At 58.4% G+C, this 112,330-nt stretch carries 118 protein-coding genes, 2 tRNA genes, 1 pseudogene and 1 riboswitch (2 of these 122 cut by a window edge); of the genes and pseudogenes, 59 read left to right on the forward strand and 62 right to left on the reverse strand.

Annotated elements, in window-relative coordinates:
- A protein-coding gene (locus tag I9184_RS06790; RefSeq protein ID WP_209833372.1) for a helicase-related protein crosses the window boundary here: on the reverse strand, positions 1–1,708 show its 5' portion. It extends 1,118 nt beyond the left edge of the window; the window shows 1,708 of its 2,826 coding nt (coding positions 1–1,708); its start codon is at positions 1,706–1,708; its stop codon lies off the left edge, out of view.
- A 21-nt stretch (positions 1,709–1,729) separates the two neighbouring features.
- The gene (locus tag I9184_RS06795) at positions 1,730–2,338 is read right to left on the reverse strand and encodes a tetratricopeptide repeat protein (RefSeq protein WP_171633129.1); all 609 of its coding nucleotides are present in this window, start codon (positions 2,336–2,338) and stop codon (positions 1,730–1,732) included.
- A gap of 30 nt (positions 2,339–2,368) precedes the next feature.
- Between I9184_RS06795 and I9184_RS06800 the strand changes: the two genes are divergently transcribed.
- The 4 genes from I9184_RS06800 (at position 2,369) to I9184_RS06815 (ending at position 5,771) form a co-directional block, all read left to right on the forward strand.
- Entirely contained in the window at positions 2,369–2,659 is a 291-nt protein-coding gene (locus tag I9184_RS06800) for an SCP2 sterol-binding domain-containing protein (RefSeq protein WP_171633132.1), read from the forward strand.
- Positions 2,659–3,633: an alpha/beta hydrolase gene (locus I9184_RS06805; RefSeq protein WP_171723459.1), complete on the forward strand. Its 975-nt coding sequence runs from the start codon at positions 2,659–2,661 to the stop codon at positions 3,631–3,633. Before I9184_RS06800 ends, I9184_RS06805 begins: the two co-directional genes overlap by 1 nt.
- 84 nt (positions 3,634–3,717) lie before the next feature.
- Positions 3,718–5,538 (forward strand): M3 family oligoendopeptidase, encoded by a 1,821-nt coding sequence (locus I9184_RS06810; RefSeq protein WP_209833373.1) that lies wholly within the window; start codon positions 3,718–3,720, stop codon positions 5,536–5,538.
- Positions 5,535–5,771, forward strand: coding sequence for a hypothetical protein (locus I9184_RS06815; protein WP_171633140.1), 237 nt, complete (start codon positions 5,535–5,537; stop codon positions 5,769–5,771). Before I9184_RS06810 ends, I9184_RS06815 begins: the two co-directional genes overlap by 4 nt.
- Before the next feature lie 405 nt (positions 5,772–6,176).
- Here the strand turns inward: I9184_RS06815 and I9184_RS06820 are convergent, their stop codons facing one another.
- From I9184_RS06820 to I9184_RS06835, 4 genes are all read right to left on the reverse strand, one after another.
- On the reverse strand, positions 6,177–6,446 hold the full coding sequence (locus I9184_RS06820) for a DksA/TraR family C4-type zinc finger protein (protein ID WP_170346639.1): 270 nt from the start codon (positions 6,444–6,446) through the stop codon (positions 6,177–6,179).
- Between the two features lie 58 nt (positions 6,447–6,504).
- Positions 6,505–7,479: a Gfo/Idh/MocA family oxidoreductase gene (locus tag I9184_RS06825; RefSeq protein WP_209833375.1), complete on the reverse strand. Its 975-nt coding sequence runs from the start codon at positions 7,477–7,479 to the stop codon at positions 6,505–6,507.
- Between the two features lie 249 nt (positions 7,480–7,728).
- On the reverse strand, positions 7,729–8,625 hold the full coding sequence (rpoH, locus tag I9184_RS06830) for an RNA polymerase sigma factor RpoH (RefSeq protein WP_171116444.1): 897 nt from the start codon (positions 8,623–8,625) through the stop codon (positions 7,729–7,731).
- Positions 8,626–8,770: 145 nt separating this feature from the next.
- Positions 8,771–9,805 (reverse strand): RluA family pseudouridine synthase, encoded by a 1,035-nt coding sequence (locus I9184_RS06835; protein WP_209833377.1) that lies wholly within the window; start codon positions 9,803–9,805, stop codon positions 8,771–8,773.
- Between I9184_RS06835 and I9184_RS06840 the strand changes: the two genes are divergently transcribed.
- Complete coding sequence (locus I9184_RS06840; protein ID WP_152457651.1) at positions 9,804–10,106, forward strand: DUF6476 family protein; 303 nt, start codon at positions 9,804–9,806, stop codon at positions 10,104–10,106. The genes I9184_RS06835 and I9184_RS06840 overlap by 2 nt on opposite strands.
- Positions 10,107–10,155: 49 nt before the next feature.
- Here the strand turns inward: I9184_RS06840 and I9184_RS06845 are convergent, their stop codons facing one another.
- From I9184_RS06845 to I9184_RS06860, 4 genes are all read right to left on the reverse strand, one after another.
- Positions 10,156–12,051: an ATP-grasp fold amidoligase family protein gene (locus I9184_RS06845; RefSeq protein WP_209833379.1), complete on the reverse strand. Its 1,896-nt coding sequence runs from the start codon at positions 12,049–12,051 to the stop codon at positions 10,156–10,158.
- A 27-nt stretch (positions 12,052–12,078) separates the two neighbouring features.
- A complete protein-coding gene (locus I9184_RS06850; protein WP_171723464.1) occupies positions 12,079–13,131 on the reverse strand; it encodes a glycosyltransferase family 2 protein in 1,053 nt (350 codons plus the stop codon).
- A gap of 22 nt (positions 13,132–13,153) precedes the next feature.
- Entirely contained in the window at positions 13,154–13,825 is a 672-nt protein-coding gene (locus I9184_RS06855) for a class I SAM-dependent methyltransferase (RefSeq protein WP_171723465.1), read from the reverse strand.
- Between the two features lie 94 nt (positions 13,826–13,919).
- Positions 13,920–15,803: a glycosyltransferase family 2 protein gene (locus tag I9184_RS06860; protein WP_209833381.1), complete on the reverse strand. Its 1,884-nt coding sequence runs from the start codon at positions 15,801–15,803 to the stop codon at positions 13,920–13,922.
- Positions 15,804–16,160: 357 nt separating this feature from the next.
- Here I9184_RS06860 and I9184_RS06865 point away from each other — a divergent pair.
- A pseudogene (locus I9184_RS06865) lies at positions 16,161–16,991 on the forward strand (acyltransferase family protein); the annotation flags it as partial.
- Positions 16,991–17,215 carry a hypothetical protein gene (locus I9184_RS06870; protein WP_209833385.1) on the forward strand — a complete coding sequence of 75 codons (225 nt, stop codon included), beginning with the start codon at positions 16,991–16,993 and terminating at the stop codon, positions 17,213–17,215. The pseudogene I9184_RS06865 and the gene I9184_RS06870, both read left to right, overlap by 1 nt.
- Positions 17,216–17,247: 32 nt before the next feature.
- On the opposite strand, the gene I9184_RS06875 is transcribed toward I9184_RS06870, so the two are convergent.
- On the reverse strand, positions 17,248–18,078 hold the full coding sequence (locus tag I9184_RS06875; protein ID WP_209833387.1) for a class I SAM-dependent methyltransferase: 831 nt from the start codon (positions 18,076–18,078) through the stop codon (positions 17,248–17,250).
- A gap of 377 nt (positions 18,079–18,455) precedes the next feature.
- On the opposite strand from I9184_RS06875, the gene I9184_RS06880 reads away from it, so the two are divergent.
- Positions 18,456–19,208, forward strand: a complete 753-nt coding sequence (locus I9184_RS06880; protein ID WP_209833389.1) for a TylF/MycF/NovP-related O-methyltransferase — start codon at positions 18,456–18,458, stop codon at positions 19,206–19,208.
- A gap of 103 nt (positions 19,209–19,311) precedes the next feature.
- Positions 19,312–19,521: a hypothetical protein gene (locus I9184_RS06885; RefSeq protein ID WP_209833391.1), complete on the forward strand. Its 210-nt coding sequence runs from the start codon at positions 19,312–19,314 to the stop codon at positions 19,519–19,521.
- 4 nt (positions 19,522–19,525) lie between these two features.
- Here the strand turns inward: I9184_RS06885 and I9184_RS06890 are convergent.
- A tRNA-Leu gene (locus I9184_RS06890) sits at positions 19,526–19,612 on the reverse strand.
- 141 nt (positions 19,613–19,753) lie between these two features.
- On the opposite strand from I9184_RS06890, the gene I9184_RS06895 reads away from it, so the two are divergent.
- Positions 19,754–20,413 (forward strand): DsbA family oxidoreductase, encoded by a 660-nt coding sequence (locus I9184_RS06895; protein ID WP_209833393.1) that lies wholly within the window; start codon positions 19,754–19,756, stop codon positions 20,411–20,413.
- A gap of 39 nt (positions 20,414–20,452) precedes the next feature.
- Entirely contained in the window at positions 20,453–21,109 is a 657-nt protein-coding gene (lipB, locus tag I9184_RS06900) for a lipoyl(octanoyl) transferase LipB (protein WP_171633236.1), read from the forward strand.
- Positions 21,110–21,424: 315 nt separating this feature from the next.
- Here the strand turns inward: lipB and I9184_RS06905 are convergent, their stop codons facing one another.
- The gene (locus I9184_RS06905; protein WP_209833395.1) at positions 21,425–22,366 is read right to left on the reverse strand and encodes a cation diffusion facilitator family transporter; all 942 of its coding nucleotides are present in this window, start codon (positions 22,364–22,366) and stop codon (positions 21,425–21,427) included.
- Positions 22,367–22,448: 82 nt separating this feature from the next.
- Between I9184_RS06905 and I9184_RS06910 the strand changes: the two genes are divergently transcribed.
- A complete protein-coding gene (locus tag I9184_RS06910; RefSeq protein ID WP_209833396.1) occupies positions 22,449–22,871 on the forward strand; it encodes a helix-turn-helix domain-containing protein in 423 nt (140 codons plus the stop codon).
- On the opposite strand, the gene I9184_RS06915 is transcribed toward I9184_RS06910, so the two are convergent.
- Complete coding sequence (locus I9184_RS06915; protein WP_171723473.1) at positions 22,872–23,291, reverse strand: HIT family protein; 420 nt, start codon at positions 23,289–23,291, stop codon at positions 22,872–22,874. It abuts the gene before it with no gap.
- A 305-nt stretch (positions 23,292–23,596) separates the two neighbouring features.
- On the opposite strand from I9184_RS06915, the gene ctaD reads away from it, so the two are divergent.
- The 3 genes from ctaD (at position 23,597) to I9184_RS06930 (ending at position 26,514) form a co-directional block, all read left to right on the forward strand.
- Positions 23,597–25,255, forward strand: a complete 1,659-nt coding sequence (gene ctaD / locus I9184_RS06920; protein ID WP_170346621.1) for a cytochrome c oxidase subunit I — start codon at positions 23,597–23,599, stop codon at positions 25,253–25,255.
- A 123-nt stretch (positions 25,256–25,378) separates the two neighbouring features.
- Entirely contained in the window at positions 25,379–25,978 is a 600-nt protein-coding gene (locus I9184_RS06925; RefSeq protein ID WP_209833399.1) for a 2-hydroxychromene-2-carboxylate isomerase, read from the forward strand.
- Positions 25,979–26,022: 44 nt separating this feature from the next.
- A complete protein-coding gene (locus tag I9184_RS06930; protein WP_209833401.1) occupies positions 26,023–26,514 on the forward strand; it encodes a DUF2244 domain-containing protein in 492 nt (163 codons plus the stop codon).
- A gap of 5 nt (positions 26,515–26,519) precedes the next feature.
- Here the strand turns inward: I9184_RS06930 and I9184_RS06935 are convergent, their stop codons facing one another.
- Positions 26,520–27,005, reverse strand: coding sequence for a GatB/YqeY domain-containing protein (locus I9184_RS06935; RefSeq protein ID WP_171633249.1), 486 nt, complete (start codon positions 27,003–27,005; stop codon positions 26,520–26,522).
- Positions 27,006–27,188: 183 nt separating this feature from the next.
- Here I9184_RS06935 and carA point away from each other — a divergent pair, with 183 nt between their 5' ends.
- Both carA and I9184_RS06945 read left to right on the forward strand, forming a co-directional pair.
- Positions 27,189–28,355 carry a glutamine-hydrolyzing carbamoyl-phosphate synthase small subunit gene (gene carA / locus I9184_RS06940; protein WP_171633252.1) on the forward strand — a complete coding sequence of 389 codons (1,167 nt, stop codon included), beginning with the start codon at positions 27,189–27,191 and terminating at the stop codon, positions 28,353–28,355.
- Between the two features lie 81 nt (positions 28,356–28,436).
- Positions 28,437–30,314, forward strand: coding sequence for a glycosyltransferase (locus I9184_RS06945; RefSeq protein ID WP_209833403.1), 1,878 nt, complete (start codon positions 28,437–28,439; stop codon positions 30,312–30,314).
- Between the two features lie 3 nt (positions 30,315–30,317).
- Here I9184_RS06945 and I9184_RS06950 read toward each other — a convergent pair whose 3' ends face one another.
- Entirely contained in the window at positions 30,318–30,965 is a 648-nt protein-coding gene (locus I9184_RS06950) for a GntR family transcriptional regulator (protein WP_171633258.1), read from the reverse strand.
- Positions 30,966–31,065: 100 nt separating this feature from the next.
- Between I9184_RS06950 and I9184_RS06955 the strand changes: the two genes are divergently transcribed.
- From I9184_RS06955 to I9184_RS06965, 3 genes are all read left to right on the forward strand, one after another.
- Positions 31,066–31,710 (forward strand): pyrimidine 5'-nucleotidase, encoded by a 645-nt coding sequence (locus I9184_RS06955; RefSeq protein WP_209833405.1) that lies wholly within the window; start codon positions 31,066–31,068, stop codon positions 31,708–31,710.
- Positions 31,711–31,795: 85 nt separating this feature from the next.
- Positions 31,796–32,044 carry a hypothetical protein gene (locus tag I9184_RS06960; protein ID WP_171228521.1) on the forward strand — a complete coding sequence of 83 codons (249 nt, stop codon included), beginning with the start codon at positions 31,796–31,798 and terminating at the stop codon, positions 32,042–32,044.
- Positions 32,045–32,118: 74 nt separating this feature from the next.
- Positions 32,119–33,315: a UbiH/UbiF family hydroxylase gene (locus tag I9184_RS06965; protein ID WP_209833407.1), complete on the forward strand. Its 1,197-nt coding sequence runs from the start codon at positions 32,119–32,121 to the stop codon at positions 33,313–33,315.
- Between the two features lie 12 nt (positions 33,316–33,327).
- Here the strand turns inward: I9184_RS06965 and I9184_RS06970 are convergent, their stop codons facing one another.
- A complete protein-coding gene (locus I9184_RS06970; protein WP_209833409.1) occupies positions 33,328–34,455 on the reverse strand; it encodes an aminotransferase class V-fold PLP-dependent enzyme in 1,128 nt (375 codons plus the stop codon).
- 228 nt (positions 34,456–34,683) lie between these two features.
- Here I9184_RS06970 and I9184_RS06975 point away from each other — a divergent pair, with 228 nt between their 5' ends.
- Positions 34,684–35,385 carry a GntR family transcriptional regulator gene (locus I9184_RS06975; RefSeq protein ID WP_348539507.1) on the forward strand — a complete coding sequence of 234 codons (702 nt, stop codon included), beginning with the start codon at positions 34,684–34,686 and terminating at the stop codon, positions 35,383–35,385.
- Positions 35,386–35,391: 6 nt separating this feature from the next.
- On the opposite strand, the gene I9184_RS06980 is transcribed toward I9184_RS06975, so the two are convergent.
- Together I9184_RS06980 and I9184_RS06985 are read right to left on the reverse strand one after the other, a co-directional pair.
- Complete coding sequence (locus I9184_RS06980; RefSeq protein ID WP_152457626.1) at positions 35,392–35,850, reverse strand: Lrp/AsnC family transcriptional regulator; 459 nt, start codon at positions 35,848–35,850, stop codon at positions 35,392–35,394.
- Entirely contained in the window at positions 35,847–36,302 is a 456-nt protein-coding gene (locus I9184_RS06985) for an Lrp/AsnC family transcriptional regulator (RefSeq protein WP_209833413.1), read from the reverse strand. Before I9184_RS06985 ends, I9184_RS06980 begins: the two co-directional genes overlap by 4 nt.
- A 131-nt stretch (positions 36,303–36,433) precedes the next feature.
- Between I9184_RS06985 and ilvC the strand changes: the two genes are divergently transcribed.
- Positions 36,434–37,456, forward strand: coding sequence for a ketol-acid reductoisomerase (gene ilvC, locus I9184_RS06990; protein ID WP_171633271.1), 1,023 nt, complete (start codon positions 36,434–36,436; stop codon positions 37,454–37,456).
- Positions 37,457–37,589: 133 nt separating this feature from the next.
- The gene (locus I9184_RS06995; RefSeq protein WP_209833415.1) at positions 37,590–38,492 is read left to right on the forward strand and encodes a DMT family transporter; all 903 of its coding nucleotides are present in this window, start codon (positions 37,590–37,592) and stop codon (positions 38,490–38,492) included.
- Here the strand turns inward: I9184_RS06995 and glmM are convergent.
- From glmM to I9184_RS07040, 9 genes are all read right to left on the reverse strand, one after another.
- Complete coding sequence (gene glmM, locus I9184_RS07000) at positions 38,489–39,832, reverse strand: phosphoglucosamine mutase (protein ID WP_171228515.1); 1,344 nt, start codon at positions 39,830–39,832, stop codon at positions 38,489–38,491. The genes I9184_RS06995 and glmM overlap by 4 nt on opposite strands.
- A 33-nt stretch (positions 39,833–39,865) precedes the next feature.
- On the reverse strand, positions 39,866–40,864 hold the full coding sequence (gene folP, locus I9184_RS07005; RefSeq protein ID WP_209833417.1) for a dihydropteroate synthase: 999 nt from the start codon (positions 40,862–40,864) through the stop codon (positions 39,866–39,868).
- Positions 40,861–41,781: a dihydroneopterin aldolase gene (locus I9184_RS07010; protein WP_170346604.1), complete on the reverse strand. Its 921-nt coding sequence runs from the start codon at positions 41,779–41,781 to the stop codon at positions 40,861–40,863. Before I9184_RS07010 ends, folP begins: the two co-directional genes overlap by 4 nt.
- Positions 41,782–41,882: 101 nt before the next feature.
- Complete coding sequence (locus tag I9184_RS07015) at positions 41,883–43,256, reverse strand: multicopper oxidase family protein (protein WP_209833419.1); 1,374 nt, start codon at positions 43,254–43,256, stop codon at positions 41,883–41,885.
- Positions 43,257–43,329: 73 nt separating this feature from the next.
- Positions 43,330–43,971, reverse strand: a complete 642-nt coding sequence (locus I9184_RS07020; protein ID WP_209833421.1) for a cell wall hydrolase — start codon at positions 43,969–43,971, stop codon at positions 43,330–43,332.
- A 187-nt stretch (positions 43,972–44,158) separates the two neighbouring features.
- Complete coding sequence (locus tag I9184_RS07025; protein WP_171633281.1) at positions 44,159–46,699, reverse strand: putative PEP-binding protein; 2,541 nt, start codon at positions 46,697–46,699, stop codon at positions 44,159–44,161.
- Positions 46,700–46,788: 89 nt separating this feature from the next.
- Entirely contained in the window at positions 46,789–49,023 is a 2,235-nt protein-coding gene (gene glyS, locus I9184_RS07030; RefSeq protein WP_209833423.1) for a glycine--tRNA ligase subunit beta, read from the reverse strand.
- 9 nt (positions 49,024–49,032) lie between these two features.
- A complete protein-coding gene (gene gltS, locus I9184_RS07035) occupies positions 49,033–50,241 on the reverse strand; it encodes a sodium/glutamate symporter (RefSeq protein WP_209833425.1) in 1,209 nt (402 codons plus the stop codon).
- A gap of 8 nt (positions 50,242–50,249) precedes the next feature.
- Positions 50,250–50,771 carry a DUF6446 family protein gene (locus tag I9184_RS07040; RefSeq protein ID WP_209833427.1) on the reverse strand — a complete coding sequence of 174 codons (522 nt, stop codon included), beginning with the start codon at positions 50,769–50,771 and terminating at the stop codon, positions 50,250–50,252.
- A 78-nt stretch (positions 50,772–50,849) separates the two neighbouring features.
- Between I9184_RS07040 and I9184_RS07045 the strand changes: the two genes are divergently transcribed.
- Positions 50,850–51,482, forward strand: coding sequence for a MarC family protein (locus I9184_RS07045; protein ID WP_171633290.1), 633 nt, complete (start codon positions 50,850–50,852; stop codon positions 51,480–51,482).
- 8 nt (positions 51,483–51,490) lie between these two features.
- On the opposite strand, the gene I9184_RS07050 is transcribed toward I9184_RS07045, so the two are convergent.
- Entirely contained in the window at positions 51,491–52,420 is a 930-nt protein-coding gene (locus tag I9184_RS07050; RefSeq protein ID WP_171633292.1) for a glycine--tRNA ligase subunit alpha, read from the reverse strand.
- Between the two features lie 206 nt (positions 52,421–52,626).
- On the opposite strand from I9184_RS07050, the gene I9184_RS07055 reads away from it, so the two are divergent.
- On the forward strand, positions 52,627–54,366 hold the full coding sequence (locus tag I9184_RS07055) for a trypsin-like peptidase domain-containing protein (protein ID WP_209833429.1): 1,740 nt from the start codon (positions 52,627–52,629) through the stop codon (positions 54,364–54,366).
- A gap of 52 nt (positions 54,367–54,418) precedes the next feature.
- On the opposite strand, the gene I9184_RS07060 is transcribed toward I9184_RS07055, so the two are convergent.
- The 5 genes from I9184_RS07060 to metZ all read right to left on the reverse strand — a co-directional run bounded on the left by I9184_RS07060 (position 54,419) and on the right by metZ (position 60,970).
- Complete coding sequence (locus tag I9184_RS07060) at positions 54,419–55,993, reverse strand: thiamine pyrophosphate-binding protein (RefSeq protein WP_209833431.1); 1,575 nt, start codon at positions 55,991–55,993, stop codon at positions 54,419–54,421.
- Positions 55,993–57,441 (reverse strand): TrkH family potassium uptake protein, encoded by a 1,449-nt coding sequence (locus I9184_RS07065; RefSeq protein WP_171723490.1) that lies wholly within the window; start codon positions 57,439–57,441, stop codon positions 55,993–55,995. Before I9184_RS07065 ends, I9184_RS07060 begins: the two co-directional genes overlap by 1 nt.
- A 52-nt stretch (positions 57,442–57,493) precedes the next feature.
- Positions 57,494–58,144 (reverse strand): hypothetical protein, encoded by a 651-nt coding sequence (locus I9184_RS07070; protein WP_209833433.1) that lies wholly within the window; start codon positions 58,142–58,144, stop codon positions 57,494–57,496.
- 284 nt (positions 58,145–58,428) lie between these two features.
- Positions 58,429–59,532, reverse strand: a complete 1,104-nt coding sequence (gene folE2, locus I9184_RS07075) for a GTP cyclohydrolase FolE2 (RefSeq protein WP_209833435.1) — start codon at positions 59,530–59,532, stop codon at positions 58,429–58,431.
- A gap of 232 nt (positions 59,533–59,764) precedes the next feature.
- Positions 59,765–60,970: an O-succinylhomoserine sulfhydrylase gene (gene metZ, locus I9184_RS07080; RefSeq protein WP_209833437.1), complete on the reverse strand. Its 1,206-nt coding sequence runs from the start codon at positions 60,968–60,970 to the stop codon at positions 59,765–59,767.
- Positions 60,971–61,032: 62 nt separating this feature from the next.
- A riboswitch (SAM riboswitch) is annotated at positions 61,033–61,110 on the reverse strand.
- A gap of 122 nt (positions 61,111–61,232) precedes the next feature.
- Between metZ and I9184_RS07085 the strand changes: the two genes are divergently transcribed.
- Complete coding sequence (locus I9184_RS07085; RefSeq protein ID WP_171723493.1) at positions 61,233–61,931, forward strand: glutathione S-transferase N-terminal domain-containing protein; 699 nt, start codon at positions 61,233–61,235, stop codon at positions 61,929–61,931.
- Between the two features lie 69 nt (positions 61,932–62,000).
- On the opposite strand, the gene I9184_RS07090 is transcribed toward I9184_RS07085, so the two are convergent.
- Both I9184_RS07090 and I9184_RS07095 read right to left on the reverse strand, forming a co-directional pair.
- Positions 62,001–62,387, reverse strand: coding sequence for a hypothetical protein (locus I9184_RS07090; RefSeq protein ID WP_209833439.1), 387 nt, complete (start codon positions 62,385–62,387; stop codon positions 62,001–62,003).
- Positions 62,388–62,612: 225 nt separating this feature from the next.
- Complete coding sequence (locus I9184_RS07095; protein WP_209833441.1) at positions 62,613–63,005, reverse strand: OB-fold nucleic acid binding domain-containing protein; 393 nt, start codon at positions 63,003–63,005, stop codon at positions 62,613–62,615.
- 127 nt (positions 63,006–63,132) lie between these two features.
- Between I9184_RS07095 and I9184_RS07100 the strand changes: the two genes are divergently transcribed.
- Both I9184_RS07100 and I9184_RS07105 read left to right on the forward strand, forming a co-directional pair.
- A complete protein-coding gene (locus I9184_RS07100; RefSeq protein ID WP_152457603.1) occupies positions 63,133–63,456 on the forward strand; it encodes a 2Fe-2S iron-sulfur cluster-binding protein in 324 nt (107 codons plus the stop codon).
- Positions 63,456–64,199, forward strand: coding sequence for a VCBS repeat-containing protein (locus I9184_RS07105; RefSeq protein ID WP_171633313.1), 744 nt, complete (start codon positions 63,456–63,458; stop codon positions 64,197–64,199). Before I9184_RS07100 ends, I9184_RS07105 begins: the two co-directional genes overlap by 1 nt.
- A 134-nt stretch (positions 64,200–64,333) precedes the next feature.
- Here the strand turns inward: I9184_RS07105 and purD are convergent, their stop codons facing one another.
- A complete protein-coding gene (purD, locus tag I9184_RS07110) occupies positions 64,334–65,602 on the reverse strand; it encodes a phosphoribosylamine--glycine ligase (RefSeq protein WP_209833443.1) in 1,269 nt (422 codons plus the stop codon).
- 75 nt (positions 65,603–65,677) lie between these two features.
- Between purD and xseA the strand changes: the two genes are divergently transcribed.
- Positions 65,678–67,162: an exodeoxyribonuclease VII large subunit gene (xseA, locus tag I9184_RS07115; protein WP_209833445.1), complete on the forward strand. Its 1,485-nt coding sequence runs from the start codon at positions 65,678–65,680 to the stop codon at positions 67,160–67,162.
- Between the two features lie 3 nt (positions 67,163–67,165).
- Entirely contained in the window at positions 67,166–67,807 is a 642-nt protein-coding gene (locus tag I9184_RS07120; protein WP_209833447.1) for a glutathione S-transferase, read from the forward strand.
- On the opposite strand, the gene I9184_RS07125 is transcribed toward I9184_RS07120, so the two are convergent.
- Positions 67,808–68,203, reverse strand: coding sequence for a hypothetical protein (locus I9184_RS07125; protein ID WP_245217984.1), 396 nt, complete (start codon positions 68,201–68,203; stop codon positions 67,808–67,810).
- A 140-nt stretch (positions 68,204–68,343) separates the two neighbouring features.
- Here I9184_RS07125 and I9184_RS07130 point away from each other — a divergent pair, with 140 nt between their 5' ends.
- The 5 genes from I9184_RS07130 to I9184_RS07150 all read left to right on the forward strand — a co-directional run bounded on the left by I9184_RS07130 (position 68,344) and on the right by I9184_RS07150 (position 72,579).
- Positions 68,344–68,982 carry a lysoplasmalogenase gene (locus I9184_RS07130; protein ID WP_171633324.1) on the forward strand — a complete coding sequence of 213 codons (639 nt, stop codon included), beginning with the start codon at positions 68,344–68,346 and terminating at the stop codon, positions 68,980–68,982.
- A gap of 58 nt (positions 68,983–69,040) precedes the next feature.
- Complete coding sequence (gene ftsY, locus I9184_RS07135; protein WP_171633327.1) at positions 69,041–70,180, forward strand: signal recognition particle-docking protein FtsY; 1,140 nt, start codon at positions 69,041–69,043, stop codon at positions 70,178–70,180.
- A gap of 90 nt (positions 70,181–70,270) precedes the next feature.
- Positions 70,271–71,173 carry an EamA family transporter gene (locus I9184_RS07140; protein WP_171633329.1) on the forward strand — a complete coding sequence of 301 codons (903 nt, stop codon included), beginning with the start codon at positions 70,271–70,273 and terminating at the stop codon, positions 71,171–71,173.
- Positions 71,174–71,189: 16 nt separating this feature from the next.
- Positions 71,190–71,795 (forward strand): inner membrane-spanning protein YciB, encoded by a 606-nt coding sequence (locus I9184_RS07145; RefSeq protein WP_209833449.1) that lies wholly within the window; start codon positions 71,190–71,192, stop codon positions 71,793–71,795.
- Between the two features lie 115 nt (positions 71,796–71,910).
- The gene (locus I9184_RS07150; RefSeq protein WP_171633338.1) at positions 71,911–72,579 is read left to right on the forward strand and encodes a Crp/Fnr family transcriptional regulator; all 669 of its coding nucleotides are present in this window, start codon (positions 71,911–71,913) and stop codon (positions 72,577–72,579) included.
- 219 nt (positions 72,580–72,798) lie between these two features.
- Here the strand turns inward: I9184_RS07150 and I9184_RS07155 are convergent, their stop codons facing one another.
- The 6 genes from I9184_RS07155 to rpiA form a co-directional block, all read right to left on the reverse strand.
- Positions 72,799–74,292, reverse strand: coding sequence for a Do family serine endopeptidase (locus tag I9184_RS07155; protein ID WP_348539508.1), 1,494 nt, complete (start codon positions 74,290–74,292; stop codon positions 72,799–72,801).
- A gap of 131 nt (positions 74,293–74,423) precedes the next feature.
- Entirely contained in the window at positions 74,424–74,618 is a 195-nt protein-coding gene (locus tag I9184_RS07160; RefSeq protein WP_171633344.1) for a DUF2065 domain-containing protein, read from the reverse strand.
- On the reverse strand, positions 74,618–75,514 hold the full coding sequence (hflC, locus tag I9184_RS07165) for a protease modulator HflC (protein WP_171633347.1): 897 nt from the start codon (positions 75,512–75,514) through the stop codon (positions 74,618–74,620). The genes I9184_RS07160 and hflC overlap by 1 nt, the downstream gene beginning before the upstream one ends.
- Positions 75,514–76,656: an FtsH protease activity modulator HflK gene (gene hflK / locus I9184_RS07170; RefSeq protein WP_171723501.1), complete on the reverse strand. Its 1,143-nt coding sequence runs from the start codon at positions 76,654–76,656 to the stop codon at positions 75,514–75,516. The genes hflC and hflK overlap by 1 nt, the downstream gene beginning before the upstream one ends.
- A 72-nt stretch (positions 76,657–76,728) precedes the next feature.
- A complete protein-coding gene (gene gor / locus I9184_RS07175) occupies positions 76,729–78,087 on the reverse strand; it encodes a glutathione-disulfide reductase (RefSeq protein ID WP_209833453.1) in 1,359 nt (452 codons plus the stop codon).
- Positions 78,088–78,213: 126 nt separating this feature from the next.
- Positions 78,214–79,002 carry a ribose-5-phosphate isomerase RpiA gene (gene rpiA, locus I9184_RS07180; RefSeq protein WP_171723503.1) on the reverse strand — a complete coding sequence of 263 codons (789 nt, stop codon included), beginning with the start codon at positions 79,000–79,002 and terminating at the stop codon, positions 78,214–78,216.
- A gap of 167 nt (positions 79,003–79,169) precedes the next feature.
- On the opposite strand from rpiA, the gene I9184_RS07185 reads away from it, so the two are divergent.
- The 4 genes from I9184_RS07185 to I9184_RS07200 are packed head-to-tail and all read left to right on the forward strand — an operon-like array spanning position 79,170 to position 82,646.
- Positions 79,170–79,871 (forward strand): glutathione S-transferase family protein, encoded by a 702-nt coding sequence (locus I9184_RS07185; RefSeq protein ID WP_209833455.1) that lies wholly within the window; start codon positions 79,170–79,172, stop codon positions 79,869–79,871.
- Position 79,872: 1 nt separating this feature from the next.
- Entirely contained in the window at positions 79,873–81,246 is a 1,374-nt protein-coding gene (locus I9184_RS07190) for an L-serine ammonia-lyase (RefSeq protein ID WP_171633361.1), read from the forward strand.
- Between the two features lie 23 nt (positions 81,247–81,269).
- Positions 81,270–81,686 carry a GFA family protein gene (locus I9184_RS07195; protein ID WP_171633363.1) on the forward strand — a complete coding sequence of 139 codons (417 nt, stop codon included), beginning with the start codon at positions 81,270–81,272 and terminating at the stop codon, positions 81,684–81,686.
- 45 nt (positions 81,687–81,731) lie between these two features.
- The gene (locus tag I9184_RS07200) at positions 81,732–82,646 is read left to right on the forward strand and encodes a DMT family transporter (protein ID WP_209833458.1); all 915 of its coding nucleotides are present in this window, start codon (positions 81,732–81,734) and stop codon (positions 82,644–82,646) included.
- On the opposite strand, the gene I9184_RS07205 is transcribed toward I9184_RS07200, so the two are convergent.
- Complete coding sequence (locus I9184_RS07205; RefSeq protein ID WP_348539509.1) at positions 82,591–83,202, reverse strand: thiamine diphosphokinase; 612 nt, start codon at positions 83,200–83,202, stop codon at positions 82,591–82,593. The two genes, I9184_RS07200 and I9184_RS07205, sit on opposite strands and share 56 nt — an antisense overlap.
- A gap of 219 nt (positions 83,203–83,421) precedes the next feature.
- On the opposite strand from I9184_RS07205, the gene I9184_RS07210 reads away from it, so the two are divergent.
- Positions 83,422–85,122 carry a hypothetical protein gene (locus I9184_RS07210; protein WP_209833460.1) on the forward strand — a complete coding sequence of 567 codons (1,701 nt, stop codon included), beginning with the start codon at positions 83,422–83,424 and terminating at the stop codon, positions 85,120–85,122.
- A 242-nt stretch (positions 85,123–85,364) separates the two neighbouring features.
- Here I9184_RS07210 and I9184_RS07215 read toward each other — a convergent pair whose 3' ends face one another.
- The 5 genes from I9184_RS07215 to nthA all read right to left on the reverse strand — a co-directional run bounded on the left by I9184_RS07215 (position 85,365) and on the right by nthA (position 88,735).
- Positions 85,365–85,601, reverse strand: coding sequence for a DUF2842 domain-containing protein (locus I9184_RS07215; RefSeq protein ID WP_171228487.1), 237 nt, complete (start codon positions 85,599–85,601; stop codon positions 85,365–85,367).
- Positions 85,601–86,896, reverse strand: a complete 1,296-nt coding sequence (locus I9184_RS07220; RefSeq protein WP_171723506.1) for an adenylosuccinate synthase — start codon at positions 86,894–86,896, stop codon at positions 85,601–85,603. Before I9184_RS07220 ends, I9184_RS07215 begins: the two co-directional genes overlap by 1 nt.
- A 224-nt stretch (positions 86,897–87,120) precedes the next feature.
- Complete coding sequence (locus I9184_RS07225) at positions 87,121–87,450, reverse strand: nitrile hydratase accessory protein (RefSeq protein WP_209833462.1); 330 nt, start codon at positions 87,448–87,450, stop codon at positions 87,121–87,123.
- Positions 87,447–88,124: a nitrile hydratase subunit beta gene (nthB, locus tag I9184_RS07230; protein WP_209833464.1), complete on the reverse strand. Its 678-nt coding sequence runs from the start codon at positions 88,122–88,124 to the stop codon at positions 87,447–87,449. Before nthB ends, I9184_RS07225 begins: the two co-directional genes overlap by 4 nt.
- Complete coding sequence (nthA, locus tag I9184_RS07235) at positions 88,121–88,735, reverse strand: nitrile hydratase subunit alpha (RefSeq protein WP_171633382.1); 615 nt, start codon at positions 88,733–88,735, stop codon at positions 88,121–88,123. The genes nthB and nthA overlap by 4 nt, the downstream gene beginning before the upstream one ends.
- Before the next feature lie 151 nt (positions 88,736–88,886).
- Here nthA and secG point away from each other — a divergent pair, with 151 nt between their 5' ends.
- From secG to I9184_RS07295, 12 genes are all read left to right on the forward strand, one after another.
- Complete coding sequence (gene secG / locus I9184_RS07240; protein WP_171723509.1) at positions 88,887–89,252, forward strand: preprotein translocase subunit SecG; 366 nt, start codon at positions 88,887–88,889, stop codon at positions 89,250–89,252.
- A 160-nt stretch (positions 89,253–89,412) separates the two neighbouring features.
- Positions 89,413–91,056, forward strand: a complete 1,644-nt coding sequence (locus tag I9184_RS07245) for a CTP synthase (protein WP_209833466.1) — start codon at positions 89,413–89,415, stop codon at positions 91,054–91,056.
- 122 nt (positions 91,057–91,178) lie between these two features.
- On the forward strand, positions 91,179–91,661 hold the full coding sequence (locus tag I9184_RS07250) for a bacterioferritin (RefSeq protein WP_152457573.1): 483 nt from the start codon (positions 91,179–91,181) through the stop codon (positions 91,659–91,661).
- A gap of 168 nt (positions 91,662–91,829) precedes the next feature.
- Entirely contained in the window at positions 91,830–92,606 is a 777-nt protein-coding gene (locus I9184_RS07255) for an isocitrate lyase/phosphoenolpyruvate mutase family protein (RefSeq protein ID WP_209833468.1), read from the forward strand.
- A 75-nt stretch (positions 92,607–92,681) separates the two neighbouring features.
- Positions 92,682–92,975, forward strand: coding sequence for a DUF1330 domain-containing protein (locus I9184_RS07260; protein WP_209833731.1), 294 nt, complete (start codon positions 92,682–92,684; stop codon positions 92,973–92,975).
- Positions 92,976–93,017: 42 nt separating this feature from the next.
- Positions 93,018–93,467 carry a TerB family tellurite resistance protein gene (locus tag I9184_RS07265; protein ID WP_171633393.1) on the forward strand — a complete coding sequence of 150 codons (450 nt, stop codon included), beginning with the start codon at positions 93,018–93,020 and terminating at the stop codon, positions 93,465–93,467.
- 20 nt (positions 93,468–93,487) lie between these two features.
- On the forward strand, positions 93,488–93,925 hold the full coding sequence (locus I9184_RS07270) for a TerB family tellurite resistance protein (protein ID WP_152457569.1): 438 nt from the start codon (positions 93,488–93,490) through the stop codon (positions 93,923–93,925).
- A gap of 5 nt (positions 93,926–93,930) precedes the next feature.
- Positions 93,931–94,689, forward strand: coding sequence for a PhnD/SsuA/transferrin family substrate-binding protein (locus tag I9184_RS07275; protein ID WP_245218042.1), 759 nt, complete (start codon positions 93,931–93,933; stop codon positions 94,687–94,689).
- Between the two features lie 109 nt (positions 94,690–94,798).
- Positions 94,799–95,575, forward strand: a complete 777-nt coding sequence (locus I9184_RS07280; protein ID WP_209833472.1) for an ATP-binding cassette domain-containing protein — start codon at positions 94,799–94,801, stop codon at positions 95,573–95,575.
- Between the two features lie 33 nt (positions 95,576–95,608).
- Positions 95,609–96,358, forward strand: a complete 750-nt coding sequence (locus I9184_RS07285) for a transporter substrate-binding domain-containing protein (RefSeq protein ID WP_171723514.1) — start codon at positions 95,609–95,611, stop codon at positions 96,356–96,358.
- Positions 96,359–96,440: 82 nt separating this feature from the next.
- The gene (locus I9184_RS07290) at positions 96,441–97,328 is read left to right on the forward strand and encodes an ABC transporter permease subunit (RefSeq protein WP_171170555.1); all 888 of its coding nucleotides are present in this window, start codon (positions 96,441–96,443) and stop codon (positions 97,326–97,328) included.
- Positions 97,325–98,131 carry an ABC transporter permease subunit gene (locus tag I9184_RS07295; RefSeq protein WP_209833474.1) on the forward strand — a complete coding sequence of 269 codons (807 nt, stop codon included), beginning with the start codon at positions 97,325–97,327 and terminating at the stop codon, positions 98,129–98,131. The genes I9184_RS07290 and I9184_RS07295 overlap by 4 nt, the downstream gene beginning before the upstream one ends.
- 94 nt (positions 98,132–98,225) lie before the next feature.
- Here I9184_RS07295 and I9184_RS07300 read toward each other — a convergent pair.
- Both I9184_RS07300 and I9184_RS07305 read right to left on the reverse strand, forming a co-directional pair.
- A tRNA-His gene (locus I9184_RS07300) sits at positions 98,226–98,302 on the reverse strand.
- Positions 98,303–98,349: 47 nt separating this feature from the next.
- Positions 98,350–98,832: a GNAT family N-acetyltransferase gene (locus tag I9184_RS07305; protein WP_171633403.1), complete on the reverse strand. Its 483-nt coding sequence runs from the start codon at positions 98,830–98,832 to the stop codon at positions 98,350–98,352.
- A gap of 77 nt (positions 98,833–98,909) precedes the next feature.
- Between I9184_RS07305 and I9184_RS07310 the strand changes: the two genes are divergently transcribed.
- Positions 98,910–99,098 (forward strand): DUF6324 family protein, encoded by a 189-nt coding sequence (locus I9184_RS07310; RefSeq protein WP_152457562.1) that lies wholly within the window; start codon positions 98,910–98,912, stop codon positions 99,096–99,098.
- Positions 99,099–99,100: 2 nt separating this feature from the next.
- Here I9184_RS07310 and I9184_RS07315 read toward each other — a convergent pair whose 3' ends face one another.
- A complete protein-coding gene (locus tag I9184_RS07315; protein ID WP_152457561.1) occupies positions 99,101–99,532 on the reverse strand; it encodes an MmcB family DNA repair protein in 432 nt (143 codons plus the stop codon).
- A 114-nt stretch (positions 99,533–99,646) separates the two neighbouring features.
- Between I9184_RS07315 and I9184_RS07320 the strand changes: the two genes are divergently transcribed.
- Positions 99,647–99,970 carry a metalloregulator ArsR/SmtB family transcription factor gene (locus I9184_RS07320; RefSeq protein WP_171723517.1) on the forward strand — a complete coding sequence of 108 codons (324 nt, stop codon included), beginning with the start codon at positions 99,647–99,649 and terminating at the stop codon, positions 99,968–99,970.
- Positions 99,963–100,388, forward strand: coding sequence for an SRPBCC domain-containing protein (locus I9184_RS07325; RefSeq protein WP_171633406.1), 426 nt, complete (start codon positions 99,963–99,965; stop codon positions 100,386–100,388). The genes I9184_RS07320 and I9184_RS07325 overlap by 8 nt, the downstream gene beginning before the upstream one ends.
- A 214-nt stretch (positions 100,389–100,602) precedes the next feature.
- Here I9184_RS07325 and I9184_RS07330 read toward each other — a convergent pair whose 3' ends face one another.
- The 5 genes from I9184_RS07330 to I9184_RS07350 all read right to left on the reverse strand — a co-directional run bounded on the left by I9184_RS07330 (position 100,603) and on the right by I9184_RS07350 (position 103,809).
- Complete coding sequence (locus I9184_RS07330; RefSeq protein ID WP_209833476.1) at positions 100,603–100,908, reverse strand: hypothetical protein; 306 nt, start codon at positions 100,906–100,908, stop codon at positions 100,603–100,605.
- A 59-nt stretch (positions 100,909–100,967) separates the two neighbouring features.
- A complete protein-coding gene (gene nusB / locus I9184_RS07335; protein ID WP_209833478.1) occupies positions 100,968–101,450 on the reverse strand; it encodes a transcription antitermination factor NusB in 483 nt (160 codons plus the stop codon).
- Positions 101,447–101,998, reverse strand: a complete 552-nt coding sequence (locus I9184_RS07340; protein WP_209833480.1) for a 6,7-dimethyl-8-ribityllumazine synthase — start codon at positions 101,996–101,998, stop codon at positions 101,447–101,449. Before I9184_RS07340 ends, nusB begins: the two co-directional genes overlap by 4 nt.
- 2 nt (positions 101,999–102,000) lie before the next feature.
- Positions 102,001–103,122, reverse strand: a complete 1,122-nt coding sequence (ribB, locus tag I9184_RS07345; protein WP_209833481.1) for a 3,4-dihydroxy-2-butanone-4-phosphate synthase — start codon at positions 103,120–103,122, stop codon at positions 102,001–102,003.
- Between the two features lie 99 nt (positions 103,123–103,221).
- Complete coding sequence (locus I9184_RS07350) at positions 103,222–103,809, reverse strand: riboflavin synthase (protein ID WP_171723521.1); 588 nt, start codon at positions 103,807–103,809, stop codon at positions 103,222–103,224.
- A 142-nt stretch (positions 103,810–103,951) separates the two neighbouring features.
- On the opposite strand from I9184_RS07350, the gene I9184_RS07355 reads away from it, so the two are divergent.
- The 3 genes from I9184_RS07355 (at position 103,952) to I9184_RS07365 (ending at position 108,468) form a co-directional block, all read left to right on the forward strand.
- Positions 103,952–105,250 carry a capsular biosynthesis protein gene (locus I9184_RS07355; protein WP_209833483.1) on the forward strand — a complete coding sequence of 433 codons (1,299 nt, stop codon included), beginning with the start codon at positions 103,952–103,954 and terminating at the stop codon, positions 105,248–105,250.
- Positions 105,251–105,330: 80 nt separating this feature from the next.
- Positions 105,331–106,464 carry a polysaccharide biosynthesis/export family protein gene (locus I9184_RS07360; RefSeq protein WP_348539510.1) on the forward strand — a complete coding sequence of 378 codons (1,134 nt, stop codon included), beginning with the start codon at positions 105,331–105,333 and terminating at the stop codon, positions 106,462–106,464.
- Between the two features lie 3 nt (positions 106,465–106,467).
- The gene (locus tag I9184_RS07365; RefSeq protein ID WP_209833485.1) at positions 106,468–108,468 is read left to right on the forward strand and encodes a capsular polysaccharide biosynthesis protein; all 2,001 of its coding nucleotides are present in this window, start codon (positions 106,468–106,470) and stop codon (positions 108,466–108,468) included.
- Between the two features lie 2 nt (positions 108,469–108,470).
- On the opposite strand, the gene ribD is transcribed toward I9184_RS07365, so the two are convergent.
- The 4 genes from ribD to I9184_RS07385 all read right to left on the reverse strand — a co-directional run bounded on the left by ribD (position 108,471) and on the right by I9184_RS07385 (position 110,998).
- Complete coding sequence (gene ribD / locus I9184_RS07370; RefSeq protein ID WP_171633422.1) at positions 108,471–109,571, reverse strand: bifunctional diaminohydroxyphosphoribosylaminopyrimidine deaminase/5-amino-6-(5-phosphoribosylamino)uracil reductase RibD; 1,101 nt, start codon at positions 109,569–109,571, stop codon at positions 108,471–108,473.
- Positions 109,568–110,038, reverse strand: coding sequence for a transcriptional regulator NrdR (nrdR, locus tag I9184_RS07375; RefSeq protein ID WP_117869416.1), 471 nt, complete (start codon positions 110,036–110,038; stop codon positions 109,568–109,570). The genes ribD and nrdR overlap by 4 nt, the downstream gene beginning before the upstream one ends.
- A 120-nt stretch (positions 110,039–110,158) precedes the next feature.
- The gene (locus tag I9184_RS07380; protein WP_171206899.1) at positions 110,159–110,572 is read right to left on the reverse strand and encodes a secondary thiamine-phosphate synthase enzyme YjbQ; all 414 of its coding nucleotides are present in this window, start codon (positions 110,570–110,572) and stop codon (positions 110,159–110,161) included.
- A 21-nt stretch (positions 110,573–110,593) separates the two neighbouring features.
- Positions 110,594–110,998: a hypothetical protein gene (locus I9184_RS07385; RefSeq protein ID WP_171633427.1), complete on the reverse strand. Its 405-nt coding sequence runs from the start codon at positions 110,996–110,998 to the stop codon at positions 110,594–110,596.
- A 459-nt stretch (positions 110,999–111,457) separates the two neighbouring features.
- Here I9184_RS07385 and I9184_RS07390 point away from each other — a divergent pair, with 459 nt between their 5' ends.
- Positions 111,458–112,330: the 5' portion of an AraC family transcriptional regulator gene (locus I9184_RS07390; RefSeq protein ID WP_209833487.1), read on the forward strand. It continues 168 nt past the right edge of the window; 873 of the gene's 1,041 nt are visible here — the first part of the coding sequence; its start codon is at positions 111,458–111,460; its stop codon lies off the right edge, out of view.

The following is a 112,330-nucleotide window of genomic DNA, read 5'->3' on the forward strand; positions in this document are numbered from 1 at the left end:
CAACCAGCTTGCCAACGGCGTATTCACCCCACATCAGGCCACCCTGATCAGTGAAATCAATTTCAGTATCGGGCGCGTTGTAGAAGCGATCGGCGCGCAGATGGAATTGCGGCGCGAGTGCTTGCAGAGACGCCGATTTTAGAGCTTTTGCCTCGGTTCCCTGCGCGCTTTTGTCCGGGATGAACCGGAACCCTTCCAGACGACCGACGAATTCGCCTTCGACGGTCACTTCACCCTTGTCATTTACTTCGGCCAAAAGGGCCTCCTTCTGTTTGAGCCGGCGCAACAAAACGGATGTGCGCCGATCCACAAATCTTTGCGTGAGACGCTCATGCAGAGCGTCGGACAGTCTGTCTTCTACAGTGCGGGTTTCGTTACGCCAATGTGATTCGTCACGAACCCACCCTTTCCGCTGCGCAACATATGTCCACGTGCGAATATATGCCAATCTTTTAGATAAAGCGTCGATATCGCCGTGGGTCTGATCGATCCGTCTGATCTGCCGTGCCATAAACTCGTCGGGAATGGATCCCCGTTCATGCAGATGGCCATAGATCACCTCCAGCAAGCTGGCATGTTCCGCATGGCTGATACCGCGAAAATCAGGGATTCTGCACACATCCCACAGCAACCGGATGGACGGGCCGTCGCTTGCACGGGCGACAACTTCGGTCACTTGCGACAGCGATTTCAACGCGTTCAGGTCATCAGCAGGGCGGGCCTTGATCAGGTGTTCATCATCCGGGCCGACCTCAAGCGAGTCGATCAGCGCATCAATCGAGCCGAACCGAAGGGCGGCATTTCGCCAGTTCAGCTTTTTCATCGGCGTGAACCGGCTGTCCATGATCGCCTGCGCCACGCCCTCGTCCAGCGGCGGGGCCTCTCCAGTTACGCCGAATGTGCCATCCGACATCCCGCGACCTGCCCGGCCCGCGATCTGCGCCAGCTCGTTCGGCGCAAGCGGACGCATCCTGCGCCCGTCGAATTTGGACAGGGATGAAAACGCAACGTGGTTCACATCCAGGTTCAACCCCATCCCGATAGCGTCCGTGGCAACCAGGTAATCAACCTCGCCGTTTTGGTACAGGTCCACCTGTGCATTCCGGGTCCGCGGGCTGAGCGCCCCCATGACCACCGCAGCTCCACCTTTCTGGCGGCGCAGCAATTCGGCAATGGCATAGACGTTTTCAACCGAGAACCCCACGATGGCGCTCCGCGCAGGCATCCGGCTGATCTTTCTGGAGCCCGAGTAAACCAGCTGCGACATCCGCTCTCGCCGCACGAACTGCGCCTGGGGGACCAGCGCCGAAATAGGGCCACGCATTGTGTCCGAGCCCAGGAACAGTGTCTCGTTCGTGCCGCGAGACCTAAGCAGACGGTCGGTGAAGACGTGACCCCGTTCCGGATCGGCACAAAGCTGAATCTCATCGATGGCAACGAAATCAGCACCCATGCCTTCCGGCATCGCCTCAACCGTACACACCCAATACTGGGCGCGGGGCGGTACGATCCGTTCTTCGCCCGTGACCAGCGCCACCACCGACGGCCCACGGATCGCAACGATCTTGTCATAGACCTCGCGCGCCAGCAGGCGCAGCGGCAGACCGATCACGCCGGTCCGATGGCCCAGCATGCGTTCGATAGCGTAATGGGTTTTACCAGTGTTGGTCGGGCCAAGTACGGCCACGATTCGGGATGACCCGCTCACATTCGCCCCCTGCCCCGAGCCTTACAGCGCCTTGCCTTCAACCTGAGGCTTCAGCCGATTCACGGCATTGGTTACTTCTTCGTGATGGGGATGTATAGCCAAGGCCCGAGAATAAGCCTCGTAGGCTTTCCGAGGTTCCCCGATAACCTCAAAGATCAGACCCAGACCGTAAATCGCCTCATAGTGATTTGGATTCAGCGTCAGCACATGTTCCAGATCGGCGGCCGCCATACCAAATCGCTCGACCCCGAAAAAGGCAGAGGCGCGCAGATGCCAGCCTTCGGCAAAATCAGGCGCGTGATCCGTCAGCGCGGTCAGGTGATCCAGAGCAGCGCCGACGTCGCCCTCATCCAAGGCTTCGCGTCCCCGCTCCAGCAGCAGATCAGCCGACGCAGACCCCGATTGCGACCACAGCGCCTGCAACTGCCGATCCAGTGCAATTGCCTGTTCCGGGGTCGACTGCGCCAGTTTTTGCAGCAACTCATCCTCGTCCCGTGAATCCGCCTGCTGCGCGAAACAATTGGAGGAAAACGTGACTAGGACAAAAAGTGCCGCAACGGTACCTTTGAGATTGTGAATTGCAATGCTCATAACAATAGTCAGTGTAGCGTTGCGACCGGGGATGTCCATTCACGGCGCACTAACAATATGAGGAAAAGCATGAGCGAGACTCTTGAAAAGGCGGCTGCCGCACTGAACGAAAAACTGGAAGGCGGCGCGTTTGATGACACGGCCAAGTTCGCCATCACTGATCTGGGTTCGATCGTTCTGGACGAAAACGGTGCGCGGGTCAGCGATGAAGAGGCCAGTGTCACCATGAGCGCTGACGCAGAGACGTTCGAACAGATCCTCAGCGGTGAGCTGAATCCGACCGGCGCGTTCATGTCCGGAAAGCTGAGCATTGATGGCGACATGGGTGTTGCCATGAAGCTTGCCTCGGTACTGGCCTGATGGAGTTGTCGCCGGCCCCCTTTTTTGAAGACGTGGCCGGCGGACCTGCCGGTGGAAAGGCCCACTGGTTGACGACGTCTGACCAAACACGCATTCGCGTGGGTCACTGGCTTCCGGATGATGGTGCACATGGCACCGTCATGATGTTCCCCGGACGCACCGAATATATCGAAAAATATGGCAGTACAGCCGGTGAATTCACGAAACGCGGCTTTGCGATGCTGGCCGTGGACTGGCGCGGTCAGGGTCTTTCGGATCGGCTGCTGGACAACCCACGCATCGGCCATGTCGATCATTTCACCGATTACCAATACGATGTTCAGTCAACCCTGGACCTTGCGAACGCTCTGGATCTGCCCAAGCCGTGGTATGTCGTCGGGCATTCGATGGGCGGTGCCATCGGGTTGCGTGCCGTCATCGAAAAAGGGTGTTTTGCCGCGTGCGCGTTCACCGGCCCAATGTGGGGAATTTTCTTCACTCCGGTCATGAAACCTCTGAGCCGCGTTACAGCGTATTGGGGCACCGCGCTTGGCCTTGGCGAACGCACCCCCCCGACCACAACGCTTGAAAGCTATGTCCTGTCGCAACCTTTCGATGGGAATATGCTGACCCGCGACCCGGACATGTACCGGATGATGCAAAATCAGCTGAATGCGCATCCCGAACTGGCTCTTGGTGCTCCTTCCAACCGCTGGCTGCGCGAGTCGCTGGACGAATGCGAATGGTTGATGGAACAGCCCGCCCCGAAGACACCCTGTCTGACTTTTCTGGGCAGCCACGAACAGATCGTCGATCGCAAAGCCATACGGGCGCGCATGGCCAATTGGCCGAATGGTACATTGATCGAAATCCCGAACGGTGAACATGAAGTGCTGATGGAAGCACCGGACGTTCGGGGCCCGGTTCTGGACCAGCTTGCCAGGCATTTCCGGGCCAACCAATCAAATGGGGCGTCCGAGCTGGTTTCAACGTAAACCTTTTCACCTTGGGATTGGCCGCTTGTGATCCGCGCGCGCCACCCCTAGATGTTTGCAAAAGCAGTCTACAAAAGGTGATCCATGCGCGACCTTCCCTTTCCCGTCCGTGACGCAAACGCAATGGGCGGCGCCGACAATCTGGGCAATCTCCCCGAATGGGATCTGACGGATCTCTACACATCCGAAGAAGCGCCCGAACTGGCGCGCGACCTGGACTGGCTGGAAGGCGAATGTGCCGCCTTTGCGGCCGACTATGAAGGCAAGCTGGCAGAGCTGGACGCCGCGGCCCTTTTGGCCTGCGTTCAGCGCAATGAAAAGATCAACGCCGTCGCGGGCCGTATCATGTCCTTTGCCGGTCTGCGTTATTACCAACTGACCACCGACGCAGAGCGGGCCAAGTTCCTGTCGGACATGCAGGAAAAGATCACCGTGTTCACGACGCCTCTGGTGTTTTTCACGCTCGAGATCAACCGGATCGAAGATGATGTGCTTGGGGCGCATTTTGCTGCCAACCCGGATCTGGCCCGATACGAGCCCGTGTTCCGGCGTATCCGCGCGATGAAGCCCTATCAGCTGTCTGACGAGCTGGAAAAATTCCTGCACGATCTGGGCGTTGTCGGCGACGCGTGGGAGCGTCTGTTTGACGAAACCATCGCCGGTCTGACGTTCAATGTGGATGGCAATGAACTGAACATCGAGGGCACCCTGAACCTGCTGACCGAACAGGACCGCTCCAAGCGCGAGGCAGCGGCGCGGGAACTGGCCCGCGTGTTTCAGGAGAACATTAAAACATTTGCCCGTGTCCACAACACGCAGGCCAAAGAGAAAGAAATCGTCGATCGCTGGCGCAAGATGCCGACCGCGCAAACAGGGCGTCACTTGTCGAACGATGTCGAACCCGAAGTGGTCGAAGCCCTGCGCGAGGCGGTTGTGGCCGCCTACCCCAAACTCAGCCATCGGTACTATGAGCTCAAGCGCAAGTGGCTGGGGCTGGATGTGATGCAGGTCTGGGACCGCAACGCGCCGCTGCCGATGGAAGACACCCGCACCGTGTCGTGGGAGGACGCCGAGAAAACCGTGATGGAGGCTTACGCCGCCTTCGATCCCCGCATGGCCGACATCGCGGCGCCGTTCTTCTCGAAAGGCTGGATCGACGCGGCGGTGAAGCCCGGCAAGGCCCCGGGCGCCTTCGCACATCCCACCGTGACCGAGGTGCATCCTTATGTAATGCTCAACTATCTGGGCAAACCGCGCGACGTGATGACCCTGGCGCACGAGCTGGGCCACGGCGTGCATCAGGTGCTGGCCGCCGATCAGGGCGAGATGCTGTCCTCGACGCCCCTGACACTGGCCGAAACCGCCAGCGTCTTCGGCGAGATGCTGACCTTCCGCAAGATGCTGGATCAGGCCGAAACGCCCGAACAGCGCAAGGTTCTGCTGGCCGGCAAGGTCGAGGACATGATCAACACGGTGGTCCGCCAGATCGCCTTCTATGACTTTGAATGCAAACTGCACGCCGCCCGCCGCGAGGGGGAACTGACTCCGGATGACATCAACGCCCTGTGGATGAGCGTTCAGGCCGAAAGCCTTGGCCCCGCGTTTGAATTCATGGACGGGTACGAGACCTTCTGGGCCTATATCCCGCACTTTGTTCACTCGCCCTTCTACGTTTACGCCTATGCCTTCGGCGACGGGTTGGTGAACGCGCTCTATTCGGTCTATGAAAGCGGCGCCGAAGGTTTCGAGGACAAGTATTTCGAAATGCTGCGCGCAGGTGGATCAAAGCACCACACGGAATTGCTGGCCCCGTTCGGGCTGGATGCCAGCGACCCGAACTTCTGGGACAAGGGCCTGTCGATGATCTCGGGCTTTATCGACGAGTTGGAGGCGATGGAGGGGTGACTGACCCGGGCGACAAGGGGCGCTGGCGGGCCATCCAGCACCGCCTGCACCCTGTCTTGGCCCGGATCCGCCGCAACGTCCCGCGGGGGCTGCGGTTTGTCGTGGGGCTATTGTTGATCGTCGCGGGCGTCTTCGGTTTTCTTCCTGTCCTGGGCTTTTGGATGATCCCTTTGGGCATCATGGTGGCCGCCATGGACGTCAACCTGCTGCGACGTTGGTGGCGCCGCCGGTAACTCCAGTTTGGCTTTCACCTAGTTTTTCCCGGTCGCCAGAAACACTGCGAAACGATCAAAGTCGCCCCCAGAGCGGCCACTTAGGATGATCGGTGCCCGTAGAAAAATAGCCGGATTGACGAAGGTGAACACCACTGAGGTGGCGACCAATCAGGTGGCCGTCAGGATCGAGACACGTGCGGCGGCCTCGTACCAAAGCAAATAGGCCAGCGCAGTCGACAATACGCCCAGAAAGGTCAGGAAGACCACGTCGTTGACGGTTGGTTTTTGCTGCTAAAAAGCGGGTGGGTGGGATCATGCAGATTAGCAATGATCATGCATCGATGTGACAGTTCTGTTTAAAGTCTTGATTACTGACGCGATCGAAGCCCATGTACGTTTGGCTCATCGCGGCCATACCCAAGATCACTTCAACTGACTGTCCTTCGACCCCCGCCGATTGACGCCGCCGCGCGCCTTGAACGCGCCGTCCCGTTCCTGCTGGCAATCCAGGCAGAGCTTTACTCCGGGCAACGCGACGCGACGCTTTTCCGGGATAGGTTCCTCGCATTCGGCACAATGGGTCAAGCTTTCGCCCTGGGGCCGCTTTTGCGCCTGCATCCGCGCCAGTTCATCCGAGATCGACGCTTCGATCTGTTCGCTCACAGCGCCGTCGCGTGCCCAACCTCCGGCCATCGGTCATCTCCTGAAATTGTGACACTCAGGATAGCTGAGCCGTTGGCCGCAACGCAAGTTACAGCGAAATCGCGCCTTCGAATACACGATCAATCACCTCTTGCGTCCCGCGTGAGAATTCCAAAGGACAGGGATACTCCGCCCCGTCCTTGATTGATCGGCAAAAGGCCTCGACCTGCAACTTGTAATGGTCTGCTCCGGGGAAGCGAGTGACCTGAACTTCAAGCCCCGGCCGGTGCAGCTCGACCCGAGCCTCTCCGAACACACGTGCATTGAACGGGGTCGTCAGACGGATCAAACCGCTTTCGCCGTGAAACACCATCTCCTGATGGGGATGCATCCGTATGGAAACATAGCTGGAATAGGTAAATCCGGGGAACTGCGCGCGAATTTCAGTGAAGATGTCGATATCATCCTGCCAACGGATCGCGGATTGCACCGACACAGGCTCTTGCCCGGTTGCAAAGCGCGCCCCGCCGATCACGTAGACCCCGATGTCACGCAATCCGCCGCCACCCGTTTCCGCGCGGTTTCGAATATTCTGGGTATCTGCCCGATTGTCAAAACTGAACGCCCCGGTCACATGTACCAAATTGCCGATGGCACCATCAGCGATCAGTTTCCTTACAAGCTGCCATTGAGGGTGATGGACGATCATGTAGGCCTCGGCGGCCAGCAGGCCGCTTTGGCCCCGCTTTTGGATCAATGCGTCGAATTCATCCGCCTTCATGGTCATGGGCTTTTCGCACAGAACATGCTTGCCAGCGCTCAAAGCCTTAAGGCTCCATTCCGCATGCATATGGTTGGGCAACGGGATGTAGATTGCGTCGATTCCGGCGTCTGCCAACAACGCATCATAGCTGTCAAATACTTGCAAATCCGGGCAAAAGGACTGAAACGGTTCTGCTTTCGCTGCATCCGAGGTTGCCAGCGCGGCCAAGCGCGCCCCATTGGCGGCATGTATCGCCGGGGCCATGTATTCGCGGGCAAATTTCGCGGCACCCAATACACCAAATTGAACCGGTCTTTGCATTGCGCCCTCCGTACTCGGCTTGTTTCAAATTACGCGCTTCCCGAGGGGTCACCAGCGCTCGTTCTGCTGCGAAATCAAAGACAAAACACGTCTATTCCTAACACAGCTTTCGACCTTCAGCCATTGATTTAGGCCTTTGGTTCAGTTTCCGCCAACATTCACAAAAAACGCCCCCTGATCATCAGAAGGCGTTTTCCGTCATTGCGCGAACGCGATGATTCTTGCTGCGAGGCAAGAAGGGCGCAACTGTTAGCTGACGCCCAACATGCCTTTTTCCCGCGCCAGATCCCGCATTTTCTTTTGCAGCTTCTCGAACGCGCGCACTTCGATCTGGCGAATGCGCTCTCGGCTTACGTTATACTGAGTGCTCAACTCTTCGAGCGTGACCGGCTGATCCATCAAACGACGCTGGGTCAGGATATCCTTTTCCCGATCATTCAGCACATCCAGAGCCGCCGCCAGCAATTCCCGACGCGCTTCCAGTTCATCGCGTGCTTCGTAGTCACCGGCCTGATCAGCATCCTCATCCTCAAGCCAGTCCTGCCATTGCATGGTGCCTTCGCCTTCGGACCCGACCGTGGCGTTCAGGGACGCATCGCCACCGGACATCCGGCGGTTCATGCTGATCACTTCTTCTTCGGTCACACCCAGATCAGTGGCGATCTTCTTGACGTTTTCAGGGCGCAGGTCGCCCTCTTCCAGTGCACCGATGCGGGCCTTGGCCTTGCGCAGATTGAAGAACAGCTTTTTCTGCGCCGAGGTCGTGCCCAGCTTCACCAATGACCACGACCGCAGGATGTATTCCTGGATCGAGGCACGTATCCACCACATTGCATAGGTCGCCAGTCGGAAGCCTTTTTCGGGGTCAAACCGTTTGACCGCCTGCATCAGGCCCACATTGGCCTCGGAAATCACTTCGGCCTGCGGCAGACCATAGCCGCGATAGCCCATGGCGATCTTGGCCGCCAGACGCAGGTGAGACGTCACCATCTTGTGCGCGGCTTCGGTGTCCTGCTCTTCGACCCAGCGTTTGGCCAGCATGTATTCTTCTTCCGGCTCCAGCAAAGGAAACTTGCGGATTTCCTGCATATAGCGATTCAGGCCGCCCTCGGGCGTCGGTGCGGGAAGATTTGCGTAGTTTGCCATTATTGTGTCCCTCCGACAAATGTTTAGATGTTTAACATAGGATATGGGTAAGGAACCCTTCCCATTCAAGAGGTGCTGCTAACAGTCTGGAATTAATCTTCCGTTAAGGAAAGGTAAAAAGCCCTTTTTCACAGGAGTTTGCTTATTATGACAGCGGTGCGCGCAGACGTTCAACAAGGTTTTGCATATCTTGCGGTAAACCGGCCTCGAACCGCAGGGATTCACCGGTGACAGGGTGCTCGAATCCCAAAACGGCGGCATGAAGTGCCTGACGGGGAAAAGCGCCTGCAAAACCGGCGGCAGCGGCAGAGAACGCTTTGGCGGACAGCTTGCGCTTGCCGCCATAAACCGGGTCGCCCACCAGCCCGTGCCCTGCGTGGGCCATATGAACGCGGATCTGATGCGTTCGGCCGGTTTCAAGCCAGCACTCGATCAGGGCAAGACCCGCAGGCACTCCAAATGTCTCGACAACGCGCGCGCGTGTCACGGCATGCCGCCCGCCATGGAACAGAACCGCCTGTCTCTGACGGTCGGTCTTGTGTCGCGCAAGTTGCGTCGTAACGCGCATGATGTTGCCGGGTTCAAAGCTGATCCCTTTGACACCGCGCAACCGAGGATCGTTGGCATCCGGCACCCCGTAACACACCGCACGGTAATACCGCTCGACGCTATGCGCCGCGAACTGCTCGGCCAGACCGTGATGCGCCGCGTCTGACTTTGCGACCACCAGAAGGCCACTGGTTTCCTTGTCGATGCGATGCACGATACCGGGGCGTTTCACCCCGCCGACGCCCGACAGATCGTCTCCGCAATGGTGGAGCAAAGCATTCACCAAAGTCCCGCTGGGTGATCCCGGCGCAGGGTGTACGACCATGCCTGCGGGTTTGTTGACGACGATTACGTCCGCATCCTCGAACACGATCTCGAGCGGGATGTTCTCGGGGCCGATATGGCTGTCTTCGGCCTCGGCCACGACAATCGTGACACGCGCCCCTTCGGCCACCTTGGCCTTGGGGTCGCGTATCTCGGCACCGTCGATCTGTACCGCGCCCTCTTCAATCAGACGCGCAAGTCGGGTGCGCGACAGGCTTTCCCCGTCTGGCACATCGCGGGAAAGCGCCTTATCAAGGCGAGGCGGCGGATCGGCCGCGATCTGAAACTCAATCTGGCGGGTGCCCATGACTGTCCCTTCCGAACCTCAAGAACCGCAGGAAACTCCGCAACTGCGATTGCTGCGGCGGATGGTCATGCTGTTGACCGCGGTGATGATTGGCGGGGTTCTAGTGACATTCGCCCTGATTGTCATCCGCCTATCGGACCGCACACCCACCTTGCCGGATCAGATCGCGCTGCCCGACGGCGCCCGGGCGCAGGCCCTGACCATCGGGGCAAACTGGTATGCCGTCGCAACCGATGACAATCGCATTCTGATCTTTGACAAAACAACAGGAAAACTGCGCCAGGAAATCGCGGTCGAATAGGCCCTGCCGCCTGTTCCGGCGGCATGAAAGATCCGGGGATTGTCCAGCCTCAGCTGGGGAACAGCCGAGTTCCGGTCCACGCAGCACCCAGACGCTGATCCAGCGCATCCGAGCGCATCTTGTGCTTGCCTGACACCGGCGCCAACATGATGTCACCCAAGCAAACTCTGTCACCAACCGGGAAAAGCTCTACGCTTGCGCATTCAACGTCTTGCCCCAGGGTTTCAGCGATCCGGATCATGTCTTCAAAGCGGTCGGGCCGGGGTTCAACGGTGCTGCTGGTTGGCGAATACAACTCATCTGCAAGGTAATTGTAGTCGCGATCATGGAGCATCTGGATGCGCCCACGCCCCCGGTCACGGTCAACCTGCACCAGCTGCACGCGTCCGGCGATCACCCAGAATTTCCAGGTGCTGGCCTGTCGATCCCCGGCGGTCAAGTCTTCTTCGATGTAATAGAGGGGCTTTTGCTTGGCGCGCCACCATTCGCTTGTCCAGAAACCTTCGGGCGTTTTTGTCTTGTGCCACGCTGCCAGTTTCTGGTTGGCATCATCGCGCTGCGTGGCATCCAGCGGGAACGACAGGGCCAGCTTGTGACCATGGCTCATCGTTCCTTTCAACCAATACTGGCCGGGCCCGAGGTCGAGTGTTTCGGGCAATGCCGGAATGTGCGCCTCCCACATGCGCTGTGGGCAGGCGAGCAATTCCGAGGCGCTGCCCACGTATTTGGACCGGTCAGAAATCAACGCATCAGGGACTTCGCCAAACAGCTTCATGACCACCAGCTTTTCGGCAAATGTCTTTGGCGCGCGCAGGTCGGGTAAAAACCGATGACTATCCGCATAGTTGTACAAAGCCATACCAAGCGCATTCAGCCTAGCAGGGTCACTGTCATAGTGTTCCCAACCGCGCGAAAAACCCACGCGCGGCGGGGTGTTGGCACCGTACAGATTGTCAGCTGCAATTGCGTCGAGATCAGCCTGTGCCGCCTTGAGATAGTCTTCCCGGTCAGAGAGCAGAGCAACAGAAACAACTCCGCCGGTGGCGTCGTGGATTTCTTCGGTCGTAGCGCGCAAGGTGGGCAGGTTTGCGGGAAACTCCACCGGTTTGAGGCCCCCTCGGCCGTGGCGCGGCAAAGGCGCGTCGCCCGGTCTAACCCCCAGGTTCCGCAAACGTCGATCCAGAAACGAATGCCGCTTGATTCCGTTTGCAATCCACCACCGCATCCGGCGTCCCCACAGATGCACGGCAAGCGTTTCCTCTTTGATATACGCGTCCCTGAACTCTCGGACGTGAATGTCATTGGCCTGCCCTGCCCGTCTGAACGGCAAAGGATAAAAGACCGGTATGGGGCTGGCATGCTTCAACTCGTCAAAATGGCGCAGAAACCATGTCATGACACCGGGGCCGTAAACACTGTGTTCTTGATCTGACGCATGAGGCAACTCACCAGCCTGTTTCAGGCGTTCCAGTTCCTTCCGTTCCTCCCCTTCAACCCAGGGGCGGATCGGATAGGGATCCTGGCAGTATTCGGAATACGCGTTCAACGTGGGGCTGTCGAAGGGCAGCCGCATAACGGCATTGCAGATGGTATCGCGGTTGAAATATCCAAAGACATGATCGGCCCTTGGTATCGGGGCAAGCGCCAAAACATCCGTGTCGCACCACAGAAAATCCGTTTTCTTCATCAGGTGCAATCTGAAGATATCGGATTGGGGCACCGGCGTCTTGAACTGGTTGTTCACGATGAACTGCCTGGGTTCGTGGATTTCATTTGCCGACACCAGTTCGATAACATCCGGAACGTTGTCGACTTGCCCATAGTGGAACAACACGACCCTGTGACCGCATTCGACGAATGACAGCATGCACATCTGCTCCAGAAAGCTCAGGCTGCCTTCCATCCACAGCATCCCAATCGTCGGAAGAGAGTGATCCGCAACCATTCGTCTATTTCTCCAGGGGCTGTTTTGTCAGGACTCTGTCCGGTTTTCGTCAGTCGAAGACGGCGCGCTGGCCGACAGGCGTTCCCTTACGCCACGGTCCTTTGCGACAAAATCCACGGCCGGTTTTTCAAGAAGTTTCTGGTACAGCTCATCATACTCTGGCAGTTTCAGCAGATCGTTGATCAGAGCCTTGTGCCAGCGGAACGCTCTTCTATGTAGCCGTCGAAGCCTGTCGTCAGCGCGAAACTCTTCCAGCACCGCATCCACTTCGTCCTTGTACCGCAGGATTGTTTCATCCTTGGCACCGCCACGGTTCCAGCGGTCCCAATATTCGGTTCCAAGTGTCTGCGCGGAATGATTTGCCCGACCTCGGCTGCGCTTGGCCAAATAGGCCTGCGTGGATCTGACGGCATAGTGGTTGATCTGTGCGACTTCAAATCCAAACGGAGGCGAGACATGGTTGCCGAAGGGCGCAGGTTCCGTTGCGTGCCCTCCGGGCACGGACCGGAACACGCCGGCCTGAAGTTCGGGACGGGGGTGCGGGTTGTGCAACCCGAAACGAAGATAGAAATCGCCCTGCCTGAACAGGGATTTGACAAACCGGCGCCCTGCCCCGCCTTGTTCGAAATCCAGCTCACAATCGAAGAACTGCCGCGTCACCAGCGTATCGCGCATAACATGCCGACCACCGTTCGAGAATATCTTCCAGGGTATGGAAATAACGTCAACGCCGGGCGTTGCCTCGATCAGATCATCAACCCTGTTATTTCCCACGTGAATATTCAGGAACTCATCCGCGTCCCCGACGTATATCCACTTTGCGTCTTTCACTACCGGCAAGCGCCGTGCCTGCCTCAGCGCAGACCGGTGTATCCCTCCGGTTCCAACCCGGTTCCTGTGAAATTCCACATGGCCCAAGTCCTGCAACCGTCTCAGAATCTGGTTGGTGCCGTCTGTACAATCATTGGTGTAGACAATGATCCGGTCAAACCCCAGCACCTTGTGATGGGCCACCCATTCCAGAATATAGGGACCCTCGTTCTTCATCGCGGTGATGAGGACTTTTTCAGGCTTTTCCATCGCTGCCACTTATCCCCGCCGCCTAGTCGTTCTGACCTTTGCTGTCATCTTGCGGGACAATCTTTTCGATGGCGATCTGCGCGCCGGCAATCGCGCGGATGCGCAACTCTCGGGGGTGCTGGCCCAGAAACTCGTTGACCGCACGGATCACCCCGTCGCCCCACCAGCCGCGGCGGTGGTAGTCGTCGAATGCCATGATCCCACCGGGTTTGATCTTGGGAAACAAAGCGGCCAGATCAGCGGTCACGCCTTCGTATGAATGGTCTCCGTCGACATAGGCGAACGAGATGCTTTCATCATCAAAAAGCTTCAACGCAGGTACCGAAAAATCGCGTATAATACCAACCTTGCCTTCTTCGATCTCGGCCTCGAAAGTCTTTACGACCTTCTGGAAGATGGCCTCCATCTTTTCGTCTTCGGTCCGACCCACAAACGCGGTTGTGTGCGATTCCTCACCGATATGCTTCCATGGATCGATCAGAAAAAGCTGACTAGGCTCGATCAGTTTCAGAATGGTCGGAGAGAACTCACCCTGCCAGACACCGATTTCTACGGCTAGGCCCCCCTTTGGCAAACGGGAAAGGAATGTGCGGCGGATTGCGTCTTTGCTGTTTTTGCGCTTGGTCGCTTTGTCAGCCTTCGGTTTCTTCTGGCTGCCGGGCGCAACACCGATAACCTTGGATTCGTTTGACATCTCGACCTCACTCGCAGACGGGTATCCCATTTACTCAGAACCCGTTTTGTTCATTGCGCCATGGCTACCACGCCACAGCCTCAAGAACCAGAAGCTATGTGTCCTTTTTGCCAAGCGGTGGCAACTTGTCGACACCAAGCCACGGTGGCTGCAAGCTGGTTATCCGGTATCGTGCAGCATTACGCCCGAGGAAACTGTTTATCGCCGCATTCATACCCGTATACGACCCGCCTCCGTGACGGCGATAAGATGTGAACGCGATACTCCCCCCGGGCGCAAGAACCCGGTCGATACGGTGCAACAGCTGGTTCATCACCTGCTCTGCCCGCACCCCGCGGATGATGACGACGCCGACGCTTTCGTCTTCAAACAGCTTCAGCATCAAGGGGGGCAGCGCCCGGTAGACACGCAATTGTCCGGCAAGAATGGGGGCGCGGAAGTATTCCAGCAATGCATAAAACGTGCGATCCAAAGCCTGTAGCTCGGGATCCTGAGTTGCATCCGGACATGTGAAACCGTCCCATGACAGCCCCCACGGTCCTATGACCGTCAATTTCTCGACAGCGTCCAGATCAAGTATTTCTTCGATGATTTCAATCTCAACATGTCCGATCAGCACCCAATTCTTCTTACCACTGATTGATCGAAGAAAACTCTGCCGCTGGTCTTTTGTTCTTTCAACCTCCGGAGGGGCAGAAGGCAGGTAGACAGGATCCTTGGGGTCGAACGGCACCGAAACCTGTTTGGCATCCGTAATTTGCGCATGCTGCGCGGCGGCCTCTTCGTAATCAAACGAGGTTTCGAGGGCATCGAGCCGAACGAACCAAGGAAAATTGTATGGCTTGGAGTTCTCGGGCTTGGACATCTTGCCGAGCCGCGTCCATTTCGCGACCTGGGCAAATGTGATGCCCGGATCCTTGTACATTTCGGCGTTGAAAGACAGATCGCCATCTTCCATCACGCCGAGTTCCAGCGCCTTGACATAGCGCCCGCTGCGAAAGCGGCTGAACTTAGCGATAAAATCCTGCGCCACCTCGGTTTTTCTGAGGCTTGCGATGCGTTCCTTGTGAAATGCAACTGCCTGATGATGCAATTGCCCCAGAACAGTATCGGATCGCAGCTTTTCATAAACCTCCCGAAGTCGTGCAACTTTGGACAGGATCGAGGTTTCTTCGATGTCGTTATAGCAATGCAGCTTCCAGTAGGCCTGACCTGTTGCCTCCATCTTCGGATGAAAACTCGAGGTATTCACATCCCCACGCAACCGCTTCATCAGATAGCTTTCCACGGACCTCACCGCATAGTGGTTCATCCGAAAAAGCCTGCGCCCAAACCCGGCGCCCGTTGATGAATACGCCCACCCTCGTCTTCGCATGGCCGGCGGCAACGGATCACCGTCCCCGTCGACCCAGGCAAATCGATCCGCCTTGTTGGGTATCGGGCCGCGCGGTCGATGCGTGCTGATTGTGCGATACGATCCGTTGTTGCGAAAGAGCGATTTGAACGCCCGCAAGTTATGGGGGCTGACGGCGCCAAGCTCGCCCGCACGGGTGAATTGCTCGACAACGAACCTGTCTTCGAACTCGACGATTCCGTTGTGTCCGAACAACTGCCAGATTGCGGCAAATCCGTCCGCATGCGGCAATGCACGAAACAAATCGTCCAGTGTTCCGTCGCCGACGCGAATATCAAGAAATTCATCCACGTCGCAGACCAATATCCATTCGGCTTCTTTGCACCAGGGGTGTTCCATGGCGTTTGCATAAGCTGAAGCCTGAGGTCCAAATTCCCACGGGCCGGGATTGCCGATATGCGCCAGAAACCCCAGTTCCTGGCACCGCTGAAGGATCGTGTCGGTGCCATCGGAACAATCGTTCGAATTGACGATAAAATGGGTGAAGCCGATCGAAAGATAGTATGCAATCCATTCCAGGATGAACGGCCCCTCGTCTTTCATCGTGGATATGACAAGTCTCATCGCGTCTACCTGTACCCGTGGCCCGCAAATTCAGGATAGCGGGAAAAAACGCATCTTTGCAGATGTATAGCGCGCATCCCTGCCTGCGGCTTTGTTACGGGCCCCGGAAATGCATTGCAAGTGGACGAGCCCGCCGGTTCAACGTCTGCCAACTCCAGATCCCGCAGACGGCCACGGCCCCGCAGGCAGCGATCACCAGCGTGTCTTCGCCTTGAAACCGTCATTCGGATTGCCATCGCGCGCCAACCATCTATAGCTGGTATTCACTGCTGCCGAAGTCATATGGCAGCAAAGGCGCGGCATCTCGAGTGGATCATGACAGGTAATCTTAAAGATTAAAGGGCGCATGGCCTTGATGCATTGCGCGGTATCGCTGCGTCTGCGGTCGTGTTTGTACACGCGGTGCAAATTCATCCGCTTGGTGTCAGCTACAATAAGTGGATTGTCGACTATTTTTTGATGGGAGTGCCGCTGTTCTTCATAATCAGCGCAATGTCCATGTCGCTGGCTTATCCAAAAGGGATTTCTTTTGATCGAAGCTGGGCCTATGCCTTGCGCAGGTTTTTTCGAATTGCCCCACTCTTCTACGTGATGCTCTTTGCTTGGCTCTACGTAGGTCTCCAAGCTGAAACGGGTACGATCATCAGGAATATGACATTTTTGTTTGGTTTTTTCCCCAGTGAACAAACCAGTCTCGTTCCTGCGGGATGGTCAATTGGCGTCGAAGCTATCTTCTATCTTCTGTTCCCCTTCCTTTGGGTTTGGCGGAACATATGGGCGGCAGTGTTTCTCTTTTTAATCGCCTGCTTGGGATGGACGGCAGTAAACGCAAATGGCCAGGGCGAAGTTCCCGACTATTACTATTGGACCAGCTTTTTCACGAACGCCCCATATTTTGCGTTGGGCCTGATCATCTGGTGCATCTACCGTTCGACACCCACGTCGTTAAAGCGGCTAATTGGCTATTTGACCCTCGCTGCGGGAATGGCCGGATTGATTTGCCTATACTTGTATGGGCCAGTCGTTGATCAGACGCAAACGCAATACAAACCGGTTTCGCTCATACTGGTTCTGGGTTGGGGCTTCGCCTTTGCAAGCCTTGCGCTATCGCAGGCACTTCGACCTGTTTTTTTCTCTATAACCCTTTTACCCTCTTTCTTGGAAAGATCAGTTACAGCCTATATCTGATGCATCCGTTTCTTATCTATAACACAAACCTGACCCGATGGGCCGCAACGCTAACGGACAACCCGGATCTTGTGGTGCCCGTGGTCTGCGCAGTTACCCTTGCCGTAGCGATACCCATTGCAACTGTTATCTATTATGCTGTCGAAGTTCCGTTCATGCGTCTGGCCCGCCGGATAACCAAGCCAGATCTGAGAGAGACAATGTCACAACGACAGACCTCGTGACGGCAGAGCACACCCGCCGACACAATGCGGATCTATAGTACCAGGGGAATAATCTCGCCTCGATTGCGGGCGATCTCGGTAATGTCAAAAGCACCGCTTTGCAGTTCAGCCTCGCCCCGAACAACCATTGCAGAGTGATTTTTCACGATGACTTCGCGAACGATATCTGGCCGGCAGGCGCAGGACATGACGCATTGAAGCACCAGATTCGCCAGCGCCTTTTTCCCTTCGAAATAGTCGGAATTGTAATGTTCTTCCATCGTGGACCATTGCCAGTCTTCAAGGACGAAGACGCCGCCTTCCGACATGCGCGGAAAAACGAGGTTGAACGACAACAACGTTTCCAAATACTGGTGCGATGCGTCATCTATGACGAGATCAATCTTCTCGTCGCCGAACTCTGCGTCCAGCAATTCTCCGAACCGATTGATGTCCGCTTGACTTATCCCCTTGTACAGCCGCACGTTATCCTGCCGCGAGTACCTTTCGATATAGGCGTCAAGGTGAGGCAGTTCGCGCGTCGAATATTCAACTGCAACCAGTTTGTCAGGCTGAAATACACGATCGAGAAGCGCCACGCTCCCACCCTGCCATACTCCGATATCGACGATATTGTTAACATCGATCTTCGAGGTGCAATCCAGTTCAGCCTCGATCATTTCGCGGGTTTTCACCAGCAGAAACTCGTTATCGTTCGATGTGATTTCGTGGTATTCCGCAATATCGACCGTGGCGAAAAAATTGACGCCATCAACGGTACATCTGTTCCGCTCGGACCAGACTATCGGTTGAATTTTCTTCTGTTGCGAACCGCCTGAAACTGAGCGCAAGACAGTCGAGACAACTTCCGTAAATTTGCTCACCACTATGCCCTTACCTGATGGCTTGTGTGCTTCATCTCCTGAAAGGCACGGGTTTACACGCTTCCTTTACATCAAACGCAGAAAGAAGCGCGAGGCAGCCGTTTCACGGCCTAACAAATGGGTTGGGTCCGACCATATTCGCCAAGACTGATGCTGAAGTTGGCGCAAACATTCGCGTAATTCGTAGCGTCAAAAAAGATATGTTTCACTTTGGACGTCAAAGCTGAGAGTTAAGGCACGTCTGAGTTGAAAAAACGCAGTTCACAGGAAATTTGCCTCCATTTATCCAACCCTATAGGCGATTTCCAGCGAATCTTTTTGAAACTTCACAGCTGAGAGGTCAGAACCAACCCGACATCTATGCAAGGTTATAATTTATGCTCGCGGAACTTCGGGAACAATATCTGACCACGGTTGCCCGTGCCCTGGATGGCACGATCTATGAAGACCCACCAATTCTGTTTGGAGACACCAAACCGGATTACAACTCCAAAAACCGCGAATACGGCTGGGATTGGCCGTCTGTTGCTTTCACTATGGTGGGCAGCAAGAGATTGGCCAATGTTCGCGCCATGGTGGAATCCGTCATCGGCAACCAGATTCCCGGCGACTTTGTAGAAACCGGAGTATGGCGTGGCGGTGCCAGCATCTTTGCGAAAGCGGTACTCTTTACATATGGCCAGAATGACAGACGTGTCGTTCTGTGTGACTCTTTCAAGGGGTTGCCCGAGCCGAATGAAGAACTGTATCCTCACGACAAGGGGTCTGATTTCCACAAGTACGATGCCCTGGCCGTGTCAGCCGTTTCTGTAAGGGCGAATTTTGAAAAGTTCGGGCTTTTGGACGATAATGTCGTGCTCATCGAGGGCTTTTTCAAGGACACCATGCCACTGGTGCCCAGTGAGCAGATTGCAGTGCTGCGTCTTGACGGCGACATGTATGAATCAACCATAGATCCTTTGCGGCACCTTTTCGGCAAGGTCTCGAAAGGTGGTTGGATCATCGTTGACGACTATCACGTGGTTCCCGCAGCCAAAGCTGCCGTTCATGACTATCTTGACGAAGTGGGCTATCAGCCACCCGCGATCAACGAAATCGATGGTGTGGGCGTCTATTTCCAAAAGGTCTAGAGAGGACCGGGCCTTGGGTTCAGGTCACGGGTCAGGTTGCGCCCGTCACCTGAACACCTGAAATGTCACACTCAGCGAGACTGCGGCCTGTTCGTGTTTCAGAATGGCCGACCAAGAAAATACCCTGGGGGTGCTACCGGGCAGAAACCTCGGCATTCCGATGAACGTCCAAAATGCGGAACTGATTCAAGTTCTGAAAGCGGATCTTTCACATGGCACCTCTGTCTTCGGCAACCCTTTCGGACGTCGCACAGTGGGCACCACACCGAATGCAATCTTCGCACCCGCCCTCAACTACCTGTTCTTTCACTAAAAGTTGGTGCGGTCGAGAAGACTCGAACTTCCACGGGAGTTACCCCACAGCGACCTCAACGCTGCGCGTCTACCAATTCCGCCACGACCGCACTGCCAATGACTTGGTAACGCGGCGTATAGACGTTGGTGCGCGCGATGTGAAGAGGCAAAAACGCAGTGGTTTAAATTCCTTCGCCACGGGCATATCTCTCCAGTGGACAACACGCTATTGACCTGACAGGAGCCACACAATGCCACCGCCCGATAACCGCCCGATCGTTCAGATCGATATCGTCTCGGATGTTGTGTGTCCCTGGTGCGTTGTCGGGTTTCGACAGCTTGACATGGCGTTGCAGCAACAGGGTGTCCTTGCCCGGCTTCGCTGGCATCCGTTCGAGTTGAACCCGGACATGCCACCCGAAGGCCAGAACCTGCGTGAACATATCATGGCGAAATACGGCTCGACCGCCGAGCAAAGTCAGCAGGCACGGGACAAGCTTACCTCGATCGGGGCCAAGCTCGGCTTTGCCTTCAACTTCGACGATGACAGCAGAATGGTGAACACTTTCGCGGCGCATCAGTTGCTGGATTGGGCGGAATCAGTCGGCCGACAGCATCCTTTGAAACTGGCTCTGTTCGACGCATATTTCACAGCGCAGCGGGATGTTTCCGATATGGATGTTCTGCTGGAGGCTGTTCGATCCATCGGGCTGGACGCGGATACGGCGCGACAAGCGCTTGAAAGCGGAGAACACATAGCCCCGGTGCGTGAAAAGCAGCTGTTCTGGACCAGCCGGGGCATTTCAGGCGTGCCATCCATGGTTTTTGACAGGAAATACCTGCTGACCGGCGCGCAGGGGTCTGAAACCTATACCCAGGTGCTGCAACGTTGCCTGTCCGAGGCCGCCTGACCCCTTTTCTTGACCGATCCAGACGGATATGAGACCGGCATGGAATGGAAAATCACCGATGGTCTGACCAGCTATGACGACGCCGTTGCCTTTATGGAGGCGCGCGTCGCCGCAATCGCAAATGGCGAAGCCGAAGAATGTGTCTGGCTGCTGGAACACCCGCCGCTTTATACGGCCGGCACTTCGGCCAAGATCGAGGATCTGACCGACCCCGATCGTTTTCCGGTTTACGCAAGCAAACGCGGCGGCGAATACACCTATCACGGGCCCGGTCAACGTGTGGCCTATGTCATGCTGGACTTGAACAAACGTGGTCGCGACGTGCGTCAGTTTGTGAAACAGCTGGAGACCTGGGTGATCTCGGCGCTGGCGGAATTCAACGTGCAAGGCGAGATCCGTGATGGGCGCGTAGGGGTTTGGGTTCGGCGTGATGACAAGCCGTTGACAGTGACCGGCAAACCGGCAGAAGACAAGATCGCCGCCATTGGACTGCGCCTGCGCAAATGGGTCAGTTTTCACGGAATCTCGGTGAATGTCGAACCGGATCTGGAACATTTTTCCGGCATCGTCCCTTGCGGGATCAGCGAATACGGCGTGACCTCATTGGTCGATCTGGGCTTGCCGGTAACGATGGCAGACCTTGATGCCGCGCTGAAAAAGACATTCGCAGACGTTTTTGGCCCTGTGGCGCCCTGAATCCATCTGTCGATCACTGCGCAGCGAATCGCTGCGCGCCTCTGTTGCAAACAACAATCCCTGTGGCCGGCTGGCTCTGTTTCCCATGCGTAAGGCAATTAACCCTGAATTCGATGGATTTATGGAAGTCTTTAAGCATTTTTTAACTCAGGTAGATACAAAGACCCTGTTAACGAGTAATATGGAACTGCCAATCAAGAGTGAGTGGTATGTTAACCGGTGATCCAGGGCTCGCCCTCGAAATCCGAGAAGTGTTTGGTTACGAGTCTGCCGTTCCGACCCCAAATCGGAACGGCAATTCTCTTTCAGACACTTCTATTCTTCCTGATGGCCAAATCGGGACGAACCGACGCAAGCGCGGCCGGCCTGTTCCAGTTCGAGCGTCGCATGGCCCACCCCGAAACGAACTTGCAGCGTGTGCCTGACACTGTCCCGTACCATTTCGGCATCTGACCACGCGTTCGCATCGATGACCAGATGCGCCGTCAGCGCGGGTTGCCGTTCCTGCATGCTCCACAAATGCACGTGATGCACTTCGACCACCCCATCCGTTTCTTCGATCGCCGCGGCTACTTGCTCTGGCTCCAGGTTTGGCGGAGCGCCCAGCATCAGGACGCGGACCGTCTCGCCTATCTCTTCTTTGACATGCCACATGATGTAGACCGAGATCAGGATCGTCACCGCCGGGTCCACCCATGTCCAGCCGAACAGGATCACTGCGGTGCCCGCTAATATCACGGCGATTGATCCCAAGGCGTCCGCAACATTATGGATGAATGCGGCCCGGATATTCATGCTGTCCTTGGCCATGGTATACGTCAAAGCAGCGGTTATGAGATCGACCACCAATGCCAGCGCGGCGACCCAGACCACAAGCCATCCGTTGATCGGCTCGGGTTCAAAAAACCGCATGACGCCTTCGTAGAACAGATAAACCGACAACACGATCAACGTGGTGTAATTGACCAATGCCGCAACGACTTCGGCCCGGCCATAGCCAAAGCTCATCCGTGGATCGGCCGGACGCCGTGCAATCTTGCGGGCAAAAAACGCGATGATCAACGCAACAGCATCCGAAAAATTGTGCAGCGCATCGGCAATCAACGCCAGAGAACCCGAAATGATGCCCCCGACGACCTGAGCCAATGTCAGGAACATGTTCACCGCAATCGCCCAGGCGACGCGCGCATCGCCAGCGTCTGGATCAATGTGGTTGTGTTGGTGACCATGCCCGGTGTGGGAATGCTGGTGTGCCATATCGTTTCATGTCCCTTGTTACGGCTTCCCAGAGCATGTAATTCCTCTAGCCACTAGAGGTTCAAGAGGTCAAAACCGAAAAATGTATTCGATCGGGGACTTATCGCGCCGAACCGGAGTGAAAATTCCGACAATCCGGTTCTATGAAGACAAAGGCCTGTTGCCCAAGCCAGAGCGAACGGCGGGCAATCAACGCCGGTATGACGATACCGCGTTGAAACGGCTGATCTTCATTCGCCATTGCCGTGATCTGGGATTGCCACTGGCCGACGTCGTGGGCTTGCTGTCCCTAGAAGGCGCGTCTGGCAGCGACCTTAACCGGGCGCACGAAATTGCCCAAAAACAACTGGCCGATCTCCGGGACCGGATCGCCCGTCTGCAAAACCTCCAGGCTGAACTGACCCGAATTGCAGCGGCCTGCGACGGGCAGCACGATCATGTCTGTGCCGTGCTGCACGCGTTTCAGGATCATGGCGAATGTATGGGGCCCCATGGCGCCGAATGATCAGACGAGAGCGGCGCTGATCTTTTTCGCGTGTTCACCGATAAGCTCGAAATCCCCCATCTTGCCCGGCGGGCGCATGGAAACCCCTTCGTGGCGCGGCAGGACGTGGAAATGCAGGTGAAAGACTTCCTGCCCGCCTGCCGCCTCGTTGAATTGCTGAATCGTCACCCCGTCCGCGTCGAATGCAGACTTGACCGCCCGGGCCATCTTCTGCACCGTTTTTGTAACCGCCGTCAGTTGCTCGGGCGTGGCATCCAGTACGTTGCGGCATGGTGTTTTGGGGATCACCAAAAGATGCCCGTCCACGCGCGGCATGATATCCATGAAAGCCAGCGTTTCATCATCCTCGTACACGCGCATGCACGGGATTTCTTCGCGCAGGATTTTGGCAAAGATATTGTCGGGGTCGTAATCAGCCATCTCAAACCTCTGGATTGCGGGTGTTGGCACAGTTCTGAGACGCACGCGGGCAACGGTCAAGGCGGAACTCTGCCTACGCCCATGCCGCATCGACAGTCCGGGCTTGAATTCTTATCCGCCATGCCCAGATACCCAACGTTCAAGGCCGGAAAACCGTGCAGCACCCGCGTGCCCGCGACAATTAATCTTGATCCAGATCAAACTCGGCCATTGAAGGTGCCCTCTTCACATTCTAAAACCAGCAGGAATCCCGCGCGTTGGAGAGGTCCGACTGCGCGGTGCAGTTGCAACAGGAGGCACCTATAATGGCAGACGCAGCCATTCACGGTCACGACCATGAAGATCAGCGCAGCTTTTTCCAGCGCTGGTTCATGTCGACCAACCACAAGGACATCGGGATTCTGTACCTGGTCGTTTCGGCCCTTGCCGGTCTGATCTCGGTGGCGATGACCGTTTACATGCGGCTCGAGCTGATGCACCCGGGCGTTCAGTACATGTGCCTGGAAGGCTTCATGGCCGACCCATGTACCCCCAACGGACACTTGTGGAACGTGATGATCACCTATCACGGTGTTCTGATGATGTTCTTCGTTGTCATCCCTGCCCTGTTCGGCGGATTTGGCAACTATTTCATGCCGTTGCAGATCGGTGCGCCGGACATGGCGTTCCCGCGGATGAACAACCTGTCCTTCTGGCTGTATGTCGCTGGCACCTCGCTGGGTGTTGCCTCGCTGCTCAGCCCGGGTGGTAACGATCAGCTCGGCTCGGGTGTGGGCTGGGTTCTGTATCCGCCGCTGTCGACGACCGAAGGCGGCATGTCCATGGACCTGGCGATTTTCGCCGTGCACGTATCGGGCGCCTCCTCGATCCTCGGCGCGATCAACATGATCACCACCTTTCTGAACATGCGTGCCCCGGGCATGACCCTGTTCAAGGTACCGCTGTTCAGCTGGTCGATTTTCGTCACCTCATGGCTGATTCTGCTGTCGCTGCCGGTTCTGGCAGGCGCGATCACCATGCTGCTGATGGACCGCAACTTTGGCTTCACCTTCTTTGATCCGGCCGGTGGCGGTGACCCGATCCTGTATCAGCACATCCTGTGGTTCTTTGGTCACCCGGAAGTGTACATCGTGATCCTGCCCGGTTTCGGCATCATCAGCCACGTGATCGCCACCTTCTCGCGCAAGCCGATCTTCGGCTATCTGCCGATGGTCTGGGCGATCATCGCAATTGGCGTGCTGGGCTTTGTCGTGTGGGCGCACCACATGTACACCGTCGGCATGTCGCTGCGTCAGCAGGCCTATTTCATGCTGGCCACGATGGTCATCGCGGTTCCGACGGGTGTCAAGGTGTTCTCGTGGATCGCCACCATGTGGGGCGGCTCGATAGAGTTCAAGACACCGATGCTGTTCGCCTTCGGCTTCCTGTTCCTGTTCACCGTCGGCGGTGTGACCGGTGTGGTTCTGTCGCAGGCCGGTGTCGACCGTGCCTACCACGACACCTACTATGTTGTGGCACATTTCCACTACGTGATGTCGCTGGGTGCTGTCTTCGCGATCTTTGCTGGGGTGTACTTCTACTTCAGCAAGATGACGGGTCGTCAGTACTCTGAGTTCTGGGGCAAGGTTCATTTCTGGCTGTTCTTCATCGGCGCCAACCTGACCTTCTTCCCGCAGCACTTCCTGGGCCGTCAGGGCATGCCGCGCCGCTACATCGACTACCCCGAGGCATTCGCCCAGTGGAACTTCGTTTCGTCGATCGGCGCATTTATCTCGTTCGCCTCGTTCCTGCTGTTCTTCGGTATCGTGTTCTACGCCCTGTTCCGTGGCGCGAAAGAGACACGTCCGAACCCGTGGAACGAATACGCGGATACGCTGGAATGGACCCTGCCGACGCCGCCGCCCGAACACACGTTCGAGCAGCTGCCCAAGCAGGAAGACTGGGACAAAGGCCACGCGCACTGATCCCGATCTGATCCAAGGAAACCCCGCCCACGTGGCGGGGTTTTTTCGTTTCCACCTCTGCCGGTTCGCCAAGTGTACCAAAATCCGCTATGATACCCGCACAGAACAGTCGGAGGATCGGCAATGCCGGAAATCGACTTTTGGTATTCAATCGGCAGCACTTACAGCTTCCTTACCGTGATGCGTCTGGACGACTGGTGCGCTGAACATGACGCCACCGTTAACTGGCGGCCCTTTAATGTGCGCACGGTCATGTCAGCCCAGCAGAATATCCCGTTCGCCGGAAAACCCGAAAAATCCGCATATATGTGGCGTGATATCGAACGGCGCTGTGCCAAGTATCACATCCACGCCAGCCTGCCCGCACCCTATCCGATTTCCGATCTTGCCCTGGCCAATCAGGTCGCTTTGCTTGGTATGACGGATGGGTGGGGCAAGTCATTTACCCAGAACCTATACCGCATCTGGTTCGAGGATGGCGTCGAGGCGGGCAGCGAAAGCGCCCTGTCCGAAGCTTTGCTACGGTGCCAGCAGGACCCTCGTCTGACACTGGCCCGCGCGCGCAGCCCGGATATCGTCACCGCGCTGGAAGCTGAAACAGACGTCGCCGTGAAACTGGGTGTTTTCGGCGCCCCCAGCTTCGTGGTGAGGCAAGAGGTGTTCTGGGGCGACGACCGTTTGGATGACGCCTTGTCCTGGGCGCGTGTGGGCCACGTGGTCTGATCAAAATCCGTCGACATGAGGCTGCACTGCGATATGTTTCCGGTATGCCGTACAAATGGAATCAGACATCCGAAACCGAACAGGAACTGCGCCTCTGGCCGCATAACTCTCTGCCGCGACGTGGGGCGATGATTGCCATCCTGTCTGTATTTCTGTTCGGTTTGATCCCATTGTTGGCCGTGCTTGGGTCGGTCGTGTTGTGGGGCCTGTTACCGTTTCTGCTGTTGACGGTGCTTGGGCTTTGGCTGGGGATTCAGGCGAACTATCGCGCGCGCAGTGCGTTTGAGGTTTTCACCTTGTCCGGTTCACAAGCCCGCCTGGTGCATCACACCCCGGGCAAGGACCAACAGGAATGGTCGTGCAATCGCTATTGGGCACGACCTGAGATGTACGAAAAAGGTGGTCCGGTGCCACACTACGTCACGCTCGTCGGAGACGGGCGTGAGGTCGAAATCGGGGCGTTTTTGTCGGAAGACGAGCGTATCACGCTCTACGACGACCTGGCCAAAAAACTGCGCGATCCTGTCGCGCAGTAGGTGTCTCAGCAGTCGCCGTTTGATGCGGCGCAGAGTTGGTCCTTGACCATGGGTCCGACCTTGCCGAAGTCCATCTGTCCGGTATAGCGGGTCTTCAGCTCGCCCATGACTTTGCCCATGTCCCGAATGGAACCGGCACCGGTTGAAGTAATCGCGGCATGAATCGCCTTTGACACTTCATCATCATCCAGCTGCTTGGGCAGAAACTCTTCGATGACGGTGACTTCCTGCATCTCGCGCTCGGCCAGGTCCAGGCGTCCGCCCTCTTCATAGGCGCGCGCACTTTCCTTACGTTGCTTGGTCATTTTACCAAGTATTTCAAGCACCTCTGCATCACCGCAGCCCTTGACCTCTTCATTGTCCGAGGCGCGCGCGGCGATGTCGCGGTCCTTGATGGCCGCGTTGATCAACCGCAGTGTCGACAGACGCTCGGCTGCTTTGTCTTTCATTGCTTGCTTCAGGGCGGCATTCACCCGTGATCGCATGTCCATTTGGCTTGATCATCCCCATGACAACGGAACCCCGAACATATCTAAACAAAAAGCGTGTTACAACCGGGGGCGACCAAGCTTAACCCATTGAAAAATAACAATAGCCCAAAAATTGAACAGACTTGACCCAAGCGCTTAACCCCCTTAGGTATGCGCCGGTTTACCTTGCAGGAGAGTCGCGCCATGGCCCAGAACGCCCCGTCCAAGCCCACCGCATGTCTGGCTTTGGCCGACGGAACGCTGTTTTACGGCATCGGTTTCGGAGCAACCGGACAGACCGTGGCTGAGCTCTGCTTCAACACAGCGATGTCCGGATATCAGGAAATCATGACCGATCCATCCTATGCCGGGCAGATCGTCACCTTTACCTTCCCCCATATCGGCAATGTCGGCGTGAACCCGGAAGACGACGAAACCGGTGATCCGGTCGCCGCTGGAATGGTCGTCAAATGGGATCCGACCGAGCCGTCCAACTGGCGCTCGGCCGAAGAACTCAAGGGCTGGCTTGCCCGCCGTGGACGCATCGCCATCGGCGGCGTTGATACCCGCCGTCTGACCCGCGCCATCCGCCAGCAGGGCGCGCCGCATGTGGCGCTGGCTCATGATCCCGAGGGCAATTTCGACATCGAAGCACTGGTTGCTGCGGCCCGCGGCTTTGCCGGGCTGGAAGGTATGGACTTGGCCAAGGAAGTCACCTGTGCCCAAAGCTACCGCTGGGATGAAATGCGCTGGGCTTGGCCGGAAGGATACAAGCGGCAAGAGGCCCCCGCCCACAAAGTCGTGGCTGTCGATTATGGAGCAAAGCGCAACATTCTGCGCTGTCTCGCCTCGGCTGGATGTGATGTAACCGTTTTACCAGCGACGGCGACGGCTGCCGAAGTGCTGGCCCATCAGCCGGATGGCGTTTTCCTGTCGAACGGCCCCGGCGACCCGGCCGCAACGGGTGCCTATGCTGTGCCGATGATCAAGGAAATTCTGGATACAACCGATCTGCCCGTCTTTGGTATCTGCCTTGGCCACCAGATGCTGGCGCTGGCGTTGGGCGGTCAGACAGTCAAGATGAACCACGGCCACCACGGCGCGAACCACCCGGTCAAGGATCTGGAAACCGGCAAGGTCGAAATCACGTCGATGAATCACGGTTTCGCCGTGGACGCACAGTCTTTGCCGGAGGGCGTGGTCGAGACCCACAGATCACTTTTTGACGGCTCGAACTGCGGGATCCGCATGACTGACAGACCTGTATACTCGGTACAATACCACCCCGAAGCGTCGCCCGGACCCCAGGACAGTTTTTACCTGTTCGAACGTTTCGCCGATGCGATGGAAAAGAAAAAAGAGCAGGCATAAACCCTTAAGTTACCAGAGTTAACGGCACATTAACCTTGTTTGATCAACCCTGAGCGCAGGTAACTGTGCCAGGGTTTCTTTATGGTTGAACTTAACCTTCAGAATTTTACAACCGCCACCCCGATTCCTGCGCCCGGTTTTCGCAAACCGCTGGGCGCTTGCCTGCTGGAAACCGAGGTTATCACGCGCTCGCAACTGGACCATGCGTTGAGCTTGCAGACCAGGCAGAAAGCGCCGCTTGGCGAGATTCTGGTTGGCGAGGGGTATGCCACCAGGCAGGACGTTCTGAAGGCCCTGTCGACGCAGTTCGGGTGGCAGATCGCGGACCTCGAACAAATTCCACCGATGCCCGGATTGTGTAACCTGAAGCCGGTAGATTTCTGGCTTGAGAACAATGTCATTCCTTGGATGCGCATCGGCCCTCTGGTTTTGGTCGCCACTGCCCGGCCCGATCGTTTTGCAACCGTGGCAGCCGAGATGCAGGATTGCGACTGTGCCATCCTGCCGGTTCTTGCGGATTCTCATCAGATCGACAGGGTCATTGCACAGCACTTCGCGCGGACGCTCGCAAAAGCGGCCGAAACCCGTGTGAACGCGGCACAAAGCTGCCGCAACTGGACCGCCGGGTCCCGGCTCGTATCATCAGCAACAACGCTGGGTGTGCTGTGTCTTTTCGCCCTGTTCCCTTCGTTTGGATTGATGGTTTTGTTGGGCGCGGCCGTAGGTAGTTTGGTTCTTTTTGCAGCCTTTCGGATAATGGGCGCCCTGGCCTGTCTCAGCGACCGCATGAAAAAGCCGACCCAGCCAACAGAGGCGGCGATCGCGCTGCGTCACCCCTGCGTGTCCATCATGGTGCCGTTGTACAAGGAGCGAGAAATCGCGAGTGCTCTGGTGCAACGGCTTCAAAGGCTGACCTATCCCAAAGCGCTGCTGGACGTCATTCTCGTGCTCGAGGCGACCGATGACGTGACGCGCGACGCCCTTGCGCGAGTGGCTCTGCCCAGTTGGATGCGTGTTGTTGAAGTCCCGGAACTGAACGGGTTGACCACCAAACCGCGCGCCATGAATTACGCGCTGGATTTTTGCCGTGGTGACATTGTTGGCGTTTGGGATGCCGAAGACGCACCACAGCCAGATCAGATTGAACGAGTGGTTGCGCATTTCACCCAAGCTTCGCCCGAGGTGGTTTGCCTGCAAGGTGTTTTGGACTACTACAACCCTCGCACGAACTGGCGGTCACGCTGTTTCACCATCGAATACAACGGCTGGTTTCGCGTGATCCTACCGGGCATCGCACGTATGGGGCTGGTCGTCCCGCTTGGGGGAACGACGTTCTTTTTCCGCCGCGAAAAGCTGTTGGAACTGGGCGGTTGGGACGCCCACAATGTCACCGAAGATGCCGATTTGGGCGTGCGGCTTTGCCGGGCGGGTTACCGGACCGAGATGGTGGACACCGCCACCTTCGAAGAGGCGAATTTCCGTGCCTGGCCGTGGGTGAAGCAACGCTCACGCTGGCTCAAGGGGTTCATGGTCACCTATCTTGTGCACATGCGGGACCCGCGGAAACTGTATGCAGATTTGGGTGCGGCCCAGTTTATCGGCCTACAGGCATTCTTTCTGGGCACTCTGGGTCAGTTCCTGCTGGCCCCTGTTCTATGGATTTTCTGGTTGTACGCCCTGGGCATGCCCAATCCGATGGAGCAGATCCTGCCGCAGCAGATCACGACGGCGCTGATCTGGCTGTTTCTGGCAACCGAGGCCCTGAACATATGCGTCGGGATCATCGCTGTATCCGCGCGTGAACGTCGGTTTTTGCTGCCGTGGGTCCCGACGATGTGTCTGTATTTCCCGCTGGGGGTGGTCGCCGGTTACAAAGCCCTGTGGGAACTGGCGACAAATCCGTTTTTTTGGGACAAAACCCAACACGGGCAGGCCAGCGAAGACGTTCCGCTGGCCTGACGTTCACTTGTCGCGACGACTGGCATCCTGTTTCAGACGTGTCATGAAGGCGATTGAAATATGTTCCTTCAACGCCTGCCCTGCGGCTTCTTCGTCTCGGGCCGCGATGGCCTCGACGATTCCCTTATGCTCACTTTGCGCAATCTCGCCACGACCCTGAACAGCCAGCGAAGTGGTCGCCATCAAAGCCATGGTCCGGTGAACCAGATCAAGCTGCTGAACCAGATAGCGATTGTGTGACGCCAGATGAATCTGTTCGTGAAACCGCCGGTTGGCGCGCGACAAAGCCGTTGGGTCATCGATCAACTTGTCGTCTTCGACGACCATATCCTGAAGAACCTTGATTTCTTCCTCAGTGGCGTGCTTTGCGGCAAGGCGCGCAGCCAGCCCTTCAAGTTCCCGGCGCACGATGTAAAGCTCGGCCATCTGGTTGTGATCCAGGGATGCGACGATCAACGACCGCCCGTCCCGTTCCAGCAAAGACTGGGTTTCCAACCGTTGCAACGCTTCGCGGATCGGGGTGCGTGACACTCCGAAACGCTCTGCCAGTTCGCTTTCCACCAACCGATCACCGGGTTTGTAGACACCCACATCGATGGCTTCCAGGATAAGGCTGTAGGCGTCCTTGGTCGGGGATCGGGTCTGGCTCATGGGATCGTTTGTCTCCTCGTTCGGACATGTCTAGCCGTGACAGGGGGCGGCGATCAAGTACAGCATTGAAAACCGACCGACTGCGCCCTAAACCCAAGCCATGGTCAAACCTTCGTTTAGTCATGTCACACAATGGGTGTTCGATCTGGACAACACCCTATACCCACCGCATATGCGGCTGTTCGATCAGATAGAAGCTCTGATGACGGATTATGTGGTGCAAGCCATCGGTGTTGACCGGGCCGAGGCCGACCGGCTGCGCGCGTATTACTGGCGGGAATACGGGACCACGCTGGCCGGGTTGATGGCCGAACATGATCTGGACCCCGACCCTTACCTGCACGCGGTACATCAGGTTGACATGAGCCACATGGACCCGGATGCGGAACTGGCCGATCACATCCGCGCCCTTCCCGGCCGGCGGATCGTCTACACCAACGGCAGCGCGCCCTACGCGGAACGGGTCCTCGAGGCACGCGGCCTGACAGGCCTGTTCGACGCGATATACGGTGTTGAACATGCAGGGTACCGACCAAAGCCCGAAAAAGCTGCGTTCGAAGCGATTTTTGAACAGGACGGCCTTCAGACAGAAACGGCGGCCATGTTCGAAGATGAACCACGCAATCTCGCGGCCCCGCACGAGATGGGAATGCGTACGGTTCATGTTTCCCCCGACCCGCATGAAGCCGATCACATCCACCATCACACGGACGATCTGACCGCGTTTCTGTCGCGCCTGCGATAGGCTGTCACACTGCGACGATCTGCACGTTCTGCACGCGCTTCCACACCCCTATATGCGCGGCAGCGACGAACAGATGGAGACCCCGATGAGCGCGATTGACATGCCGCTGCGCCTACCGATTTGGCAGCGCCTTTTCTTTGCAATTCCCGTCTTTGGATGGCTGGCGCGCGACGCGGTCAACGCCAAGGCAGAAGACTTGTATTACACCGCCGCTGCGATTTTCAGCATGTGGGGCTGTTCCATCATGTTGTTCGGCCTTCCCGGCCTCTACATCCCTGCCCTTATGATGGTGCCGCTGATGTTTCTGATCCTCATCCTGATTTCACGGGGCTGAAATACGGGACAGGATGTCACTTGGCACTTGGGGCAGATCCGAACTAGGTTCTGCCCAGAATGATGAGAGGCGCCATGTCCGACAGCTGTGACATCCTGATTTCCGGTGGCGGGATCGCCGGTCTGACCGCTGCGGCGGTATTCGGAACAGCAGGTTTTGAAGTGATCTGCGTTGATCCGAGCCCTCCGATCACCGAGCGGGACGTGGACGGGTCGGACCTGCGTACAACGGCTTTCTTGCAGCCTGCGCGTGGCCTGCTGGAACAATGCGGTCTGTGGGCAAGACTGGATGCACAGGCAGCCCCGTTGCAAGTCATGCGGATCGTTGACGCCGGGGGCGACTTGCCCGAGCCACGCGTCGTTCGCGACTTCAACGCGGCCGACATCTCCGAACAACCTTTCGGCTGGAACCTGCCCAACTGGCTGTTGCGCCGTGAAATGGTGGCACGACTGGCCGAGTTGCCGAATGTCGATTTCCGCCCCGGCACCGCGACCACCAGCCTGTTCACCCGAACCGCCGAGGCCCGCGTGGGCCTGAGCGATGGCCGCCGCGTTCGGTGCAGACTTGTGATTGCTGCCGATGGTCGCAATTCGCCAATGCGCGAAGCGGCCGGCATCGAGGTGCACACAACTCGATATGGGCAAAAGGCGCTGGCATTTGCTGTGACGCACCCCATTCCACACGAGAATGTCTCGACCGAGATTCACAGATCCGGGGGGCCGTTCACGCTGGTGCCTCTGCCGGACTGGAACGGGCAGCCCTCGTCCGCCATCGTCTGGATGGAGCGCGGCCCGAAGGCCGTTGAACTTCTGAACCTGGAACCCGAGGCATTCGAGGCCGCCATGACCTCTCGGTCCTGCGGTTTGTTCGGCCCGCTGAAATTGGCATCCCGCAGAACGATCTGGCCGATCATCAGCCAATCGGCGGAACGGTTGGCGGGTGAACGCATTGCGCTGATGGCCGAGGCGGCGCATGTGGTGCCTCCCATCGGGGCACAAGGATTGAACATGTCTCTGGGCGACCTGCGTTGCCTGCTGGATTTGGCACAGGCCCGGCCCGAAGGTCTGGGAGACGAACAGATGCTGGGTGCCTATCACAAGGCCCGTCACACCGAGGTCGAGATGCGCGTCAAGGGCATTGATCTGCTGAACCGCGCCTCGATGATCGAGACGCGGCCGCTGCGGGATGCACGGGCGATGGGGCTGAGCGCGCTCTATTCCCTGCCCCCCGTGCGTAAGACTTTGATGCAGATGGGCCTCGGCGTTCGCTAAGGCCCGGTCCGCTTAAAGAACCTGATCCAGCACCCGTTTCAAACGCGCGATGGTGCCGTCCACGTCGTACAGCTTGTCGAGCCCGAACAGACCCAACCGAAACGTGCTGAACCCTTCGGGCTCATCACATTGCAACGGAACACCCGCGGCAATCTGCATACCAAGTGCCGCAAATTTCTTGCCGTTCTGGATTTCGGGATCCGAGGTATAGCTGACCACAACTCCGGGCGCGCCGAAACCATCGGCCGCAACCGAAACAACACCCTTGTCCTTCAGCATCGACCGCACACCGTCACCCAGCGCCCATTGCGCCGCACGCAACTTTTCGAACCCGTATTCACGAGTCTCTGCCATGGTGTCGCGGAAGGCCAGCAACGCATCGGTCGGCATCGTGGCGTGGTAGGCGTGGCCGCCGTTTTCATAGGCTTGCATGATCTGCCGCCATTTCTTCAGATCAAGGGCGAAACTGTCGGAACTGGTCTGCTCCAGACGTGCCTCTCCGCGTTCAGACAACATGACCAGACCGGCACATGGCGAGGCGCTCCACCCTTTCTGCGGCGCCGAGATCAGAACATCGACACCGGTGGCTTTCATGTCCACCCAGGCGCAACCCGACGCAATGCAATCCAACACCATCAGCGCACCCACTTCATGCGCCGCGCTTGCCAGCGCGGTCACATAATCATCCGGCAGAATGACCCCCGCCGACGTTTCGACATGCGGAGCAAAAACAACACCGGGCTTTTGTTCGCGAATCGCGGCGACGACCTCTTCGATTGGAGCAGGCGCAAAAGGCGATGGGCTGGAATTGCCAGTCTCGCGCGCCTTCATGACCGTGGTCGAGTTTGTCAGAGAACCGCTTTCAATGATCTGGCTCCACCGGTACGAAAACCAACCATTGCGAACCACAAGCACATCTGCGCCGCGCGCAAACTGTCGGGCGACCGCTTCCATGGCATAGGTTCCACCACCGGGAATAACGGCAACGCCATCCGCGTTGTACACGCCCTTCAACATATCCGAAATGTCGCGCATCACCTGCTGAAACTTTTGCGACATATGGTTCAGCGAGCGGTCGGTAAATACGACCGAGAATTCTTCGAGCCCGTCCGGGTCAACGGTTTCCAGCAAGCCTGGCATGGCGCATCCTCTCCAAAGCGTTTTCGAAGTCTTGTCCGCTTTGTCAGTGCGGGTAAAGCCCTTTCGCTGCAAAACTTGACCCAGCGTAAAGCTTAACAAACACTTAATTTTTCTCACTTAGTTTCCTGAAAACAGAAAATGACGCCAACCAGTGTCACTTCCCCTTTACACTTCTACTTGCTTCTGAACAGATGCGCACACTTTATACTTGAAGGGATAGATTCACCCGTGACGATACAAAAGCGGATCAGCTTCCAGTTCGTTCGAGACGAAGTAAAACGACGCATTGAAAGCCGTGTCTGGCCACAAGGATCGCTTTTGCCGACGGAGACCCAGCTGGCAGAGGAGTTCAATTGCGCCCGGGCCACTGTGAACAGAGCCTTGAGAGAACTGGCCGACCAGGGCTTTGTCGAGCGCAAACGCAAGAGCGGGACACGTGTCAAGAAAGAGCCCAGCAAACACGCCAAACTCGAATTGTCACTGGCGCGGCAAGTGGTCGAAAACCAGAATGCAAACTATCGCTATGCGCTTGTTGAAAGGAATGTGGTCACCAGCCCAGGATGGCTTTCCTCGCAGATCAACGTGGCACCGGATGCGCGTGTTCTACATGTAATTTGTATGCACTATGCAGATAATCGGCCCTTCCAGATGGAAGAACGATGGATCAACATCGAGGCCGTACCTGACGTGGAGGACGCGGACCTGTTCGAACAGGGGCCACATGAATGGCTGTTGACGGCCGCACCTTTCACCGATGCCGAGGTCGCTTTCTGTGCCATTTCCGCAGATGCGCGACTGGCAGAATTCATGGGCACCACGGCGGGAACATCCATGCTTCAAATGGAGCGCACCACCTGGAAAGAAGACAGGCCGCTTACCTTTGCGCGCATGACGCATCATCCGGGCTATTGCATCCGCACGAAATACTGACTCTGTTCAGCCGATGGGACCGGGCAGACGTTCTTCGCTCAGCAGAACGTTGGCCTCGACGTCGCCTGCACCCGGCAGAGTCATGATCCGACGCCGCAAAACACGTTCGAAATCGGCCAAGTCCCGGGCTACGACACGCAGTCGATAATCATACAGCCCCAGCACGTGTTCGACTGTCTGCACCTCGGGCACGGCACTGACAGCGCGCTCAAAATCTTCAAGACTGACTTGGCCCTTGCGCCCCAGCTTGATGCCCAGAAAGACTGTGACACCGAACCCCAGCGCCTCGGCATTCAGACGCAGCCGACGGCCCTTGATTATTCCTGCCTCTTCCAGCCGACGAATGCGGCGCCACGTGGCGGGTTGGGACAACCCGAACCGGCGCCCCAATGCTCCGGCACTTTGCGTGGCATCCTGTTGCAGCGCGCGAAGAAGACGGCGATCAATCTCATCCAGTTCGATCATACCGGCAGCACCTCGTCCCGCTTGACCCGCGCGATGTGCATAAGGGCCTCGATATCGGCAATATGAGGCAGGGTCAGAATCCGGTCGCGATAAAGCTGCTGATAATGCTTCATATCTCTTGCAATGACGGAAAGACGAACATCGACACGACCCAGAAAGGTCTGGATTTCGATTACCTCTGCCACGTCACGCGCCGCCTGCGTGAAATCGTCGAAAGCTCGGGCCTGCGTCTTGTCGAGCGTGATCCGAAGCGAAACTTCGACAGCATATCCCATCGCGGCCCAGTCTATCACGGCCTCCTGCCCTTCGATGATCCCTGCGGTCTGCATCTTTTCGATTCGCCGCCAGCAGACGCCCGCGCTGATCCGGCAAAGATCGGCCAGTTCCGCTGTTGTCAGGCTCGGGTCTGCTTGAAAGTGGCGCAGAATGCGCCGATCAATATCATCAAGCATGATTTTTTCACTTTCTCTAACTATTGCGAATTATTCTTCATCTTTTTCGCAAATACTCAAGCCCAACCCTATCGCCATTGCGCGAACAGGCAGATACAACCGCCGCAATCAAACCAGAAAGGACCGGCGAAATGCGCGTCTATTACGATCGCGATTGCGATATCAACCTGATCAAAGACAAGAAAGTGGCTATCCTGGGCTATGGCTCGCAAGGTCACGCCCACGCGCTGAACCTGCGCGATTCAGGCGCAAAGAACCTGGTCATCGCCCTGCGCGAAGGCTCGCCCTCGGCCAAGAAAGCCGAAGCGGAAGGTCTGCAAGTGATGGGCATCGCCGAAGCGGCTGCCTGGTGTGACGTGATCATGTTCACCATGCCCGACGAGCTTCAGGCCGAGACCTACAAAAAATATGTCCACGACAACATCAAGCCGGGCGCGGCCATCGCCTTTGCCCACGGCCTGAACGTCCATTTCGGCCTGATCGAGCCGAAAGAAGGCGTCGACGTCATCATGATGGCCCCCAAGGGCCCCGGCCACACCGTGCGCGGCGAATACACCAAAGGCGGCGGCGTGCCCTGCCTGGTCGCTGTCCACAACGATGCAACCGGCAAGGCGCTGGAAATCGGCCTGTCTTACTGCTCGGCCATCGGTGGCGGGCGCTCGGGCATCATCGAAACCAACTTCCGTGAAGAATGTGAAACCGACCTGTTCGGCGAACAGGCCGTTCTGTGCGGTGGTCTGGTCGAACTGATCCGCTGCGGCTTTGAAACTCTGGTCGAAGCCGGTTACGCCCCTGAAATGGCGTATTTCGAGTGCCTGCACGAAGTGAAGCTGATCGTTGACCTGATCTATGAAGGCGGCATCGCCAACATGGATTATTCGATCTCGAACACCGCCGAATACGGCCAGTACGTCACCGGGCCGCGTATCCTGAAATACGACGAAACCAAAGCGCGCATGAAAGCGGTTCTGGACGACATCCAGCAGGGTAAATTCGTTCGTGACTTCATGCTGGAAAACGCCGTTGGCCAGCCGACCATCAAAGCGGCGCGCCGTGCCAATGACGAGCATATGATCGAAGAAACCGGCGCCAAGCTGCGCGGCATGATGCCGTGGATTTCGGCCGGGAAGATGGTTGACAAAGAAAAGAACTAAGTAGGGCGGAAGCCTTTCACAGGGCGGCCTGAGTGGCCGCCTTTTTCGTTTGAACAAAGGTCCGGCAAGGCACATAAACAGCCGGTCAGGTTAAATTTTTTTGGCGCACCCGCGCGTTCCGACAGGACAATCAATGGTTCTACAGCCGACAAGACAGGACTGGAGCGGCGTCTTCACGCTGGGCCTGATCTGGGGCGCGACCTTCATGGTCGTTGCCATGGCGCTTGAAGGGTATGGCCCAATCACCGTTGCCACCTCACGAACCACGCTGGGCGCTGTTACCCTGTTGCTGATGATGAGGGCGACCGGTCGCAAGCTGCCGGTTCTGACGCCGGCGCTGAGTGTTTCGATTGTCCTTATTGGCGTGCTGTCCACTGCCGTGCCATTCATGTTGCTGAGCTGGGGGCAGCAATTTGTGCCATCTGCCTTTGCGGGGCTGTCCATGGCTGCTATCCCGCTGATGGTGCTGCCGCTTGCGCATTTCTTCTCGGATGAACCACTGAACCTGCGCCGATTTATGGGGGTGTGCCTTGGCTTTTCCGGGGCCCTGGTTTTGATCGGACCCGGCCTTGCACAATTGGGCCAGGGGGCAGAACCCGTCGCACAACTGGCCTGCATCACGGCAGCGTTGTGTTATGCAAGTTCATCCGTGCTGACGCGACGCTGTCCGCCGGTTGACCCTTTGGTACTGGCTGCTCTGACGCTGGTTGTCGGGGCCGTGCTTCTTCTGCCCATAATGCTGGTCACCGAGGGGCTGCCGACCTGGCAAGGCCCACGCCCGACAATCGCCCTGATCGTTCTGGGATTGCTGCCAACCGCGTTTGCCACCCTTTTGCGCGTTTCGATCACCCGCAGCGCCGGGTCGGTTTTCCTGACATTGGTGAATTACCAGGTGCCGATCTGGTCGATGGTGTTCGGCGCATGGATCCTGTCCGAGGCCCTGCCCCTGCGCTTTTACATCGCTTTGGCGCTGATCCTGACCGGCATGGCCATCAGCCAGTGGTTCAGCCTGCGAAAGGTATTGTTCGGGCACTAGCTTGTGGCGGCTTCGACCTCTGCCACGATGCTGTCGACAACTTGGGTCAGCAACCCATCGTCTTCGCATTCAGCCATCACGCGGATCAGAGGCTCGGTCCCGGATTTGCGGATCAACAAACGGCCCTGCCCGTTCAGCCGCGCCTCGGCATCGGCGATGGCCGCCTGAACACTTTGAACCTCCAACGGTGTTTGATCGCTGGAATAGCGCACATTCTTCAGCAACTGCGGAACGGTTTCGAACTGCTTGGACAGATCAGATGCCTTGCGCCCCGACAAAACCATTTCCGCCAGGAAATGCAGCCCAGCCATCAACCCATCACCGGTTGTGGCATAATCGCTCATAACGATATGGCCGGACTGTTCCCCACCAAGGTTGAACCCACCTTCACGCATCCGTTCGACCACGTAGCGATCACCGACGGCCGTTCGCTCCAGACGCAAACCCTGCGCTGTCAGATGGCGTTCCAAGCCCAGGTTGGACATGACGGTCGCGACCAGGGCGTCGCCTTTCAACTGGCCCGATTTCTTCCATGCCGTCGCCAGCAAAGCCATAAGCTGATCGCCGTCAGCCACCTGGCCGGTTTCGTCGACCACAACCACCCTGTCCGCGTCGCCGTCCAGACAAATGCCCACGTCGGCGCCATGCGCGACAACGGTTTCTGCGGCCAGTTGCGGCTTGGTCGATCCGCAGTTGAGATTGATATTCTTGCCGTTGGGCGCGATTCCCACGGGGATCACTTCTGCGCCCAGCTCCCACAGAACTTCTGGCGCGGTGCGGTGGGCTGCGCCGTTCGCACAATCGATCACCACCTTCAAACCATCCAGACTGACGTTCCGCGGCAACGACGACTTCACACGTTCGCCATAGCGAAACCGTGCGTCATCAACCCGGCGCGCCCGGCCGATATTCTGCGCCTGGGCGGGTCTGACGCCTTCGTCGATCAGCCTTTCGATCTCGACCTCGGCCTGATCGGACAGTTTATAGCCGTCCGGCCCAAAGAACTTGATTCCGTTGTCTTCGGCAGGGTTGTGGCTGGCCGAGATCATGACGCCCAGATCAGCCCTCATGGACCGCGTCATGAGGCCAACGGCGGGCGTCGGAACGGGCCCCAGCAGCAGCACGTTCATTCCAGTGGATGTCAAACCGGCCGTCAGCGCGTTTTCCAGCATATAGCCGGACAAACGCGTATCCTTGCCGATGACAACCCGGTGCACCCCTGTCGCGTCGCGTCGGAAATACCGCCCTACAGCGGCCCCGATGCGCAACGCCATCTCTGCCGTCATCGGATGCGTGTTGGCGGTGCCCCGCACCCCGTCGGTTCCGAACAGCTTGCGCATAGGTGTTACTCCGTGATTTGCCGTGCGACCGGATTACCGGACAGCAGCCCATAGGCGCAAGGCCTGAGAGGTCTCGGCCACGTCATGAACGCGGATGATCTGCACGCCCTGAGACAATCCGGCCAGAGCCACCGCGATTGATCCCGGCGCGCGGGCAGTCTTGCAAGGCTCTTTTCCGATGGCGCCAATAAAGCCCTTGCGCGACACGCCCAACAGGATCGGGCAGCCCAAGCCGTGGAACAGGCTGAGATTTCGCAGAAGGATCAGGTTGTGATCCTCGGTCTTCCCAAACCCGATCCCGGGATCCACAACGACCTGATCGCGGCTCAGGCCAAGACGTTCCAGCAACGCAATCTGGCCTTCGAGAAAATCGTAAACATCCAGCAATACATTGTCGTATTGCGGATTGATCTGCATCGTCGCCGGATCACCCTGCATGTGCATGACACAGACAGGCACTCTCTGCGCGGCACAGAACGGTGCCAATGCCGGATCGAAGGTGAAGCCCGAGACATCGTTGACCAACCCTGCCCCGGCCGCGCAGGCAGCCTTGGCGACATCGACCTTTCGTGTATCGATGGAAATCAAAGCGCCTGTTTCCGACCGGATCGCTTCGATCAACGGGCGGGTTCGCGCGATCTCTTCCCCGGCCGGGACAAAACCCGCCCCCGGACGGGTGGACTCTCCGCCGATATCCAGAATCGTGGCACCATGCGCCACCATATTCACCGCAGCCACGCGAGCAGCATCTACCGAGCTGTGAACACCGCCATCCGAGAAACTGTCCGGCGTGGCATTCAGAATCCCCATGATATGAGGCACCTGCATATCAAGGCCCGCCACGTCAGCCCGCGGTTGGATCAAACGGCTCAGGTAATCTGACGGAACGTCCGAGGCCGCGACGATTTCGGGTTCTGACCCGCGCCGCAGGGCCTCGGCATGAGTGAACCAAAGGGGTTGGCCCGCCAGCGGCACAGCGCCTGCCGGACGGGTCGCTCCATGCTGAACCAGTGGTCTGAAATAGGTTCTCACAGCTGGGCCTGATCCACCGCAACAGCGCGCAAGGGCGTTTTGGGTTCCGTCGGCAATGCGCCGCCGATCACCATCATTTCGCTCGCTTCAAAGGTCGCCGCGAACCATGCAGCCAGCGCCACGGCATCCGACGGGGCGGCAGACGGGCCGTCAACGGCGTCCAATACGATCTTGGATGGGGCCCAGACACAGATCTGGCCGTTCTTCATCGCCCAATCCAATTCGGTCCGCGTTGAGACCACCACACAGCGATGGTCCCGTGCCGCCAGAACCCAGGCATTCTGTTCAATTGCCAACAGGTCAATTCGGCGTTGCGTCATCGCATGACCCGTTTGCGGAGCGGCCAGTTCGGACGCCCCGACACACAGGATCAGCGGGCGCTGGCGGTTCTCCAACTGATCGATCCAACCCTTCAGGTTTTCCGAGGCGATGGCGTCATTCGACAGGAAGACAAGGCGGGGATGCGGGCGTTCTTCTTCGGCCACCTCATGATGGACCGAGTCTTTTCCACGCACGATCTCAACCCCCAACGCACCCGGGCCTCGATCCAGTTTTTCGATGCGAACAAAGACCCTTACAGCCTGAGGTTCCAGCAGGATGCGTTCCGCAACGCGTTCGGCCAATGTCTCAAGCAGGTTCAGGCGCTCGGCCGCCAGCTCATAGGCGATGGATTCCGTTACGCGGTCATATGACAGGATGCGATCCACATCATCATCAATCGGGTCTGTCAGAGGCCGGACTTCGACCACGATGTTGAAACAGATCCGCTGGGTTGTTCCCCGCTCGGCTTGGAAGGCACCGATTTCGACTTCGACGATATGGTCGCGCAAAGAGATACGATCCAACGGCCCCCGAGGAGACGTCGCTTCGGACCGTTCGGACGGGTGTGCGAATGCCAAGCGGATTTCAGAACTCATGGGTCAGGCCTTTTCGGGCTCGTTGCATAGTTTGCCTACTATAGGCGTCGCGAGGGCCTATAGCATTCAAACAAGCGCCATTCCAACCGCCGAATGCGGCGTCACGAGACCCGAAACCAGCTCATCATCCCGGAAGCAGCATGCCCAAGCATATGACAATGCAGCAACCAGTTCCCGGGATTGTCCGCGATCAATGCGATTTGGCGAGTCTGTCCCCGCCCGACCAGAACGGTATCACGCCAGGGGCCCAGAGAGCCATCGTCCATGATCAGCCGGAAGTGATGCCCGTGCAGATGCATTGCGTGCGGAAATGCGGTTTCATTTACGAACTCGATCCTGTGCAAACTGCCGACGGCCGCATCCAGAAACGGATCTTCGGGGCGCTCGGCGTAACCGTTCAGCGCCCAGAATTTGCCCAACTGCGCCAGTTCGCGGCCTGACAGTTCCGTTCCACCCAGCCGGCCGCTTTCCAGCCACCGCATTGCGCCACCTTGCAGAACCATCTGGTGCGCTCCGGCACGTTGAAAATTCCCGATCTCAGGCAGAGGGTTAGGCGGCAATGCTGACACGCCCTGCCTGTGCGCCCCGGCAGCGTTTCCACCAACCTCGAACCGCGCCAGCCCAAAGGAACCATCTCTTTCGACGCTGACCAGGCTTGCCGTTTCGCCCTCGGTGACGACATCCACAATCAGATCCGCACGCTGTGCAGGTGCCAGCGGGAAAGAGCCCGACAGCCGCAGCGGTGTGTCCAAGGGCATTCCATCCAAGGCGACGATCCACCCTGAAAGACCATCAAGATCCAGGTCAAATATCCGGGCATTTGAGGCGTTGACCAATCGCAGTCGCAGACGCTCGTTTCTGCGTACCGCAAACGCGGGATCGAATGATCCGTTGACGGTCAGGATGTTCCCAATCCGACCTGCATGGCTCAGATCATGGCCATTGTCGAAATCATCCGTGATCTGGGCGGTTTCCGGATCAAGCCGCCAGTCGTCCAGCATCAGCACCCAATCCTGATCCACATCGGGGGCCACGGTTTCTTCGACGATCAGCGGCCCATAAAGCCCGCGCGCAACCTGTTCAATCGACTGGTTATGCGCATGGTACCAATAGGTCCCTGCATCGGGAACGACGAAGGAGTAATCAAAGCTTGCGCCCGCTTCCACCGCGTCCTGCGTCAGGCCGGGCACGCCGTCCATGGCGTTTTCGATGCGAATGCCGTGCCAATGGACCGACGTGGCTTGCGGGAGCTGGTTCATCAGGGTGCGCTGGATGCGGTCGCCCTGCCTGACGCGCAGTTCAACGCCGGGAACAGACCCGTCATATGTCCAGACTACCGTTTCAGGATAACTTGCTGGCGCGATCGGGTATTTGGCTACACGCGCATTAAGCGGTGCAAAACCCGCGCTGGCCACACGCGGCATCAGAAATGCTGCGGCGGCGGATTGCAAAAGATGTCTGCGGTTCAAAATCATTGCGGGCCTCCTGGCCCGCAATATAGGATGCAACCTGCCCCACGCCAGCAAGCTTCCAGCGCGGGTGCGTCAATCAGTTGCTCGCTGTCCGATAGTTGTGGCGGTAGAAAATGTGCACGCCGATTTTCGCCGTCTGTTTATAGACCCGCGACCAGGACGGGCGAACCGATGTCGTGTGATAGTGCGTCGCCCCTTCGGTCAACTCATCCGCCACACCATCAATGGCTGCCCGCGCGACTTTTGCCACACGCTCATACGCCGTTTTCTCGTGGATGACCTCTTTGCGGCCATCACAGGTGTATGTAAATTGGCACTGGTATTTCTTGCCGGTCCCCTGATGGATCACCCCGCACAGGGAATCCGGGAAACGGCTGCTTTTGACCCGGTTCAGGATCACCTCGGCAACCGCGAACTGGCCGCGCACGCTTTCGCCGCGCGCCTCGAAATACAGGGCTTCGGACAGGCATTTCCAGTTTTCACCACCGGAGGCCTTTGGTTGCTGGTCAAGCCAGTCTTTGGAGAAGGACACTTCGACAGGTTCAGCCGCCTTGCGGGGCTGGAAAAGCTTGAAATAGTCCCGGAAGCTTTGCGCCGGCAGCTCACTGCGGGTGACAAGTTCTTTCTTTGCAGTATCAATTGCTTCCCTCTCGGCGAAGGACGCACTCGGCAGCACGGTTGCCGCCATTGTAGCAACAGCCATTATGTAACGTAGCATCAGATAACCTCGCACAGGCACATCACGCGCCATACCCTCCCCCGGCGGGCGCGACGAGGCATCTAACGCAATCCTGCGCAAAGGTCCAGTATCCTAAAAAAAGCAAGTGGAAAATTGCCCGTGGCGAAAATAATTTCCGCCTACGAATGACCGAATAACCCACTATTCCTTGGGGTTCAGCGCGGTGTCAACCCCCAAGTCTGGAGGAAATCGCCAGTTGAGCGGCAGCCAGCCGAGCGACCGGAACCCGGAACGGCGAACACGAAACATAGTCAAACCCCAAATCCCTGCAAATGGCGATTGATTCGGGGTTCCCGCCGTGTTCGCCACAGACCGAAAGGGTCACATTCGGTTTCGCGGCACGCCCTCGTTCCGCCCCGAGTTTCAGCAATTCCCCGACCCCATCCGGATCAAGAACGTGGAACGGATCTTCGCCAAAGACTCCCTGCCGAACATAGGCGGACATGAAACGACCGGCATCGTCGCGGGACAGGCCGTAGGTCATCTGTGTCAGGTCGTTTGTACCAAAACTCATGAAGGCGGTCTGCGGCGCGATTTCTTCCGCGCGCAGACAGGCGCGTGGTGTTTCGACCATGACGCCCAGCCGATATTCGAACTTCTGTCCCCGTTCAGATTCAACGGCGGCGGCGACCGAATCGATGCGGGATTTGACCAGTTCAACCTCGCGCTTGGCAGATACCAGCGGGATCATCACTTCGGGCACCACCGGGGCACCGTTTTTTCTGGCCTCCAGCGTGGCTTCGAAAATCGCGCGCGCCTGCATGTCGTAGATCTCGGGCACGGTGACACCCAGACGAACGCCGCGCAGGCCCAGCATTGGGTTGTATTCGGTCATCGCCTCAACCCGGCGTTCAACGTCGGACACAGGAAGGTCCAGCGCCTCTGCCAGTTCCCGTTGCCCGGTGCGCGTTGTCGGCAGAAATTCATGCAAGGGTGGATCGAACAGGCGGATGCAGACAGGCTGGCCTTCCATGATCCTGAACAGCTGAACAAAATCCTCGCGCTGCATCGGAAGCAGGCGTTCCAGCACCGCCGCCCTGCCCGCCGAGGTTTGCGCAAAGATCATTTCACGCATCACGATCAGACGGCCGGGATCAAAGAACATATGTTCTGTCCGGCACAGACCGATCCCCTGAGCCTGAAAGTTCCGGGCTGTCTGCGCGTCAGCCGGTGTGTCGGCGTTGGCGCGGATGTCGATGTCACGCTCGGCATCGGCCCAGCCCATCAGCGTCTGGAAACAGTCATCCAATGCGGCCTCGAGCATGGCGGGTTGACCAGCCAGCACCTGACCCGAGCTGCCATCAATGGTGACAATATCGCCGGTTTTGAACACCCGCCCATCCGGTGCGGTCAGCATCTTGTCTTTCGTCTGAAACCGCATTTCCGAGGCCCCGACGATACAGGGCAGGCCCAATCCGCGCCCGATCACGGCCGCGTGGCTGGTCATGCCGCCCTTTTCCGTCAGAACTGCAACGGCGGCATGCATCCCGCGCACATCCTCGGGCGAGGTTTCCCGGCGCACCAGAACACACGCCTCGCCACGGGCGGCACTGGCCTGCGCTTCGGCCGAGGTGAACACGATCTTGCCGGTCGAGGCACCGGGGCTGGCACCAATGGCGGTGGTCAGCACATCGCGGCGCGCATCGGGGTGGACCTGACGGTGCAGTAATTCGTTCAGCGCGTGCGGGTCGACACGCATCACCGCCTCTTGCGGCGGTATGATACCGTCTTCGGCAAGACGTACGGCAATGCGCATGGCCGCGCGGGCCGATCGCTGCACCCGGACGCCATCCAGAATATGCACTTTGCCATTTTGAATGACGAACTCGACCTGCATTTCTTCACGCAGTTTTTCGCGCATCAGGACGGCATGCGTTTTGACGTCGGCAAAGGCTTTGGGCGCAACCTCTTCCAGCGAGGGGCCGCGCGGGTCTTTTTCAAGAAACAGGGCTGCCACATCTTTGCCTAGCGCGTCGCGCCCCTGGCTCTGGCTTAGGTAGCGACCGGTGATCTGTGGCATTCCTGTTGTGGAATCAACCAGTTGAAGCACGCCTGATCCGCATTCACCCTGCCCGACGCCCGGGATCATCTCTTGAATGACAAGCCCAAGACCCGCATCTGCCGGGGCACCCTTGGCCTGCCGCAGCAGCCGGGCGGACGTCCCGTCCCATGCACGTGCCATCGAGCGCAGAACGCCGATCAGCTGTTCACCCCGGTCCTGCGGGAAGGCTTCATCCGTTTCATCTTCGTAGGCGCGCAGGGAGTGGCGCAAGCCTTCGCTGCCATCCATGTCGATGTCATCAAACACATCCGCGTCCAGCCGCGCCACGTGGATCGCATAGCTTTGAACGAACCTGAGATACAGCGCAGCAGCGGCCTCTGCCCCCATGGTATCGGACAGATCCACATAGCGGGCATCATTCATGCCAATGTTCAGAACCGCACCGGGCCCGCCCCAATCGGGATCTTCAGAACTTGGTCGGACGCACAGCAAGGTCGTGGGGTCGAATTGCTCAAGGATCGCGTCAAGGTTCGGAACGTCGCCTTCCGCAATCTGATGGACCGCATCAAACGACAAGGCGACGGTCCGGGGCACCGGCAGGTCCAGTCGGACCAGCCGTTGCAGACACTTGGCCCGCCCGCCATGGGTATGGGCCGTGACCGGCGCATCGGATGTAATGAGCGTGGTATGCGGATTATTCTGCACTGCAGCACCTTTTGATTTGCCTGCAGCATAAGCGCTTGCGCCCTTCGTGCAAGGGCGTTGTGGGCACGCATCGCTGCGTGCCCGAGGTTTTAACCTTCGATCCGCGACAGATCGGCCACGCTGGAACAAACCTGCCTGATCTGACTGAGCAGGTTCAGCCGGTTGCGGCGGATCACGTCATTGTCGGTGTTGACCTGCACGTCCTCAAAGAACGCATCCACCGGCCCGCGCAGCCCCGCCATGGCCGCCATTGCAGTTGGAAAGTCTTCGGATTTCAGGGCCACGTCGATTTGCGTCTGCGCCCCATCCAAAGCCATGAAAAGCGCCTTCTCGCTGTCGGTCTCGGCGAATTTCACATCCGCACCGTAAGAGTATTCCACGCCGTCCTTTTCCTCGGCCTGGGTCAGGATGTTGTTGGCCCGCTTAAACCCCTGCACAAGGTTTTCCCCATCCTCGGTCGCGATCACGGCATTCAACGCGCGGGCACGTTTGACCAGCAGGTTGAGGTCGTCATTCCCCTCCATCGCGATGCACGCATCGATGATGTCGTGGCGGATGCCCTCGTCACGCAGAAAGACTTTGAGGCGGTCGTGGAAGAAGGACAAAAGGTCATCGGACGTATCGGGTACCTTCCGTTCAAGACGCAGAAAGTCCGTCATTTGTTGCGTCCCGGCCTTGTCGCCCGCAAGCTTCTCCTTCACCGTACGGAACGCCGCTCCGAAAACACCGTGGTCGGCAATCTCATCCAACAGCTCTGCGACATGCCCGTCGTGCAAGGCTTCGTTGGAAGCCGCTTCGGCCCGAACGAGTTGCGCGTCGAAGAAACGATCCAGCTTCAGCCGCAGATCATTGTTCAGGATCAACCGGATCGCCCCCAATGCCGCGCGACGCAGCGCGAACGGGTCCTTCGACCCGGTGGGCTTTTCGTCGATCGCCCAGAACCCTGCCAGAGTATCAAGTTTGTCCGCAAGCGCCACGGCGACCGACAGGGGTGCCGCAGGCACATCATCCGACGGCCCCAGCGGCGAGTAATGTTCCTGCGCAACAGCAGCCACCGCGGCATCCTCGCCGGCGGCTTCGATGTAATACCGCCCCATGAGCCCCTGAAGTTCGGGGAATTCATAGACCATCTCTGAACTCAGATCGGCCTTGGCCAGACGCGCGGCTTTCTCGGCCTGATCCGGGTCGGCGCCCGTCACCAGAGCCAGTTCGCGGGCCAGCGCAGCGATGCGCTCGATCCGCTGGGCCTGGGTGCCCAGCTTGTTGTGGAAGGTCACGTTCTCCAGCGCGCGGGTCCATTGGGCGATGTCCGATTTGGCAACGCGCAGGTCGTTCTCCCAGAAGAATTTCGCATCTGCCAGACGCGCCGACAGCACCTTTTGATTGCCGGCCAGAATGGTCGCGCCGTTATCGGTGGTTTCGCGGTTGGCGACGGTGATGAAACGCTCGATCCGGCCGGTCTTGTGGTTTTTTACGGAAAAGAACTTCTGATGCTCTTTCATCGAGGTCTGCAACACCTCGGGCGGCAATTCGAGGAATTCCTCGTCGATTTTCCCCATCAACACCACAGGCCATTCCACCAGCCCGGCAACCTCGGCCAACAGTCCCTTGTCTTCGACGATTTCCAGACCGGCGGCAAAAGCCATGTTCTGTGCATCATTCCAGATGTGTTCGGCACGTTCATCCTGTGACAGCAAAACGAATGCGCGTTTCAGCTTGGCGGCATAGTCCTCGAAAGACGTAACCGAGAACCGGTTGGGGGCCATGAAACGATGACCGGCTGTGGTATCACCGGAACGGATGCCATCGACCTGCATCGGAACAACCTGCGCCCCTGATTCATCCGACAGGATGCACAGAATCGAATGCAACGGGCGCACCCACCGCAGACTGCCACTGCCCCAACGCATGGATTTGGGCCATGGGAAGTTGCGAATAGTGGCTTCCAGCACTTCGGCAATGATCTCGGCGGCCGGACGGCCCGGTTTCTCAATGGTGGCGAAGTAAACGGCGCCCTTGGGGGTCTCGCGCTCTTCCAGTTGGTCGCGGGTCAGGCCAGCACCCCGCAGAAATCCTTCAATCGCTTTGTCCGGCGCGCCGACCTTGGGCCCTTTGCGCTCTTCCCGGATTGTCGGGCTTTGCGCCAGCAGACCTTCCACCGCCAATGTCAGACGGCGGGGTGTGGTCAGTGCGGCCGCGTTTGAATAGGTCAAACCGGCCTCGACCAGACCATCGGTAATCCGCTTTTTCAGATCCTTACCGGCACGGGTTTGCATCCGCGCAGGAATTTCTTCGGAAAACAGTTCGATCAGCAGGTCGGGCATAGTCGGTCCTTAGAAGTTCACAATCGTCTGAATGACGATGGCATTGGCGATATCCACAAAGAAGGCGGATACAAGGGGCAACACGATAAAGGCAATAGGCGACGGCCCATATCGCTTGGTTACAGCCGTCATATTTGCAATCGCCGTGGGTGTGGCGCCCAGGGCAAAGCCTCCGAAGCCCGCTGCCAGCACCGCTCCGCGATAATTCGAGCCCATCAGGGGAAACAGCACCCAAATCACGAAGGCAACCGTAAACACCGTTTGCGCCGTCATGATTACGGCAATTGCCACACCCAGTTCCGCGATGGTCCACAACTGCAAGCTCATCAGTGACATTGCCAGAAAGGCCCCAAGCGCAAATTCAGACAGCAATGCCAGCGACGGTGTCCGTGCAACCGGCGGCGCGGACGGAGCGATGGCCGCCCGGACATTCGAAATCACGATGCCCATGATCAGACAGGGCACAAACAGCGGCAGTTTAAGCCCCGCTGCCGAAATCGCCTCGCCCAGCGCATAGCCCAGAATAATCGCAAGGTTCAGATGCAGCAGCACGCGCATGATGGTCATATGGTCAATTTCGGTGGCTGCGGTCGTTTCTTCCGGCAGTCCAACGGTATGTTCTTCGTCAGGTCGGTCCGGCGACAGGCCTCGTGTTTCCACCAGAAGACGGGCGATGGGGCCCCCGACCAGCGCTGCAAGCACCAGTCCGAGCGTCGCCACGGCAACGCCAAGTTCAGTTGCACCGTCCAGACCCGTAGCGCTGGCAACTTCGGGTGCCCATGCAATTGCGGTTCCGTGTCCACCAATCAACGCGGCCGAACCGAACAGAACGCCTGCTTGCGCCGGATAGCCAAACAAGGAAGCCCCTGCCGCGCCGATAACGTTCTGCGCAACAATCGTAACAAGCGTCAAAATCAACAGGATCAATAAAGGCTTACCACCGGCAATCAAGTCAGAAAGCCGCGCGTTCAGTCCGATTCCGGCAAAGAACAAAACCAGCAGAGCGTCCCGGGTCTGCAACTCGAATGACAGCTCTACATTGACACCAAGATACAGAAACAAGACCACGAGCGAGGCCAAAAGGCCGCCCGTGACCGGTTCAGGAATATTGAACTGCCTCAGAACTGCGACTTTGCTGTTGATCCGGGCACCCAACAAATACACCGCAAACCCCAGAGTTGCAGTAATGAAGTCCGGGATCAAAACGGCGTCAGCCATGGTTTTCCTCAGTTTTCAGGGCGCGTCGGGCACTCCTCACCCACCACCGTACCGTCATAGGCTTTTTCACCGCAGTTGTTCAACGCGTGCCAGACATATCCCTTGCCATCCCTGGTAATCGCCACGATCCGGTCGACGCCGAAATGGATGTTCTTTTCGCTCAAAAACGCCTGTGCCTGCCCCGATTTCAGCGCATCGCCCAACGACACGGCGTCGAAACAGTCAAACCAACCCGGCGCGGTCAAGGGTTCGGGGTTTTCGACAGCAATAAACCCGGCCATCTGATCCGGTTTCAGATCCGTTTCAAAACAGCCACGGTAGCGGATCGGAGAACTGTCTGCATCAATCGCCTGAAAGTCTGAATAGGTGATCGGGACAGGCGCATCGCTTTGGTCCGTCATCAGGACCACGTCCTGGCCGGGTTGCGGTTCGACCTCGTAGTAGAAACCGTAAATCTGCAAATAATACATTCCGGCCCCGGCCACCAAGGCCGACAACAACAGAACAATTGCCAGCAGTTTTCCCGTCATGTTTCAGGCTGCCTCTTTCAAGTTCTTGTAAAATAGGACAGGTTTCGTCCGGGTACAGGCATCAATGAGGTCAACACCATGGAATCCACGCTTGCTGTCGGTTTTTTCGGCGCATTGTTTGCCATCATGAACCCGGTTTCCAACCTGCCGGTGTTTCTGAGCGTCACTCAGGATCTGCCTGCCGCCGACCAGCGCAAGATTGCGGTGAAGACGGTGATCTATTGCCTGATCCTCGGCGGTGCCTTTGCGCTGGTCGGAAGTCAGGCGCTTGGCCTTTTTGGCATCAGCGTCAATCACCTGCGCGTCGCCGGCGGCCTGGTCGTCATGATGATCGGTCTCAACATGCTGAACGGAAACGAAAGCACCTCTCATCACGGAACAAAAGGAGAGAAGGAAGCTTACCCCGAAACCGATACGGTGGCCTTTTACCCGCTGGCCTTTCCCATTCTTGTGGGCCCCGGCACGATAACCACCCTGATCTTGTACGCACATCAGGTTAAAACTGCGGTCGAGGCCTTTGTTTTTGCAGGCGTATTTCTCGTTGTGGTCGGCCTGCTTCTGATCACGTTCTGGAACGCCGCCTGGCTGGCTGAACGCCTGTCCAGCAACGCGCGCGTGATCATGAGCCGCTTCATGGGTATGATCCTTGCCGCCATTGCCGTCAGCATGATCGCAGACGGGCTCAAGGCGCTTTTGCCCGGGCTGGCCTGATTGCCTCATCAGGCCTGAAACCCGGCGGCCTCGGTCTGCACGAACGCATCCGCACATTGTTTGGCCAACGCCCGGACGCGCCCGATATAGGCCTGCCGTTCAGTCACCGAGATCACGCCGCGCGCGTCCAGCAGGTTGAAGATGTGACTGGCCTTGATGCATTGATCATAGGCAGGGTGCGCCATGATGATGCGTTTGCCCGTCTTCGGGTCCACATGCGCCTGGCTCAGAATCGCCGCGCACTCGGTCTCGGCCTCTTCGAAGTGGCGCAGCAGAACTTCGGTGTTGGCCACGTCAAAGTTCCAGCGGGCGTACTCCTCTTCGGTCTGCTTGAAGATATCGCCGTAAGTCAAAGGACTGGGCGACTGGGGGTCATTGAACGGCATGTCCATCACGTGATCGATGCCGAGCACATACATGGCCAGACGCTCCAGCCCATAGGTCAGCTCGCCTGATACCGGCGCGCAGTCATGGCCGCCAACCTGTTGGAAATAGGTGAACTGGCTGACTTCCATTCCGTCACACCAGACTTCCCAACCCAGACCCCACGCGCCGAGCGTCGGGCTTTCCCAGTCATCTTCGACAAAACGGATGTCGTGCAGGTCCATGTCGATGCCAATCGCCTCGAGGCTTCCCAGATACAACTCCTGCAAATCCGGTGGGCTGGGTTTGATCAGCACCTGGTACTGATAGTAGTGCTGCAACCGGTTCGGGTTCTCGCCATAACGCCCATCTGTCGGGCGGCGTGACGGCTGAACGTAAGCCGCAGCCCAGGCTTTCGAGCCAAGCGCGCGCAGGGTGGTCGCGGGATGGAACGTTCCGGCCCCGACTTCCATGTCATAGGGCTGTAGAATGGCACAGCCTTTAGACGCCCAATAGGTCTGAAGCCGCAGGATGATCTCCTGAAATGAACGCGGTGCGCTGGTCGGTTCGGTCATGGCATTCCCTCTGGGCGCCTTTGCGCCCGGTTCCGGTCGGTTTTGCCCTTCCTATGCAAGGGGCAAAGGGGCGTCAACGGGGCTTGGGGCCAAGCCTGTATCTGCAGAGCCACACCGTAAATTCCCCGCATTCGCGGCATGGCGTTTCGCAAATGAATTCGCGTATTCTGCGCCAAAGCACGAACACTGCATAAGACGGGCAGACTATGACACGCGTATTTTCAGCAATCCTATTGTTTCTTCTGGTCGGCCTGCGCGCCGCAACCGCACAACAAGATCCCGGCGTCTGGGTCCAGGTCGAGGCCCAGCCCTCGCTGCGCGAAGCGCAGGAACGGGCACAGGCCTATGCCGGTGCTTTGCCGGATGTGAACGGGTTTCGCCTGAACAGTGGCTGGTACGCGATTGTGATCGGCCCCTACGCGCGGACCGACGCCGAACAGGTGCTGCGCGTCTATCGGGCCGAAGGCCAGATACCGCGCGACAGTTATATCGCGTTTTCCAGCGCGATGGGGCAACAGTTCTGGCCCATCGGGGCAAACGTTCTGAACCGTGGCACCGTCGCGGCACCGATTGAACCTGTGGCACAACCGGAAGAGGCTCCGGCGGTTACCACACCACAGGATTCGGATGAAACCCGTGCGCAGGCGCTTCAGTCCGAACGTCTGTTGACCGCGCGGGAACGCAAGGATCTGCAAACGGCTCTGCGCGCGGCGGGGTTTTACAACTCGACCATCGATGGTGCGTTCGGGCAAGGCACCCGCCGTTCGATGAGCGATTGGCAGCGCTACAACGGGTTTGACGCCACGGGCGTTCTTACGACGTTGCAGCGCAAGGCCCTGATGGATGAATACAACGCGCCGCTGATCTCTGTTGGAATGGAGCGGTATTCCGACGACAAGGCTGGGATTGTGCTCGACATGCCTCTGGGCGCTGTCAGCCTTGATCGCTATGAGGCCCCCTTCGCACATTTCAAAAGCACCTCTGACATGAACGCCAAGGCGCTGCTGATCAGTCAGGAGGGGGACAAGAACACGCTCCGCGCGTTGTACGAGGTGATGCAATCGCTTGAGATCGTTCCACTGAATGGCCCTCGTGAACTGGGCCGCGACCGGTTTACCCTTGAAGGACGCGGCAACGGCATAGTGTCCTTTACGCAAGCGCAATTGGCCGATGGAAAAATCAAGGGCTTCACCCTTGTCTGGCCCGAAGGAGACGAGGCACGTCGCCTGCGTGTCCTGTCAGCGATGACATCCAGCTTCAGCACGACGGATGCGGTTCTGGATGCCGCCGCCGGTGCATCCGCAGAACAGCGCATCGATCTGGTGTCGGGCCTTCAGGTCCGTAAGCCCCGACTAACGCGCTCTGGCTTTTTCGCGGATGAGAATGGGACAGTACTGACGGTTTCCGAGGCCGCAGACAGCTGCACGCGGATCACGCTGGATGGCGATCACGAGGTTCAACTGGCCCTCACGGACCCTGAACTTGGCGTGGCGGTCCTGCGCCCTGCAAAAACGCTCGCCCCCATGAGCGTCGCCGCGTTCAGTGCGGCCAAGCCGCAGATCAAGTCTGAGGTGGCCGTGTCCGGCTATTCCTATCAGGGCGCATTGGGTGGCCCCACCCTGACCTACGGGCAGGTCGCGGACATTCGTGGGCTGAATGGTGAGACCGGCGTCAAGCGTCTGGCGCTGAACGCCCAACCCGGCGATGCGGGTGGCCCCGTCTTCAATGACAGCGGTAACGTCGTCGGAATGTTGTTGCCCACACCGTCCGAAGGGCGCACCCTGCCCGCTTCGGTCAGCCTTGCGGCCACCGTTGATCGGTTGACCGAAATTCTTGCAGAGGCCGGAGTGTCCGGTCAGTCGAGCGAGGAAACCACACGGATCTCACCCAATGAGCTGAACCGGCGCGCAACCGGCATGACGGTTCTGGTTCACTGCTGGGATTGATCCGACAGCACCTCAACAAAAAAGCGCCGCATGAAAGTGCGGCGCTTTTTCGTTACAGAATGTCAGGTGTCACGTGGATCAAGGTCGGCACAGGCGCATCGAATGCGGCCCTTACTGCACTTTGCATCTCTGCTACATTCGAAGGCGCCGAGGAGCGCGCACCAAAGGCTTCGGCAAGTTTGCAGAAATCGGGATTGTGCGCCATGACCGCGTTGGGCGCGATCTGGCTGCGCACCATACTGTCCTCGATTTCCTTAAGTTTGCCATTGTCCCATAAAATGATTGGAAGCGACAATCCCAACTCAACTGCCACGCCCAGTTCCTGCATCGTGTAATGGAACCCGTAATCCCCGGCGATAACCGCCGTGGGTTTGCCGCGCCGGGCAACCGCCCCGCCAATACCGGCGGGCAACCCATAGCCAAGAGTGCCAAACCCCGTCGGATGATGCCAGTGATGAGGATAGGCCATGTCCCACACCTCTTTGGCGACATAGGCAAACTGCGTCATGTCCGAATAGATCATGGTGTCGGCCGGCATGGCCGCGCGCAAAGCGTCCGCGATCGGCACGATTCCGGGCCGCTCTGCATCCACCTCGGCACGCCAGCGGGCGCATTTCTCGGCGACTTCCTCGGGTGACCAGCCTGTTGCCGGTTTCATGTCCTGAGTTGCGTGCCACAAGGCGCGGGCAAAGCTCTGGCTGTCGACTTGCAGCTTGATGGCGGCGCGATGGCAATCGGAAAGAACCTCGGGGTCGAGGTCGACGCGTATCAAGGTCGCCTTGTGCCCCAAATCCTGCCGCCACAAATCGACCTCGCCCAGCTCGGCCCCGACAGCAACGACCAGATCCGCCGACGCGATTACCTCGGCGCTGCCGGGACGCGGCAACATGGACCCGAAGTCCAGCGGATAATTTGCGCCCGGCAGCCCGCGCCCGGCATAGGTGGTAAAACAGGCCGCCCCCAGCTGTGTCAAAATCTGACGCCAATCATTCGACCTGCATCCGCCACCCAGGATGAACAGCGGCCTGCGGGCAAGGTTCAACATGGACACGACCGATGACACGTCAGGCGGCAAGGCTTTGGTGCGCAGCGCGGGCTGGTTGGGGAACGGCGCGGGGTCGGCCTCGGCCTGCAACTGCGCGATGGGCACCTGAATGTGCTTGGGGCGCGGGCGCGAAAGCTCGAATTCTTCAAACGCCCGTTCTATCAGCCCATAGGCAGCTTCGGCGGAGTTGGCCTGTACGGACCAATCCGCAACCGTACCGGCGGCGGCACGTTGATCTTTCATCTGGTGCAACTGACCCCGGACAGCCTGCGTTTCATCCAGGCATGAGGACAGAATCAGCATCGGAACCGAGTCGCTGTAGGCCTGTCCGATCGGGGTCATGATGTTGCAAAGGCCGGGACCGGTGATCACATAGGCGACGCCGGGCTGCCCGGTCGCGCGCGCGTAACCGTCAGCCATGAATCCGGCACCCTGCTCGTGCCGGGCCAGAACATGCGTGATCCCGGCCTCTTCGATACCGCGATACATTTCCTGATTATGGACACCGGGAATGCCGAATATCACATCCACACCGCGATCCTTGAGCATATGCGAGATTTGCGCGCCAAGGGGTCTTTTCATCAGCCTCTCCAGAATTGAACGGTAAAGATCGCATATACGGCCAAAAGTTCGAGCCGCCCGGCCAGCATCCCGAAAGTCAGCAGCCACTTGGCCGTATCGTTGAGACCTGCGAAATTGCCCGCCGGTCCGATCTGATCGCCGAGTCCCGGTCCGACATTGGCCAGCGCCGTCGCGGCCCCGGATACGGACGTGACGAAATCCAGACCTGTCAGCGCCAACGCCCAGGACAACACCCCCATCGACAAAACGAAGAACATGAAAAAGCTCATCACCGATGTCAGAACGTCCCGCCCGACCGGCCTTCCATCATAGAGCGGCATGAACACGCCATGCGGGGACCGGATCCGTTTGATCTGGCTTTTGATCGAGGCGAACAACAACTGATAGCGGAAAATCTTGATCGAACACGCCGTCGACCCCGCACATCCACCGATCAATCCGATCAGGAAAAACAACATGATCGGAAAGCTGCCCCACCCCATGTAATCGACACTGGCATATCCTGTCCCCGAGATGATCGAGGTGATGTTGAACAATGACTCGCGGAACGCCTGTTCCCAGTGATGCGGAAAGACCGAGGTCAGAAAGACTGACATGATGACAACCAGAACCAGAATGGTCGCCAGAAATGCCCGGATTTGACTGTCTTTCCATAAGGACGCCGTATGACCATTGGCCAATTGGACATATCGCACAAAGGGCAGAGCCGCCAGAATCATGAAGACGGATGCAGCATATTCGGCCGGGCCTGAAAATGTTCCAAACGAGGCATCATAGTTCGAGAAACCACCCGTGGACACCGTCGTGAAAGCATGCACCAACGCGTCAAAAAAACTCATCCCCAATGCGGCATAGACCAGCACGCATACGAGTGTCAGGAAGACGTAGATCAGGGAAATCTGTCCCGCAATCTCCTGCGCGCGAGGCAGGATTTTCCCCATGGTCTCAAACCCTTCCGATCGGAAGATTTGCATGCCACCAACCCGCAATTCCGGCAGGAACACCATCGCAACAACGATAATGCCGATGCCCCCCAGCCATTGCAGGATACCGCGCCACAACAAAAGCCCCTGCGGCAGCGTGTCCAACCCTGATATCACAGTCGAACCGGTCGTCGTAAGGCCCGACATCGCCTCGAAATAGGCATCGACAAAGCGCAGTTCGGTTTCACCGAACAGAAACGGGATTGCACCAAACACCGGCAGCGCGACCCAAACGCCGGTTGTCAGCAAAAAGGTCTGCCGGATGGTCAGACCCTCGCCCACGCCGTTGGAACAGCTCATCGCAAGAACGGATCCGGTCAGCATCGTGATTATCGCGCTTTCCAGAAATACATTCCATTCGCCGCGACCTTCGATAATGTCCGCGAGCATAGGCAGCAGCATGGTCGCCCCAAGAATGGCGACCAGCAAGCCAATCACATATCCGACCGGGCGAAGATCCATCATGACGCGCAGCGTTGGCGCGCCAACCCGACCGTGTCAAGCAGATGATCCCGGTTTACCCGTCAGTTTTTACATCTGCTTCGGGCATCACGGGTGGTTTGGACGGGGCACGAGTTTTTCGCGCCTGCGGTTTGCGCGGTTCCGTCACCGGGGCTGGTTTTGCCTGCACCTTGGCCGGGGCAGGATCGGCCGGTGTCGGCTTGACCTGCGCTGCCTGGACAGGCGCCGGTTTTGCGGGGGCGGGCTTGGGTGTTACGGGCAACACGGTTTCGGCCGCAGGTGTCGCCGAGGGTTCAACAGGTTTTACCGCTGTTTTGTCACTAACCGCAGGTGTCGGTTTGGCTGCTGCCGGGGGTGCTGCCGTGGGCCGCGGACTGGCTGAAAACTCAACCGGTTTTGCCGCCGGCTTGGTCACCGGTTTGGTCGGTACAGGTTTGCGGGCCAGCTTGTTCTTGGTCGTTGGCGATTTCGCCGGTACGCGTTTCTTGCGCGTCGCAGCGGGTTTGGCCACCGGTTTTGCCGCCGGAGTTTCCACCGCTGGACCCGGTGCTGACGCTGCCAGGTGTAGCGCGTGGACCGACACCATCGGCAGTTCAAGTGCTGAACGAGTCATGATCTGTGCGATCTTGATCTGGTTGACGATCGCATAGCCAGCCATGCGTAAAGCCGCGGCCTGAAGCTCCAGCGGTTGGGTAATCGAATTCATTCCATAGATCTCCTGTGAAAACGATGCAGCCCGAAGAGAGGGGGTAAAGCGCCCTGCCCGCTCGGGGGATCCGGGCGGAGGTTGGGGTCTTGCAGTCCAAGGCGTCTCACGTCTCGGCTTCCTTTTGGGGTGACACACCATTGAGCGCGCCGGTGTGCCGAAGCTGCATTCCCCGTCAGGATACAGGAGTTTCTCACGCAATTGCAGCATTTTTGCTGCATTGCGGCGAATGAGCGCCGATCAGATAATTCTCTGATTAAATTCTAGCCACTTACCCGAGAAGTTCAGCCAACGTGAAACAGGGTCGTGAACAGTTTCGGGTCCAGGCTGGACGCGGCGAAGGTTGGGCCTTCGGTCAGAATCGACACGGCGTCATGGCTGTGCAGGCTTTCCTGATGGCTTGCGACAACGCGAAAATCACCGACGTGATGATCGGCCAGCAATTCTGCGCAGAACAAGCGCGCCGCATCTTCGACAAAAATCGGATTGGCTGCGTTCAACTCGGCAAAAGCCTGTTCGTCTTCGCGTTTGACCATGACCTGAGTTTCGGTCGGCACCGCGCGTCGGCACAACTCGATCAGGTCTTCAAACCAAAGACAATCGGCATCGCAATCCACGACCACGGAAATTCGCGCGACGGAACGTTGCGAATGCGGTGTTGCCAATTGTCCCCGCATGGCACGGGCATGTTCGCTCAGCTCCAGAGAGCACGGGCAGGTCGAGGAATAGACATAGTCCAGATGCATGATCTTCTGGCGCACGCCGCCGGACTCCACCAGTTCCAGAGCGATGTCGTAATACTGATATCCTTCCAGACCCGATCTCAGGCTCTTGACCCTGTCGGGGTAAGAAAACCGCATTTGGATACGCGCGTCAAAGCTGTCCAGGTCGGTCATATAGTCGTCAAGCGCCGCCTGCATGACTTCAAAGCTGAAAGTACGCTCGGCATGTTTGTAAAAAGACCGCATGATCCGGGACATGTTGATGCCCTTTTTCTCGGCCTCAAGGCTGACGGTGCCCGTAACAGACGTCTCAAGCGTCAGGTCTTCCCCATCTTTCCGATGGAAACGGATCGGCAGGCGAAAGTTCGAGATGCCAACATGCTGGATCTGCTGCTTGGCACCGCGTATCAAGCTGGACGGGCCGTTTTGCAAGTCGGGCAAAGACGCGCGGTAATTCGCGTCAACCGAGAAACCCTCCGGGTACTCGCGCGAGAGCGAAGGATAGTTCACCTGCGTCAGGCCGGGCACCAGCCGCGCGATAGCCGGATCCAGCTGGCTGATCTCGGATGCCGTCGCAGATTCCGCCCATTGCCGCAGAACCTTCAGGGCCTCGGCGGCTTGCTCCTGATCCGGGGTCTCATCAATGTCGCGCGGGTGAATGTTCATCGGCTGCGGTTCCTCGATTGGTCGTAGGAATATATACGACTACAGGTGATTTACCAGTTTAACCCAATACGCAGGCAATAGCAGTCCGGATTGAAAAAACCGGCGCAAAACCGTCATTCTGCAACGAAATACGCCTTTCGCAGACATAAAGGCCAGGCTTCAACCGCGAATACCACCCGAAAAGACGCCGCGTTCACAGACAACGCGACGGCCCCGACGGGCAAGAGGCTTTTCACTGTGCTGCTGTTTGCTTCTGCGAAGCCTCCAATGCCTGCTGGATGTCAACCAGCAGGTCTTCGGCGTCTTCCAGGCCTACGGAAAAACGGATCAGGCCCGGCGTAATGCCCAGCTCGTCCTTCTGCGCATCGCTCAGACGCTGGTGCGTTGTGGTCGCCGGGTGCGTCGCGATCGACTTGGCATCGCCCAGGTTGTTCGAGATCACAGGAATGGTCAGCGCATTCAGGAAAGCAAAAGCCGCGTCCTTGCCGCCCTTGATATCCAGGGACAACACAGTCCCGCCCTTTCCGCCAAGTTGCGATTGAACCAGAGCATTTTGCGCGTGGGTCTTCAAACCTGGGTAAAGAGTGCGCGCCAGCGCCGGGTGCCCTTCCAGCGCCTCGGCGATCCTTTGTGCACTGTCGGCCTGCGCATTGACGCGCAGCGCCATGGTTTCCAGACCTTTGAGCATGACCCAGGCATTAAACGGGCTGAGCGCGCCGCCGGTGTGCTTCAGATACGGCTCAACGGTTCCGCGGATGAACTCCCTGGTGCCGATGATGACGCCGCCCAGCGCACGGCCCTGTCCGTCAATATGCTTGGTCGCCGAATAAACGACCACATCCGCGCCCTGTTCTATCGCGCGCGAAAAGACGGGCGTCGAAAACACGTTGTCCACCACCACAATCGCCCCGACGGCATGGGCCAACTTGGACACGGATGCGATGTCGATCACTTCAAGAGTCGGGTTCGACATCGATTCGAAGAAGACCGCCTTGGTGTCCGGGCGGATCGCTGCCTGCCATTGCTCCAGATCGGTGCCGTCCACAAAGGTCACCTCGACGCCAAAACGGGTCAGGATGTTCTCGAGGATGTACAGGCAGGACCCGAACAATGCCTTTGCTGAAACAACATGGTCCCCGGCCTTCAGCATAGAGGTCAGCGCACCGTTCACCGCTGCCATGCCCGAAGCCGTCGCAAACGCATCCTCGCCACCTTCAAGGGCCGCGATGCGCTGTTCGAACATCGAGACCGTCGGATTGCCATAGCGGGCATAAATGAACTCATCAGGGCCGCATTCCAGAAACCGGGCTTCGGCCTGTTCGGCGGTTTCGTACACAAAGCCCTGCGTCAGGAAAATCGCCTCGCTCACCTCGTTGTACTGACTGCGGCGGACACCGCCATGGACGGCTTGGGTGCGTTTGTTCCAGTTCTCGCTCATCTCATTCCCTTTCAGCCTCCGGAGGAGGCAAACAAAAAACCCCAGACGCGGCCAAGCGAAAGGGGTCTTTCATCCTGACCTTTTAGCGGTGTTGTTTAGCGTGGCCCGCAATCCGGTAACAAATCGCCACGAAGCTCTGGGATGGCAATACGCCCCGGGCGGTTTGCGGTCAAGCCCGGCCTGCGTTTCGGTCACGCTTTCGTAAGCGGCCCTTGCCGAACCGGCAAAAACCCGCATGATCCCTTCAACATCAGGAGAACACATGGCCGACCCGATTGATCTGTATTTCTGGCCCACACCGAACGGCTGGAAAGTGTCCATCGCCCTGGAGGAGATGGAGCTGCCCTACACCACACATCTGGTCAATATCGGAAAGGGCGATCAGTTCGACCCGCAGTTCCTGAAGATTGCCCCGAACAACCGGATGCCCGCAATCGTGGACCCTGACGGGCCGGATGGTGCACCGATCTCGGTTTTTGAAAGCGGGGCAATTCTAATGTATCTGGCCCGCAAGACCGGGCAGTTCTATGGCAGGACCGAGCGTGACCGGATCGCCGTCGAAGAATGGTTGATGTGGCAGATGGGCGGTGTTGGCCCGATGGCCGGTCAGGCGCATCACTTCCTGAAATACGCCCCGCAACTGAACCCGCCACAGGACCTGCCCTATGCCAAAGATCGTTACCGGGCCGAGGTCGGTCGTCTGTACGGGGTGCTCGACAGACGGCTGGCCGAGAACGAATACGTTGCCGGAGACTTCTATTCAATTGCAGACATGTCGATCTGGGGCTGGGCCAGCCTGTGGGAAGGGCAGCAGCAAGTGCTGGAGGACAAACCCCACTTTGCGCGCTGGCTGAAGACCGTCGGCGCCCGCCCCGGTGTTCAGGCCGGGCGCGCTCTGCACGCAGAGCTGCGAGGAGACAATCGTGACAAGCAGGCGCAGGAGGTCTTGTTCAAACGATGACTGCGTTGAAAACCCGTTTGGATTGACGCGGATCATCAACCCTGTCCGCCTTGGCCACGGCAGGTTCGGCTAGCGAAACTTGAATTCGGGTTCTGCCGGGAAAGGCATCGGGGTGTTCCTCCAAGCTCCACTGCGCAGCGCGGCAGGATTTCTGTGGTCAACGCGCATCCGGGGCGTCAGGACAAAAGCCGCTTGCTTCTTACCATCCGTTTCCCTCACCAAGCGTGTCATCTCTTTGCGCTTTAGACGCTGCAATTCCGAGAGGTATTTTTGGGTTTTCCCAAGGTGTCTGCGCTCGAAAGAGTGGGCACTCAATGCTTCCTCGATCATTCTGGCGGTATGCACGTATCCTTTTGAACGCGTATGCTCCAACAGTTCGCCAAGGCGACCGGCAATCTGGCTCTCATCCAGCTGGACGGTTTTTTTGAACGATCCATTTCGTGTTACTTCGGGCATCTGAACTGACTCTGAGAAGGTGTTGAGTAGCGTTCCGTCGCGCCTGCGTTCAGACACAGGCCGACGCATAGAGATGCCCGCAGTACTAACACGACATCAAAGAGTCGACCGACCAATGCCGAATTGGCGGAAAAGCGCCTTTGACCCAGCGTGATATGCGGAAACTTACCGACATTCATCGGCGCACAGGTCTTGCTGGGCGTAAGGCGGCAAGGCAGCCGCTCGCTATTGTCCGTCACAGCAGGCCGCCCCTGCGCCCTGCACCAGCATATCCAGCATCCCCGAAATATCCTCGATTTCTTCCGCAATCACATGGGTCACTGAATGCGCCCGCTGCATCCGGCCCGTCACCTTCAGCAACCGCCCCGAAATCACCGCACGGCGGAACCGTTCGTAGATTTTGCGCCACACCACCACATTCACGATCCCGGTCTCATCTTCAAGCGTCAGAAAGATCACGCCCTTGGCCGTCCCCGGCCTCTGCCGCAGGATCACAAGCCCGGCCACAGCCACGCGCGCGCCCTCGGGCGGGGAATCCAGTTGGATGGAAGGCAGACAGGACGGCGGGCGCGGCCAATCCCGGTTTGAAACCACAGGGCGAATGGGCGTAACAAGCATGAGAACAAAAATAGAACAAACGACAAGAAAGTCCAGACACGGCGCGCTGAGTCGCAAATGAGGCTGGAAAGACCTAAATGCCTTCACTAAGGAAGAAATCGAACATCGCAAAAGGAAGACGCACGCAATGGCAAAGATCACCTATGTCGAGCACGGCGGTACCGAACACACAGTCGAGGTCGCCAACGGACTGACCGTCATGGAAGGGGCCCGTGACAACAACATTCCCGGCATCGAGGCCGATTGTGGCGGCGCCTGCGCCTGCTCGACCTGCCATGTTTACGTCCACCCCGACTGGGTCGAGAAAATCCCGGCCAAGGATGACATGGAAGAAGACATGCTGGACTTTGCCTATGAGCCCGACCCGGCCCGCTCGCGCCTGACCTGCCAGATCAAGGTCACCGACGCGCTGGACGGTCTGGTCGTTCAGATGCCCGAAAAACAGATCTGATGCACAACAATGTGCCGCGCCTGCCCCGCCGCTTTTGTCAACGCCGGGCACGCGGCGCTTTGCTATCTTTCGGACTTTCGCTCTCGCTGCAACCGGCTGGCGCGGCGGAAACCATCAACGACGCCCGCTTCACAGAGCCAACCACCCGTTACGCCCATGGCGTCCTGGGTGATACGATCGAATATGGCGCGGTGGAATTCACGACCGACACTACGGTCGTAACTGTTCGACTGCCGCAGGATCGCGTGTTCGAAGACCTCGCTCCGCGTTTGGCAGACGTCAACCTGGACGGCGCGCGCGAAGCAATTGTCGTTGAATCCCACGACAAATCAGGGGCTCAACTTGCGATCTACGACGCCGCCGGAGACAAGATCGCGGCCACGCCTCATATCGGTACCCGCTTCCGCTGGCTCGCCCCGATCGGGGCAGCCGACCTGGACGGCGACGGACATGTCGAGATCGCCTATATTGATCGTCCGCACCTTGCCAAAACGCTGCGCATCTGGCGCTACAAAGACAACGCCCTGGGCGAAGTCGCGGCTCTGCCCGGATTGACCAACCACAGGATCGGTGAAGATTTCATTTCCGGTGGCCTGCGCACCTGCGGCGACCGCCCGGAACTGATCGTGGCCAGCGCCGACTGGACGCGGATCGTCAGCGTCTTCTACGACAACGGCTGGATCACATCCGACCGGGGCCCGTTCCACGGCCGCAAAAGCCTTGCCCAAGCCCTGAACTGCTGATCCGCCTCTTCATCTAGCCAAAAATATCCCGGGGCGTGAGCGGTTGAAAGAAATTCGTCCAATGGACGATTTCGACCGCGAACGCGCGCAGCGCCGGGAAGCCGCAAAGCCGAGGGGTCAACCGCCCTGCCCCGTCAACCTTCCAGGGCACGCCATCCGATATCGCGCCGGTAAAACCCGTCAGGCCAATCCACAGCTTCAACCATTTCATAGGCCCGGTCGCGCGCCTCTTTCAGCGTGCTCCCACGGGCGGTCACGTTCAGCACACGCCCGCCCGATGCAACCACCTGCCCATCGACACTCTTTGTACCAGCGTGGAACACCATGTTCTGGCTGTCTTCCGGCAGGCCTTCAAGCCCTTTGATCGCATTGCCTTTCTTGTAAGCACCCGGATAACCATTGGCCGCCATTACAACCGTGATCGCATGGTCATCCGCCCAATTCACCCGCATTTCACCCAACCTGCCCTCGGCCGCGGCGTGCATCAGGTCCATCGCCTGCGCGCCCAACCGCATCATCAACACCTGACATTCCGGATCACCGAAGCGGACGTTGTATTCAACCAGCCTTGGCTGCCCGTCCTTGATCATCAAACCTGCATAAAGAACGCCCTGAAACGGCGTTCCCCGGCGCTTCATCTCGGCGATGGTGGGGCGCACGATCTCTTCCATCGCGCGCGCCTCCACCTCTTCGCTCAACACCGGCGCCGGAGAATACGCGCCCATCCCGCCCGTGTTCAGCCCGGTATCGCCCTCGCCAACCCGTTTGTGATCCTGGGCCGTGCCGACTGAGAGAATGTCCTCACCATCACACAGAACGAACAGCGAGGCTTCTTCCCCATCCATGAATTCTTCAATGACGACTTCCGCACCAGCACCGCCAAACGCACCGCCAAACATGTCGTCAATGGCGTCCAGTGCGGTCGTTTCGTCCATCGCAACGATAACGCCCTTGCCCGCGGCCAGACCATCGGCCTTGACCACAATCGGTGCGCCCTGTTCGCGGATATAGGCTTTGGCAGGCACAGCCTCGGTAAACCGGGCATAAGCTGCGGTGGGGGCGTTGGCCGCGTCGCAGATTTCCTTGGTGAAGCTTTTCGACGCTTCCAGCTTCGCCGCCTCGGCTGAGGGCCCAAAAACCAATACTCCGGCTTCGCGCAACCGATCAGCCACACCGGCCGCCAAAGGCGCCTCGGGCCCAACGATCACGAAATCAATCGCATTTTCTTCGGCAAAGCCGACAACAGCCCCGCCGTTTTCAATATCCAGAGCGGCACAGTCAGCGATCTGCGCGATCCCCGCATTTCCCGGAGCAACGATCAGGCGATCACATTTGGGGTTTTGCAGCACTGCCCATGCCAGGCTGTGTTCGCGCCCTCCGCTGCCGAGAATGAGGATATTCATGAAAGCTCTCCGATCTGCTTGGCCTTGCCTGCGCGGCGTTCTAAGCTGGGCGCGCATTTGAAACAAGGCGCTGAAATGTCCGACCTGCTTGATGACCCGTTTCCGGGCCAAAACACCCCTGAATATACAGTGTCCGAAATTTCGGGTGAGGTGAAACGGACGCTGGAAGGCTCATTCGGCCGAATCCGAGTACGCGGAGAGGTTGGGCGCGTGTTCAAAGCCCGATCCGGGCATCTGTATTACGACATCAAGGACGACCGGAACGTTTTGGCCTGCACGACATGGAAAGGTCAGGTTTCCAGCCTCTCGGTCGTGCCAGAGGAAGGGCTGGAGGTTGTCGTCACCGGTCGCCTTACGGCTTTCGGGGCGCAATCCAAATACAACCTGAACGTCGATGAGGTTTCCGTCGCGGGTCAGGGCGCGCTCATGGCACTGCTGGAGAAGCGCAAGAAACAACTGGAATCCGAAGGTCTGTTCGCGCCGGAACGCAAGAAACCCCTGCCGTACCTGCCGCAGATCATTGGCGTTGTGACATCCCCTTCCGGTGCCGTGATCCGCGACATTCTGCATCGGCTCAGGGACAGGTTTCCGCGCAAGGTGCTGATCTGGCCTGTGGCGGTTCAAGGGGCCAACTGCGCGCCCGAGGTCGCCCGCGCCATCGAAGGCTTCAACCAACTGACACCCGGCGGCGCGTTGCCGCGGCCCGACCTGATCATCGTCGCCCGTGGCGGCGGATCGATCGAAGACCTCTGGGGCTTCAACGAAGAGAGTGTCGCGCGCGCAGCCGCCGCGTCGGACATACCGCTGATTTCGGCCGTTGGGCATGAAACCGACACCACCCTGATTGATTTTGTCTCGGACCGCCGCGCGCCTACACCCACGGCTGCGGCAGAGCTGGCCGTGCCGGTCCGCATCGAACTGCTCGCCTGGACCGAAGAACAAGCTGCGCGCCTGTCGCGCGCGGCAACGGACGCGGTGCAGCGCCGTTCGCAAAGGCTGCGCGATTTGTCCCGCGCCCTGCCGCGCCCGGACAGTCTGTTGAACTCCCCCAGACAACGCCTTGATTTGATTGCAGATCGCCTCACACCCGCCTTGATACGCGGGGTTCAGAACCGTCGCCTGCAAGTGGTGGAATTGTCTGCCCATCTGCGCCCCTCGACCCTGCAAAGCTTGATATCGACGCGACAGGAATCGCTGCGCAACCTGTCATCGCGCCTGTCCTTGCGACCGATCCAAAGGGAAATCGATCAACAGCGGCAAAACCTAGATCGTTTGCGCGATCGAATGCACACGGCCCAAACCACGCGACTGGACCGCCTCAAGCAGCAACTCGAAGCGACGGACCGCCTGCGCGAGACGCTGAGCTACAAAGCCACTTTGGACCGCGGATACGCGGTCGTCCGGGCCGAAGGGAATGTGATCACCACCAAGGCTCAGGCCACTAAACAAACGGCGCTCGAGATCGAGTTCGCCGATGGCGTTCTCAGCACCGGCCCGGGCGCGAAATCACCCTCGAAGAAACCCAGGCCGGACACCCCGGATCAGGGATCACTCTTCTGAGCCATGCTGACCATCTGGGGCCGAAGAACATCATCAAATGTACAGGCCCTGATGTGGTGTGTGGGTGAGCTGGCGCTGGAGTTTCAGCGCCACGATGCCGGGCACAGGTTCGGTTTGCTGGACACCGATGAGTTTCGCAAGCTGAACCCGAACGGCACCATCCCCGTGATACAGGACGGCCCAAATCCCTCGCTGTGGGAGACGGGGCCGATCCTGCGCTACCTTGCCTCCATGTATGGAGCGGATGATTTCTGGCCACGCGATCCGACCCGGCAAGCCGAAGTGGACAAATGGGCAGAATGGGCCAAGATCAATGTCGCGATGGCCTTCACGGTACCTGTGTTCTGGCGGGTCGTGCGGACCCCGCAGATAGAGCGCGATCACCAAGCGATCGAAACGGCCGTCACAGCACTCGAGAACACGCTGGCGATCGCCGATGCGCAACTTTCTGAAAACGCTTTCCTGTGCGGTTCCTGCCTGACTTTGGCCGATATCCAGTTGGGGCACATACTCTATCGCTACTATGACATCGATATTTCGCGCGCATCACTGCCCAACTTGCGCCGCTATTACGAAGGCTTGACAGACAGGACAGCTTACCAAACCCATGTCATGATCAATTATGATGAGCTGCGCGCAAACTGATCAAACGCCAACGTCCGGCCCATAACAAACCATTTCTTCCCCAAGATCCTCGGCCTCATACAGTTCGGTCGCTTGCGGATTACCTTCGAACTGCGCAATCAAACCGCCACCGGATTCAGTGAAAACCCAGCATTGCGGATCCAGCCTGTCTTCGTAGACAAAGCAGATCTGCTCGCCCTGCTGATACCAGATACCTTCCTTGCAATTCCCGTCGAGAAAAGACCAGATCACACGACGGTTCGGAAGATACCGCTCCACCCCGTAAACCTGACCTTCGAACCCGTAGAACAGAGTTTTGCCCTGCGTATACTTGTCGAACTCCGAGCCAGACAAAGGCGTTTGTGCCGCCACGGAATGTGCGGCCAAAGTCGCGAGAATCATCAGGAACCTGAACATGTTTCCATTTTGTCAGAAGCGCTTCGGTCATGCCATTCGCCTGTTGAACCGGTGCCTTCACAAGGCGCTTAACTCAACGTAAGCGGTTGATTTCACGCCACGCCCCAGATCAGATCATTCTGAACCGGCGAGGAGATGACATGACAACCCTACTGTTCTGGATCGCCTGTGGCTGCGCCCTTGGTTACCTGCCACTGACCTCCTGGCCCGTCGGTTCTTTGCGCACTGTACTGAAAACCGCATCAGTCGCCCTATTGGCGGTCATCGCCATCATGAACGGTGAGCCTTGGCTGTTGGTTCTTGCGCTCGCTCTATGTGCGACAGGCGACGCGCTGCTGTCGCGCGAAACAGATGCCACCTTCATGATGGGCATCGCCGCATTTGCCGCCGGGCATCTGACCTATATCGCTCTGTTCCTGACTCTGCCGATCAGTTCTGCCGGGCTGATCCTCAGCGCGCCTGCGATTGTATGGTCCTTGATCATTCTGGGCATCATCATGGCCACTTTGCTCGCGCCCCGCGCCGGAGACCTGAAGGGGCCCGTTCTGGCATATATCCCCATCATTCTTGGCATGGGGGTCACGGTGCTGGCACTGCCGGATGCCGGTCCCCTTCGGTGGGCCTTTCCCGCCGCCATGGCCTTCATCGCGTCAGATCTGATCCTCGCAACCGAGAAATTCCTGCTGCCGCCACACCATCCGGCCCTCAAGGTGACGCCCTATCTTGTATGGCCCCTTTACTGGGGTGCTCAGCTTGGCTTTGTCCTTGCATTTGCGTGACCCTTTGCAACTGCCGCAAATCCGCATTAGGTGAAGGGAACACCTGTGGAGACCAAGTATGGCGTTTTTCTCAAAGCTAAAGGACAAGCTGTTCAAATCTTCATCTCGTCTTGAAGAAGGGCTGGAAGCCATCGTCGAGGATGGCGGCGAGGAGACGGCGGCTCCGGACCCTGTGATCCCCCAGCCGCAGCCAGATCCGCAACCGGTTCCAGAAGTGCCAGAGCCTGCCCCGGCCCCGCAACCGGCTGAACCTCCGGCACCGATCCCGGCTGACCCCACGCCTGTCGCTCCACCGCCGGAAATACCGGAAGCCAAGGGCATCCTGAACCGCCTGTTCAATCGAGGCGCCGTCACGGAAATGCGCCGCACCCTGGACGATGACATGCTGGAGCAGCTCGAAGAACTGCTGATCGCCTCGGACATGGGCGTCGACACAGCCTTGCGTGTCACATCGAACATGGCCGAGGGCCGCTTTGGCCGCAAACTGTCGACCACAGAGATCAAGCAACTTCTGGCACAAGAAATCGCCCGCGTTATGGAGCCTGTGGCCAAGCCTCTGCCGATCTATCCCAAACGACCACAAGTGGTACTGGTCGTCGGCGTCAACGGCTCGGGCAAGACCACGACAATTGGAAAACTGGCCAGCCAGTTCAAAGAGGCCGGCAAAAAGGTCGTCATCGCCGCCGGCGATACCTTCCGCGCTGCGGCCGTGGAACAGTTGCAGGTCTGGGGGGATCGCGCCGGAGTTCCGGTACTGACCGCCCCCGAAGGCTCGGACCCCGCCAGCCTCGCCTTTGACGCGCTGACCCGTGCACAGGCAGAGGGCGCTGATCTGCTGATGATAGATACGGCCGGCCGCCTGCAAAACCGCACCGACCTGATGGAGGAACTCGCCAAAATCGTCCGCGTCATCCGCAAGGTTGATGACACTGCTCCGCACAACACTTTGCTCGTACTCGACGCCACCACCGGTCAGAACGCGCTGAGCCAGGTGGAAACGTTCCGCAAACTGGCGGACGTTTCCGGTCTGGTCATGACCAAGCTGGATGGCACGGCCAAGGGAGGTGTTCTTGTTGCCTTGGCGGACAAATTCGGGTTGCCCATCCACGCGATCGGCGTCGGCGAACAGATCGACGACCTTGCCCCTTTCGACCCCGAAGAATTCGCTGCCGCCCTCACCGGTCTCGACAAAGGCTGATCTTAGGCTTCATCTGGCCCCAAATATCCTCGGGGGGTGTGGGGGGCAGACAGCCCCCCACCTTCTCCGCTCCGCAAAAGGTCCGCGTATTTGAGCGACTGGCTGATCTCTCTCGAAGGCACCGAAGCCGGACACCAGCTGGCATTGGCGCTGGCTTTGATGGCGGCGTTCCTGCACGCGGTCTTCGGTGCACTGCAAAAAGGCAGACACGACCCGTGGCTGTCCCGCGGCGCCATCGACGCCTGCTATTGCCTCATGGCCGCCCCCTTCGCCTTTTTCGTGGTGCCCTGGCCCGAACCTCATATGTGGCCGATCTTCGCGCTCGTCTGGCTGATCCACATCGCCTACAAAACCCTGCAAGCCATGGCATATACCAAAGGCTCTTACACCGTCGTCTATCCGGTGGTGCGCGGTACGGGTCCGCTGTTCACCGTCATCGGTGCCTATCTTCTGTTCGGCGAAACATTCTCGGCCGTTCAATGGCTGGGCGTGGCCACCTTGCTGGCCGGGATATTTGGGTTGGCCGCCTACAACTTCAGATTCCTGGAAACCAACAGGGATACGCTGGGTATCGCGCTGACACTGGCGATCATCACTGGCCTGTTTGTGGCCCTGTACACCACCTATGACGCCTATGGCATTCGCGCCACCGCCGATCCGTTCACCTTTCTGGCCTGGTTCTTCATGATCGACGGCGCGGCCATGCCGATCTACGCATATCTCAGGTGGCGCGTGATGGCACACAGACCTGCACCTGGCCCGCTGATGCTGCGCGGCCTCGCTGGCGGTATCATCGCCCCTTTGTCCTTCGGGGCAATCATGCTGGCCACCCGGCTGGATAAGGTCGGTGAAGCAGCCGTTCTGCGCGAAACCTCAACAGTCTTCGCTGCGCTGATCGGCTGGCTTGCGCTAAAGGAAACGGTTGGCCCAAGACGCATTGCCCTGATGGCATTGATTGCACTTGGCGCCGTAATAGTTGAAATGGGCGGGTAAGCAGCAGGAAGTACAGATGACAGGCAAAAAAGACATCAACCCGTTTCTGAAACAGATTCTGGAACTTGGCCCCCCGCTGGCCTTCTTCTTCATCTACCTGCGCCTGCGCGACGACAGTTTTCTGATCGGCGGCATCGAGTATTCCGGCTTCATTATCGCCACGATTATCTTTGTCCCCCTGATGCTGGGGGCAATGGGTATCCTGTGGTATCTGACCGGCAAACTCAGCCGGATGCAGATCTTCACGGCCTTCATGGTGATTTTCTTCGGCGGTCTCACGGCCTGGTTCAATGACGAGCGGTTCTTCAAGATGAAAACCACACTTGTCTATGGTCTGTTTGCCTTGATCCTCGGCATTGGCCTGATGCAGAAAAAATCCTATCTCGCCTATGTGCTGGATGAGATGCTGCCGATGAAGCACGAAGGCTGGATGATCCTGACACGCCGCCTGTGCGCCTGTTTCGCCGTTCTGGCCGCCGCAAACGAATTCGTCTGGCGCACCATGTCGACGGATCTGTGGGTCAAGATCGAGACCTTCGGCTTTCCCATCGCTCTGATGGCCTTCCTGATGCTTCAGTTCAGCATTCTGCAACGCTATATGGACGATCCCGAGCAGAAATAACGGCCCCTGCACCCGCCAGACCTGCCAAAACAAACAAAATTCTTGGCTTGAGCGCCGAGCTATGGGAAGTTGTGCCACCACCCACACTCACAGCTTGCCCAAGATCGGTGCACACATGACGGCCTTTCCCAACAGCGGCTTCCTTTCCGAAGCCTCCGACGGGCTCAGAGAAATGCTTTCGGCGCAAGCGACCGACATATCTCTGTCCCAAGGTGAAATACTTTTTGAACAAGGTGACGAGGGCGACTCTCTCTATGCCATTCTGGAAGGCACGTTAGAGGTTTCCTTTCTGGCCATGAGCGGCCGCAAACTGACGCTTACCCTGATGCGCCCCGGCGAAGTCTTTGGTGAGATCGCGTTGTTCGACAATGGTCCGCGTACGGCCACCATTGCGGCGGCAGAACAGTCGCGTGTACTGCGTGTGCGCCGCAACGACGTTATGAACCAGATCAGACAACAGCCTGACCTTGCCGTGGATATGATCCGTCTGGCCGGATTGCGGATGCGATGGATGGGGCTGCAACTGAACGAGCAGGTCTTTCTGCCCATGCCTATTCGGCTGGCCCGCAAGCTGCTGCACCTGTCCAGTTTACAGGACGACCCGGCCGCGCGCATCACCCTGTCGCAGAGCGAACTGGCCGAATTTGTCGGTGCCACACGCGAGGCAGTATCCAAAACCATCTCGATCTGGAAACGCGACAACATGGTCGAAGCCTCTCGTGGCGGTTTGCTGATCCAGGATTTTGAAGCCCTGCGAGAACTGGCTGATTCAGATCTTATTTGATCCGGTGTGATCTTGTTCACAGACCATCGATTGCGCTTTGACCTAACGTGAGATTGTTACCGTAGGAGGTCAGAGAATCATCCCCGATATCTGTCCACTGACCTCTCCCTGTATCTGAGCCATACGCATTCACTGCGTGTGGCTCATTTTTTGCGTGGCGGTGATACCCGGTCTGGCCCGCAATAAAAAAAGGCCGGGAGGTTGTCCCGGCCTGATCAATCAGTTCTCAAGGCTCAGCGCCACAAAACGCGGATCGCCACCCCTGCGCACCAACAGCAGCAGAGATTTGCGACCAGCTTCGCGCGATTCTTCCATACGGGCTTCGAGATCTCCGATGGTTTCCACCTTTTGCTGGCCTGCTTCGGTGATCAGATCACCTGCCCGCATTCCCTTGGCATACGCCTCAGATGCTTCATCGACATCTGTAATCACAAGGCCGTCTGCATCACCATCCAGCCCCAAATCTGCACGCAGCGTATCGGTCAGGGGGGAAATCGTCAGGCCCAGAATATCCGCATTCTCCTCAATCGGAGCTTCCTGCGGTTCCTCCTCGCCATTGTCAGCGCGTTCCGCATCTTCCCGACGCCCTAGTGTCACAAGTACGGTCTGGGTTCCGCCGTCGCGGTGCACGACCACTCTGACCGACTTGCCAACTTCTGCTTCACCGACCTGACGCACCAGACCTCGGGTGTCTTCCACCTCGACGCCATCAAAGCTGAGGATCACGTCACCCGCCTTCAACCCAGCTTCCTTGGCGGGGCCGTCCGGTACATCGCTGATCAGCGCGCCGCCAGGTTTTTCCAGACCCATGGCCTCGGCCATGTCCTCGGTTACGTCCTGAATGCGGACGCCCAACCAACCCCGACGGGTCTCGCCATATTTCCGCAGTTGATCCACGACCTTCACGACAACATTCGACGCCATCGAGAATCCGATGCCGATCGAACCGCCGTTAGGCGACAGGATTGCGGTGTTCACACCGATCACTTCGCCTTCCATGTTGAACAGCGGCCCGCCCGAGTTGCCCCGGTTGATCGCCGCGTCCGTTTGAATGTAATCGTCATAGGTTCCGCTCAGCGCTCGGTCGCGGGCTGAAACGATCCCTGCCGATACCGAAAAGCCTTGCCCAAGCGGGTTGCCCATGGCGATAACCCAGTCACCCACGCGCGCGACGTCGCTGTTGCCGAACTTCACGTATTTCAGCGGGCCCGAAGCCTCGACCTTGAGCAACGCGATATCTGTTTTCTCGTCCGTTCCAATAACCTTGGCCACCAGTTCTTTCTTGGGCTGGCCATCGCCGGGGAAGAATTCCACAAGGATCTCATCAGCTTCGGCAATTACATGGTTGTTCGTGACGATAAAACCGTCCTCCGAGATCACGAACCCCGACCCCAGCGCATTGCTGCGACGCGGCGCGTTGTCGTTATCTCCGCCGTTTCGGTCCTGGAACTCGCGAAAGAAATCTTCGAACGGAGAACCTTCGGGCACGATGCCCTGCGGGCCAGTCCGGCCCTCGATCAGGGTGCTGGTGGTGATGTTCACAACCGCCGGGCTGACTTTCTCGGCCAGTGGTGCCAGGCTTTCGCCCCTGGCCTGTGCCATCGCCGATTGCGCCAGCAAAAGCAATGAACCGGCAAAGGCCAGCCACATAAGCCGCATCCAAACACTCACTTCGTCCCACCGGACGGATACACTGCGCGCTTTCGCCTGCACTAGAGCTCTCCTTGTCGACATTCACGCCAAGACCGCTTGTTCACGGCCTTTCTTACAAACCAATGTAGTCAGTTTGACCCCACGAGCAACTCGGGATCGCAACGAAATCACCGGCAAGTGAAACCGCAGCGTCAAAATCCCAGGTGTTGCGCGCCCCAAAGCAGGATCAGCCCGCTGATCACACACAGCAATCCGACCAGGCGCCGGGCTTGCTCTGGCATGTCCCGCAAGGCTTCCAGCATCCGCTCGATAAGCGAAGGGGCCAGCGCATAGGCCAGCCCCTCAACAATCAGTACCAGCCCGAAAGCCAGAAGGATCATACCCATTATTCAGACGCCGCAGCCGCCGGTGCCCGCCGTCCGGTTGGTGAAGCGAGGTAGTTGAAAAACTCGGAATCCGGGCTCAGGATCATTGAGCTATTACCACCTTGCAGCGCATTTTCATACGCGGTCAGCGAACGGTAGAATTCGAAGAACTCCGGGTCTGCACCATACGCTTCTGCAAAGATGGCGTTGCGTTCGGCGTCAGCTTCACCGCGAATGATCTCGGCCTCGCGGTTGGCGTCCGACACCAGTTCCACCACGGTCCGGTCGGCCTGCGCCCGCACGCGCTGCGCGGCTTCGTTACCACGTGCGCGTTCATCGGTGGCTTCACGCTCACGCTCGGCTTTCATCCGGTCAAACGTGGCCTCAAGGTTGGCCTGAGGCAGGTCGGTCGCCTTCAAACGCACGTCGATCACATTCACGCCCAACGCGCGCGCTTCGGCAATCGCGCTGTTGCGGATGCGCAGCATCAGCGCGGCACGGTCTGAACTGAGGATGTCACGCGAGGACACCGAACCCAGTACTTCGCGGGTTTCAGCGCGCAGGATACGATCCAGACGGTCTTCGGCGACCGGAATACCACCCACACCAACGGCCTGACGGAACTGTTCCAGATCGGAAATCCGATAGCGGGCGAAGGCATCAACCACCAGTCGGCGATCATCCAGAGGCGTAACCTCCAACGGCTGAACGTCGATGGACAGGATCCGGTCGTCATAGCGGACAACTTCCTGTATCAGCGGGATCTTGAACGCCAGACCCGGCTCTTCCTTGACCGCAACAACGCGGCCAAATTGCAGAACCAACGCGCGCTCACGTTCATCCACGATAAAGATCGAGGACAGTACACCAACAATCGCGATGAAAACGATCGGCAGAATAAAGGTCGCTTTACGCATCAGTTGCTCTCCTGTCCGGAATTGCGGCGCAGTTCGTTCAGCGGCAGGTAAGGCACGACGCCCTGCCCCGATCCGGTCGAGTTTTCGTCCAGAATGATCTTGTCCACGTCACCTAGAACCTGCTCCATCCGCTCCAGGTACAGACGTTTGCGGGTCACATCAGGCGCTTTGGAATATTCTTCCAGAACCGCGCTGAAACGGCTCGCCTCACCCATGGCGCTGTTGATCTGCTGTGCGCGGTAGGCTTCGGCTTCTTCCAGTACCTGGGCAGCTTCACCGCGCGCCTCAGCCAAAACCCGGTTGGCGTAGGCGTCGGCGACGTTTTGCAGCCGGTCACGCTCCTGCGCGGCGGCCTGAACATCGCGGAAGGCGGCGATCACGTCCTGCGGCGGGTCGGCCTTGTCAAAGTTCACGCGGATGATGTTCACACCCGAATCGTAGCTGTCCATCGTCGTCTGGATCAGTTCCTGAAGGCGTTCGGCAATGATACCGCGATCCCGGTTCAGGATTGGTGCCAGCTCGCTCTGCGCGATAATCTCGCGCATCGCCGATTCCGACACGGCGCGGATCGTCTGACGCGGATCACGCAGATTGAACAGGAACTTGGCCGGGTCGTTGATGTTCCAGACGACCTGATAGTCGATATCGACCACGTTTTCGTCGCCGGTCAGCATGAGGCCATCGTCGCTGCCCCGGGCTCCGCCCATATCTTCGGTCTGTTCGCGGGTGACCGGAATCACCTCGGCAGTGACAAACGGCCATGGCGCAAAGTTCAGACCCGGATTACCCACGGCCGAAAACTCGCCCAGAAACAGCTCAACTGACTGTTCTTCCGGTTTTACAGTATAAAAGCTGGCCAGCCCCCACAAAACGGCAGCTGCCACCAGACCAATCGCAACCGTACCTTTGGTAAAGGCCGGGCCTCCACCGCCCTGACCACCGCTGCCACCACGGCCACCGCCGCCGCGACCGCCCATCAGGACGCGCAGCTGCTCCTGGCCTTTTTTCATCAGCTCATCAATCTCGGGGATCTGCGGGCCTTCGCCTTCGGGGGGCTTGCGCCCGTCACCGTTGTTGCCCCGATTTCCTCCACCTCCGGATGAGCCTCCGCCCCCCCAGGGGCCACCGCTGTTGCCCGCCATATGTATCAATTCCTTCGTTTAGGCCCGTGTGATCACGGGCACACTTGTAACTTGTGTGCGCGAGCTTGCAAATCAAGCACAGCGTACAGGTTGCCGCATTGTCACCAGTTCTTCCGCCATAACGGGATGTACTGCAACCGTGCGATCGAAATCTTCCTTTGTCGCGCCCATCTTTACGGCAATTCCGGCCAGCTGGATCATCTCTCCTGCTCCGGGGGCGACAATATGGCAACCCAGTACCTTGCGTGTGGCCTGAGACACGATCAGTTTCATCAGAACCCGTTGCGTGCCACCGGCAAACGCCTTCTGCATCGGTTTGAACGAAGTGGCATACACCTCAATCGGTTCCTGGGCCGAGGCTTCTTCCTCGCTCAGGCCGACTGTGCCAAATTCCGGTTGGGTGAAAATGGCGGTTGGGATCAGCGCGTGATCCACAGGGGTTGGGTTGCCTTTGAAGACGGTTTCCACAAAAGCCATACCCTCGCGGATGGCCACGGGTGTCAGGTTGACCCGGTCGGTCACATCGCCAATGGCATAGATCGACGGAACGGCGGTCTGGCTGTATTCATCCACGACGATCTCGCCCTTGCGCCCACGTTCAACGCCCAGCTCTTCCAGCCCGAGGTTATCGGCATTCGGTGCCCGGCCCGTGGCGTACATGACCACGTCAAAACGATCCTCGGTGCCGTCCGTCGCCTTGACGCGGATCTGGTCGCCATCTTTGGCCATTTCCAGCACATTGGTGCCCAGACGGACATCGATGCCGTTCTGGCGCATCTCTTCGCAGATCAGTCCACGCGCTTCTTCATCAAAGCCACGCAGGATCTGCGCACCGCGGTAGAATTGCGTGGTCTTGACACCCAGACCGTTCATGATCCCGGCAAACTCGCTGGCGATATAACCGCCACCAACAATCAGAATGCTTTCGGGCAGCTTGTCCAGATGGAAAATCTCATTCGACGTGATCGCAAGATCCGATCCCGGGAAGTCCGGCACCACCGGTCGACCGCCTGTTGCAATCAAGATGTGTTTGGCGGTTTTTCGGGTGCCATCGGCCAGCTCGACCGTGTGCGCATCCAATAGGCGCGCGCGCTGATCAAAGCTTTCAACGCCGTTGTTTTTCAGGATGCTGCGATAAATCCCTTCCAACCGGTCCAGTTCGGCAACCAGTTTGCCGTGAAACATGCCCCAATCAAACGCGCCGGGCTGAACATCCCAACCATAAGCTTGCGCATCTTCGATCATGCCCGAGTATTCACTGGCAAAGACCATCAGTTTCTTAGGCACGCAGCCCCGGATCACACAGGTGCCGCCATAGCGGTCTTCTTCAGCCAGCGCGACCTTTGCACCGGCTTCACCCGCCGCTACGCGTGCCGCCCGGACCCCGCCCGAGCCTCCGCCGATGACAAAAAGATCATAGTCAAAGCTCATGCCGGGTTCCTTCGTTCAACTTGCAAAATTCCTCTGGATATCTGGGCGCGAAAACCCCGGTGCCAACCCCCGGGCGCGGAATTTTCGATCTTTTGCCGACGCTTGTCCGATTGGCTTGCATAAAACTCAGTCCGTTTGGTCGGAAAACAGGTTTTCACGGGATCCGCTCAGCAGCTGATCCAGTTCCAGAGTGCCCGCGTTGATATCCCGCAGTTCGACCCGCCCGTCGCCGTGGCCGATGATGACCTTGTCACAAATATCGATAAACAGGCCGTTTTCCACCACGCCAGGAACCTGGTTGAGGATCAGGGCCATCTGACGGGGATTGCCGATGCGTTTCAGGTGCAGGTCCAGAATGTGATTGCCTTCATCCGTCACGAACGGGGCCGCGCCATTCATACGCAGCGCCGACGAGGTTCCAAGTACATCCATCGCGTCCAGCGCTTCTTCGATCAGTGTTCGCGTGGTTTGCCAGCCAAATGGAACAACCTCGACCGGCAAGGGGAAAGCACCCAGCGTTTCCACCTCTTTCCCGGCATCTGCGATGACAACCATCTGATCGCTGGCCGTGGCAACGATCTTTTCCTGCAAATGCGCGCCGCCGCCGCCCTTGATCAGGTTCAGGTCAGGGTCGAATTCATCCGCGCCGTCGATGGTCATGTCCAGCCACCCGGCCTGATCCAGAGAAATGACTTCGATCCCGACTTCGCGTGCCAGCTGCGCGGTGCGGGTGGACGTGGGAACGCCCTTGATCCGCAGACCTTCGTCTTGCACCCGTTCGCCCAAACGACGGACCAGCCAGGCCGCAGTGGATCCCGTTCCAAGACCCACGCGCATGCCGTCCTCGACCATCTCGGCGGCACGACATGCGGCCACGTATTTTGCGGTGTCGATGGGCGACAGTTCTCCGGTCATGGCAGCTTTCCCAGTTTGGCCTGCCGGAGTTATAGGGAATGCGCCGCGCGACTGCGACCACATTTTGCGGTTCGGCAAGCGTAAAGATGCCTGAAGACTGCGCGTTTCCTATCGGAAACGTCGCAATCATGTCTTACGCCCTCATCTTTGTCATATAGATTGCCCGCATGTTGAACCGATACCGCCTGCACTACGCCCCTGACAACGCCTCGCTGGTGATCCGGCTGGTGCTGGAAGAAATGGGTGTGCCCTATGAAGCTGTGCTGGTCGATCGCCGTCGAAACGAACAGGACAGCGCGGCGTACAGGTCATTGAACCCCAACGGGCTGATCCCGGTGCTTGAAACTCCGCAAGGGCCGATCTTTGAAACGGCGGCAATTCTGCTGTGGCTGTCCGAGCGCCACGGGCAACTGGCCCCGGCGGCAGACGCCCCCGAACGCGCCGAGTTTTTGAAATGGCTGTTCTTTGCGTCCAACACGCTGCACGCCGATCTGTGCATTCTGTTCTATGCCGAGAAATACATCACCCCGCCACAGGCTGATACCCTGCGTGCAGGCATCCGACCCCGTTTAAAGCAGCACCTGCAACTGCTGGACGCGCTGGCAAAACGCGCGCCAGCCTGGTTCTGCGCGGAATGCCCGTCGGTTCTGACCTATTATGTCGCCTGCATGATGCGTTGGATGGCCTTGTATCCGGCCGATGCAAATCGCAGTTGGTATGCGCTGTCTGACACCCCGACCCTGCAAACCATCCTGGCACAGCTCGAGACACGCCCCGCCACCCACACGGCCATCGTGGCCGAGGGCCTGGGCCCCGCACCGTACACCTCTCCTATTTACGCCAACCCCTTAGAAGGCTCAGCTACCTGACATGTTCCTCTCTGTCTTCGATATGTTCAAAGTGGGCATCGGCCCGTCCTCCTCGCACACCATGGGCCCCATGGTGGCAGCGGCGCGCTTTCTGGATATGATGCGTGCTTCACCTTTCGAATTTGCGGGTCTGAAGGGCTCGCTGCATGGCTCGCTCGCCTTTACCGGCGTCGGCCATGCGACCGACCGGGCGACCATTCTGGGCCTAGCCGGCTTTGTTCCGGACACCTATGACAACAACAAGGCCGAGGCCGCATTGGCGGATATCGCCAAGACGCACACGGTTACCCCCGACGGCCTGCCGACGCTTCAGTTCGATCCCAAAACAGACCTGATCTTCGACTATGACACCAACCTGCCGGGACACGCCAACGGGATGATCCTGATGGCCACGGACGCGCAGGGGGACGTGATCCTGCGCCAGGTATTCTATTCCATCGGTGGCGGCTTTGTCCTGACCGAAGAAGAACTGGCCGAAGGCAAGGCAACGGATGAGGGCGCACCGGTGCCGTTCCCGTTCAAATCCGCGGCTGAAATGCTTGAGATGGCCAAGTCCAGCGGCAAAACCATCGCCGAGATGAAGCGCGCCAATGAGATCGCGCGCGGCTGCGCCGACAGTTTCGCCAAAGGATGCGCTCGTCTGTGGGACGTCATGAATGCCTGTATCGAACGCGGTTTGAGGACCGACGGCATTCTGCCCGGCGGGCTGAAAGTGCGACGCAGGGCAAAGGGTATCTATGACGCGCTGATCGCCGAACGCGGCATGAACCTGACCGCGCCGCACACGATCAACGACTGGATGAGCGTCTACGCCATGGCGGTCAACGAAGAAAACGCCGCCGGTGGGCAAGTCGTAACGGCACCGACCAACGGGGCAGCGGGCGTTCTTCCTGCGGTGCTGCGCTATTATCTGGACCACGTTCCCGGTGCCTCGGAGAGCCATATCGAAGATTTCCTTCTGACCGCGGCCGCGATTGGCGGTCTGGTCAAATACAATGCGTCCATCTCGGGTGCCGAAGCGGGGTGTCAGGCCGAGGTCGGCAGCGCATCAGCCATGGCCGCGGCGGGGCTCTGCGCCGTGATGGGCGGAACGCCCGAACAGGTTGAAAACGCCGCCGAGATCGCGTTGGAGCATCATCTGGGCATGACCTGCGATCCCGTCGCCGGGCTGGTTCAGGTGCCCTGTATCGAACGCAACGGGCTGGGGGCCATCAAGGCTGTGTCCGCTGCGTCTTTGTCCCTTCGCGGGGATGGAGAGCATTTCGTGCCGCTGGATGCGGTGATCGAGACGATGCGTCAGACCGGCCATGACATGCACGAAAAATACAAGGAAACCTCGCTTGGCGGATTGGCCGTGAACGTGCCAAACTGCTGATATCGCAACAAATGGGGGTCGATATGCGTGGACATTGCCTGTGCGGCAGCATCAAGTACGAGATCGACCCTCCTTCCCTGTCCTGCGTCACCTGTCATTGCGACAGCTGCCGACGCCAATGCGCCGCGCCGATGACAACCTATTTCGCGGTTCGAGACGGTCACTGGCGCTGGATCGGAGAAGAGCCGAAACGCTTCAACTCTTCGCCCGGAGTCGAGCGCAGCTTTTGCCCGGATTGTGGCACGCCAATCTCGTTCCGCTCGGCCAAAATGTCGGATGTGCTGCATCTATACGTCGCCACTTTGGAGACCCCCGAGGCAATGCAGCCCACATTGCACGTGGCTCATGAGGAAAGACTGAGCTGGCTGCATCTGGATGACAACCTGCCCACCTGCACCGGACCGGATTACACAAAGGTTCACCCCCTGCCCGACGCCTGACATTCGACCTTTCCACCGCGCCGCGAAGCAGATAGCGTCGCGCGCATGACTCAGGATCGTCCCGTCTTGGGCATCTTTTTGATGCTCGGTTTTTGCGTGCTTGCACCCTTGGGGGATGCGATGGCAAAGCTGTTGGGCGAAACGACACCGTTGGGTTTGCTGGTTGCAGCCCGGTTCGCGGTGCAAGCGCTGATCCTCATTCCGCTGGTGATGATGACAGGCCGGCCCTGGCGGATGCACGGGCGCATCCTGCGCCTGACAGTCATCCGCACGCTGCTGCACATCATCGGCATAACCGCGATGTTCAGTGCGTTGCAGTTCCTGCCCCTGGCTGATGCGGTCGCCATTGCCTTTGTCATGCCGTTCATCATGTTGCTGCTGGGCAGATACGTTCTGGGCGAAGAGGTCGGCGCGCGGCGCCTCGTGGCCTGCATCGTCGGTTTCATCGGCACACTTCTGGTCATCCAGCCCAGCTTTGCCGAGGTGGGCTTACCTGCCCTGCTGCCGTTGATCGTTGCCGTGGTCTTTGCCCTTTTCATGCTGGTCACGCGGCAAATCGCCAAGGAAACTGATCCGATTTCCTTGCAGGCGGTGTCTGGTGTCATGGCCACTGTGGGGCTGGTTCCTGTCCTTGTGATCGGAACATCGCTTGGTATCTGGAACCTGTCAGCCGCCTTGCCCGCCCCCGACATGTTTTCGCTGCTGATCGCTATCGGCATTCTGGGAACTGTCGCGCATCTGCTGATGACATGGTCGCTGCGCTATGCACCTTCGGCCACGCTGGCCCCGATGCAATATCTGGAAATCCCGGTGGCAACCCTGATTGGCTGGGCAATCTTCAGCGACCTGCCTGACGGACTGGCAGCGGTTGGGATCATGATCACCGTCGCCGCCGGTTTGTACGTTATTCTTCGCGAACGGGCCACCGCTCGCTCTGCCCCGACAGAAACACCTGCATGAGCGGATCGAGTGCGGCGCGGGGAACCATCACCAACAGGCCCGGCCCATCCATCTGCAATTCAACCACTGACAGCGCGCGATTAGAGGTGCCCACCCGGTCGTCCGGTTGCAACCGCAGGCCGTCGATGGGCCATTCCAGCCCGGTGCTGCGCCCCGTCACAGGGCGCATTGGAAACAGCGACACCACATCCCCGGGCAAAACCGGCAGCCGGATTTGGCGAGGCGCGTGAAACACCACCTCATGCGCGCCCAGCAGAATGCAGGCCTGTTCCTGACGTCTGACCAGCACGTTCAGAACAGCAAGCTGATGATCAAGCCGTCCGCCCAGAAAACCGGCCCCCAAAACCAGTGGAGCCTGCACATTGCGCAAGGCCTTGTCGAAATCGGTGCTGTCCTGTTCACGAATGGCAAAAAGCCGGTCAGACGGGATTTTGGCTTTTGTTGCTTTGTCCAGCGAATCGAAATCCCCGATGACCGCGTCCGGAATCCGGCCTGATTCTGTCAGAACTGCCGCCCCACCATCCGCCGCTACGACTGAAGTGACGCGGTTCAGCACCAAATTCAGGTCCTCGGAACCAACAAAACCCCCCCCAAACAGCCCGATTGGATCGGCAGAGCGTACAATTGGTTCATTTTTCCTAAGATTGGCCATTTTTCCCGGATTTGGACACATTAAGACCACAAAATGATAGGTTCATGCATAAAGTTCAGAGCCTTCGTGTGCTCCCGATTCCGGGTAAGTGGGCTCTCGTAGTTTGTAAAGGACGTGCGTCTGATGGTACAGAATAACAAGGTATTAACCGTTTCATATGGAACCTTCTCCTGCACTTTGGAAGGATTCGACGATTCCTTTGAAACGATGAAAGCCATTGCCGAATATTTCCGCGATCTTGCCGCGGATGATCGTTACTTCGGCTCAGAGCCTCCACAACCAGACGCCGAAATGCTGACCCGTATCGCACGCCGCGACGCATCGCAACGCGTCGAAGCCAGCCAAAACGAATCCGGGCTTCTGCTGCGTGCCGCTCCAAACACCGAAGCCCCGGCACCGGTCGCGTCTGACGCACCGGTCCCGCAAGCGCAAAATGCAGATGCCATGACCACCCCCCCTCCCGAATATACCCAAGCAAGCCCGGGGCGGACCGCGTTTACGGACGCGGAGGCCGTCGACGCCACCACATCTCCGCCGGCCGATAGCATTGCCGCAAAACTGCAACGCATCCGGGCCGTTGTTTCCCATTCGGACGTCCCCTCCACTGCCTATTCCGAAGACGAGGAATCTTCGCTGCTGGCCAACACCGCCCCCCCAGTGGACGCCGTGGCCGCCGCGTTCGAAGCAGGCGCTCTCAACGAAGAAGACTTTGCTGAACCTGCCCAGACCGAGGCTTCGGAAATCGAGGATCTGCAAGCGCTTGACGCCGAAGACGTACAAGACGACGCGCCGGCAGTATCTGAAAACCAGGCCTTCGAATCCGCCGAGCCGAATATCGAAAGCAATTCCGAACAGCAGGTGCAGCTGACCCCCGACCACCTGCGGGATGAAGATATCAAGGTCGCAACCGACTCCGCGCAGCTTCCTGCTGAGCCCCTGTTCTCGGATCTTGAAGAGGATACCGACGAGGAAATCGATGAGGAGGATGTTCCAAACATCCTCAACGTCGAAGACGTGGCGATCGAATCCGAAGATGAAGCAAGTGACGAGCCGCAAGATGATCAGGCGCAAGGAGTATTGTCGGAAGAGGACGAAATTCAGCTGCTGTCCGAGATTTCCGAAATCGAAAAAGACATGGCAGGCCGTTCTAGCCAAAAACTGACGGATGACGCCGATCCTGATCAGGATATCTCGCGACTGATGGCCAAAACCGGTGAACATATGGAGGATCCGTCCAGCAGCGACGCGCGAGAAACCTATTCGCACCTTCGCACCGCCGTTGCCGCGACCGAGGCCGACCGTGATGACCAACCGGCCCCGAACACCTCGCCTGTTGATGAGTATCGCGTTGATCTTGCGTCAGCGGTCAGCCCGCGCCGCCCCGAAGTAAACGTGACCAGCATACGCCCGGAAGCAGATGCTCCGGCTCCGTTGAAACTGGTTGCCGAGCAGCGCGTGGACGATCAAAGCGAATCCAACGGCCCCGTGATGCCGCGTCGCGTGACCACTCAGGCAGAAGAAGCCGAGTCGGAAAAAGGCGGTTTTGCGCAATTCGCACAAGATCAGGGTGCACAGTCGCTTCAGGACCTGCTTGAAGCGGCTGCGGCCTACCTGTCTTTCATCGAAGGACAGCAACAATTCTCGCGCCCGCAACTGATGAACAAGGTTCGTTCTTTGAAGCAGGATGAGTTCAATCGCGAAGAAAGCCTGCGTTCCTTCGGACAGCTGCTGCGCGATGGAAAAATCGAAAAAGCCGGCGGCGGCCGTTTTGCGGCCTCTGACCTGATCGGCTTCCGTCCTGATGATGAGCGCGCAGTAGGCTGACTGCCGCGCCAATTGACAAAAAGGGCCGGGTGAACCCCGGCCCTTTTTGCTATGGCACGTCCAGAGACAAACGCCCGCTGTTAAACAAGACCCAGCGTTGCCCATTGTACCGGGCTCGACCAGCCGCCTTGGTCCGAGCAATGGCCCGGCTCAATTCAGCAAAGTCACAGAACCCACGTATAAATGCGCGCGTTTACACGCACGGCGTTTGCCGCTTAATCTTTTGCAGTGCCAAACCCGGCTCAGGATTGATCCGGGTCCTCTTTGCCAACGCCGCGAAAAACGAACTTGAACGGCAGGGCCCAAAGAATGCCAAGAACGATATAGACCAGAAGTTCCACCCATATCGGGGGGCGCTCCAGCCAGTTCAAAACCGTCACCACCGCCACAATGTAAAGTGGCAGGCCGATCACAAGTATAACCAACGACCAGCGCCGGCGCGCTTTGTAGCTCAGGCCTGTTTTCTGCTCTTTGTTCATCAATCTGCAAACGGGTCGGTCACCAGAATGGTGTCGTCCCGCTCCGGACTGGTGGACAAAAGGGCCACAGGGCATTCGATCAGCTCTTCCACCCGGCGCACATACTTGATTGCGTTGGCGGGCAATTCGGCCCAGCTGCGCGCGCCTTCAGTGGATTCGCTCCAGCCCGGCATTTCTTCATAGATGGGGGTGCACCGTGCCTGTTGATCGGCCGCGGTGGGCAGATAGTCCAGCCGTTGGCCATCCAGCTCATATCCGGTGCAGATTTTAAGCGTTTCAAACCCGTCCAAAACATCCAGCTTTGTCAATGAGATACCGTTCACGCCACTGGTCGCGCAGGTTTGACGGACCAGGCACGCATCAAACCAGCCACAGCGGCGCTTGCGACCTGTCGTTGTTCCGAACTCATGCCCGCGTTCCCCAAGGCGCTGACCATCCGCATCCTCAAGTTCGGTCGGGAATGGGCCTTCGCCGACACGGGTGGTGTAGGCTTTTACAATCCCCAGCACAAAGTCGATCGATCCCGGTCCAATCCCCACCCCTGTCGCGGCCTGGCCTGCGATCACGTTGGACGAGGTTACAAATGGATAGGTGCCGAAATCGATGTCCAACAGCGCGCCTTGCGCCCCTTCGAAAAGGATGCGTTTTCCGGCTTTGCGCTTTTCGTTCAGCACTTTCCACACAGGTGCGGCAAAAGGCAGGATGCTCTGCGCGATCTCTTTCAATTGGGCAATCAGCGCGTCGCGGTCGACCGGTTCGATTCCCAGACCTTTGCGCAGCGGGTCATGGTGCTGCAAAGCACGGTCCACCCGAGCCTCGAGCGTGGCTTCATCCGCCAGATCCGCGACACGAACAGAACGACGCCCGACCTTGTCTTCATAGGCCGGTCCAATCCCACGACCTGTTGTGCCGATCTTGGTCCCCTTGCTGGCCGCCTCTTCACGAGCGCGATCCAATTCACCGTGGATCGGCAGGATCAACGGGGTGTTCTCGGCAATCATCAGCGTATCGGGGGTGATCTCTACACCTTGTGCCTGGATGGTCGCGATTTCCTTGACCAGATGCCAAGGGTCCAACACCACGCCGTTGCCGATGACGCTCAGCTTACCGCCGCGAACGACACCGGACGGCAGAGCGTGCAGCTTGTAAACTTCGCCATCAATCACCAGCGTATGTCCGGCATTATGCCCGCCCTGAAAACGCGCGATCACGTCCGCCCGTTCGCTGAGCCAGTCGACGATCTTGCCTTTTCCTTCGTCACCCCACTGGGCGCCGACAACAACCACGTTGGCCATATCCGGTCCTTTTGCGCTGAGTTATCAAACCCGGCTCATATAGCTGGGCCGAAACGACAGGGAAACCGATATTTCGCCGCAGATGAAAATCGCGCGAACACGCGATGCCTCCGGCGGGGATATTTATGGCCAGATGAAAAGCGGATCCCCTGCTTCATCTGGCTGAAAATATCCCGGGGGAGCCGCACGGAACGGGCGGCGGGGGCAGAGCCCCCTGCCCGGCATCAACGCAGATGCACCGGTTGCCCATGAGGTGTCGTCAGATAAGCCTTTTCCCAAGATTTATGTAGCCCTTTCACCTCCTGCGGCGACGAGACGCCCTGCTCGGCCAGCAACCCCTCGAGCGTTTCCAGCCATGCACGGAAATAGTCGTCGCCGCCGTCCAGCTCTCGCGCAAGCCCGTGGCGCTTCAACGTGTTTGAGAACCGGGCCGCCCACTCCGCCCATTCGAACCGCCCCGCCTCGTTCAGGGCAACGGTGACGGCAAAGACCTGAGCGTGCCAGGGTTCGGCAAACACCGGTTCTGGGGCTGAATGTTCGTTGCAGCCGCTCATGCCGGTTCCAGATAGCTTTGCCAGAGATCCAGTACCACTTCGTCATCCGGATGCTCAGGGCTGGTCCAAAGTTGCGATGCGGGAAAGACCACGGCATAGATCGGTTCAGGCGCTTCGCCCAGCCTATGAGCATTGGAATCGGGCAGGACATGGGTTCCGTGCAGGCGCAGTATTCGACCCCTGGCACCGGACGCATAATTCGGCAGGCGTGTGTGCCCGCCATCCACAATGCGATTTCCCGCCGGACGGGTCGTGACCACCTGTTGACCGACAGAAAACTGCACCGCCACGTTCGAAGGTCTGTCCGCCGGTCCACCTTTGGCCAGAGCGGCTGACACGGCGTCCGCCTTGAGCATCCGTTCCGCCAACGGATGCGGCCCATCCTCTCCGCCGCTGCGCAGGTCATCCAGGGAAAGAACGCCGTGTTCTACCAACAGGTCAGCCAGGCCCGAAATCCATTTCTCGTAATATGAAAACCGGGTATAGTCCTTTGGCGACAACCGTTCCCTTGCGTGGCGGGATACGTCGATATTCCACTGCCCCAGAAAGCCGGATGCAAGTGTCACTGCCAGCGCCCGTGCGTGCCAGTCTTCGGCAAAAACCGGCGCGTCCTCGGCCTCGGGATTTATCGGACCATCTCCAAAGCGGCCGCCCATATCGTGAACGCGGGTCATGAAGGGGCCTTCGGCAAACCCGTGCCGATCATGCTGTCACGTGTCACAAGTGCGGCAAGCGCCTCCTCGCTCATCCCATCAGTTCCATCGGGACGCATCGGCAGAACGAGATAGCGAACCTCGGCGGTCGAATCCCACACCCGCACCGAAGTGTCTTCAGGCAGGGTGAGACCGAATTCGGCCAGTACCTTGCGGGGTTCACGCACCGCTCGGGCACGGTAGGCATCAGATTTGTACCAGCCCGGCGGGATACCCAGCAACGGCCAAGGATAGCAGCTGCACAAGGTGCAGACGACCATGTTGTGTCGGGTTGGCGTGTTCTCGACAACAACCATGTGTTCGCCCTGGCGTCCATAGTAACCAAGATCCGCGACCATCGAGGTGGCGTCTTCCAGCAGAGCGGCCTTGAAAGCTGGGTCGCTCCAGGCTTTGGCAACCACCCGCGCGCCGTTCTGCGGGCCAATCCTGTTCTGATAGGTGTCTATGATTTCGTCCAGAGCCGCCGGGTCGATCAAGCCCTTGCGGGTCAGAATCGTTTCCAGCGCTTTGACGCGCAGCGCGGGTTCGGGCGGCAAAAGGGCGTGCGGGTGGTCGTGGTCGTCATGAGGCATGGGCCGCAGCCTGCGTCACGCATCGGCGTTCTGTCCAGTCCCTTTGACGTGATATGACATATCACGTGCGGTGATGCGAACTCCTTACTTGCCCCCGCTGGCAAACTTGCATAGATACCACGCGATACACGCCACGCTGTACAGGAACACCATGGAAAACGTCGTTCTCATCATCCACCTTCTTTTGGCCCTAGGCTTGATTGCCGTTGTTCTGATGCAGCGGTCCGAAGGCGGTGGCCTTGGCATGGGTGGCGGTGGTGGCGGAGCCATGACAGGCCGTGCAGCAGCGACCGCTTTGGGCAAACTGACCTGGATCCTTGCCGCTTGCTTCATCGTGACCTCGATCACGCTGACCATTCTGGCGGCGCAGAAATCTTCGGGCAGCTCGGTGATCGACCGTTTGGGCGTGCCGGCTCCGGCTTCAAACGAAGAAAATACTCCGGCAATTCCGTCGGCGGATGACCTTCTGCCGCCTGCACAGGGCGACAACGCGCCGCTGATCCCGCAGGCCGACTGACCTACAAAACCTAGAAACATGGAAGAGGACTGCAACAGCATCTTGCGGTTCTCTTGCGCTTTTGGCGCGAATCCTTTATACGTGAAGTCCCGTGATGCAGCGGTTTTTCGAAACCGTCGGGCAGCTGATTTTGACGTCTCACGGGAGCAGCCGAAAAACTATGGCGCGATTTATTTTCATCACTGGTGGTGTGGTTTCGTCCTTGGGCAAAGGACTGGCTTCGGCGGCGTTGGGCGCGCTTTTGCAAGCCCGGGGATATTCGGTGCGGCTGCGCAAGCTGGACCCCTATCTGAACGTCGATCCCGGCACGATGTCTCCGTTTGAACATGGCGAAGTGTTCGTCACCGATGACGGGGCCGAAACCGATCTGGACCTGGGCCATTACGAACGATTCACCGGCGTGGCCGCGCGCAAGACCGACTCGGTCAGTTCGGGGCGGATCTATTCCAACGTGCTCGAAAAGGAACGCCGCGGGGACTATCTGGGTAAGACCATTCAGGTGATCCCGCACGTCACCAACGAGATCAAGGATTTCATCGCCATCGGCGAGGATGAGGTTGATTTCATGCTGTGCGAAATCGGTGGCACCGTGGGCGATATTGAGGGCCTACCGTTTTTCGAGGCGATCCGCCAGTTCAGTCAGGACAAGCCGCGCGGGCAGTGCATCTTCATGCACCTGACGCTGCTGCCTTATATCAAGGCCTCGGGCGAGCTGAAAACCAAACCGACTCAGCACTCGGTGAAGGAACTGCGCTCGATCGGTCTGGCGCCGGATATTCTGGTCTGTCGCTCTGAAGGTCCGATCCCGACCAAGGAGCGCGAGAAACTGGCGCTGTTCTGTAACGTGCGCCCCGACAGCGTGATCGCAGCGCAGGACCTGAGCACCATCTATGACGCGCCGCTGGCCTATCACCGCGAAGGTCTGGATCAGGCCGTTCTGGACGCGTTCCAGATCAGCCCAGCGCCCAAACCCGATCTGGCAAAATGGGAAGACGTCAGCGACCGCATCCACAACGCCGAGGGCGAAGTGAAGGTCGCCATCGTAGGCAAGTATACGCAGCTTGAAGACGCCTATAAATCGATTGCCGAGGCGCTGACCCATGGCGGCATGGCCAACCGGGTCAAGGTCAAGGTCGAATGGGTTGACGCCGAGGTGTTCGACAACGAAGACGTCGCCCCCCATCTTGAGGGTTTCCACGCCATCCTCGTCCCCGGAGGCTTTGGCGAACGCGGCACAGAGGGCAAAATCAAGGCCGCACAATATGCGCGCGAGCACAAAGTCCCCTATCTGGGCATCTGCCTTGGGATGCAGATGGCCGTGATCGAGGCCGCCCGAAATGCGGCTGGCATCAAGGAAGCTGGTTCGGAAGAATTCGACCACGAAGCCGGGAAGAAACGTTTTGAACCTGTCGTGTACCATCTGAAGGAATGGGTGCAGGGCAATCACAAGGTCGAACGCAAGGTCGGTGACGACAAGGGCGGCACCATGCGCCTGGGCGCTTACAATGCGGTGCTGGCAGAAGGATCGAAAGTCGCTGAAGTTTATGGCGGCACACAGATCGAAGAGCGCCACCGTCACCGCTATGAAGTGGACATCAAGTACCGTGAGCAGCTTGAAAAGGCCGGGCTCAACTTCTCGGGCATGTCGCCGGACGGACGCCTGCCAGAAATCGTAGAATGGTCAGATCACCCATGGTTCATCGGCGTGCAGTACCACCCGGAACTGAAGTCCAAACCGTTCGACCCGCATCCCCTGTTCCGCGATTTCGTGCGCGCTGCGAAAGACACTTCTCGCCTGGTCTGACCCTGGGCTGTGTCGGACTGTCACCCCGCGTTGTTTTGTGCGGGCTGATCTCTTAACTGTATGTGCAAGCAGAATTTCTGCTTCGCAGGCTCTATGCCGTTCAGAGTTTCAGGAGATTTCCGATGAGCAACGCAACAACGATTACCAACCTCCAGCAAGCGCTTCATATGGAGCTGACGGCAGCGCACCAGTACCAGCTGCATGCCCATGTGCTGGAGGACTGGGGGCTGGACATCCTTGCCGAAAAAATGCGCGCTGAAATGCAGGAAGAATTGGGTCACTCCGACGCGTTCATCGAGCGTATCCTGTTCCTTGGCGGCGTGCCCGAGCTTGCGTTTCAGAAAAGTCCAGTCGCAGCGGGGTCTCTGGAAGACATGTTTGCCGCGGACCTGAAGGATGAAACCGAGGCGGTCGACTTCTATACCAAGGCCGCGTTGCAGGCCGCCGAGGTCGGCGATGTCGGGTCAAGGACCCTGTTCGAACGCATCTTGCTGGAAGAAGAAGGCCACAAGGACTGGCTGGACACTCAGCTGAACCTGTTGAAGCGTTTGGGTGAGGCCAACTTCAGCGCAAAATTTGTATCCGGCGCGGCAGAAGAAGCCTGAGGCACGCACCGCCGTTTGCCCATGCACCAGCATGGCCCGGACCATCTTGCCATGGACCGGGCCGTGCAGTTTCCGTCACTTCAATGTGACGCTGCCGAGCAAAAAAACCTCTACTCGGTCTGCCCTCATGGGGTTAACTGTTGATCACACCACGACAGGAGAGCCTCGATGAGCGATCAATCCCAACGCGCGAAGACCTTTGCCAGCCTTCACAAAAAGGGCGACCCCGTCATTCTGTTCAACATCTGGGATGCCGGCAGTGCCGGCGCGGTGCGGGATGCTGGCGCGCAAGCCATTGCCACAGGCAGCGCACCTGTCGCCATGGCACAGGGTTTTGGCGACGGTCAGAACATCCCGCTTGAGACCGCATTGGACAATGCGCGCCGCATCGTTGCAGCGGTTGATCTTCCGGTGACACTGGATTTCGAAGGGGCATATGCCGAAGATCCACAGGGCATTGCGCAAAACGTCAAGCGTGCGCTGGATTGCGGCGTGGTTGGTTTCAACTTCGAAGATCAGATCATCGGCGGCGACGGGCTGTACGATACAGCGGTTCAGGCCAAACGTATCGAAGCCATGCGCGCGGCCTGCGAAGACGTGGGCATACCTGCCTATGTCAACGCAAGAACTGACATTTTCCTGAAGGCCCCGGCAGAAACACATGATGAGGCCATGCTGAACGACGCCATTGCCCGTGCTTCGGCCTATGAGGCAGCGGGTGCCAGCGGTTTTTTTGCTCCGGGGCTGAAAGACGAGGCGATGATCGGCCATCTGTGCGAGCGTACCAACCTGCCAGTCAACATCATCGCCCTGCCCGGCACCCCCGGCACTCTCCGCCTGGCTGAACTGGGGGTTGCGCGCGTCAGCTATGGCCCGGTTCCTTATCGTCAGATGATCAAGTGGTTAACAGATCAGGCACACGCCGCTATTCACTACCGCGACTGATCACCCTGAAGTTGTGGGATTGCAATTGCCGCCACTTCTCATCACCCTGCTTTTGAAACCGAACAGGAGGCAAGCCTGATGAAAGGCTATTGGGTTGCACATGTCGATGTGGACGACATGGACACGTACAAGACCTACATTGCTGCAAATGCGGAGCCCTTTAAAGCTTATGGTGCGCGCTTTCTGACACGCGGAGGAAAGCGCGAAGTGAAGGAAGGCGCAGCGCGCGCCCGGACCGTTGTGATCGAATTTCCCAGCTATGAGGATGCGCTTGCCTGTTACGAAAGCGAAGCATACCAGAAAGCCAAAGCACTGCGCGCCCCGGTATCGATGGGCGATCTTGTGATCATTCAGGGCTATGACGGGTAGACTACGCTTGGCGCACCACAAAATATGGAATAATCTTTTACCATGTTGAAAAAGTTCCTTCAGGCGCTCAGACCGCCCCAGCATGAACATCTTCCGGACCCGGATGCCGAACTTGCTCTGGGCGCGCTCATGGTGCGCGTGGCGCAGGCTGATCGGGACTACAAGCTGGAAGAGATCCGCCTGATCGACAAAATCCTGGCCCGTCTTTACCAGCATAACGCAATCGAAGCAGCCAAGGTGCGCGCCACTTGCGAAAAGCTTCATGCGGCCGCGCCGGATACCGATACCTTCGGCAAGCTGATCCGCGAGACCACGGATCTGAAGGAACGCCTAGCCGCTCTGGATGCGCTGTGGGAAGTTGTCCTGGCAGATGGAAACACCGACGAAGGCGAGGTGAAAATCGTCGAGGAAGCCCGCGTTGCCATGGGGTTGAGCTTTAACGACAGCAAGGCTGCGCGTGAACGCGTTCAAAGCCGCTTGGATGTGGGTTAGACGCTCGCTATATCTAACGCATGTTCAGTGAGTTTCTTTCCAGGCTTACGCAGCCTCAGCCCGATCCTCTTGTCGACGATGATGCCCGCCTGGCCCTTACGGCCCTGCTGGTGCGTCTGGCGCGGTCCGACAATGACTATTCCGATACCGAAATGGCCCGTATCGACCGAATTTCGGCGCAACGCTATGGCCTGTCCCCGTTCGAATGCGCCGCCCTGCGTGCCCGCGCCGAAGATCTTGAGGCCGAGGCCCCGGACACCGTCCGCTTTACCCGAGCCATCAAAGAGGCGGTTGCCTATGAAGATCGGCTTGCGGTCGTTCAGGCGCTGTGGTCCGTGGCATTGGCCGATGGGCACCGCACCAGCGAGGAAGATTCGCTGCTGCGTCTGGTGGTCAGTCTTCTGGGCGTAAGTGACGTGGATTCCGCTTTGGCACGGCAAAAGGCTGCAAAATCGTGATTGCCATGCTGGGCATGTATGACATGCCCCCCCTGCAAGCAGCCAATGACAGGTTCTGGAGCTTGATTCGCGCGCAACTTGAGTCAGGCCCCCAAACCCTTACCCGCGATAAAGACGAATGGGCGGTCTGGCAGGACCCAAACCTGATTCTGGCACAAACCTGCGGCATGCCGTTTCGAACCCGATTGCATGGTCACGTGCAACTGGTTGGCACTCCGGACTATGACCTGCCTGGTTGTCCCCCCGGATACTATTGCTCTGTCTTTGTGGCACGGAATGACGACGACCGGGATCTGGCGGGGCTGAGCACAGGGGTTTTCGCGTATAATGAGGGCTTGTCCCAATCCGGCTGGGCAGCCCCGATCACACATATGATCCAGGCAAACCTGCACCCCGCCGGACTGTTGGAAACCGGCGGGCATGCGCTGTCTGCCCAAGCCGTCGCAGGTGGCAAAGCGGACTTTGCCGCGCTGGACATGTTGACGTGGCTGATGCTGCAACAACATAGCAATTTGGGAACCAAACTGCGCGAACTGGCAACAACGACTCCGACTCCGACCCTTCCCTACATCACATCGATGAGTCAGAATCCGCAGGTCATTGCAGGCGCTGTTCGGGCCGCAATTGACCAGCTTTGCGACGACGACCAACGATTGCTGCATATACGCGGGTTGATCGATATTCCCGCGGCGCACTACCTGGCTGTCCCCACTCCGCCTTCTCCCAAAGATAGCGGATCAGCGACTGCCCAATTTGACGACTGATTTTGGCCAATTTGGATGTTTCTCCGCTTGATTCTGTCATTTGCGCATTGCATTGACCTTTTTTTTCGGTCCTAGTACCGCACCAACACCACCAACCACTGGACTGCCCGTGACAGAAACTGCCCCCGTCATCGAAATCAAAGACCTTCACAAAAGCTTCGGAAATCTAGAGGTGTTGAAGGGGGTCGATATCACGGCACATCGCGGTGACGTGGTATCACTGATTGGGTCGTCTGGGTCCGGCAAATCGACGCTTTTGCGGTGCTGCAACCTTTTGGAGGACAGCCAGCAAGGAGAAATCCTTTTCAAGGGTGAGCCTGTCAAATGGTCCGGGGAAAAGCACGGGCGCCGCCCCGCCGACCCCAGACAGGTTCTGCGCATACGCACCAACCTGTCGATGGTGTTTCAACAGTTCAATCTTTGGGCTCATATGACCATCCTGCAAAATGTGATGGAGGCCCCAGTGACCGTTCTGGGGCGCGACAGGGCCGAGGTTGAAGACAGCGCGCGCAAGTATCTGGACAAAGTTGGCATCGGCGACAAATGCGACGCCTATCCGGCGCAATTGTCGGGCGGGCAGCAACAACGCGCCGCCATCGCCCGCGGCCTGTGCATGGAACCCGAAGCCCTGCTGTTTGATGAACCGACTTCGGCTTTGGACCCTGAACTGGAACAGGAAGTGATAAAGGTGATCAAGGACCTGGCCGCCGAAGGGCGCACCATGATCATCGTAACGCATGACATGAAAATGGCCGCCGACATTTCAAGCCACGTGGTGTTCCTGCACCAGGGCCTGATCGAGGAAGAAGGCACGCCGGAAGATATCTTCACATCTCCTGAATCCGAACGGCTTCGGGGTTTTCTCTCCGCCACTCAGGCGGCTTAACTTCAAAAACAGAACCAAACTGGGGAGCAACCAATGAAAAATCTGATTCTGTCCACTGCCGCACTGGCCCTGACCGCCGGTATCGCCATGGCCGACACGGTCCGCATGGGGACCGAGGGCGCCTACCCTCCGTACAACTTCATCAATGATGCAGGCGAAATCGACGGCTTCGAGCGTGAAGTCGGCGACGAACTGTGCAAGCGCGCAAATCTGGAATGTGAATGGGTCAAGAATGACTGGGATTCGATCATTCCGAACCTGGTCTCGGGCAACTACGACACCATCATCGCAGGCATGTCGATCACCGACGAACGTGACGAAGTCATCGACTTCACCCAGAACTACTTCCCGCCTGCGGCTTCGGCCTATGTCGGTGCGTCCGAGGATGTTGATGTCTCCACCGGCGTCGTTGCCGCACAGACCGCCACCATTCAGGCAGGCCACGTAGCCGAGTCGGGCGCGACACTGGTCGAGTTTGCAACTCCGGAAGAAACCATCGCAGCCGTGCGCAACGGTGAAGCCGATGCCGTGTTTGCCGACAAGGACTTCCTGGTGCCGATCGTCGAGGAATCCGCCGGAGAGCTGGTCTTTGTGGGTGATGACGTGCCGCTGGGCGGTGGCATCGGGCTGGGCATCCGTGAATCGGATGGCGAACTGCGTGGAAAGTTCGATGAGGCGATCACATCGATGAAAGCGGACGGTTCGTTGAATGAACTGATCATCAAGTGGTTCGGCGAAGGCGTTCCGACCTACAACGCTGACGGTTCGGTCGTTACAAACTAATCCGTATCAAGCGGTTCGGCGCGTCCATCGCGCCGAACCCTGCCCGGTGGAATAACCGGGTATGACGTTCGAAAGACGCTTCATGTTTTCCTATTGCGCTGACCCTGACACGCTCGGAACATTCCGCTGGTTCTCCTGCTACCTGACCAACGGCGTGCACTGGTCCTTCTACCTGTCGTTCCTCAAGGTGTTGGGATTGCTGGCGGTGACCGCGCCGGTCGCATTGGCGTTTGGTTTTGTTGGCGCAATGGCCGCCCGATCACATTTCCCGCCCCTGAGTTGGCTGGGCAAAGGGTATATTGCCATCGTGCGCGGTGTCCCGGACATCGCTTTCTTCCTGTTTTTCGTGATAGCCCTGGATCAGGCGTTCGAATGGACGCGGCACAAGATATTGTGCCCCGAATGGACCGACCCGATCCGGCAGGGAAATGACTTTATCGTCTGTCAGGCGGCCAAGCTGCCATTGGGGACTGCACCGGAATGGGTGCATGAAACCTATGGCTTCTTCCTGGCCGTCGTTACCTTCTCGATTGTTTTCGGGGCGTTTGCGGCAAACGTTCTGTTTGGTGGAATGCGCGCCGTGCCCCACGCGCAGCTTGAAACCGCCGAAGCATATGGCATGTCCCGTCGTCAGACCTTCTGGCGCATCCTTGTGCCGCAGATGTGGGTTTATGCCCTGCCCGGCCTGTCAAATCTTTGGATGGTTCTCATCAAGGCTACTCCGCTGCTGTTCCTGCTGGGAATCGAAGACATCGTTTATTGGGCCCGCGAACTTGGCGGCACCAAGACGTCCAAGTTCACCCAGTATCCGCATGGCGACTGGCGCATGTGGTACTTCCTGTTCCTGCTTGTCTTCTACCTCGGCATGACGCGCGTGTCTGAACTTGGGCTTGAAAAGCTGATGCGAAAACTATCCCACGGGCAGGCCACGTCCGGCGGCGAGCTTCTGCGCAAGGAGACCACGGCATGAGCTGCTTGCAGACGATTCAAGATTACGGCCTTCGGTCCCTGGGTCTCGGCGAGCGGCTACTGCCCAAAAGTGACTTCACCCTGTGCGAACAGTTCACGCTGATCGGGTCGGGGATGATCTGGAATGTCTATTTCGGGATCATGGCGCTGGCGACCGGCTTCTTTCTGGCCACGGCCCTGGCCGTCGGCAAGGCGTCAGCAAACAAATGGCTTCGCAAGCCTTCGGAATGGTTCATTTTCCTGTTTCGCGGCTCGCCCTTGTTTATCCAGTTTTTCTTCGCTTATTTCCTGTTCCTGTCGCTGAAGAAATCCAACCCGATGTTCGACGCCTTCACCTCGGCCTGGCTGGGGGCGCTGATCGTGCTGTTCCTCAACACTGCCGCCTATTCAGGCGAGATCTTTTACGGAGCGCTAAGGTCCATTCCCAAGGGCGATATCGAAGCCGCAGATGCCTATGGCATGTCAGGCTGGGCCCGTTTTCGCCGGATCGTCTGGCCCACCATGTTGCGGCTTGCCTGGCCTGCCTACACAAACGAAGCAATCTTTCTTTTCCACGCGACAACGCTGGTCTTCTTTTCAGCCTTCCCGGCCTGGCAGCAACGCGGAGACGCCCTGTATTACGCCAGTTACTTTGCGGACAAGACGTTCAACCCGTTCATCCCATACCCGATACTGGCGTTCTATTTCATCCTGCTGACGCTGGTAATCGTCGGGGGCTTTGGCCTGATCAACAAACGCCTGAACCGGCACCTACCGGTCGCAAAACGGGCCAAGATGCGGTTCAAACTGAACCTGGCGCGCTGAGTTTCGGCGCGCCAGTCACGTCTGGACACCAAACCAAATCAACGCCAATCACCGCGCGCCCACACGTTTTTTAGCACATTCAAAAGGGGAGAAGTGGTACCGCCTCCCTGGCTTGAACAGGGGACCTCTGGATCCACAATCCAGCGCTCTAACCAACTGAGCTAAGGCGGCACTCGTGAGGGGCGATGTACCGAACACGCCCGCGGAATGCAAGAGGATTAAAGCCGAAATTTCCAGCTTTGTTCGACAAGGTCGACACCGAAGGAATGCACCGCTTTGCTGTCTGTCAATTCCCAGCCGGACGCCTTGTAAAGTGCGCAGGCGGCGGTATGGCTTTCGTGCGTCCACAGAACCATTTCTTTGTATCCCGCCCCGCGTGCGAAGGCAGTGCATGCTTGCAGCAGGCGCTTTCCCAGCCCCAGCCCTCGTGCTTTCGGAACAAGCAGAAACAGCCGCAACTTGGCGGTATTCCGGTCAACAGCAACGCAGAAAATACTGCCCAGACGCTGCCCGTCCTGCTCGGCGATCCAGCCTCTTTCAAGCTCGGGGTCACTGTTGGCCATGAAGTCGTCAAGGATGCTGGCCACCAGGGGCGCAAAGCTGTCATCAAACCCTTCGTCGCGCGCATAAAGCAGACCGTGCTGTTCAACCAGCCACGCGGCGTCATCGGGGTGAAAGGGTCTGAGAACGGCGTCTTTCATATCTTATCTGACCGCAAAGGTGACTTGATTCTCAACCCCGTGCGCGCTAGCAGGAACGCTCAGTCTCGGAGGCACAGATGGGCATCAATACCGAACGCGACATTCAGGCAAACCTGCAAATCGGTCCGACCGATCAGGGTATGGTCCGCCTGTTCATCGAAGCTGACGGCATCGAAATACCGATGGATTTTGACCCGGAAGAAGCAGAAGAAATCGCCGACGAAATTCGCGCTGCGGTACAAGCCGCCCTTGCGGTCAAAGGCTGACCTTACAGCCTGGGATCCCGAAGCGCGTGTAAACGGCGCGCGGCATCCGTTGCAAATTTCTGGATCATCTTCTTGCGCCGCGCCGGTGCGATTTTGTCCTCGGGCGCCATACGCACGATTTCCGCATCATAGGCATCGGCGATGATCAGGCCTGTTTCATCAGGCAACAGATCGGTCGGGAATTCTGTATCGACGGCCCAGAAGAATCGGTCACACCATTCCAAATAGCCCTGCCATTTCGAATCCGACTGATAATCGGCACGGCTGGATTTGCACTCAATCACCCACAACTCACCCTTTGGCCCCAGCCCCATCACGTCCACGCGCAACCCGCGCGCAGGCACAAATTCTTCTACGGAAACAAAGCCATGCGCCGCAAGATGCCGAGCGACGCCACGTGCCAGTCTCTGTCCAGGTTGCAGATCCAAAGTCATAGCCGAAAATGTGAACAATTAGCGAACAAAAGTAAAGCACCTTTGCGTCTTGACATAGTACCTTTTGGTATCGCATTAATATAGTACCAAACGGTACTATTCCTGAGGTTGCTTATGGAGAACCAAACTCAAAACGCGTTTCGCGCGCTGGCCGATCCCACACGCCGGAACATCGTGCGACTGCTCTCGTCACAGGACATGACGATCGGGCAGTTGACGGACCGGTTCGACATAACTCGGGCTGCGGTCAAAAAACACCTGACGATTCTGTCCGACGGTGGGTTGATCACAGTCGAAGCGCGCGGCCGGGAACGCATCAATCGACTTGAACCACAGGGTATGGCCCCGGTGCTCGACTGGCTCAGCTATTTTGACCAGTTCTGGGATGATCGCCTCAACTCTCTCAAGGAAGCTATTGAAAGGAAACAAAATGACTGATGCCGTATTGAAGAAATCGATTTTCCTCAGGGCGGAACCGGAAACCGTTTGGGCTTATCTGACAGAACCTGACCATCTGGCGGAATGGTTCCACAAACCGGAAAGAACACTGGCAGAAGGTCAGAAGCTTGAGATGTTCGGCACGACAAGCGGCGACTTACTGATCTGGGGAGAGGTCCGTATCGCCCGCCCCCCCAAATATCTTGAACACACCTTTACCGTCAAACCGATGGGGGACGCTGTAAGCGTGGTCAAATGGACATTGGAACCGGTCTTGGGCGGCACACGTCTTGAGCTTGTGCACGAAGGATTACCGCAAGGCGTCGCAGCATTTGATCTGATCCTGGCTCTGGACAAAGGGTGGGATGAACATTTCGGCAAGTTGCGTGTGTCATTGCACGAAACTGTTGACGCCTGACCTCTTGCGCGAACCCGTCAGACACCCTACTTAAGCGCGTGGCGGGTTCTGCCCTTCTTGTGACAGGTAGCATTCTGGTGGCCTTAAGCAATTCCGAGGGGGCTGGCTCTGTTCAGGTCTTGGCCTGATTACCCGGCGCCCACCTGTACATACAGGTCCTCGGGAATCAAACCGCACGGTTGACTGGTGGTCCCGCCGCACTTTCCCTGAAATATCAGCGCCCTGCGTGGGCTTCCTGTTTCACGGTTGCCGACTCGAAGCTGTGTGCGACCGGTGTTCCCCGACGCGGCCCCTGCGGCTTTTCCGCCATGCTCATGATCTTGTACGCGAACTGAACGCCGGCAAAGACGATGCCGTTCATGAACCAGATCATCACCAACGCGATCAGCCCGATTTCCGACCCGGTGATCAGATGCCGAAGGTTCGCGACGTTCAGCGCCAAGAGCACCCCGACAAACACGGCCGAAATGACAAAACCCCAGGCGACTTGCGTGATATACAGGCGGATCAGTTTGGGCATGGCGAACCTCCTTGCGCTTCGACAACAATGCTAGCGCATGTCTGGTTCAGGTAAACGTGTCAGAACGCCTCGGGCTGCGCCTCGCGCGCCATGTGATCCAGCACGGCATTGACGAATTTGGGTTCTTTACCTTCTGGAAAAAAGGCACGTGCCACATCGACAAACTCGGTGATCACCACTTTGGGCGGTGTGCCGCTTTGGGTCAGTTCCGCACCCGCCGCGCGAAACAGCGCGCGCAGGGTCGGGTCGATGCGCGCGATCGGCCATTTCGCCACCAGCGCGCGGTCGGTCATCTGGTCGATCGGCGCCTGATAGTTCACCGCGTCATCCATCAGCTTGCGGAACAGCGTGCTGTCGCCCTCGAGCATCTCGTCGCCCTCGTAGACCGCGCCGAACCGGTGGTCCAGAAACTCGTTGACCACCTGCTCGGTCGTCTGGCCCGACTGTTCCATCTGGAACAGCGCCTGCACGGCATAAAGCCGCGCTGCGGATTTCATCAGGCGTTTCCGGTTTGCCGGTTTCGGCGTGTCTGTCTGGGTCATGTTGTCGTTGATCCGTTGCTGTCGCCCGCCACCAGGATGGACTCGGACGGCGGCTTGAATCCGACGCCCTTTTTCGAAGCGCCCCACTTACGGCTGAGCGCGATCAGATGCAAGGCCGCAGCGGCCGCGCCACCCCCTTTATTCATCTTTTCCGGATCGGCGCGAACTTCGGCCTGCTCGTCATTCTCGACCGTCAGGATGCCGTTGCCGATGCACAGCCCCTGTAGGCCCAGCAGCTGGATCGCGCGGCTGGAGTCGTTGCAGACGGTTTCGTAATGCGTGGTCTCACCGCGGATGACGCAGCCAAGCGCGACATAGCCGTCAAAGTTGCACTGTCGGTCGGCCATGGCGATGGCCGTGGGAATTTCCAGCGCGCCGGGCACTTCGACCACTTCGCAGGTGCCGCCAGCCGCTGCGATCTCGGCCGTGGCACCTGCAATCAGGTTGTCGGCGATCGAGCGGTAGAACGGAGCGGCCACGATCAGCAGTTTCACCGGCTTGTCGAAGCTGGGTGTCGGCAGAATTCCGTGTTTGTCTTGTTCAGCCATGTTCAGTCTTCCTTCAGAATCGAGCGGGTGCCGACGATGGACAGGCCAAACGCGTCCAGACCAAGATACACCGTTTCAGGAGAGTCGGTCAGAAGCACCAGTTCCTGAATCCCCATCTTGGACAGAATCTGCGCCCCCAGACCGGTTTGCTTGATGGTGCGCGGGCCTTCATCCTCGACCGCATACAACGAGTTGCGCGGCTGGCGGAACAGGCAGACCACTCCGCGGCCCTCTTCGGCGATCTTTTCCATCGCGCGCGGCAACTCGCGGGATGATTTCGGACCAAGCCCCAGGATATCCGGCGCTTCATGCAGGGCGTGCGTGCGCGTCAGAACGGGCTCGGGCGTGGTGATGTCGCCTTTGATCATGACAACATGTTCAATGCCGTGGGTCTGATCGGTGAAAATCCGCATTTCCCACTCACCGCCGTATTCCGAGGTGACTGTTTGACGAGAAGTCTCGACAACCAGATTGTCATTGCGCGCCCGATAGCTGATCAGGTCGCTGATCGTGCCGATTTTCATGTTGTGGTTTTTGGCGAACTCGACCAGATCCGGCAGGCGCGCCATGGTTCCGTCTTCATTCATGATCTCGCAGATCACGCCTGACGGGTTCAGCCCGGCAAGACGCGAGATATCCACGGCGGCCTCGGTATGGCCTGCGCGCACCAGCACCCCGCCCCGCTTTGCCCGCAACGGGAAGACATGGCCCGGGGTGGCGATATGCGCCATCGTGTTCTGTTCGTTGATTGCGGTCGCCACGGTCAGCGCCCGGTCGGCGGCTGAAATCCCGGTGCTGACACCTTCGCGCGCCTCAATCGAAACCGTAAAGGCCGTCTCGTGGCGGGATGAGTTGTTCACGGCCATCATCGGCAGGCCCAGCGCATCTATCCGTTCCGCCGTCATCGGCAGACAGATCAGGCCGCGCCCGTGGGTCGCCATGAAGTTGATCGCCTCGGCATCCGCAAACTCGGCCGGGATCACCAGATCGCCTTCGTTCTCGCGATCTTCGTGATCGACCAGAATGTACATCCGGCCGGCGCGCGCCTCTTCGATGATTTCTTCGATCGGGCTGATCGCGTCACGCAACTGGGCCTCGACCGGTCCGGGGGTTTCAAAGCTCATGGGGCAGCCTTTCACATGGCAGGTTTGCTCGGCGGAATAGACCACTGAGGGCGCAAAGACCAGTCCACAAACGGCGCTGGGGTTTTCCGACGCGACGTATCAGGACATCTCGGCCAGGCGCGCGACGTACCGGGCCAGTGTATCGATCTCAAGATTGACGCGATCGCCCACACCGACATCGCCCCATGTCGTGACTTCCTTGGTGTGAGGGATGAAATTGATGCCAAACTCGCAATCATTCACGTCATTGACCGTCAGCGATGTCCCGTTCAGCGCAACCGACCCTTTGGGCGCTATGAACCGCGCCAGTTCCTTCGGTGCACGCAAGGTGACACGTGTGCTGTCGCCTTCATCTTCGACCGCGACCACATCGGCCACGCCATCCACATGACCCGAAACGATGTGACCGCCCAGTTCATCACCGACTTTCAGCGCTCGCTCCAGATTGACACGTTTGCCGACGGCCCAGGTATCAAGATTGGTCTTCGAAACCGTCTCGGCGCTGATCTGAACATCATACCAATCGTCGCCCAGCGCGATCACCGTCAGGCACACACCATCACTGGCAATCGAGGCTCCGATATCGATACCGGCCGTGTCATAGGCCGTCTTGATCCGGGCGCGCAGATCCCCCTGCTGTTCCAGCTCGGTGACGGTGCCGATGTCGGTGACGATCCCTGTGAACATTCCGTTAACCCTCAGTTCATAACCTGTGCCTGCTTTTCACCGTCGAGGTAAGCCCAATGGGCCGCGCGGGCAAGCCCCGCCTTGCCGTACAAGGCCCAAACGGGCATAGTTTCGGCAACAAAACCAAAAAAGAGCAGTCCAGATGCCGCAAATGCCTTCAGGCTCAGACAAACGGGTCTTCCTGTTTCTTCAGGGACCTCACGGGCCGTTTTTCTCGACACTCGGGCAGATGTTGCGCGCCACGGGGGCACAGGTCTGGCGGGTTGGGTTCAATGCGGGGGATCAGGCGTTCTGGTTCGACAAGGCAAGTTTCATCGCATTCCGGAACACGCCCGGCGATTGGCCCGAGACATTGAACAGGTTGATTGCCGACAAAGGCGTCACGGATATCGTTCTTTATGGCGACACGAGACCGGTCCACGCCCGCGCAGTTGAGATTGCGAAGTCTCAAGGGCTGACAGTTCACGTTTTCGAAGAAGGCTACCTGCGGCCCTGGTGGGTCACGTACGAGCGGGACGGGTCAAACGGGCATTCGCGCCTGATGTCACTGGATGTCGACCAGATGCGGCAGGCTCTGGCCCGGTCGGACAGCAAAACGCCCCCGCCACCGTCGCATTGGGGGGATATGCGGCAACACATATTCTACGGTGCCCTCTATCATTGGTTCGTCATGTTCCTGAACAAGAGATACCGCAATTTCCGGCCTCATCGTGATCTGTCGGTTTCACAGGAATTCCGGTTGTATTTCAAACGTCTGATGCTGATGCCTATTCATCGCCTGCAACGCGGCATTGCCACGGCGCGCGTCAGATGGGGGGGCTTCCCCTATCACCTCGTGTTGCTGCAACTGGGGCATGACAGTTCGGTTCAGGCCCATTCCGAATTCTCCTGCATGTCCGATTTTCTGGAACTGGTCATCGCAGGATTCGCGCAAGGCGCACCGGCACATCACAGGCTGGTCGTGAAAGAGCACCCTTTGGAAAACCACCGTGAACCATTGCACCTGCGCGCCATGGAGATTGCCAGGAAACACGGGGTGCAGAACCGTGTTCACTATGTCCCAGGCGGAAAACTGGCAGGTTTGCTGGATGAGGCAAATTCGGCCGTCACCGTGAATTCCACTGCGGGGCAGCAGGTCTTGTGGCGGGGTATTCCGCTGCGTATTTTCGGACGTTCGGTTTATGAAAAGACCGACTTCGTATCACAGCAGTCGATCGCCGCATTTTTTGCTGAACCAGACGCGCCGGATGTCGACGCCTATCGCTGTTACCGGCAATTCCTGCTGGAAACCAGCCAGGTTCCGGGCGGGTTTTATTCCCGGCGCGGCAGGCGGCAGTTGCTACGCCGTGCCGTGGACATGATGCTCAGCAGCAGTGACCCTTATCAGGCCCTTCTGAACAAGAACGAGGCACCGACGCCACAGTTGAAAATCGTCGAGTAATTCGGTCGCTCTGTGACTGGAAGTTGTGCTGCTTACCGGCTAATCTTCCCGCAACAACAAAAGACTGAGGATATCCGGCAGTGCAATTCTCTCCTAAGCGATGGATGCGGGGGGTTTCCCTTGTGGCCGCAATCGGCTTGATGGCGGCCTGCCAACTTCCGAAATCCGGGCCGAACAAGACCGAAATTCTGGCGGGTGCAGTCCAGAATGGCGGCAACGCGTTTGTCGTCGAAGTCGATGACCGCGTGACACGCCTTACATCCGCCGTGCCTCAGTTTGGCTTTTCGTCCTCGTTCAGCAGCGCCCAGGCCTTGACCGCCGACACTGTCCGCCCCGGTGACGTGCTGGGCCTGACCATATGGGAAAACGTGGACGACGGGTTGCTGTCCGGCGAAACCGGTGCGGCGACCATTCTAGATGAAGTTCAGGTCGACAGCGATGGTTTCATTTTCGTCCCCTATGCGGGTCGGATTCGGGCCGCGGGCAACACGCCCGAACAGCTTCGCGTTTTGATCACGAACAAGCTGCGGGAACAGACACCCGACCCACAGATCGAAGTGCGGCGTGTTGCGGGTGACGGTTCCACCGTCTCGCTGACGGGTACAGTCGCAACCCCCGGCATCTATCCGATCGAACGCCCAACCCGTTCCTTGCTTGGCATGCTGTCCAAGGCGGGCGGGGTCTCAGTAGCGTCGGATATCGCGCTGGTGACGCTGATCCGGGGGGATCAAAAGGGCACCGTCTGGTACGAAGATCTGTTCCGCAACCCGAAACTGGACGTCGCTTTGCGTGGCGGCGACCGCATCTTGGTGGAAGAAGACAGCAGATCATACATAGCACTCGGCGCGACCGGGGGTCAGTCTCGCGTGGCCTTTGACAGTCAGGACCTTACCGCCTTGGAAGCTTTGGCTCAGGTCGGTGGTCTGCTAACACTGTCCTCTGATCCAACCGGCATTTTCATTCTGCGGAAAGAGCGTCAGGACATCGCGCGCAGCATCACGGGACGCGCCGACTTGAAGGGGGATCAACGCATGATCTACCTGCTGAACCTGACGGCCCCCAACGGCCTGTTCATCGCGCGGGATTTCGTGATCCGCGACGATGATACGATTTATGTGACCGAAGCACCCTATGCACAGTGGAGCAAATCGATCTCGCTGATCGCTGGTGGCCTGACCCCCATCGCAAACGTCGCCACGCTGACCGGCAACTGATGCATGGTAGCCGATCCGGACAGCGCAGCCGGGGCCGAGCGCACCCGGCTGTTCGTCTACAACGGCGGGTTTCTTACGCAAAAACGCCTGAGACGGATTCTGACGCTTGCCGGATATGACATTCGTCTGGGTCTTCCCAAGGATGGCGATTGCGTGGGCATTTGGGGCAACAGCCCGACCGCGTATCGGGGCCTCCGCATCGCCGAAAAACACCGCGCCCCGGTTCTGCGGGTCGAGGATGCCTTTCTCAGATCTCTGCACCCGGGGCGCGCCGGTGAACCGCCCTTGGGTCTTTTGCTGGACCGTTCGGGCCCGCATTTCGATGCAGCCGAACCTTCGGACCTTGAGATGCTGCTGAACACCGATCCCTTGGACGACACCGCGCTGCTGAACCGCGCACGTGCCGCGATGGAGCGGGTCAGGGAATTGCACCTCAGCAAGTATTCCGCGTTTGACCCCGATCTTGCCGCACCTGACCCCGGTTATGTACTGGTCATCGATCAGACGGTTGGCGATGCCGCCGTCTCGGCAAGCGGTGCCGATCGTGCCCGTTTTCTTGAAATGCTTGTGGTCGCGCAGGAGGAAAACCCAGGCGCGCGCATTCTGATCAAGACACATCCAGAAACGATGGCAGGTCATCGTCAGGGGCATTTCACCGATCAGGACCTGTCAGACCGGGTCACGTGGTTTGACAAGCCCATCAGCCCCTGGCCCCTGCTCGAGGGCGCCGTTGCGGTTTATACCGTTTCCTCGCAGCTGGGCTTTGAAGCAATCCTGGCCGGTCACAAACCGCGCGTTTTCGGTCAACCGTTCTATGCCGGGTGGGGCCTGACGCAGGATGAATTCCCAGTCCAGCGCCGTCAGCGCAACCTGACCCGCGCGCAACTGTTCGCGGCCGCGATGCTGCTTTACCCGACCTGGTACGACCCCTTTCGCGATCAGCTGTGCGAACTGGAAACGGTTCTGGACATTTTGGAGGCGCAGACCCGCGCATGGCGGCAGGACAGGCACGGTTGGACGGCCGCCGGTATGCGCCTGTGGAAACGCAGGCACATGCAGCAGATTTTCGGGCGGCATGGCACGTTGCGCTTTACGGCCACACAACCTGATGCCTCGGATCGCCCCCACATGGTCTGGGCCAGTCAGGCGCGCGACAGCGAAGGGGCCGTTCGTGTGGAAGACGGTTTTTTGCGTTCCCGCGGACTTGGGGCGGCGCTTGTTCCGCCCCTATCCCTGGTAACCGACGAAGTCGGTATCTACTATGACCCCACAAAGCCCAGCCAGTTGGAAAACCTGATCAGCGAGCGTGCAACTTTGCGCCCGGATCAGGAATTGCGCGTTGAACGGCTTATTGAGAGATTGCTGGTCGATGGTTTGAGCAAATACAACACGGGCCAATCCGCGCCGGTTCTGCCCCATGGGCACCGAATTCTGGTGCCCGGACAGGTTGAAAATGACGCCTCGATCCTGCTGGGCACCAACACGGTGCGCAGCAATCTGGACCTGCTGAACACGGCGCGCGAGGCCAACCCCGAAGCTATCCTGATCTACAAACCGCACCCTGATGTCGAAGCTGGGTTGCGGGATGGCCAGATAGACGCAGAGTCAATTGCGGACCTTGTCGTGACCCGAACTGACCCTGCCTCGCTGCTGACGCAGGTGGACGAGGTGTGGACGATGACATCGCTATTGGGGTTCGAAGCACTGTTGCGCGGGGTGAAGGTCACGACTCTGGGCGCGCCCTTCTATGCGGGATGGGGCCTGACCACCGATCTGGATACCGTCCCCGTCAGGCGAGGTGCACGGCCGTCGCTGATGGGCTTGGTACACGCCACCTTGATTGACTATCCACGCTATTTCGATCCGATCACCAGACAACCCTGCCCTGTCGAAGTGGCTGTTGAACGTTTGGCGCTGGGGTATTCGGCACCGTCCGGTCCGTTCAACCGGTTTCTGTCAAAGCTTCAGGGCGCGTTCGCAACGCACGCTCATCTTTGGCGTTGACGTTATTCCGACGCTCTGCGCCAACGATGTAATACATCCCCGCCGACCGCCTGCGTCTCGATCAATTCGAATTTGGGGGCGGCCTCCAGCGTTTCCAGACCTAGTGTCCCGACCGCGGCCAGGCCTTCGGCCCCGATGGTTAAGCCGGCAGTGAACCCGATCAGCTCGTCCACCAGATCTTCGGCCAACAGCGAGGCCCCAAGCGCGGCCCCGCCTTCGCAGAAGACACTGGTCAAACCGGCCTGACCCAGTTGCTGAAGCAGATCCACCGCGTCGATATGGTGATCTTTCAACGCACAGGGGATCAGCTTTGCCCCCAATCCCTCCCACGCCTGTGCACGTTCGGCATCCGGGTGATGCGCATGGCAGAGCCAGACAGGTATCTTTGAAGCCGTGCGCGCCAGCTGCCCCATCAGAGAAATATCCATATGGCGGGACACCACGACGCGGACGGGTTGATGCTCAACGCCAAGATCCCGCACGGTCAGCGAGGGGTCGTCGGCGCGCGCCGTCCCTGCCCCGACCATCACCGCATCGTGGCGTGCACGCATGGCATGAACCACACGACGTGCCTGCGGTCCGGTGATCCATTGGCTGTGCCCTGTCGAGGTTGCGATGCGCCCGTCAAAACTGCTGGCCATCTTCAGCGTCACAAAAGGCCGGCCTTGTTCAGTCTTGAGGAAAAAGCCTTCCAGATCCCGTTCTGCCTGTTCCGCAAGAACGCCAGTTACAACGTCAATTCCCGCCTCGCGCAACATGGCAAAACCCTGCCCGGCCACGCGCGGATCGCTGTCTTCGACAGCGGCCACAACACGGGATACTCCTGCCGCAATCAAGGCCTCGGCGCAGGGCGGCGTTTTGCCGTGATGGGCACAAGGTTCCAGCGTTACATAGGCGGTCGCACCACGCGCACCCTGCCCGGCCTGAGCCAAGGCTTCGGTCTCGGCATGAGGGCGGCCACCCGGCTGTGTCCAGCCCCGCCCGATGATCCGGTCATCACGAACGATGACACACCCCACAGCGGGGTTCGGCCAGCACATCCCCTGACCGCGCCGCCCCAAAGACAGGGCAAGCGCCATGAATCGCTTATCTGTTTCGTTCACTCGTCAGTCGAAGGCTGCGGCGGGCGCAGTTCGTGGACGAACTCCTCGAAATCATCGGCCGCCTGGAAATTCTTGTACACACTCGCAAAGCGAACATAGGCGACAGTGTCGATCCGCGCCAGAGCTTCCATAACGATCTCACCGATCTTGTTGGACGGGATATCCGTGTCGCCCATGCTTTCCAGACGGCGCACGATGCCCGAAATCATCTGATCGATCCGTTCGGGATCAACGGGGCGTTTCTGCATCGAGATGCGGATCGAACGCTCCAGCTTGTCGCGATCGAAATCTTCGCGTTTACCATTGGTCTTTATGACAACCAGATCACGCAGTTGCACACGTTCGTAGGTCGTAAACCGTCCGCCACAGGCCGGACAGAACCGGCGTCGGCGGATTGCCACGTGGTCCTCTGCCGGGCGTGAATCTTTCACCTGAGTGTCGATATTTCCGCAAAACGGGCAGCGCATCCGCCGTCTCCTCGTCCCATGTTCGGCCTCTTTTTGTAAGCGCTGCGGCTTACTTATCCACAACTATAGGGCAGCCGCTAGGGTTTGGGTAGTCGGAAATTCAAACCGCTAAATAGTGGGTCAGGCCAGATACGCCGCAACCTTCCTTTGATGCGGCGCAGTGCGGTGTTCAAACAGGTAAATCCCTTGCCATGTTCCCAGAACGGGTCGTCCCTGCGACACCGGGATCGTCAACGAAACCGGCAAGAGCGCGGCCTTGATATGCGCAGGCATATCGTCCGGGCCTTCATAGGTGTGCCGCAGATACGACATGGCGGGATTGTCTGACGGTGGAACCAGCCGTTCGAAGAACGCCTGAAGATCTGTTTGAACTTCGGGGTCCGCGTTTTCCTGAATCAGCAATGAGCAGGAAGTGTGGCGAACGAACAGGGTCAAGACCCCATCTTTCGCCACCCGTTCAAGCCATTGCAGAACGTCGGACGTGAATTCGTAAAGCCCCGGTCCATGGGTGTGCAAAACGAACTCGGTCTGCATCGTGACTATCCTGCGGGTTGGTCAGTCGTTGAAGAACGGTCGATAATTACACCGTGCATTCGCACCTTGTACAGACTCACTGTTGCCAGGCTGAAACCCGAACGAGACAAAGCTGCTTGGTTGTGCATCGACCGTTTGAGGCGGCTTGATGGAAAACTGAACCGCTGTTCTGCGACCGGTTGTGACACTGGGCCCGTATCCTCGCAACACGTAAATCCGGTCCGTCCAGCCCGACCCCAAGGTTCGACGTGCATAATCCGCGGCAGCGCACCAATAGCCTTCGGCGCGCATGTCGCCGCGGGGGATGACCTCAAAATCAGTGGCGTTTATGGGTTCCGTTCGAAACCCGTTCCGCGCAGCGTCTGCTGTCAATGGAACACTGAAGGCCAAGGCTGCCAACGCGGCGAAAGTGTATGACTGTTTCATGGTAATTTCTTCCCTGATTGCTTGTTCCAAATTGTGACCTCTGAATAGGTTAGTCGAACTTCACTGCGCGCACAGGGTGCCTCACGATCAATTCAGCCCGCCTGGTACATAGCGTGATCCGGCGTGAGCCAGCCTTGACAGCGGATCAGCAGGCCCAAGCCCGGCGTCGCAGAACAACGCGTTACTTGCAGGAAAAAGAGCGTGCCGGGGAGCCCTGAGCAGAGATTGGTGATTTCTCCGAGGCTCTGACCTCATCCCCATGAAGGTCCCGACCCGGCAACAAAGCTGATTTGGACAGCCGCGCGCTACACTTCATGCGCGTTCCGGTCAAAACCTTTCGAGAACTTGCCAACAAGTAGTACTCAAGTGCAAAATCCTTTCTGCCAAAAGCCAAAGTCAACAAAGGGATTTCCCTGATAAACTGTTAATGTATTTGAGAACGTAAGGTGTTGTACCACGATGGATGTAGATATCGACCGACTACATTTTTTGATCCAGGCGCTGGATCGCCACGCCGGCAACAGCGAAGTATCCCAGCGGGTATTGCAACAGACCGGGCTGTGTCAGCAGGATATCGCGCCCCCTGCCGCAGTCTACAGCGCACATAAAGAGGCCCTGTTCATCCGGCACGCCTGTGACGCCGTTGGTGACATCACATTTGCGGCGCGCACTGGGCTCGAGGTCACGTCGGCCTCGACCGTAACAGGGTATATCAGTAAATACTCACGCGATTTGAGGCAGGTGATGGAAAACCTGTCCCGTTTTCATGGCATCATCGATCCGGCCATCGGGCTCAGCTGTCGTGTTGCCGGCAACTTCGCGGCCCTTGAGGCCGATTGGAAAGACGCCAGCTTTGCCCGCTATCATCGGCGCACGGAATTCCTGTTGTTCGCTGCGCTGGCCAGGATGAGAAACCTCACGCAGGTGAAGTTGCACCCGATCGAGATGCGCTTTCAGCACAAAGTTGGAAGCCACGCCAAAACCTACAAAAAGCTGGCAGGCTGCCCGGTGGTTTTCAACGCTGAAAAGATCGAGATCATTCTGCCGCTATCTGCGCTGGAATTGAAAGTGCCGACCTATGATCCAAAGCTGCGTGAGCATTTGCTGGAATACGGTGAACGTCTGCTGGCCGAAAAACCACCCCCCAAGCACAAGACCCGCGCCCGTGTCGAAGGCCTGATCACCCGATCCCTGCCCGGCGCAATCCTGCAAGCCGAAGATGCGGCGGCTGATCTGGGGATGAGCCTCAGAACCTTCAGTCGACGCCTCAAGGATGAAGGCACAAGCTATCGCGATATTGTGGACGATCTAAGATGTGATCTGGCCCAGACT

The organism is Ruegeria sp. HKCCE3926, from assembly GCF_017872515.1.
GTDB lineage: Bacteria > Pseudomonadota > Alphaproteobacteria > Rhodobacterales > Rhodobacteraceae > Ruegeria.

Coding starts and splice junctions, on each gene's coding strand:
- I9184_RS06795 (WP_171633129.1), bottom strand. CDS start 2,338: ATGGACATCCCCGGTCGCAACGCTACACTGACTATTGTTATGAGCATT.
- I9184_RS06800 (WP_171633132.1), top strand. CDS start 2,369: ATGAGCGAGACTCTTGAAAAGGCGGCTGCCGCACTGAACGAAAAACTG.
- I9184_RS06805 (WP_171723459.1), top strand. CDS start 2,659: ATGGAGTTGTCGCCGGCCCCCTTTTTTGAAGACGTGGCCGGCGGACCT.
- I9184_RS06810 (WP_209833373.1), top strand. CDS start 3,718: ATGCGCGACCTTCCCTTTCCCGTCCGTGACGCAAACGCAATGGGCGGC.
- I9184_RS06820 (WP_170346639.1), bottom strand. CDS start 6,446: ATGGCCGGAGGTTGGGCACGCGACGGCGCTGTGAGCGAACAGATCGAA.
- I9184_RS06825 (WP_209833375.1), bottom strand. CDS start 7,479: ATGCAAAGACCGGTTCAATTTGGTGTATTGGGTGCCGCGAAATTTGCC.
- rpoH (WP_171116444.1), bottom strand. CDS start 8,625: ATGGCAAACTACGCAAATCTTCCCGCACCGACGCCCGAGGGCGGCCTG.
- I9184_RS06840 (WP_152457651.1), top strand. CDS start 9,804: ATGACTGTCCCTTCCGAACCTCAAGAACCGCAGGAAACTCCGCAACTG.
- I9184_RS06835 (WP_209833377.1), bottom strand. CDS start 9,805: ATGGGCACCCGCCAGATTGAGTTTCAGATCGCGGCCGATCCGCCGCCT.
- I9184_RS06845 (WP_209833379.1), bottom strand. CDS start 12,051: ATGGTTGCGGATCACTCTCTTCCGACGATTGGGATGCTGTGGATGGAA.
- I9184_RS06850 (WP_171723464.1), bottom strand. CDS start 13,131: ATGGAAAAGCCTGAAAAAGTCCTCATCACCGCGATGAAGAACGAGGGT.
- I9184_RS06855 (WP_171723465.1), bottom strand. CDS start 13,825: ATGTCAAACGAATCCAAGGTTATCGGTGTTGCGCCCGGCAGCCAGAAG.
- I9184_RS06860 (WP_209833381.1), bottom strand. CDS start 15,803: ATGAGACTTGTCATATCCACGATGAAAGACGAGGGGCCGTTCATCCTG.
- I9184_RS06870 (WP_209833385.1), top strand. CDS start 16,991: ATGCATCCGTTTCTTATCTATAACACAAACCTGACCCGATGGGCCGCA.
- I9184_RS06880 (WP_209833389.1), top strand. CDS start 18,456: ATGCTCGCGGAACTTCGGGAACAATATCTGACCACGGTTGCCCGTGCC.
- I9184_RS06885 (WP_209833391.1), top strand. CDS start 19,312: ATGGCCGACCAAGAAAATACCCTGGGGGTGCTACCGGGCAGAAACCTC.
- I9184_RS06895 (WP_209833393.1), top strand. CDS start 19,754: ATGCCACCGCCCGATAACCGCCCGATCGTTCAGATCGATATCGTCTCG.
- lipB (WP_171633236.1), top strand. CDS start 20,453: ATGGAATGGAAAATCACCGATGGTCTGACCAGCTATGACGACGCCGTT.
- I9184_RS06905 (WP_209833395.1), bottom strand. CDS start 22,366: ATGGCACACCAGCATTCCCACACCGGGCATGGTCACCAACACAACCAC.
- I9184_RS06910 (WP_209833396.1), top strand. CDS start 22,449: ATGTATTCGATCGGGGACTTATCGCGCCGAACCGGAGTGAAAATTCCG.
- I9184_RS06915 (WP_171723473.1), bottom strand. CDS start 23,291: ATGGCTGATTACGACCCCGACAATATCTTTGCCAAAATCCTGCGCGAA.
- ctaD (WP_170346621.1), top strand. CDS start 23,597: ATGGCAGACGCAGCCATTCACGGTCACGACCATGAAGATCAGCGCAGC.
- I9184_RS06925 (WP_209833399.1), top strand. CDS start 25,379: ATGCCGGAAATCGACTTTTGGTATTCAATCGGCAGCACTTACAGCTTC.
- I9184_RS06930 (WP_209833401.1), top strand. CDS start 26,023: ATGCCGTACAAATGGAATCAGACATCCGAAACCGAACAGGAACTGCGC.
- I9184_RS06935 (WP_171633249.1), bottom strand. CDS start 27,005: ATGGACATGCGATCACGGGTGAATGCCGCCCTGAAGCAAGCAATGAAA.
- carA (WP_171633252.1), top strand. CDS start 27,189: ATGGCCCAGAACGCCCCGTCCAAGCCCACCGCATGTCTGGCTTTGGCC.
- I9184_RS06945 (WP_209833403.1), top strand. CDS start 28,437: ATGGTTGAACTTAACCTTCAGAATTTTACAACCGCCACCCCGATTCCT.
- I9184_RS06950 (WP_171633258.1), bottom strand. CDS start 30,965: ATGAGCCAGACCCGATCCCCGACCAAGGACGCCTACAGCCTTATCCTG.
- I9184_RS06955 (WP_209833405.1), top strand. CDS start 31,066: ATGGTCAAACCTTCGTTTAGTCATGTCACACAATGGGTGTTCGATCTG.
- I9184_RS06960 (WP_171228521.1), top strand. CDS start 31,796: ATGAGCGCGATTGACATGCCGCTGCGCCTACCGATTTGGCAGCGCCTT.
- I9184_RS06965 (WP_209833407.1), top strand. CDS start 32,119: ATGTCCGACAGCTGTGACATCCTGATTTCCGGTGGCGGGATCGCCGGT.
- I9184_RS06970 (WP_209833409.1), bottom strand. CDS start 34,455: ATGCCAGGCTTGCTGGAAACCGTTGACCCGGACGGGCTCGAAGAATTC.
- I9184_RS06980 (WP_152457626.1), bottom strand. CDS start 35,850: ATGATCGAACTGGATGAGATTGATCGCCGTCTTCTTCGCGCGCTGCAA.
- I9184_RS06985 (WP_209833413.1), bottom strand. CDS start 36,302: ATGCTTGATGATATTGATCGGCGCATTCTGCGCCACTTTCAAGCAGAC.
- ilvC (WP_171633271.1), top strand. CDS start 36,434: ATGCGCGTCTATTACGATCGCGATTGCGATATCAACCTGATCAAAGAC.
- I9184_RS06995 (WP_209833415.1), top strand. CDS start 37,590: ATGGTTCTACAGCCGACAAGACAGGACTGGAGCGGCGTCTTCACGCTG.
- glmM (WP_171228515.1), bottom strand. CDS start 39,832: ATGCGCAAGCTGTTCGGAACCGACGGGGTGCGGGGCACCGCCAACACG.
- I9184_RS07010 (WP_170346604.1), bottom strand. CDS start 41,781: ATGAGTTCTGAAATCCGCTTGGCATTCGCACACCCGTCCGAACGGTCC.
- I9184_RS07015 (WP_209833419.1), bottom strand. CDS start 43,256: ATGATTTTGAACCGCAGACATCTTTTGCAATCCGCCGCCGCAGCATTT.
- I9184_RS07020 (WP_209833421.1), bottom strand. CDS start 43,971: ATGCTACGTTACATAATGGCTGTTGCTACAATGGCGGCAACCGTGCTG.
- glyS (WP_209833423.1), bottom strand. CDS start 49,023: ATGCCCGACCTGCTGATCGAACTGTTTTCCGAAGAAATTCCTGCGCGG.
- gltS (WP_209833425.1), bottom strand. CDS start 50,241: ATGGCTGACGCCGTTTTGATCCCGGACTTCATTACTGCAACTCTGGGG.
- I9184_RS07040 (WP_209833427.1), bottom strand. CDS start 50,771: ATGACGGGAAAACTGCTGGCAATTGTTCTGTTGTTGTCGGCCTTGGTG.
- I9184_RS07045 (WP_171633290.1), top strand. CDS start 50,850: ATGGAATCCACGCTTGCTGTCGGTTTTTTCGGCGCATTGTTTGCCATC.
- I9184_RS07050 (WP_171633292.1), bottom strand. CDS start 52,420: ATGACCGAACCGACCAGCGCACCGCGTTCATTTCAGGAGATCATCCTG.
- I9184_RS07055 (WP_209833429.1), top strand. CDS start 52,627: ATGACACGCGTATTTTCAGCAATCCTATTGTTTCTTCTGGTCGGCCTG.
- I9184_RS07060 (WP_209833431.1), bottom strand. CDS start 55,993: ATGAAAAGACCCCTTGGCGCGCAAATCTCGCATATGCTCAAGGATCGC.
- I9184_RS07065 (WP_171723490.1), bottom strand. CDS start 57,441: ATGATGGATCTTCGCCCGGTCGGATATGTGATTGGCTTGCTGGTCGCC.
- I9184_RS07070 (WP_209833433.1), bottom strand. CDS start 58,144: ATGAATTCGATTACCCAACCGCTGGAGCTTCAGGCCGCGGCTTTACGC.
- folE2 (WP_209833435.1), bottom strand. CDS start 59,532: ATGAACATTCACCCGCGCGACATTGATGAGACCCCGGATCAGGAGCAA.
- metZ (WP_209833437.1), bottom strand. CDS start 60,970: ATGAGCGAGAACTGGAACAAACGCACCCAAGCCGTCCATGGCGGTGTC.
- I9184_RS07085 (WP_171723493.1), top strand. CDS start 61,233: ATGGCCGACCCGATTGATCTGTATTTCTGGCCCACACCGAACGGCTGG.
- I9184_RS07090 (WP_209833439.1), bottom strand. CDS start 62,387: ATGCCCGAAGTAACACGAAATGGATCGTTCAAAAAAACCGTCCAGCTG.
- I9184_RS07095 (WP_209833441.1), bottom strand. CDS start 63,005: ATGCTTGTTACGCCCATTCGCCCTGTGGTTTCAAACCGGGATTGGCCG.
- I9184_RS07100 (WP_152457603.1), top strand. CDS start 63,133: ATGGCAAAGATCACCTATGTCGAGCACGGCGGTACCGAACACACAGTC.
- I9184_RS07105 (WP_171633313.1), top strand. CDS start 63,456: ATGCACAACAATGTGCCGCGCCTGCCCCGCCGCTTTTGTCAACGCCGG.
- purD (WP_209833443.1), bottom strand. CDS start 65,602: ATGAATATCCTCATTCTCGGCAGCGGAGGGCGCGAACACAGCCTGGCA.
- xseA (WP_209833445.1), top strand. CDS start 65,678: ATGTCCGACCTGCTTGATGACCCGTTTCCGGGCCAAAACACCCCTGAA.
- I9184_RS07120 (WP_209833447.1), top strand. CDS start 67,166: ATGCTGACCATCTGGGGCCGAAGAACATCATCAAATGTACAGGCCCTG.
- I9184_RS07125 (WP_245217984.1), bottom strand. CDS start 68,203: ATGTTCAGGTTCCTGATGATTCTCGCGACTTTGGCCGCACATTCCGTG.
- I9184_RS07130 (WP_171633324.1), top strand. CDS start 68,344: ATGACAACCCTACTGTTCTGGATCGCCTGTGGCTGCGCCCTTGGTTAC.
- ftsY (WP_171633327.1), top strand. CDS start 69,041: ATGGCGTTTTTCTCAAAGCTAAAGGACAAGCTGTTCAAATCTTCATCT.
- I9184_RS07145 (WP_209833449.1), top strand. CDS start 71,190: ATGACAGGCAAAAAAGACATCAACCCGTTTCTGAAACAGATTCTGGAA.
- I9184_RS07150 (WP_171633338.1), top strand. CDS start 71,911: ATGACGGCCTTTCCCAACAGCGGCTTCCTTTCCGAAGCCTCCGACGGG.
- I9184_RS07160 (WP_171633344.1), bottom strand. CDS start 74,618: ATGGGTATGATCCTTCTGGCTTTCGGGCTGGTACTGATTGTTGAGGGG.
- hflC (WP_171633347.1), bottom strand. CDS start 75,514: ATGCGTAAAGCGACCTTTATTCTGCCGATCGTTTTCATCGCGATTGTT.
- hflK (WP_171723501.1), bottom strand. CDS start 76,656: ATGGCGGGCAACAGCGGTGGCCCCTGGGGGGGCGGAGGCTCATCCGGA.
- gor (WP_209833453.1), bottom strand. CDS start 78,087: ATGAGCTTTGACTATGATCTTTTTGTCATCGGCGGAGGCTCGGGCGGG.
- rpiA (WP_171723503.1), bottom strand. CDS start 79,002: ATGACCGGAGAACTGTCGCCCATCGACACCGCAAAATACGTGGCCGCA.
- I9184_RS07185 (WP_209833455.1), top strand. CDS start 79,170: ATGTTGAACCGATACCGCCTGCACTACGCCCCTGACAACGCCTCGCTG.
- I9184_RS07190 (WP_171633361.1), top strand. CDS start 79,873: ATGTTCCTCTCTGTCTTCGATATGTTCAAAGTGGGCATCGGCCCGTCC.
- I9184_RS07195 (WP_171633363.1), top strand. CDS start 81,270: ATGCGTGGACATTGCCTGTGCGGCAGCATCAAGTACGAGATCGACCCT.
- I9184_RS07200 (WP_209833458.1), top strand. CDS start 81,732: ATGACTCAGGATCGTCCCGTCTTGGGCATCTTTTTGATGCTCGGTTTT.
- I9184_RS07210 (WP_209833460.1), top strand. CDS start 83,422: ATGGTACAGAATAACAAGGTATTAACCGTTTCATATGGAACCTTCTCC.
- I9184_RS07215 (WP_171228487.1), bottom strand. CDS start 85,601: ATGAACAAAGAGCAGAAAACAGGCCTGAGCTACAAAGCGCGCCGGCGC.
- I9184_RS07220 (WP_171723506.1), bottom strand. CDS start 86,896: ATGGCCAACGTGGTTGTTGTCGGCGCCCAGTGGGGTGACGAAGGAAAA.
- I9184_RS07225 (WP_209833462.1), bottom strand. CDS start 87,450: ATGAGCGGCTGCAACGAACATTCAGCCCCAGAACCGGTGTTTGCCGAA.
- nthB (WP_209833464.1), bottom strand. CDS start 88,124: ATGACCCGCGTTCACGATATGGGCGGCCGCTTTGGAGATGGTCCGATA.
- nthA (WP_171633382.1), bottom strand. CDS start 88,735: ATGCCTCATGACGACCACGACCACCCGCACGCCCTTTTGCCGCCCGAA.
- secG (WP_171723509.1), top strand. CDS start 88,887: ATGGAAAACGTCGTTCTCATCATCCACCTTCTTTTGGCCCTAGGCTTG.
- I9184_RS07245 (WP_209833466.1), top strand. CDS start 89,413: ATGGCGCGATTTATTTTCATCACTGGTGGTGTGGTTTCGTCCTTGGGC.
- I9184_RS07250 (WP_152457573.1), top strand. CDS start 91,179: ATGAGCAACGCAACAACGATTACCAACCTCCAGCAAGCGCTTCATATG.
- I9184_RS07255 (WP_209833468.1), top strand. CDS start 91,830: ATGAGCGATCAATCCCAACGCGCGAAGACCTTTGCCAGCCTTCACAAA.
- I9184_RS07265 (WP_171633393.1), top strand. CDS start 93,018: ATGTTGAAAAAGTTCCTTCAGGCGCTCAGACCGCCCCAGCATGAACAT.
- I9184_RS07270 (WP_152457569.1), top strand. CDS start 93,488: ATGTTCAGTGAGTTTCTTTCCAGGCTTACGCAGCCTCAGCCCGATCCT.
- I9184_RS07275 (WP_245218042.1), top strand. CDS start 93,931: ATGCTGGGCATGTATGACATGCCCCCCCTGCAAGCAGCCAATGACAGG.
- I9184_RS07285 (WP_171723514.1), top strand. CDS start 95,609: ATGAAAAATCTGATTCTGTCCACTGCCGCACTGGCCCTGACCGCCGGT.
- I9184_RS07290 (WP_171170555.1), top strand. CDS start 96,441: ATGTTTTCCTATTGCGCTGACCCTGACACGCTCGGAACATTCCGCTGG.
- I9184_RS07295 (WP_209833474.1), top strand. CDS start 97,325: ATGAGCTGCTTGCAGACGATTCAAGATTACGGCCTTCGGTCCCTGGGT.
- I9184_RS07305 (WP_171633403.1), bottom strand. CDS start 98,832: ATGAAAGACGCCGTTCTCAGACCCTTTCACCCCGATGACGCCGCGTGG.
- I9184_RS07310 (WP_152457562.1), top strand. CDS start 98,910: ATGGGCATCAATACCGAACGCGACATTCAGGCAAACCTGCAAATCGGT.
- I9184_RS07315 (WP_152457561.1), bottom strand. CDS start 99,532: ATGACTTTGGATCTGCAACCTGGACAGAGACTGGCACGTGGCGTCGCT.
- I9184_RS07320 (WP_171723517.1), top strand. CDS start 99,647: ATGGAGAACCAAACTCAAAACGCGTTTCGCGCGCTGGCCGATCCCACA.
- I9184_RS07325 (WP_171633406.1), top strand. CDS start 99,963: ATGACTGATGCCGTATTGAAGAAATCGATTTTCCTCAGGGCGGAACCG.
- I9184_RS07330 (WP_209833476.1), bottom strand. CDS start 100,908: ATGCCCAAACTGATCCGCCTGTATATCACGCAAGTCGCCTGGGGTTTT.
- nusB (WP_209833478.1), bottom strand. CDS start 101,450: ATGACCCAGACAGACACGCCGAAACCGGCAAACCGGAAACGCCTGATG.
- I9184_RS07340 (WP_209833480.1), bottom strand. CDS start 101,998: ATGGCTGAACAAGACAAACACGGAATTCTGCCGACACCCAGCTTCGAC.
- ribB (WP_209833481.1), bottom strand. CDS start 103,122: ATGAGCTTTGAAACCCCCGGACCGGTCGAGGCCCAGTTGCGTGACGCG.
- I9184_RS07350 (WP_171723521.1), bottom strand. CDS start 103,809: ATGTTCACAGGGATCGTCACCGACATCGGCACCGTCACCGAGCTGGAA.
- I9184_RS07355 (WP_209833483.1), top strand. CDS start 103,952: ATGCCGCAAATGCCTTCAGGCTCAGACAAACGGGTCTTCCTGTTTCTT.
- I9184_RS07365 (WP_209833485.1), top strand. CDS start 106,468: ATGGTAGCCGATCCGGACAGCGCAGCCGGGGCCGAGCGCACCCGGCTG.
- nrdR (WP_117869416.1), bottom strand. CDS start 110,038: ATGCGCTGCCCGTTTTGCGGAAATATCGACACTCAGGTGAAAGATTCA.
- I9184_RS07380 (WP_171206899.1), bottom strand. CDS start 110,572: ATGCAGACCGAGTTCGTTTTGCACACCCATGGACCGGGGCTTTACGAA.
- I9184_RS07385 (WP_171633427.1), bottom strand. CDS start 110,998: ATGAAACAGTCATACACTTTCGCCGCGTTGGCAGCCTTGGCCTTCAGT.